Origin of the sequence: Streptomyces sp. NPDC006174 (assembly GCF_040614075.1) — a bacterium.
In the GTDB taxonomy this organism is placed as follows: Bacteria; Actinomycetota; Actinomycetes; order Streptomycetales; family Streptomycetaceae; genus Streptomyces.
This window is the reverse complement of the sequence record NZ_JBEXTJ010000014.1, coordinates 110,981-202,236: the sequence shown is the minus strand read 5'-3', so window position 1 is coordinate 202,236 and position 91,256 is coordinate 110,981. Positions and strand designations below refer to the sequence as shown.

General features: G+C 71.2%; 84 protein-coding genes, 1 tRNA gene, 3 pseudogenes and 1 riboswitch (1 of these 89 cut by a window edge). Of the genes and pseudogenes, 44 read left to right on the top strand and 44 right to left on the bottom strand.

Annotation, left to right across the window (positions count from 1 at the left end; all coding sequences use genetic code 11):
• Positions 1-1,083 (top strand): heavy metal translocating P-type ATPase (locus ABZ267_RS28325; RefSeq protein WP_356755323.1); only part of this gene is annotated, 1,083 nt, incomplete at its 5' end.
• Positions 1,084-1,087: 4 nt separating this feature from the next.
• Here ABZ267_RS28325 and ABZ267_RS28320 read toward each other — a convergent pair.
• The 4 genes from ABZ267_RS28320 to ABZ267_RS28305 form a co-directional block, all read right to left on the bottom strand.
• A complete protein-coding gene (locus ABZ267_RS28320; RefSeq protein ID WP_356755321.1) occupies positions 1,088-1,960 on the bottom strand; it encodes a biotin-dependent carboxyltransferase family protein in 873 nt (290 codons plus the stop codon).
• Positions 1,957-2,688 (bottom strand): allophanate hydrolase subunit 1, encoded by a 732-nt coding sequence (locus ABZ267_RS28315; protein WP_356755319.1) that lies wholly within the window; start codon positions 2,686-2,688, stop codon positions 1,957-1,959. The genes ABZ267_RS28320 and ABZ267_RS28315 overlap by 4 nt, the downstream gene beginning before the upstream one ends.
• Positions 2,685-3,434 carry a 5-oxoprolinase subunit PxpA gene (locus ABZ267_RS28310; protein WP_356755341.1) on the bottom strand — a complete coding sequence of 250 codons (750 nt, stop codon included), beginning with the start codon at positions 3,432-3,434 and terminating at the stop codon, positions 2,685-2,687. The genes ABZ267_RS28315 and ABZ267_RS28310 overlap by 4 nt, the downstream gene beginning before the upstream one ends.
• 82 nt (positions 3,435-3,516) lie before the next feature.
• A complete protein-coding gene (locus ABZ267_RS28305) occupies positions 3,517-4,218 on the bottom strand; it encodes a maleylpyruvate isomerase family mycothiol-dependent enzyme (protein ID WP_356755318.1) in 702 nt (233 codons plus the stop codon).
• 82 nt (positions 4,219-4,300) lie between these two features.
• Between ABZ267_RS28305 and ABZ267_RS28300 the strand changes: the two genes are divergently transcribed.
• The 3 genes from ABZ267_RS28300 (at position 4,301) to ABZ267_RS28290 (ending at position 7,740) form a co-directional block, all read left to right on the top strand.
• A complete protein-coding gene (locus ABZ267_RS28300) occupies positions 4,301-4,966 on the top strand; it encodes a hypothetical protein (protein WP_356755316.1) in 666 nt (221 codons plus the stop codon).
• Positions 4,967-5,142: 176 nt separating this feature from the next.
• The gene (locus ABZ267_RS28295) at positions 5,143-6,387 is read left to right on the top strand and encodes a PQQ-binding-like beta-propeller repeat protein (protein ID WP_356755314.1); all 1,245 of its coding nucleotides are present in this window, start codon (positions 5,143-5,145) and stop codon (positions 6,385-6,387) included.
• 93 nt (positions 6,388-6,480) lie between these two features.
• Entirely contained in the window at positions 6,481-7,740 is a 1,260-nt protein-coding gene (locus ABZ267_RS28290) for a Cmx/CmrA family chloramphenicol efflux MFS transporter (RefSeq protein ID WP_356755339.1), read from the top strand.
• A 47-nt stretch (positions 7,741-7,787) separates the two neighbouring features.
• On the opposite strand, the gene ABZ267_RS28285 is transcribed toward ABZ267_RS28290, so the two are convergent.
• Both ABZ267_RS28285 and ABZ267_RS28280 read right to left on the bottom strand, forming a co-directional pair.
• Complete coding sequence (locus ABZ267_RS28285) at positions 7,788-8,057, bottom strand: DUF4031 domain-containing protein (RefSeq protein WP_128851832.1); 270 nt, start codon at positions 8,055-8,057, stop codon at positions 7,788-7,790.
• Entirely contained in the window at positions 8,054-8,422 is a 369-nt protein-coding gene (locus ABZ267_RS28280) for a hypothetical protein (RefSeq protein ID WP_356755312.1), read from the bottom strand. The genes ABZ267_RS28285 and ABZ267_RS28280 overlap by 4 nt, the downstream gene beginning before the upstream one ends.
• A 95-nt stretch (positions 8,423-8,517) precedes the next feature.
• Here ABZ267_RS28280 and ABZ267_RS28275 point away from each other — a divergent pair, with 95 nt between their 5' ends.
• From ABZ267_RS28275 to ABZ267_RS28255, 5 genes are all read left to right on the top strand, one after another.
• A complete protein-coding gene (locus tag ABZ267_RS28275) occupies positions 8,518-9,438 on the top strand; it encodes a MurR/RpiR family transcriptional regulator (RefSeq protein ID WP_076965481.1) in 921 nt (306 codons plus the stop codon).
• A 56-nt stretch (positions 9,439-9,494) separates the two neighbouring features.
• The gene (gene murQ / locus ABZ267_RS28270; RefSeq protein WP_356755310.1) at positions 9,495-10,460 is read left to right on the top strand and encodes an N-acetylmuramic acid 6-phosphate etherase; all 966 of its coding nucleotides are present in this window, start codon (positions 9,495-9,497) and stop codon (positions 10,458-10,460) included.
• A gap of 47 nt (positions 10,461-10,507) precedes the next feature.
• Positions 10,508-12,064, top strand: coding sequence for a PTS transporter subunit EIIC (locus tag ABZ267_RS28265; protein ID WP_356755308.1), 1,557 nt, complete (start codon positions 10,508-10,510; stop codon positions 12,062-12,064).
• A gap of 208 nt (positions 12,065-12,272) precedes the next feature.
• Positions 12,273-12,608: a helix-turn-helix domain-containing protein gene (locus ABZ267_RS28260; RefSeq protein ID WP_356755337.1), complete on the top strand. Its 336-nt coding sequence runs from the start codon at positions 12,273-12,275 to the stop codon at positions 12,606-12,608.
• A 117-nt stretch (positions 12,609-12,725) separates the two neighbouring features.
• Complete coding sequence (locus tag ABZ267_RS28255; protein ID WP_356755306.1) at positions 12,726-13,355, top strand: NAD(P)-binding domain-containing protein; 630 nt, start codon at positions 12,726-12,728, stop codon at positions 13,353-13,355.
• A 22-nt stretch (positions 13,356-13,377) separates the two neighbouring features.
• Here ABZ267_RS28255 and ABZ267_RS28250 read toward each other — a convergent pair whose 3' ends face one another.
• Complete coding sequence (locus ABZ267_RS28250) at positions 13,378-15,018, bottom strand: DHA2 family efflux MFS transporter permease subunit (protein ID WP_356755304.1); 1,641 nt, start codon at positions 15,016-15,018, stop codon at positions 13,378-13,380.
• 140 nt (positions 15,019-15,158) lie between these two features.
• On the opposite strand from ABZ267_RS28250, the gene ABZ267_RS28245 reads away from it, so the two are divergent.
• Positions 15,159-15,671, top strand: a complete 513-nt coding sequence (locus ABZ267_RS28245; RefSeq protein ID WP_356755335.1) for a MarR family transcriptional regulator — start codon at positions 15,159-15,161, stop codon at positions 15,669-15,671.
• Between the two features lie 35 nt (positions 15,672-15,706).
• Here ABZ267_RS28245 and ABZ267_RS28240 read toward each other — a convergent pair whose 3' ends face one another.
• Positions 15,707-16,324: a Uma2 family endonuclease gene (locus tag ABZ267_RS28240; protein WP_356755302.1), complete on the bottom strand. Its 618-nt coding sequence runs from the start codon at positions 16,322-16,324 to the stop codon at positions 15,707-15,709.
• A gap of 234 nt (positions 16,325-16,558) precedes the next feature.
• On the opposite strand from ABZ267_RS28240, the gene ABZ267_RS28235 reads away from it, so the two are divergent.
• Positions 16,559-18,406, top strand: a complete 1,848-nt coding sequence (locus ABZ267_RS28235; RefSeq protein WP_356755300.1) for a PP2C family protein-serine/threonine phosphatase — start codon at positions 16,559-16,561, stop codon at positions 18,404-18,406.
• A gap of 85 nt (positions 18,407-18,491) precedes the next feature.
• A complete protein-coding gene (locus tag ABZ267_RS28230; protein ID WP_356755298.1) occupies positions 18,492-18,899 on the top strand; it encodes a response regulator in 408 nt (135 codons plus the stop codon).
• 8 nt (positions 18,900-18,907) lie between these two features.
• On the opposite strand, the gene ABZ267_RS28225 is transcribed toward ABZ267_RS28230, so the two are convergent.
• Positions 18,908-21,319, bottom strand: a complete 2,412-nt coding sequence (locus tag ABZ267_RS28225) for an ATP-binding protein (RefSeq protein WP_356755296.1) — start codon at positions 21,317-21,319, stop codon at positions 18,908-18,910.
• Positions 21,320-21,521: 202 nt separating this feature from the next.
• Here ABZ267_RS28225 and ABZ267_RS28220 point away from each other — a divergent pair, with 202 nt between their 5' ends.
• Positions 21,522-21,692 (top strand): hypothetical protein, encoded by a 171-nt coding sequence (locus ABZ267_RS28220; RefSeq protein ID WP_030077531.1) that lies wholly within the window; start codon positions 21,522-21,524, stop codon positions 21,690-21,692.
• A 189-nt stretch (positions 21,693-21,881) separates the two neighbouring features.
• Complete coding sequence (locus ABZ267_RS28215; RefSeq protein WP_356755295.1) at positions 21,882-22,235, top strand: PRC-barrel domain-containing protein; 354 nt, start codon at positions 21,882-21,884, stop codon at positions 22,233-22,235.
• A 134-nt stretch (positions 22,236-22,369) separates the two neighbouring features.
• On the opposite strand, the gene ABZ267_RS28210 is transcribed toward ABZ267_RS28215, so the two are convergent.
• The gene (locus tag ABZ267_RS28210; protein WP_356755293.1) at positions 22,370-22,648 is read right to left on the bottom strand and encodes a hypothetical protein; all 279 of its coding nucleotides are present in this window, start codon (positions 22,646-22,648) and stop codon (positions 22,370-22,372) included.
• A 230-nt stretch (positions 22,649-22,878) separates the two neighbouring features.
• On the opposite strand from ABZ267_RS28210, the gene ABZ267_RS28205 reads away from it, so the two are divergent.
• Entirely contained in the window at positions 22,879-23,922 is a 1,044-nt protein-coding gene (locus tag ABZ267_RS28205; RefSeq protein WP_356755291.1) for a LacI family DNA-binding transcriptional regulator, read from the top strand.
• A 104-nt stretch (positions 23,923-24,026) separates the two neighbouring features.
• On the opposite strand, the gene ABZ267_RS28200 is transcribed toward ABZ267_RS28205, so the two are convergent.
• Positions 24,027-26,867: a glycosyl hydrolase gene (locus ABZ267_RS28200; RefSeq protein WP_356755333.1), complete on the bottom strand. Its 2,841-nt coding sequence runs from the start codon at positions 26,865-26,867 to the stop codon at positions 24,027-24,029.
• Positions 26,868-27,110: 243 nt separating this feature from the next.
• Here ABZ267_RS28200 and ABZ267_RS28195 point away from each other — a divergent pair, with 243 nt between their 5' ends.
• The 5 genes from ABZ267_RS28195 to ABZ267_RS28175 all read left to right on the top strand — a co-directional run bounded on the left by ABZ267_RS28195 (position 27,111) and on the right by ABZ267_RS28175 (position 33,508).
• Positions 27,111-28,415 (top strand): extracellular solute-binding protein, encoded by a 1,305-nt coding sequence (locus ABZ267_RS28195; RefSeq protein WP_356755289.1) that lies wholly within the window; start codon positions 27,111-27,113, stop codon positions 28,413-28,415.
• Between the two features lie 172 nt (positions 28,416-28,587).
• Positions 28,588-29,568 carry a sugar ABC transporter permease gene (locus ABZ267_RS28190; RefSeq protein ID WP_356755287.1) on the top strand — a complete coding sequence of 327 codons (981 nt, stop codon included), beginning with the start codon at positions 28,588-28,590 and terminating at the stop codon, positions 29,566-29,568.
• Positions 29,565-30,476 (top strand): carbohydrate ABC transporter permease, encoded by a 912-nt coding sequence (locus ABZ267_RS28185; protein WP_356755285.1) that lies wholly within the window; start codon positions 29,565-29,567, stop codon positions 30,474-30,476. The genes ABZ267_RS28190 and ABZ267_RS28185 overlap by 4 nt, the downstream gene beginning before the upstream one ends.
• Before the next feature lie 90 nt (positions 30,477-30,566).
• Positions 30,567-32,015, top strand: a complete 1,449-nt coding sequence (locus tag ABZ267_RS28180) for a GH1 family beta-glucosidase (protein WP_356755283.1) — start codon at positions 30,567-30,569, stop codon at positions 32,013-32,015.
• 911 nt (positions 32,016-32,926) lie between these two features.
• Entirely contained in the window at positions 32,927-33,508 is a 582-nt protein-coding gene (locus tag ABZ267_RS28175; RefSeq protein ID WP_356755281.1) for a DUF417 family protein, read from the top strand.
• An 88-nt stretch (positions 33,509-33,596) separates the two neighbouring features.
• Here ABZ267_RS28175 and ABZ267_RS28170 read toward each other — a convergent pair whose 3' ends face one another.
• A complete protein-coding gene (locus ABZ267_RS28170; RefSeq protein WP_356755279.1) occupies positions 33,597-35,063 on the bottom strand; it encodes an MFS transporter in 1,467 nt (488 codons plus the stop codon).
• Between the two features lie 519 nt (positions 35,064-35,582).
• On the opposite strand from ABZ267_RS28170, the pseudogene ABZ267_RS28165 reads away from it, so the two are divergent.
• Positions 35,583-37,007 (top strand): annotated as a pseudogene (locus ABZ267_RS28165) (ATP-binding cassette domain-containing protein); the annotation flags it as partial.
• A gap of 64 nt (positions 37,008-37,071) precedes the next feature.
• Entirely contained in the window at positions 37,072-37,638 is a 567-nt protein-coding gene (locus tag ABZ267_RS28160; RefSeq protein ID WP_356755277.1) for a DUF5753 domain-containing protein, read from the top strand.
• Positions 37,639-37,714: 76 nt separating this feature from the next.
• Here the strand turns inward: ABZ267_RS28160 and ABZ267_RS28155 are convergent, their stop codons facing one another.
• The gene (locus tag ABZ267_RS28155) at positions 37,715-38,908 is read right to left on the bottom strand and encodes a mannosyltransferase family protein (RefSeq protein ID WP_356755275.1); all 1,194 of its coding nucleotides are present in this window, start codon (positions 38,906-38,908) and stop codon (positions 37,715-37,717) included.
• A gap of 132 nt (positions 38,909-39,040) precedes the next feature.
• Here ABZ267_RS28155 and ABZ267_RS28150 point away from each other — a divergent pair, with 132 nt between their 5' ends.
• On the top strand, positions 39,041-39,364 hold the full coding sequence (locus ABZ267_RS28150; protein WP_356755273.1) for a hypothetical protein: 324 nt from the start codon (positions 39,041-39,043) through the stop codon (positions 39,362-39,364).
• A gap of 270 nt (positions 39,365-39,634) precedes the next feature.
• Here the strand turns inward: ABZ267_RS28150 and ABZ267_RS28145 are convergent, their stop codons facing one another.
• Together ABZ267_RS28145 and ABZ267_RS28140 are read right to left on the bottom strand one after the other, a co-directional pair.
• Entirely contained in the window at positions 39,635-40,135 is a 501-nt protein-coding gene (locus ABZ267_RS28145; protein WP_356755271.1) for a SigE family RNA polymerase sigma factor, read from the bottom strand.
• A 234-nt stretch (positions 40,136-40,369) separates the two neighbouring features.
• Positions 40,370-40,645 (bottom strand): annotated as a pseudogene (locus ABZ267_RS28140) (GNAT family N-acetyltransferase); the annotation flags it as partial.
• A 94-nt stretch (positions 40,646-40,739) separates the two neighbouring features.
• On the opposite strand from ABZ267_RS28140, the gene ABZ267_RS28135 reads away from it, so the two are divergent.
• The gene (locus tag ABZ267_RS28135; RefSeq protein ID WP_356755269.1) at positions 40,740-41,327 is read left to right on the top strand and encodes a Uma2 family endonuclease; all 588 of its coding nucleotides are present in this window, start codon (positions 40,740-40,742) and stop codon (positions 41,325-41,327) included.
• 4 nt (positions 41,328-41,331) lie between these two features.
• Here ABZ267_RS28135 and ABZ267_RS28130 read toward each other — a convergent pair whose 3' ends face one another.
• The 12 genes from ABZ267_RS28130 to thrC form a co-directional block, all read right to left on the bottom strand.
• Positions 41,332-43,125: an ABC transporter ATP-binding protein gene (locus tag ABZ267_RS28130; RefSeq protein WP_356755331.1), complete on the bottom strand. Its 1,794-nt coding sequence runs from the start codon at positions 43,123-43,125 to the stop codon at positions 41,332-41,334.
• The gene (locus ABZ267_RS28125; protein ID WP_356755267.1) at positions 43,118-43,594 is read right to left on the bottom strand and encodes a lasso peptide biosynthesis B2 protein; all 477 of its coding nucleotides are present in this window, start codon (positions 43,592-43,594) and stop codon (positions 43,118-43,120) included. The genes ABZ267_RS28130 and ABZ267_RS28125 overlap by 8 nt, the downstream gene beginning before the upstream one ends.
• Complete coding sequence (locus ABZ267_RS28120; protein ID WP_356755265.1) at positions 43,591-43,842, bottom strand: lasso peptide biosynthesis PqqD family chaperone; 252 nt, start codon at positions 43,840-43,842, stop codon at positions 43,591-43,593. The genes ABZ267_RS28125 and ABZ267_RS28120 overlap by 4 nt, the downstream gene beginning before the upstream one ends.
• A complete protein-coding gene (locus tag ABZ267_RS28115; RefSeq protein ID WP_356755329.1) occupies positions 43,839-45,785 on the bottom strand; it encodes an asparagine synthase-related protein in 1,947 nt (648 codons plus the stop codon). Before ABZ267_RS28115 ends, ABZ267_RS28120 begins: the two co-directional genes overlap by 4 nt.
• A gap of 50 nt (positions 45,786-45,835) precedes the next feature.
• A complete protein-coding gene (locus ABZ267_RS28110; RefSeq protein ID WP_018511015.1) occupies positions 45,836-45,958 on the bottom strand; it encodes a keywimysin-related RiPP in 123 nt (40 codons plus the stop codon).
• Positions 45,959-46,550: 592 nt separating this feature from the next.
• Positions 46,551-48,104, bottom strand: a complete 1,554-nt coding sequence (locus ABZ267_RS28105; protein ID WP_356899731.1) for a stealth family protein — start codon at positions 48,102-48,104, stop codon at positions 46,551-46,553.
• A gap of 164 nt (positions 48,105-48,268) precedes the next feature.
• Positions 48,269-49,849: a stealth family protein gene (locus ABZ267_RS28100; protein ID WP_356755262.1), complete on the bottom strand. Its 1,581-nt coding sequence runs from the start codon at positions 49,847-49,849 to the stop codon at positions 48,269-48,271.
• A gap of 458 nt (positions 49,850-50,307) precedes the next feature.
• Positions 50,308-50,532: a hypothetical protein gene (locus tag ABZ267_RS28095; RefSeq protein WP_356755260.1), complete on the bottom strand. Its 225-nt coding sequence runs from the start codon at positions 50,530-50,532 to the stop codon at positions 50,308-50,310.
• An 88-nt stretch (positions 50,533-50,620) separates the two neighbouring features.
• Complete coding sequence (groL, locus tag ABZ267_RS28090) at positions 50,621-52,243, bottom strand: chaperonin GroEL (protein ID WP_356755258.1); 1,623 nt, start codon at positions 52,241-52,243, stop codon at positions 50,621-50,623.
• Between the two features lie 308 nt (positions 52,244-52,551).
• Positions 52,552-52,758 (bottom strand): cold-shock protein, encoded by a 207-nt coding sequence (locus tag ABZ267_RS28085; RefSeq protein ID WP_003967346.1) that lies wholly within the window; start codon positions 52,756-52,758, stop codon positions 52,552-52,554.
• A gap of 419 nt (positions 52,759-53,177) precedes the next feature.
• Positions 53,178-53,456, bottom strand: coding sequence for a MoaD/ThiS family protein (locus ABZ267_RS28080; RefSeq protein WP_161263294.1), 279 nt, complete (start codon positions 53,454-53,456; stop codon positions 53,178-53,180).
• A gap of 35 nt (positions 53,457-53,491) precedes the next feature.
• Positions 53,492-54,787, bottom strand: a complete 1,296-nt coding sequence (gene thrC / locus ABZ267_RS28075; protein ID WP_356755255.1) for a threonine synthase — start codon at positions 54,785-54,787, stop codon at positions 53,492-53,494.
• 18 nt (positions 54,788-54,805) lie between these two features.
• Positions 54,806-54,933, bottom strand: a riboswitch (SAM riboswitch).
• A gap of 164 nt (positions 54,934-55,097) precedes the next feature.
• On the opposite strand from thrC, the gene ABZ267_RS28070 reads away from it, so the two are divergent.
• Complete coding sequence (locus tag ABZ267_RS28070; protein ID WP_356755253.1) at positions 55,098-56,048, top strand: glucosyl-3-phosphoglycerate synthase; 951 nt, start codon at positions 55,098-55,100, stop codon at positions 56,046-56,048.
• Between the two features lie 137 nt (positions 56,049-56,185).
• Positions 56,186-57,577, top strand: a complete 1,392-nt coding sequence (locus ABZ267_RS28065; RefSeq protein ID WP_356755251.1) for a trehalose-6-phosphate synthase — start codon at positions 56,186-56,188, stop codon at positions 57,575-57,577.
• Positions 57,578-57,581: 4 nt separating this feature from the next.
• On the opposite strand, the gene otsB is transcribed toward ABZ267_RS28065, so the two are convergent.
• From otsB to ABZ267_RS28050, 3 genes are all read right to left on the bottom strand, one after another.
• Positions 57,582-58,439: a trehalose-phosphatase gene (gene otsB / locus ABZ267_RS28060; protein ID WP_356755249.1), complete on the bottom strand. Its 858-nt coding sequence runs from the start codon at positions 58,437-58,439 to the stop codon at positions 57,582-57,584.
• Between the two features lie 74 nt (positions 58,440-58,513).
• The gene (locus ABZ267_RS28055) at positions 58,514-58,774 is read right to left on the bottom strand and encodes a DUF3263 domain-containing protein (protein WP_356755247.1); all 261 of its coding nucleotides are present in this window, start codon (positions 58,772-58,774) and stop codon (positions 58,514-58,516) included.
• Positions 58,775-58,814: 40 nt separating this feature from the next.
• On the bottom strand, positions 58,815-60,092 hold the full coding sequence (locus ABZ267_RS28050; protein ID WP_356755245.1) for an extracellular solute-binding protein: 1,278 nt from the start codon (positions 60,090-60,092) through the stop codon (positions 58,815-58,817).
• Positions 60,093-60,487: 395 nt separating this feature from the next.
• Here ABZ267_RS28050 and ABZ267_RS28045 point away from each other — a divergent pair, with 395 nt between their 5' ends.
• The 3 genes from ABZ267_RS28045 to ABZ267_RS28035 all read left to right on the top strand — a co-directional run bounded on the left by ABZ267_RS28045 (position 60,488) and on the right by ABZ267_RS28035 (position 63,791).
• Positions 60,488-61,420 (top strand): ROK family protein, encoded by a 933-nt coding sequence (locus ABZ267_RS28045; protein WP_356755243.1) that lies wholly within the window; start codon positions 60,488-60,490, stop codon positions 61,418-61,420.
• Positions 61,420-62,577, top strand: a complete 1,158-nt coding sequence (gene nagA / locus ABZ267_RS28040; RefSeq protein WP_356755241.1) for an N-acetylglucosamine-6-phosphate deacetylase — start codon at positions 61,420-61,422, stop codon at positions 62,575-62,577. The genes ABZ267_RS28045 and nagA overlap by 1 nt, the downstream gene beginning before the upstream one ends.
• Positions 62,578-62,864: 287 nt before the next feature.
• On the top strand, positions 62,865-63,791 hold the full coding sequence (locus tag ABZ267_RS28035) for a 1-phosphofructokinase family hexose kinase (protein WP_356755327.1): 927 nt from the start codon (positions 62,865-62,867) through the stop codon (positions 63,789-63,791).
• A 64-nt stretch (positions 63,792-63,855) separates the two neighbouring features.
• Here ABZ267_RS28035 and ABZ267_RS28030 read toward each other — a convergent pair whose 3' ends face one another.
• Positions 63,856-64,860, bottom strand: coding sequence for a CBM35 domain-containing protein (locus ABZ267_RS28030; protein ID WP_356755239.1), 1,005 nt, complete (start codon positions 64,858-64,860; stop codon positions 63,856-63,858).
• A 143-nt stretch (positions 64,861-65,003) separates the two neighbouring features.
• A complete protein-coding gene (cdgB, locus tag ABZ267_RS28025; RefSeq protein WP_356755238.1) occupies positions 65,004-66,659 on the bottom strand; it encodes a diguanylate cyclase CdgB in 1,656 nt (551 codons plus the stop codon).
• A 390-nt stretch (positions 66,660-67,049) separates the two neighbouring features.
• On the opposite strand from cdgB, the gene ABZ267_RS28020 reads away from it, so the two are divergent.
• Entirely contained in the window at positions 67,050-67,556 is a 507-nt protein-coding gene (locus ABZ267_RS28020; protein WP_356755236.1) for a flavin reductase family protein, read from the top strand.
• A gap of 48 nt (positions 67,557-67,604) precedes the next feature.
• Here ABZ267_RS28020 and arfB read toward each other — a convergent pair whose 3' ends face one another.
• The gene (gene arfB / locus ABZ267_RS28015) at positions 67,605-68,039 is read right to left on the bottom strand and encodes an alternative ribosome rescue aminoacyl-tRNA hydrolase ArfB (RefSeq protein ID WP_356755234.1); all 435 of its coding nucleotides are present in this window, start codon (positions 68,037-68,039) and stop codon (positions 67,605-67,607) included.
• A gap of 204 nt (positions 68,040-68,243) precedes the next feature.
• On the opposite strand from arfB, the gene ABZ267_RS28010 reads away from it, so the two are divergent.
• Together ABZ267_RS28010 and ABZ267_RS28005 are read left to right on the top strand one after the other, a co-directional pair.
• On the top strand, positions 68,244-68,819 hold the full coding sequence (locus ABZ267_RS28010; protein ID WP_356755232.1) for a TerD family protein: 576 nt from the start codon (positions 68,244-68,246) through the stop codon (positions 68,817-68,819).
• A 283-nt stretch (positions 68,820-69,102) separates the two neighbouring features.
• Positions 69,103-70,713 carry a M4 family metallopeptidase gene (locus ABZ267_RS28005; RefSeq protein WP_356755230.1) on the top strand — a complete coding sequence of 537 codons (1,611 nt, stop codon included), beginning with the start codon at positions 69,103-69,105 and terminating at the stop codon, positions 70,711-70,713.
• A 28-nt stretch (positions 70,714-70,741) separates the two neighbouring features.
• Here the strand turns inward: ABZ267_RS28005 and ABZ267_RS28000 are convergent, their stop codons facing one another.
• From ABZ267_RS28000 to ABZ267_RS27985, 4 genes are all read right to left on the bottom strand, one after another.
• Positions 70,742-72,142: a M1 family metallopeptidase gene (locus tag ABZ267_RS28000; RefSeq protein WP_356755228.1), complete on the bottom strand. Its 1,401-nt coding sequence runs from the start codon at positions 72,140-72,142 to the stop codon at positions 70,742-70,744.
• An 83-nt stretch (positions 72,143-72,225) separates the two neighbouring features.
• A complete protein-coding gene (locus ABZ267_RS27995) occupies positions 72,226-73,464 on the bottom strand; it encodes a hypothetical protein (protein ID WP_356755226.1) in 1,239 nt (412 codons plus the stop codon).
• Positions 73,461-74,057, bottom strand: a complete 597-nt coding sequence (locus ABZ267_RS27990; RefSeq protein ID WP_356755224.1) for an ankyrin repeat domain-containing protein — start codon at positions 74,055-74,057, stop codon at positions 73,461-73,463. Before ABZ267_RS27990 ends, ABZ267_RS27995 begins: the two co-directional genes overlap by 4 nt.
• Before the next feature lie 32 nt (positions 74,058-74,089).
• The gene (locus tag ABZ267_RS27985; RefSeq protein ID WP_356755222.1) at positions 74,090-74,647 is read right to left on the bottom strand and encodes a heme-binding protein; all 558 of its coding nucleotides are present in this window, start codon (positions 74,645-74,647) and stop codon (positions 74,090-74,092) included.
• A gap of 226 nt (positions 74,648-74,873) precedes the next feature.
• Between ABZ267_RS27985 and ABZ267_RS27980 the strand changes: the two genes are divergently transcribed.
• Entirely contained in the window at positions 74,874-76,139 is a 1,266-nt protein-coding gene (locus ABZ267_RS27980) for a sensor histidine kinase (protein WP_356755325.1), read from the top strand.
• Complete coding sequence (locus ABZ267_RS27975; protein WP_356755220.1) at positions 76,136-76,780, top strand: response regulator transcription factor; 645 nt, start codon at positions 76,136-76,138, stop codon at positions 76,778-76,780. The genes ABZ267_RS27980 and ABZ267_RS27975 overlap by 4 nt, the downstream gene beginning before the upstream one ends.
• A gap of 33 nt (positions 76,781-76,813) precedes the next feature.
• On the opposite strand, the pseudogene ABZ267_RS27970 reads toward ABZ267_RS27975, so the two are convergent.
• Positions 76,814-77,637, bottom strand: a pseudogene (locus tag ABZ267_RS27970) (hypothetical protein).
• A gap of 100 nt (positions 77,638-77,737) precedes the next feature.
• Here ABZ267_RS27970 and ABZ267_RS27965 point away from each other — a divergent pair.
• Positions 77,738-78,235: a hypothetical protein gene (locus ABZ267_RS27965; protein WP_356755218.1), complete on the top strand. Its 498-nt coding sequence runs from the start codon at positions 77,738-77,740 to the stop codon at positions 78,233-78,235.
• 18 nt (positions 78,236-78,253) lie between these two features.
• Here the strand turns inward: ABZ267_RS27965 and ABZ267_RS27960 are convergent, their stop codons facing one another.
• The gene (locus ABZ267_RS27960; protein ID WP_356755216.1) at positions 78,254-78,946 is read right to left on the bottom strand and encodes a pentapeptide repeat-containing protein; all 693 of its coding nucleotides are present in this window, start codon (positions 78,944-78,946) and stop codon (positions 78,254-78,256) included.
• A 131-nt stretch (positions 78,947-79,077) separates the two neighbouring features.
• Here ABZ267_RS27960 and ABZ267_RS27955 point away from each other — a divergent pair, with 131 nt between their 5' ends.
• Together ABZ267_RS27955 and ABZ267_RS27950 are read left to right on the top strand one after the other, a co-directional pair.
• Positions 79,078-80,319, top strand: coding sequence for an NAD(P)-binding protein (locus ABZ267_RS27955; RefSeq protein ID WP_356755214.1), 1,242 nt, complete (start codon positions 79,078-79,080; stop codon positions 80,317-80,319).
• A gap of 50 nt (positions 80,320-80,369) precedes the next feature.
• Positions 80,370-81,371, top strand: coding sequence for a zinc-binding dehydrogenase (locus ABZ267_RS27950; RefSeq protein WP_356755212.1), 1,002 nt, complete (start codon positions 80,370-80,372; stop codon positions 81,369-81,371).
• A gap of 12 nt (positions 81,372-81,383) precedes the next feature.
• On the opposite strand, the gene ABZ267_RS27945 is transcribed toward ABZ267_RS27950, so the two are convergent.
• Both ABZ267_RS27945 and ABZ267_RS27940 read right to left on the bottom strand, forming a co-directional pair.
• A complete protein-coding gene (locus ABZ267_RS27945) occupies positions 81,384-81,869 on the bottom strand; it encodes a GNAT family N-acetyltransferase (RefSeq protein ID WP_356755210.1) in 486 nt (161 codons plus the stop codon).
• A gap of 35 nt (positions 81,870-81,904) precedes the next feature.
• Positions 81,905-82,864, bottom strand: coding sequence for an aminoglycoside phosphotransferase family protein (locus ABZ267_RS27940; RefSeq protein WP_356755208.1), 960 nt, complete (start codon positions 82,862-82,864; stop codon positions 81,905-81,907).
• A 34-nt stretch (positions 82,865-82,898) separates the two neighbouring features.
• On the opposite strand from ABZ267_RS27940, the gene ABZ267_RS27935 reads away from it, so the two are divergent.
• Both ABZ267_RS27935 and ABZ267_RS27930 read left to right on the top strand, forming a co-directional pair.
• Positions 82,899-83,612 carry a rhomboid-like protein gene (locus ABZ267_RS27935; protein WP_356755207.1) on the top strand — a complete coding sequence of 238 codons (714 nt, stop codon included), beginning with the start codon at positions 82,899-82,901 and terminating at the stop codon, positions 83,610-83,612.
• Between the two features lie 94 nt (positions 83,613-83,706).
• A complete protein-coding gene (locus ABZ267_RS27930) occupies positions 83,707-85,107 on the top strand; it encodes an FAD-dependent oxidoreductase (protein WP_356755205.1) in 1,401 nt (466 codons plus the stop codon).
• Positions 85,108-85,111: 4 nt separating this feature from the next.
• Here the strand turns inward: ABZ267_RS27930 and ABZ267_RS27925 are convergent, their stop codons facing one another.
• Together ABZ267_RS27925 and ABZ267_RS27920 are read right to left on the bottom strand one after the other, a co-directional pair.
• The gene (locus tag ABZ267_RS27925) at positions 85,112-85,780 is read right to left on the bottom strand and encodes a class E sortase (protein ID WP_356755204.1); all 669 of its coding nucleotides are present in this window, start codon (positions 85,778-85,780) and stop codon (positions 85,112-85,114) included.
• Positions 85,781-85,858: 78 nt separating this feature from the next.
• A complete protein-coding gene (locus tag ABZ267_RS27920; protein ID WP_356755202.1) occupies positions 85,859-86,305 on the bottom strand; it encodes a MarR family transcriptional regulator in 447 nt (148 codons plus the stop codon).
• 119 nt (positions 86,306-86,424) lie between these two features.
• Here ABZ267_RS27920 and ABZ267_RS27915 point away from each other — a divergent pair, with 119 nt between their 5' ends.
• Both ABZ267_RS27915 and ABZ267_RS27910 read left to right on the top strand, forming a co-directional pair.
• Complete coding sequence (locus tag ABZ267_RS27915; RefSeq protein WP_356755200.1) at positions 86,425-87,909, top strand: MFS transporter; 1,485 nt, start codon at positions 86,425-86,427, stop codon at positions 87,907-87,909.
• Positions 87,910-88,052: 143 nt separating this feature from the next.
• Complete coding sequence (locus ABZ267_RS27910) at positions 88,053-88,382, top strand: hypothetical protein (RefSeq protein WP_356755198.1); 330 nt, start codon at positions 88,053-88,055, stop codon at positions 88,380-88,382.
• 71 nt (positions 88,383-88,453) lie between these two features.
• Here the strand turns inward: ABZ267_RS27910 and ABZ267_RS27905 are convergent.
• Positions 88,454-88,527 (bottom strand) — tRNA-Thr (locus tag ABZ267_RS27905).
• A 177-nt stretch (positions 88,528-88,704) separates the two neighbouring features.
• Here ABZ267_RS27905 and ugpC point away from each other — a divergent pair.
• The 3 genes from ugpC to ABZ267_RS27890 form a co-directional block, all read left to right on the top strand.
• Positions 88,705-89,841, top strand: a complete 1,137-nt coding sequence (gene ugpC, locus ABZ267_RS27900; RefSeq protein WP_356755196.1) for a sn-glycerol-3-phosphate ABC transporter ATP-binding protein UgpC — start codon at positions 88,705-88,707, stop codon at positions 89,839-89,841.
• Positions 89,842-90,064: 223 nt separating this feature from the next.
• The gene (locus tag ABZ267_RS27895; RefSeq protein ID WP_356755194.1) at positions 90,065-90,478 is read left to right on the top strand and encodes a hypothetical protein; all 414 of its coding nucleotides are present in this window, start codon (positions 90,065-90,067) and stop codon (positions 90,476-90,478) included.
• A 125-nt stretch (positions 90,479-90,603) separates the two neighbouring features.
• A protein-coding gene (locus ABZ267_RS27890; protein ID WP_356755667.1) for a nucleotidyltransferase family protein crosses the window boundary here: on the top strand, positions 90,604-91,256 show its 5' portion. The gene runs 67 nt beyond the window's last position; the window shows 653 of its 720 coding nt (coding positions 1-653); the start codon lies at positions 90,604-90,606; the stop codon falls past the right edge of the window.

Genomic DNA, 91,256 nt, shown 5'->3' with positions numbered 1-91,256 from the left:
GTCCTGATCATCGCCTGCCCCTGCGCGCTCGGCCTCGCCACTCCGACCGCACTCATGGTCGGCACCGGCCGAGGCGCACAACTCGGCATCCTCATTAAGGGCCCCGAAGTCCTCGAAACCACCCGCCGCGTCGACACCATCGTCCTCGACAAGACCGGCACGGTGACGACCGGCAAGATGACCCTGCTCGCCGTCCACACCGCCGACGGCACCGACGAGAACGACGTGCTGCGGCTGGCCGGTGCGGTGGAGCACTCCTCCGAGCACCCGATCGCGCAGGCGGTGGCGGCAGGCGCCGTCGAGCGTCTCGGCGGAGCCGCCCTTCCCGCTCCCGAGGACTTCGCCAACGTCCCCGGGCTCGGCGTGCAAGGCGTGGTGGACGGACACGCCGTGCTCGTGGGCCGGGAGCAGCTGCTGGCCGACTGGGAGATCCGGCTGCCGGAGGCGCTGGCTGGTGCCAAGGCCGGGGCCGAGCGGGCCGGGCGGACGGCGATCACGGTGGCGTGGGACGGCGAGGCGCGGGCGGTCCTGGAGGTCGCGGACGCGGTGAAGGACACCAGCGCCGAGGCCATCGAGCGGCTGCGCGCGCTCGGCCTCACGCCGATCCTCCTCACCGGCGACAACCGGGCCGTCGCGGAGGCGGTGGCGGCCGAGGTCGGCATCGGTGCCGGTGACGTGTACGCGGAGGTCATGCCGGAGGACAAGGTCGACGTCGTCAAGCGCCTCCAGGCGGAGGGCCGGAGCGTGGCCATGGTCGGCGACGGGGTCAACGACGCCGCCGCGCTGGCCCAGGCCGACCTGGGTCTGGCCATGGGTACGGGCACGGATGCCGCGATCGAGGCCGGTGACCTCACCCTCGTACGCGGAGACCTGCGGGCCGCCGCCGACGCCATCCGGCTCGCGCGCCGCACGCTCTCCACGATCCGGACGAACCTGTTCTGGGCCTTCGCCTACAACGTCGGCGCACTGCCGCTCGCGGCGGCCGGACTGCTCAACCCGATGATCGCCGGGGCCGCGATGGCGTTCTCCTCGGTGTTCGTGGTCGGCAACTCGCTGCGGCTGCGCGGGTTCAAGGGAGCGTGAGAGCTCACGCTCGTACGAACCGCACCGGAGTCCCCGGAACCGCCTGCGCCGCCTTGGCGAGGGCGGTTTCCGGTACGACGCCGACGACCGGATAGCCGCCGGTCGTCGGGTGGTCGTTGAGGAAGACGACGGGAAGGCCGTCCGGCGGCACCTGGATCGCGCCCAGCACCATGCCTTCGCTGGGCAGTTCGCCGTCACGGGCCCGCTCCAGCGCCGGGCCTTCGGTGCGGAGGCCGATGCGGTTGCTGTGCGGCGAGACGCGGTAGGTGGCGGTGGTGAGCGTGACCAGCGCGGCGTCCGTGAACCAGGTGTGGCGCGGGCCGAGGTGGAGCGGCAGGACCAGCTCGGTGGGAGCGCCGGGCCAGGGCGTGGTGCCGCCGTACGCCGGTGGCGGCCCGGAGGGTTCGCCCAGGGGCAGCGTGTCGCCTTCGCTCAGCGGGGCCGGGCCGAGGCCGGAGAGGAGATCGGCGGAGCGGCTGCCCAGCACCGGTTCCGGCTCCAGGCCGCCGGCGAACGCCAGATAGCCGCGTACACCGGTGAGCGCGGGCCCCACGTCCAGCACCGCGCCCGCCGGAACCCGCACGGCCGCGCCCCACGCCACCGGCCGCCCGTCGACGCGCACCCGGCACCCGGCACCGCCGACGACGGCCACCACGGGCCGGTCCGGGCGGACGGCGCACCCGGTGACCGTGGTCTCCAGGAGCGCGGCGCCCGGCGCGTTGCCCACGAGCCGGTTGGCCAGCCGGGCGGCGGTCGCGTCCAGGGCCCCGGACCGACCGACGCCGAGGTGCGCCCAGCCGGGCCGGCCCGCGTCCTGGACGGTGGTGAGAGCGCCGGGCCGGACGATATGGAGGAGCCCGTTCCGTACGGAGGTCATGAACGGGGCTCCGTACGAGGTACGGGTACGGGTACAGCGGCACCGGACACCACGAACCGCACCCGGGTCCCCGGACCCAGCAGCGCCGCCGGCTCCCTGGCCGGGTCCCACAGCGCGGCCACCGGGTCCGCCATGCGCCCGATGAGCTGCCAGCCGCCGGGCGACGGGCGCGGGTAGACGCCGGTGTACGGGCCGGCGAGGGCCACCGCACCGGCCGGAACCCTCGTACGCGGGGTCGCACGGCGGGGCACATGCAGGCGCTCGGGCAGCCCGGTCAGGTACCCGAACCCCGGCGCGAACCCGCAGAAGGCCACCCGGAACGCGGTACGGGAGTGCAGCGCCGGCACCTCGTCGACGCCGACGCCCCAGAGCGCGGCGACCTCGTCCAGATCGGGCCCGTCGTACACGACCGGGATCTCGACCGCGTTCCGCACCTCACGGCGCGGAGGCGGAACGGACCAGGAGAGGAGGTCACGGGCGAGCCGGTCACGAGCGAGCCGGTCACGAGCCGTGGGAAGGCGGCCGTTGCGGTCCTCGATGCCGTCGAGCAGCACGGTCCGCGCGCCCGGCACGATCTCGCGTACGCCGGGAAGTGCGCCCCGCGCGCGGCGGCGGAGCAGCTCGGCGTGGAAGGCCTCGGCGCGCTCGCCGTCGGCCAGTTCGACGAGGAGGGCGTGCGGCCCGGCGGGCAGTACACGTATTTCCGTACCGTCGCTCTCCGGCCTCACGTGAACGCCTCCACCCGCACGCCGGCCCCCTCCAGCGCCGCCCGCACCCGGCGCGCGAGGGCCGCCGCGCCCGGGGTGTCGCCGTGGACGCAGAGCGAGCGCGCCTCGACGGCTATCCGGCCGCCGTCCGCACCGGTGACCGTCCGGTCGAGCGCCAGGCCGACGCTCCGGCGTACGACCTCGTCACCGTCGTGCACCACCGCACCCGCCTCGCCGCGCGGCACCAGCGTGCCCTGCGCGGTGTACGCCCGGTCCGCGAAGGCCTCCTCCACGGCGGGCAGTCCGGCGGCCGTGGCGTGGGCGAGCAGGTGCGAGCCGGGCAGTCCGAGGACGGTGAGGCCGCCGCCCGCGAGCCGGACGCCCGCGACGACGGCGGCGGCCTGCCGCTCGTCGTGGACGGTCCGGTTGTAGAGGGCGCCGTGCGGTTTGACGTACGAGACGGCCGAGCCGGCCGCCTCCGCGAACACCCGCAAGGCGCCGATCTGGTACGCGACCTCGGCGGCCAGCTCATCGGCCGGCACGTCCATCGACCGCCGCCCGAACCCGGCCAGATCCCGGTAGGAGACCTGCGCCCCGATCCGTACGCCGTTGGCCGCCGCCGCCTCACAGACCCGCCGCATGACGGAGGCGTCGCCCGCATGGAATCCGCACGCCACATTGGCGCTGGTGACACAGGCGAGCAGCGCTTCGTCGTCGGTCAGGGTCCAGCGGCCGAAGCCCTCACCCAGGTCCGCGTTCAGGTCCATCTTCACCAGGCGCACGCTATTGACCGCGCCCGTGGTCGACAAGAGCCGGTCCGAGGAACGGAAGGCCCACCACCGCTTTCGGTCATCGGCCGTCCGGCTTCGGCGGCCGGTCGAAGAGGTGCAGGTCTCCTTCCCGTACGCCGTGCAGCTCGTACCGCGTGCCGGCCAGCGGACGGTTCGCGTACAGGCGGATCAGCGTGGGCCCGTCGCCTCGGTACCGGCCCGCCGGTCGGCCTCCGGGTGACGGGACACCGATCTGCCGTGGCGCTCGCCCGCCTTCCACCTCGGCGACGACCTGCGGCATCTCCTTCCGGTACGCCGAGCCTTCCAGCAGGTCCAAGGCGTACGGCAGGCCGCGCCCGGCGTACGCCCCGTCGAGCCGCCACGCCTCGCGCACATCACCGGCGTGCACCCACTCGCCGAACGCGACCCCGTCCAGCTTCCCGCCCGAGGCGGCGATCACCGGACCGGCCTCGGTCATCCCGCGCTCCAGCTCGTCGAGGAGCGCGGCCGGCGGCAGGCCGGCCCGCTCCGCGATGTCCCGCTCGTTGGACTCGGGCGAGAACACGCCGTCCTCCAGCCGGTCCTCCACCACCCGGGTCAGCGCGGCGGCGCAGTGCGCGAGGACATGGCGGACGGTCCAGCCGGGACACGCGGTGCGGAGGCCGTACGCGGACTCCGGAGCGGCGCGCAGGAGCGGGAGGAGGTCGTCGCGCTCGGTGCGCAGGAGCAGACCGGGAAGTTCGGGATCGCGTACGGGAGCGGCGGAGGCCATGGTCGTCATGGCTCTCAGCCAACCGCAGAGAGGTCGCCGGCCGGGACGGGATGCCGGAATCCGTACCGGACTCAGCCTCTAAGGTCGTCCCATGACGGACAGCCCGCGCCCTCACGACCCCCGTACCGCTCTGGTCGAGCGCTGGCGGGACACGCTTCTCGCCGCCCGTTCCGGAGCGCCGGGACCTGATCCGCTGCCGTACGCCGAGAACCTCCTGGACCGCTGGGACGAGCCGCAGCGGCGGTACCACACCACCGCCCATCTGACGGCGGTCCTGGACCGGATCGACACGCTCGCCGGGCACGCCGCCGATGTGCACGCGGTGCGGCTGGCCGCCTGGTTCCACGACGCGGTGTACCGGCCCGACCGCACGGAGAACGAGGAGCGCAGCGCCGCACTCGCCGAGCGCGCACTGCCCGAGGCGGGCGTCGCGGAGGCGGTGACGGCGGAGGTCGCGCGGCTGGTCCGGCTCACCGTGACGCACGACCCGGCCGACGGCGACCGGAACGGCGAGGTGCTGTGCGACGCGGACCTGGCGGTGCTGGCGGGCGGGCCGCAGGAGTACGCGGCGTACGCGGCGCAGGTACGGGAGGAGTACGGGTTCGTGCCGGACGAGGCGTTCCGGGCCGGGCGGGCGGACGTGCTGCGGCAACTCCTGGCGCTGCCGCGCCTGTTCCGTACGCCGCACGGAGCGGCCGCGTGGGAGGCGCGGGCCCGGCACAACCTGGCGACGGAGCTGGAGCTGCTGGAGCCGTAGTCCGGACAGGCCCTAGGTGGCCGGAGGCCGGTCCGGTCCGCAGTGATCGGCAAATGTTCCGGTTCCTTCACGGAGTTGTTCCGGTCACGCCCTGTCCCGGCCTGGAGCACCTGACGGCCGCTAACGTCTGGCATCGCAGTTGCACACACTCTGATAACTCCATGAGGGGCGGCAGGATGTCCAAGGGATCCGCAGGATACGACACGACGGTCGGCAGGACTTCACGGCGGCGAATACTGCGACTGGCCGGCGGCGAACTCACGATGGCGGTGCTCGGCGCCGGACTGACCGGCTGCGAGGACCCGTCCGAGACCGGTGGCGAAGGCAGCATCCCGCCGCCGCGCACCGCCTCTCCGCAAGACGGCAAGGCTCCCGAGGACGGCCAGGCTCCCGCGCCGCTGTGGACGAGGACGACCTCGGCGCAGACGTACGGGGACAACGACGAGCTGGTGGCCGTGGACGGTGTGGTGATCGCGAGCGGTGACCCGCTGGCCGCGCTGGACGGCGCGAGCGGCGAGGAGCGGTGGTCGCTGCCGGCCGGCGCGATCCCCGGCGCGCCGCTGCTGCTCGGCGCCGGCACGCTGTACCTGGCCGGCGGCACGTACGACGGCGCCGTCATCGGCTATGACCCGGCCGCCGGCAAGGAGACCTGGCGCAGCCACCTGGGCAAGGAGTACCGGCAGCCGAGGCCGGTCGCGGTGGACGAGACGCAGGTGTACGTCATCGCCGAGATCCTGGAGGCCGACAACTCCTCCCGTACGAACGTGATCGCCGCGCTCGACAGCCGTACCGGCAAGCTCGTCTGGAAGGAACAGCGCGACCTCGGCACCCAGCAGAACGGCGTCCACGCCGCCGTCCAGGGCCGCCACCTCGTCTACACCGACTTCAAGAAGAACCTCACCGTGCGCGACACCGCCACCGGCAAGCAGGTGTGGACGCAGAAGACGACGAAGACGAGTTACGGCCCCTTCGCGATCCACGAGGACCTGGTGATCGTCCCGCAGGGCCAGAGGCTCCAGGCCTTCGCGCTGGCGGGCGGGTCCGAGAAGTGGTCCGTAGAGGCGGAGCAGTTCACCACCTTCCGGGAGCCGGCCGTCCTGGACGGCGTACTCCACATCGCGGACAGTGGCCGGACGCTGTGGGCCCTCGACCCGCGGACCGGAAAGAAGGTGTGGCAGTCCACGGCCCTCAAGGACGCCGGTGCGCAGGTGCCTCGGCAGTTCGTCAGGGTCGACGGCGTGCTTTACGGGGCGACCGACCTGGACGAGAAGGGCGGGGTCCACGCGATCGACGCGAGGACGGGCGCGCTGCGCTGGACGTTCAACGACGGGTCCGGCGACCACCACGCCTGGCTGGTGGCCACCGACGGCAAGCGCGTCTTCGCTCTGCACGGCACGAAGCTGCACGCGCTGTCCGTCTGATCACTGTCCACCCGTCGAGAGCCGGGAATGCGCCGGTGTTCTGCGGCGTTGGGACGAGTCATGCCCGACTCCACCTCCCGCCGCCGCACCCCCATGCCGCTGGCCGTATACATCCTCGGCCTCTCGGTCTTCGCTCTCGGCACCAGCGAGTTCATGCTGTCGGGCCTGTTGCCGCCGATCGCCGACGACATGAACGTCTCGATCCCGCAGGCCGGACTCCTCATATCCGCCTTCGCGATCGGCATGGTGGTCGGCGCCCCGCTGCTCGCCGTGGCCACGCTGCGGCTGCCGCGCCGCACGACCCTGATCGCGCTGATCTCGGTCTTCGGCCTCGGGCAGGTGGCGGGCGCGCTGGCGCCGACGTACGAGGTGCTCTTCGCCTCCCGGGTGGTGAGCGCGCTCGCCTGCGCGGGTTTCTGGGCGGTCGGAGCGGCGGTGGCCATCGCGATGGTCCCGGTGAACCAGCGGGCTCGGGCGATGGCCGTGATGATCGGCGGGCTGTCGATCGCCAACGTGCTGGGCGTGCCGATGGGCGCCTTCCTCGGCGAGCACCTCGGCTGGCGGTCGGCGTTCTGGGCGGTGGGCGTGGCGTCGGCGGTGGCGCTGGTCGGCGTCGTGACCCGGATCCCGCACATCCCGGTGCCGGAGCGGAAGCCGCAGCTGCGGCAGGAGCTGGCGATCTACCGGGACCGGCAGGTCTGGCTGGCGATCGTGATCACCGCGCTGGCGGCGGGCGGAGTCTTCTGCGCGTTCAGCTATCTGGCGCCGCTGCTGACCGATGTGGCGGGCCTGGACTCGGCGTGGGTGCCGTGGATCCTCGGGCTGTTCGGGGTCGGTGCGCTGATCGGTACGACGATCGGCGGCCGGGTCGCGGACGCGCACCTCTTCGGCGTGCTGCTGAGCGGGATCACGGCGTCCACGGTGTTCCTGGCGGCGCTGGCGCTGTTCGCCTCCAGCCAGGTCGCGGTGGTCGCGCTGGCGTTCCTGCTGGGCCTGTCGGCGTTCTTCACGGCGCCGGCGCTGAACGCCCGGATGTTCAACGTGGCCGGCGCGGCGCCGACGCTGGCCGGTGCCACGACGACGGCCGCGTTCAACCTCGGCAACACGACCGGCCCGTGGCTCGGCGGCACGGTGATCGACGCGGACTTCGGCTTCGCCTCCACGGCGTGGGCGGGCGCGGCGATGACGGTCCTGGCCCTGGCGGCGGTGGTGGTGTCGCTGCGGCTGCAGCGCGGCGGTGGCGGCCAGGTTCGCTCGCGACTGATCGCGAAGGGCGGGACGGCGCGTGAGGAACGTACGGCACCGGTTGCCGGGCCGGCCGAGTGCGCGGCCGGCTCTCCCAACCAGCCCTGAGCGCCCGGGCGGCCCTTCAAGCCGTCGCCCGGCCCCTTCGCGGCCCTTCAAGCCGTCGCCCGGCCCTTAGGACGCCGGAGCCCGGCGGCGGTGAGGCGGCGGACCAGTTCCTTCGAGCCGATCTCCCGCGCTCCGGCCCGTACCGCGTCCGCGTAATACGCCTCCGGTACGTCGTAGTGGTCGCGCTCGAAGGCGCGTGGCGGGCAGCCGATCGCGGCGGCGAAGGTGTGCAGCTCCTCGAACGACACGTCGCTGACCAGGTGCGACCAGAGGCGGCCGTGTCCGGGCCAGGTGGGCGGGTCGATGTAGAGGGTCACCGCCGCAGCACCTCGCCCAGTGACCCGACCGGCGCCACGGCCACCGCCGCCTTGACGCACACCCAGTGCGGATCGGGCCCGAGCTCCGGTTCGACGTCCAGCGCGTGCGGCTCGTTCTCGGCGCACGCCGGACAGAGCGGCCACCGCCCGTACTTCTCCAGCAGCGCGTCCTGCACGTCCTGGGCGACCAGCCCGGCGACGAACTCCGCACCGTCCGGCCACTGCTCGACCCACCACCGGCGGTGCGTCACCGCGTCCTCGACGAGCGAGACGACGTCCGCCTCGGCGACATCGCCCGCGACGAGATCGGCCATGACCAGCGCGCGGGCGGTGTGCAGCGCCTGCTCCAGGGGGTTCAGCTCCATGCTCCCCATTGTGCGCCCGCGCGTGTGCCGGGCGGCGCCAGAGGTAGGGACCACAGGGGGTTGACGGGGTCACGGGTTGAAAATATCTTTCAGGTGTGACCCAAGACGTGAAGGAAATTTTCAGCGGCGACTCCCCGCCCGCTCCCGCGGCCCTCGCCGCGAAGGTGCGGACGCTCGCGCCCTCCATGACCCGCTCCATGCAGCTGGTCGCCGAAGCCGTCGCGGGCGACCCGGCCGGATGTGCCGCCCTCACCGTCACCGGTCTCGCCGAGCTCACCGGCACCAGTGAGGCGACCGTCGTCCGCACCGCGCGTCTCCTCGGCTACCCGGGCTACCGGGACCTGCGCCTCGCGCTGGCCGGACTCGCCGCGCACCAGGAGTCCGGCCGCTCGCCCGCCGTCACGGCGGACATCGCGGTGGACGACCCGATCGCCGAGGTGGTCGCCAAGCTCGCCTTCGACGAGCAGCAGACGCTCGCGGACACCGCCGCCGGACTGGACACCGTCCAGCTGGGCGCCGCCGTGGCCGCCGCGTCGACCGCCCGCCGCATCGACATCTACGGCGTCGGCGCCTCCTCCCTCGTCGGCCAGGACCTGGCGCAGAAGCTGCTCCGGATCGGCCTGATAGCCCACGCCCACACCGACCCGCACCTGGCGGTGACCAACGCCGTGCAGCTGCGCGCCGGTGACGTGGCCATAGCGATCACGCACTCCGGCTCGACCGGTGACGTCATCGAGCCGCTGCGGGTCGCGTTCGACCGCGGAGCGACGACGGTGGCGATCACCGGACGGCCCGACGGGCCCGTATCGCAGTACGCGGACCATGTGCTGACCACGTCCACGGCCCGCGAGAGCGAGCTGCGGCCCGCCGCCATGTCGAGCCGAACGAGCCAGCTCCTGGTCGTGGACTGCCTGTTCATAGGCGTGGCGCAGCGGACGTACGAGACGGCCGCGCCCGCCCTCGCCGCCTCCTACGAGGCGCTGGCCCACCGCCACAGCCCGCGCTCCACCCGCTGACACCGCACGACCCGTACGCGTACGAGAACGAGCACGAGAAAGCAGAGCCGCCCTCCATGACCTCCACCACCGACGCCACCGACGCCTCCGGCACCGACAGCTACGGCGAGCTCCGCGCGCAGCTGGCCACACTCACCACCGAGGCGTTCCGTCCCGAGCTCGCCGAGATCGACCGGCTGGCCACGCCGGAGATCGCGCGGATCATGAACGGCGAGGACACCACCGTCCCCGCCGCCGTCGCCGAGCGGCTGCCGCAGATCGCCGCCGCCATCGACGCCGCCGCCGAGCGGATGGCCCGCGGCGGCCGGCTGATCTACGCGGGCGCGGGCACGGCCGGCCGCCTCGGCGTGCTGGACGCCAGCGAGTGCCCGCCCACCTTCAACACCGACCCGTCCGAGGTCGTCGGCCTGATCGCGGGCGGCCCGTCCGCGATGGTGCAGGCGGTGGAAGGTGCCGAGGACAGCAAAGAGCTGGCCGCCGCCGACCTGGACGCGCTGAAGCTGACCGCCGACGACACGGTGGTCGGCATCTCCGCCTCCGGCCGTACGCCGTACGCGATCGGCGCGGTCGAGCACGCGCGGGACCAGGGCGCGCTCACCATCGGCCTCTCCTGCAACGCGGGCTCGGCGCTCGCCGCCGCCGCCGAGCACGGCCTGGAGATCGTCACCGGCCCCGAGCTGCTCACCGGATCGACCCGGCTGAAGGCGGGCACGGCGCAGAAGCTCGTGCTCAACATGATCTCGACCATCACGATGATCCGGCTCGGCAAGACGTACGGGAATCTCATGGTCGACGTCCGCGCTTCCAACGAGAAGCTGCGGGCCCGCTCCCGGCACATCGTCTCCCTCGCCACCGGCGCGTCCGACGCCGAGATCGAGGCCGCGCTCGCCGCCACCGACGGCGAGGTCAAGAACGCGATCCTCACCATCCTCGGCGGCGTCGACGGCCCCACCGCCGCCCGGCTCCTGACCGAGTCGGACGGCCACCTGCGCGCCGCGCTCGCGGCCGTACGCACCACCTGACCCACCCCTGGGCCCCCCACGCCCCGCACAGCAAGGCACCTCGCACCATGGCCACTGAAGACAAGAACCGCGCAACAGCCGCCGCGATCCTCCCGCTCGTCGGCGGAGCCGCGAACGTCAGCTCCATCGCCCACTGCATGACCCGGCTCCGCCTCGGTCTGCACGACCGGTCCCTCGTCGACGACGAGGCGCTGAAGGCCCTGCCCGCCGTGATGGGCGTGGTCGAGGACGACACGTACCAGATCGTGCTCGGTCCGGGCACGGTCGCGCGGGTCACGCCGGAGTTCGAGCAGCTGGTGGAGGAGGGCCGCGAGGCGGCGCCCGCGCAGGCCACCGTCTCCGCCGAGGAACTGGCGGCGCAGGGCGCGGCGATCAAGGCGCAGCAGAAGGCGAAGAACGCGACTCCGTTCAAGCTGTTCCTGCGCAGAATCGCCAACATCTTCGTACCGCTGATCCCGGCGCTCATCGGCTGCGGCATCATCGCGGGCCTCAACGGGCTGCTGGTGAACCTGGGCTGGCTGGCTGGCGTGACGCCCGCGCTGGCGGCGATGGCGTCCGGTTTCATGGCGCTGATCGCGGTGTTCGTGGGCTACAACACGGCGAAGGAGTTCGGTGGTACGCCGATCCTCGGCGGTGCGGTGGCGGCGATCATCGTGTTCCCGGGCGTGGCGAACATCGACGCCTTCGGCCAGACCCTCTCGCCGGGCCAGGGCGGTGTGCTCGGCGCGCTGGGCGCCGCGGTCCTCGCCGTGTACGTGGAGAAGTGGTGCCGCCGGTGGGTGCCGGAGGCGCTGGACGTCCTGGTCACACCGACGCTGACGGTGCTGGTCTCGGGCCTGGTGACGATCTTCGGCCTGATGTACGTGGCGGGCGAGGTGTCCTCGGCGATCGGCACGTTCGCGGACTGGCTGCTCTCCACCGGCGGCGCGGGTGCGGGCTTCGTCCTCGGCGGCCTGTTCCTGCCGCTGGTGATGCTGGGCCTGCACCAGGCGCTGATCCCGATCCACACGACGCTCATCGAGCAGCAGGGCTTCACGGTCCTCCTCCCGATCCTCGCGATGGCGGGCGCCGGCCAGGTCGGCGCGGCGGTGGCCGTCTACTTCCGCCTCCCGCGCAACGAGTCGATCCGCCGCACCATCAAGTCCGCGCTCCCGGCCGGCCTGCTCGGCGTCGGTGAACCGCTGATCTACGGCGTCTCGCTGCCGCTCGGCCGCCCGTTCATCACGGCGTGCGTGGGCGGCGCGTTCGGCGGCGGCTTCGTGGGCCTGTTCAACCAGCTCGGCGACACGGTCGGCTCGACGGCCATCGGCCCGTCCGGCTGGGCCCTGTTCCCGCTCCTGGACGGCAACCACGGCCTGGGCTCGACGATCACGATCTACGCGGGCGGCCTGCTGGTCGGCTACGTGGCGGGCTTCGTCGCGACGTACTTCTTCGGCTTCAGCAAGGACCTGCTGACGGAGTTCAACGTCTCGCAGGAGCCGGCCGTGTCGACGGTCGCGGCGACGGGCGGCCCGCATCCCACGACGACGAAGCCGAACGCGGGCGGTCCGGGCGAAGATCCTTCGGACCCGGGCTCACCGGAGAAGGCTTCGGCCCGGGTCTGAGGTCCCGAGAGGAGGCAACGTCAAGCTGAAGGCACAGCTCACTCGAGCAGGTAGAACACACCACAGTCCCCCATAATGTCGTCTACGACATATTACGGTGCCGGGCGTGACATACATCCACGTCATCGAGATGGAGCCCGAAGTCCGTGACTGGCTGGAGCTTCTCCCAGAAGCACTCGTACACACGTGGAGAGAGCAGGGAGACTTCATGAACCACAGTCGCTGGAAGCTGAAGCGCGAACAGGAACTCGGCACGGAGCACAGCGAGAACGAGGAGACCCGCGCCGAGCGCGCGGAGATCCGGCTTGCCATGGCTTTCGCCAAGGCGGTGTACGACCGTCGCAAGGAACTCGGCCTCTCCCAGAGCGACGTCGCCGAGCGGGCGGGGCTGACTCAGGCGAAGGTCTCCCGTATCGAAGGCGCCGATGCCGTGCCCACGCTCCCATTGCTCCGGCGACTGGCTCGCGCCTTGGACGCCTCCCTCAGCATCGCCCTGGACGAAGATCAGGAGAAGGTCGCCTTCGTAGCCCGCACAGCGGCCTGACCAGCCCGGAGCCAGGCACCCCGGAGTGACGCGGCCCGAGGACTAAGCCGCAGGTCCCGCTCCACCCCCGTCTCCCGCCCGATCCGCCTCCTCGGCCCCGCTGGATAGCGTCGTGCCATGCGTATCGGACTGCTCGGCACCGGAAATGTCGCCCGCGCCCTGGCCCACGGCTGGCGCGCCGCTGGACATGACGTCCTCCTCGGCTCACGCCACCCGAAAGAACGCGCCGACCTCGGCCTCCCCGTCGCGGGTCTCGATAAGACGGCCGCGCACGCGGAGGTGCTGGTCAACGCCACGCCGGGAGGTGTCTCCGTGGAGTTGCTGCACTCCATCGGGGCTCCGGCGCTGGCCGGGGTCCTGCTGATCGACGTCGGGGTCGGGCTCTCGGACGACTTCACCGCGCTCACCCATCCCAACAGCAGCCTGGGCGAGCTGATCCAGGAGGCCTTCCCGCTGACGCCCGTCGTCAAGACGCTCTGCACGATGGACTCCACCACCATGACCGCGCCGGGCGACCTGACCGAGCCGGGCACGGTCTTCCTCTCCGGCAACGACGCCGAGGCCAAGCGGACCACCGGCCGCCTCCTCACCGACCTCGGCTGGCCGGCCTCCTCGCAGCTCGACATCGGCTCCATCACCACCGCCCGCGGCCAGGAGCACTTCGCGTTCCTCTTCATGGGGATCGCGGGCGGGGTGGGCTCGCACACCTTCAACATCAAGGTGGTCACGCGCCCGGACGTCCCTTAGGGCCTGAGGCGGCGGCCGGCCCTCAGTGCAGCGCCGGTTCCGATTCTCGTGCAGGGCCCGAAGCGTCCCCGTCCGCCACCGGAGCGGACGGGATGAGGAACGACGCGATCAGCCCCAGCAGGACGAACCCGGCGGCCACGTAACCGCCGAGGACGACCCCGTCGGTCATCGCCGCTCGCGCCGCGTCCGCGACCGAGACCGTCTGCGGGTTGGCCGCCAGAGGACCGATCGCGGCTCCCGCGCTGTCGGTGACGGCCCCGGTGAGCCGGTCCGCCTCGCCCGCGGGCAGGCCGCCGCCGGTGAGGCGGTCGTTCAGCCGGGTGCTGAGCGTCGTGAAGAACACCGTGGTCAGGGCGGCGATACCGAGGGCGGAGCCGAGTTGGCGGAAGGCGCTCTGGACCCCGGACGCCTGCCCGGAGCTGGCTTCGGGGACATCGTTGAGGACGACGTTGGTGACCTGCGCGGTCGCGAAGCCGACGCCGATCCCGTACAGGAAGAGCACCAGGGAGACGGCCCACCAGGAGCTGTCCGGGGCGGCGATCAGCCCGATCCCGGCCAGTCCTACGACCTCCAGCGCGAGTCCGACGCGCAGCTGGCCGAGCGGGGCCACCTTGGCGGCCATGCCGAAGCTCGCACCGCTGGCGACGAAGGAGCCGATGGCCACGGGGACCAGGGCCAGGCCGGCCTGGAGGGCGCTGTAGCCGAGGGTGAACTGGAGCCACAGCGGCAGGATCGCGACGACGCCGAACTCACCGATGCCGATGATCAGCGTGGCGATGTTGCCGCTCCGGAACGAGGCGATGGAGAACAGGCTCACGTCCATCAGCACCCGATCCGGGTCACCGGCACGGCCGAGGACGATCTGCCGCCGTACGAACGCGAAGAGGCTCACCGCCGAGAGGACGAGGGCCACCAGTACGGGCGAGGGGCCACCGGACCAGGTGAGGCCGAGGACCTCCAGCGGGTGCACGGTGGTGATCCAGCCGTACGTACGCCCCTCGACCAGCCCGAAGGCGAGCAGCCCGAGCGCGGCGACGGAGAGCAGCGCTCCGGGTACGTCGACACGGCCCCTGGTTCGCGGCGAGGGCGCCATGTACAGCAGCACCCCGGCCCCGACCAGCACGGAGAGCGGCACGTTGATGCCGAAGGCCCAGCGCCAGGAGACGTGCTCGGCGAGCCAGCCGCCCAGCAGCGGGCCGAGCGCGGCGGCGGCTCCGATGGTCGAGCCCCACACCGCGAACGCCTGGCCGCGCGCCTTGCCGGTGAAGGTCGCCTTCAGCAGGGAGAGCGAGGTCGGCAGCAGCATCGCCGCCCCGACGCCCTGGAGGAAGCGAGCCAGGATCAGCAGCCCGCTGTCGGGCGCGAGGCCGGCCAGCACGCTGGTCGCACCGAAGACGACGACACCGCCCAGGAAGATCCGGCGGGCCCCGAAGATGTCGGCCAGCCGGCCGGTGAGCAGGAGCAGCGCCGCGAAGACGATGGCGTACGACTCCTGGATCCACTGAGCCTGGACGGAGGTGGCGCCCAGGTCCTCGATGACCGAGGGGACGATCACGTTCACGATCGTGGTGTCCACCACGATCAGCGCCACCCCCAACGCGATCGCGATCAGGCCGAGCCACCGGCGGGTGGCGGACGGTTCACGCACAACAAGTCCTTCCATCATGGAATAGTTCCATGAAGAAACTAAGCTGAGGGCGATAGGTTGTCAAAGGCCGCAGGTGTGGTGCGTGGTGCGTGATACGGACCATGGCAGTCACGGGGGTGGATCCCGGAGGAAGGGGTCCCGGAGGAAAGGTGGCGTTGGCGTTGGCCGTGGAGGAATCGGCACACAGCGGTGTGGCGGCGCAACGGGAGCGGCTGATCGAAGGGCTCCGGGCCTACGGCGGCCAGTTCACCGAGCTGAGCCGCCTCTTCGCCGACTGGCTGGGCCTGCACTCCACGGACGCGGTCGCTCTGCTGGAGGTCGCCGCGGCGGAGGAACGCGGCACCCCGCTCTCACCGGCCCGCCTCAGCGAGCGGATCCTGCTCTCCCCCAGCGCGACGACCGCCCTGCTGAACCGCCTCGAACAGGCGGGACACATCATCCGCAGCCGGGAACACACCGACCGGCGGGTCATCACCCTGCGCAGCAGCGCGTACGTACAGGAGCGCGCCGACGAGTTCTTCCGCCCCTTGGGCGTCCGCCTGGACGCCGTCATGGCCGGGCATCCGCCCGAGGTCCTGGCCGGCTTCGAGGCCCTGCTCGGCGACCTGAGCCGGAGTATGGACGGCTACATCGCCGAGCGGAGCGAGGAAAGCCCGTCGGTCGACTGACCGGCCGGACCCGGGGCGCGGTGGGGGCGGTGGGCCTATGAGGCGGCCGTCCCCGGGAACTCGTCCGTCGGGATCGACACGTCGAAGGGCGCCGGAAGGGTCAGCGGCTTGCCGAACGGCACCGCCTCCGTCTGCTTGAACGTGCCGTCGTCGTTCGGCTCCGTGAACAGCGTGGACATCGCTCCCCGGGTGTCGAAGCGGTCGATCAGGAGGTACATCGGGACGCCCGCACGCGCGTAGGCGCGGTACTTCTTGGTCCGGTCCTCCCGCGCGTTGCCCTTCGACGTGATCTCGACGACGAGCAGCGCCTCGGCGGCGTCGAGCGGATCACTGGTCTCCGGGTCGGCGGCAGCGATCAGCCCGGTCGGCATCACCACCAGATCGGGGACGTAGAGCTTCCCGAGCGGTGCCACGTGGACGCCGAGCGTCTGGTAGACCCCGAGCCCGTCGGGGAGCCCGCGGTAGAGGCGTCGCTGGACCATCTCTGCGATGCCGTTGTGGTGCGCGTGCGGCGGTGGTACCAAGACGATCTGCCCCTCGTCGATCTCGGCGCGCCATCCCTCGGGCACGTCCAGTTCTCGCCATGTCTGGAGCAGGTAGTCCCACGCGCGCGCACTCGGTGCGTGACTGTTCTCGACGAACGCTGCGGTCATCGCGTGTCCCTTCTTCAGTGGCCTCGCCGAGAAAGCTGGATCGGAGGCTTCGCGGCCGTACGCCGCTTCTTCCAGCGTCCCACGAACGAGTGGCCGCGCACAGGACAGCGCGCCCTGCGGGACCGTCTCCGGCTCCGCCCCCGTGATCCCTCCCACGGCATGAAAACCGGCCCGCCGGTCATACTGGCCGAGGACGGAGGACAAGGCCTCGTACGGAAACCGGAGGGCTCGGACATGGTCGATGACACCTGGTCCGGTGCGCTGCACCGGCTCTGGCAGGCCGCTTCGCGGGCCGAGGAGGTCGCGGCGCTGGCGGACGACGTCTACGCGCCGCTCCTCGCCACTCCGGGCGTCCACCTCGTCGTGGGCACGCGGTGGGACGACCGGCAGGTCCTGCGGTACATGCGCGCCCTGAGCGCCGGCAGCGACGCCCCGGTGATCGTCGCCACCACGCGGTCGATGCCGGAGGCCGCCGTACGGGAGCCGGGCGGCTCGCCCGTGGTGACCCGGACCGCCGTGGACGGGCTCGACGACGCGGTGTGGCCGGAGGCGGAGTTCCTGCGCCAGGCGCCCGGGGCCTCCGTCGTGGCCTGCACCTTCCGGCTGGACCACCGCGGCTGGGCGGCGCTGGCCCTCGCCGTGGACGGCTCGGCGGACCTCGCGGTCGTCGAGAGCCGGCTGGCGCAGGCCGTCGACGTCATCGTGGCCTGCCACACCGGCATCCTCCAGCGCGGCCGCGAGGCCCGCCGGGGCGCGGACGACGCGCTGCTCGCCGAGGCCTCGCTCCAGATGGACTCGTCGCTGGACGTGGAGGACACCCTGCGCCGGGTGGCCCGGATCGCCGTTCCGGCCGTCGCCGACGGCGCTCTCGTCCATCTGCTGCGCAGCGAAGGGCCGGAGTTCGTCGCCGCCACGCACGTCGCCGTCCAGCAGCAGCGAGCCTTGGAGGCGGCCGGCCGCGACGACCCGTGGCTGACGGCGCTGCTCGGGCGCCGTGGCGAGGACGAGGACACCGTGTTCCTGAGCGGCGCCGCGCTGGAGGGCTCGCCCTTCGGCGACGCCGAAGCCGCTACCGCAGCCGGTGCGGGCGCCTTTGGTGCGAGACCGGGCGGAGCCGCCGGTGACGGTCCGCACTCCACCGTCGTCAGCATCAGCACACTCCGCGCCCGCGGCCGCGTCGTCGGCACCATCACCTTCGTCTACCAGCGGTCCGAGGCCCGGCTGCCGGACAGCGCCTTCCTCCGCAGCCTCGCCACCCGGGCCGCGCTCGCCATCGACAACGCGCTGCTCTACGAGCTCCGCCGCACCGCCGTCCTCTCGCTCCAGGAGCACCTGCTCCCCTCGCAGCTCCCGGTCACCGACCAGTGGGACCTGTCGGCCAGTTACGAGGTCGGCGATCCCATGCTCGACGTCGGCGGCGACTTCTACGACGCCGTGCTCCGGCCCGACGGATCCATCGCCCTCCTCATCGGCGACGTCTGCGGACGCGGCGCGGAGGCGGCGGCCCTCACCGGCCTGGCCCGCCACACCCTGCGCACGCTGCTGGAAGAAGGCACCGACCCGGGCACCGCCCTCAGCCGGCTCAACCGGGCCCTGCGCCAGGAGCGGGCCAGCCGCTTCCTCACCGCGGTCGTCGCCACGCTGATGCCGCAGCCCGACGGCACGGCCCTGCTCAGCACGTGCAGCGCCGGCCATCCCCCGCCCCTGGTCCTCCGCGGCGACGGCACGGTCTCCGAGGTGCTCTCCGGCGGGCTCCTCCTCGGCGTCCTGGACGACGTCTCGTACGACAGCCACGAGGAACGGCTCACCGCCGGCGACACCCTGGTGCTGTTCACCGACGGGCTCACCGAGTCCCGGGAGGCGGGCGGCACGTTCTTCGAGAGCGTCCTGCCCGGGCGGCTCGCCGCGCTGCGCGGGTCCGACGCCGCCGACATCGCGGAGAGCCTGGCCCGGCAGGCCAAGGTGTTCCGCGACTCCGGTCAGGACGACATCGCCCTGCTCGTGGCCCGCTGGACCGGCATACAGCCCGGCGCGGGCCTGCTCCCTCACGACCGACACCGCGAACAGGCGGCCCTGCGATGACCACTCTCCAGCCTGCGGACGGCCACTCCGCGGACGGACTCCACTCCGCGGACGGACTCCTCTCCGCGGAGTGGCGGAGCGCTCGATGAACAGCGACGGACTGATCCTCGTCGTGGAGGACTCGGAGGAGGACACCGAGGCCATCCAGCGGGCCCTCTCCCGCTCCCACCCCTCCCTCCGCGTGGAGTTCGCCCCGCGCAGCGACGCCGTGGTGCCGCGCCTCCTCGACCCCGCCGCGCCCACGCCCGACCTGGTGCTGCTCGACCTCAACATGCCGGGCACGAACGGCCTGACGCTCCTGTCGAACCTGCGCGCGCAGGCCGCGTGCGCCGCGCTGACCGTGGTCGTCTTCACCTCGTCGACCTCCTCGGCGGAGGAGGACGCGTGCTACGCGGCAGGCGCGGACAGCTACATCTACAAGCCCGTCAACTTCGAGCTGTTCCAGACGGTGCTGCGCGGCGCGGTCGACTTCTGGATGGCGCAGAAGGCCTAACGGGCAGGTCAGGAGGCATCGGGAGCGCCCAGCGTGAACCACACCGCCGTTCCCGGACCGCCGCCGGGCGCGGGCGCCGGGCTCTCCAGCCAGAGCCGGCCACCGTGGCGCTCCACGATCCGCTTGACCACGGCGAGGCCGACGCCGGAGCCGCCGCCGCGCTCCTCGCGGCGGTGCAGCCGGCGGAACAGCTGGAGGACGTCCTCCTGCTGGCCGGGCGGGATGCCGATGCCGTTGTCCCGTACGACGACGGCGACCGCCGCACCTCCGCCCGGCTCCTCCACGGGCACCGCCTCCACCCAGACCCGCCGCTCCCCCGCCGCATCCTCGTCCGCCGCGTACTTCGCCGCGTTGACGAACAGGTTCTCCAGCACCTCCCGCAGCCGTTCCCGGTCCGCGCGCAGGCGCGGCAGAGGCGCCGGGCGCACCACCGTCACACCCTGCTCCGCCAGTCGGCCACCGGCCACCAGCAGCGCGTCGTCCACCACCTCGTCCAGCGACAACTCCTCACGCTGCAGGCCGACTTGACCCAGCAGCGAGAAGTGCAGCAGCGAATCCAGCAGCCCGTCCATGCGCTCAGCGAGCCGGCGTACGGTGGTCAGGCGGCGCAGTGAGGTGGTGTCCAGTACGGCACCGGCATCCTCGACGATGAAGGCGGCCGCGTTCGAGATCCCGCGCAGCGGCTCCTTCAGGTCGTGGGCCGCCGCGTGCGCGAAGGAGTCCAGGTCCTCGTTGGTCCGGGCGAGCTCGGTGTTCCGCGCCTCCAGCTCCGCCAGCTGCCGGCTCAGCAGACCCGACATCTCCCGCCACAGCTCCCCGGCCACGGATCGCTGCGCCGGCGTCCACGGCGTGCTCCGTCCGCGTACGGTCGCCCGGTGCACGGCGGCCGAACCGCGCGGGGTCAGCCGCTCACCGCCCGGCCCCGTCCGCACCGGCCGCGCCGGATCGGCCGCCCACTCGCGGGGCGCGGGCTGCTCCCGGCGCCACCACGCCAGCAGGTCGCCGTCCCGGTTGAAGGGCAGGAAGAGGAGGCCCGCGGGCAGCCCCTGCGCCTCGGCCTCCGCCGGATCGAGCCCGAGCACCTCCGGCAGCCGGTCGCTGCTCCACACCTCGCCCACCGGACTCGCGCCGGCCAGCCGCTCCAGCAGCCCGGGCAGCGCGGCCGGAACCGGGTCGCCCGTCGCCGCCACCTCCGTACCGCGTACGAGCAACGCACCGTCCGCACGCAGCAGTTCGGCCATTCCGGAGCCGGGTCGCAGCAGTGCGTCCGGCGCCTGCGAGCTGAGCCGGGCCAGCAGCGTGGCGAGCGCGCGCCGGTAGCCGGACAGCTCGTCCGCCTGCTCGCGCTCGGCCACGGCCGCCAGTTGCAGGGACAGCGCGATGCCGAAGAACTCGCAGGCCGCCCGCACTTCGGGCGTCAGCCGGCGCGGCTCGTCACCGTGGCAGGCGATCAGGCCCCACAACTCGCCGTCGTGCAGCAGCGATACGGACATGGACGAGGCCACACCGATGTTGCGCAGGTACTCCAGGTGGTAGCCGGAGACGGTACGGAGTATCGAGCCCGACAGGTCCAGCGGCGCGTCCGACGCCTCCCGCACCTCCGGCAGCAGCCCCACCGTCGCGTCGTCCACGTCCCCGATGACCCGGATCCAGTTGCGGGCGTAGAGGCGGCGGGCCTGCGGCGGGATGTCGGTGGCCGGAAACCAGAGCCCGAGCCACGGCTCCCGGCCCTCGTTCCGCACCTCCGCGACGACCTGGCCGGGTCCGTCGGCGCCGTCGAACCGGTACGCCACCACCCGGTCGTAGCCGGTGAGCGCCTGGACCTCGCGGACGGCGGCCGCGCAGCACTCGGTGACGCCGGTGGCGCCCTGGAGCCGGTGCAGCGCGCGCCGCACCCGCGGATAGAAGTTCTGGAAGACGAACGGAGCCTCGGCGGAGCGTGGTTCGAACTCCAGCACCAGCAGCTCCGCGACCCGGTGGACGGTCACGTCGAAGAGCCGCGTCCGTCCACCGGACTCCAGCGAGAGCGCCAGCACCCCGGACGCCGCGGGCCCATCGGCGGCCCGCTCCGAGGCCGGTCCCGAAGCCCCGCCGGCCGTCTCCTCCGGCGCGCCCTCCCAGAGGCTCGCCACCTCCACGCTCTCCCGCGCCAGCGCCCACTGCTCCGCACCGATCAGCTCCGTGACCGGCCGGCCCACCAGCTCATCCGCCGCCCGGCCCAGCACACCGGCCGCGTTCCGGCTCACCGTGTCCACCACGGCGTCCTCCAGCCGCGCGGCGACCAGGGCTCCGTACGACTGGACGCCGCCGAGCAGATGGATCGGCTCCCGTACGCACTGGGAGAGGTCGAACTCCTGGCTCACACCGGCCTCGGCCGCCACCTCTTTCGGGGACAGCCATCCCCGTACCTCGTCGGACACTGATCTGTTCTCCGTCCCGCCGCCGCTGCCGGCCGCCCATCGCCCCCGCTCCCGCCTTCCTACCACCCCCACCCGCCACGGCGACGCGCACACCCGGCCACCAGGCACATCGGCCCGTGTGAAGAAAAAATAAAATTGATCACCACCCATGGCGCGTAAGAAAAGAGAAGCCGGGAACCTGAATTTCCGGAGGTTGATAATCATGGTTCCCCTGCTTCTCGTTCTTCTGCTCGCCCTGGTTCTCTTCGGTGCCGGTTTCGCGGTCAAGGCTCTCTGGTGGATTGCCGTGATCGTGCTGGTGCTGTGGCTCGTGGGGTTCTTCGTCCGGCCTGCCGCCAGTGGTGGCCGACGAGGTCGCTGGTACCGCTGGTAAAAGCTTCTGACCAGTGACAACGGGGCGGGAGCCAGGCTGATGCCTGGCTCCCGCCCCGTTGTCGGACCCTCCGGAACCCACCGCGTCCCGCCATGTGTACACCCGCTTCTGCCGGGCACACGCCTACCTGCGGACCTATCAATGAATTCTCGATGACGAGCTGAATTGACCTTCGCGAAAGGGGCCACAATGAACGACTCCCTGTGGGGCTACCCGCCGTCGAGCGGTCACACCGCCGGCGCCGATCTCTCCGGATATTCGGTGGAGGCGACCGACGGCAGTATCGGAAAGGTCGACAAGCACTCCGACCAGGCCGGCTCCGCCTACCTGCTCGTCGACACCGGTGTCTGGATCTTCGGCAAGGACGTCCTGCTCCCTGCGGGCACGGTCCGGCGCATCGACACGGAGGACCGCAAGGTCTACGTGGACCTCACCAAGGAGCAGGTCAAGGACTCGCCGGAGTTCGACCGCCACAGCCAGGCCGATGACCCGGGCTACCACGCCCAGGTCTCCGCGTACTACATGGCTTTCCGCATCATGTGATCCGGATCCGCGTACGGCCGCGCCCCGCTGACGCGCCTACGCCCCAGAACGGCGGCGGGCCCGACCCCGAGGAGGGGTCGGCCCCGCCGTCTCATCATGTGCGCCAGGACGACGACGACGACCGGACGTGAGGGTCAGCCGGTCGGCGGCTTCTCCGCCAGCACCTCGCACAGCCGCAAAGCGGTGTCGATGTTGCAGCGGCCCAGGTCGACCAACGGCGTCGGCTCGTTGCCGGCGCACGAGACCGGGTCGACCCGGAGCGAAGGCAGCGTCACTCCGAGACCGGCGAGCCTCTCCTTCAGCCGGGCCACCGTGTCCTCCGCCGTCCGCACTCTCTCCGCCGCCGCCTTCTGCCGTTCCAGCGCCTCCGTACGCCGCTCGATCGCTTCCTCGCGTCGCTCCGTCGCTTCCATGCCGTACACCTTCCTACTCGGAGTAAGTCGATGCCTACCCAGCGTGTCCAACGCGCCGCGGGCCCGAAGGAGGCGCCCGGAGAGCGATCCGATGACCGTCCCGCTGTTTGGAAGCGCTCTCATCCGCCCGCCCGGCCCGGCGCTAGGCTGTAGACGATCCGGCGACGGCACAGGTCCGCCACGCGTACCGCCCCGCGCGCCGCCGCCCCCGTCGACGAGGAGCGACCGCCTTGCCCGAGCAGTCCCCCGGGTCCCGGCCCACCCTGGAAGCCGTCGCGGCGCGTGCGGGGGTCTCCCGGGCCACCGCCTCGCGGGTCGTCAACGGCGGTGACGGAGTCCGCAAACCGCTGGTCGACAAGGTGCTCCAGGCGGTCGACGAGCTCGGCTACATCCCCAACCACGCGGCCCGGACACTGGTCACGCGGCGCACCGGCGCGGTGGCCGTCGTCATCGCCGAGCCGGAGATACGGATCTTCTCGGACCCCTTCTTCTCGCAGCAGATCCGCGGCATCAGCAAGGAGCTGACCGCCCACGACACCCAGCTCGTCCTGCTGCTGGTGGAAGGCCCCGGCGACTTCGACCGCATCGCGCGCTACCTCTCCGGCGGCCATGTGGACGGCGCGCTCGCCTTCTCGCTCCACACCGACGACCCGCTGCCGGCGATCACCCGGCGGGCGGCGATTCCGACGGTGTACGGAGGCCGGCCCAGCTGGACCGCCGACCCCGGTGACCAGGCCGTTCCGTATGTCGACGCCGACAACCGGGGCGGAGCTCGGGTCGCCGTGCGGTATCTGCGGGACCTCGGGCGGGAGCGGATCGCGCACATCGGCGGGCCGCCCGACCAGACCTCCGCGATGGACCGCCTCGACGGCTACCGGGACGTCCTCATCGACGTGGACCCGACGCTCGTCGCCGAGGGCGGGTTCACCGTGGAGAGCGGCGCGCGGGCGATGGCGGAGCTGCTGGAGCGGCGGCCGGACCTGGACGCGGTCTTCGCCGCCAACGACCTGATGGCATCCGGTGCGCTGCGGGTCCTGCGGGAGCGCGGGATCGCGGTGCCGGAGCAGGTGGCGATCGTCGGGTTCGACGACATGGCCGGCGTGGCCGAGGAGACCGACCCGCCGCTGACCACCGTGAACCAGGACATCGAGGGCCAGGGCCGGCTGATGGCCCGGCTGCTGCTGCGCGGCCTGGACCGCGACCGTACGGGCAACGGCTCGGCGCCGGACTCGGTGATCACTCCGACGACGCTGGTCCGCCGCGCCTCGGCGTAGTGCTCGGCGCATGAGTACGGCGGGCCTCCGCCCTGAGGAGCCGGAGACCCGCCGCACCGATCGTGCCCGTACATCAGCGTTTTACACGTACGGGATCATGCGTCCTACACGTACGGGATCCGCAGCACCGCCGCGTCCGTGCCCGTCTGCACCTGGGACGTGCCGTTGCCGAGCGCGTTCCAGATCTCCAGGCGGACCGTGCCGTTCTTCAGCTCGCCGAGGCTGCCGGTGGTCGCCTGTGCGCCGACCGCCTGCGTGTACTCCTCCCACCCGTTGACCGGGTCGGTGGCGAAGTAGCGGAAGGTCTCGGTGCGGTCGAAGCTGCCGTCGCCGGTCAGGTCGTAGCTGACCTTGACCTGCGGAGCGAGGCCGACCTTGGTGCCGGCGTCCACCCGGAGGCGGAACGCGGTGGCGGCTCCGGCGGAGACCTTGCCGTTGACCCTCTTCACCTCGTAGACGGTCGGGCGGTACGGCGTGCCGTCCCGGTTCACGCCGTCGGCCGAGGCGATGGTGTCCGCGCCCGCCGGGTCGGTGGTGGCGGTGGTGAGGACGCCGCCGGTCTTCAGGCGGAAGGTGTTGCCGGTGGACGGGTTGCCCGGGTCGGGATCCGGGTCCGGGTCGGGATCCGGGTTGCCGCCGCCGGGGCCGGTGCTGACGGCCTGCGAGCGGGCCGGCACGGAGAGGGTCTTGCCGTCGGAGAAGGTCACCGTACGGGCCGTGGAGCCGTGGTTGTGCGCGGTGTAGGTACGGGTGCCGTTCTTGGAGAAGACGGCGGAGGTCGGGATGTCGCCGGTGATCGTCATGTCCGGCGCGCCGACCGTGTTCAGGGTGTTGATCCAGTGGTAGGTGTGCGCCTTGGACTCCCCCTGCTCCGGCTCGTAATTCCCGTTCACACCGTCCCACTTGGCCTTCGCCGACGTCGGGTCGGAGAGCGCCTCGAACTCCCAGAGCAGGTCGCGCCACTCCTGGGCCGGTCCGCCGTTCTCACGCTCCATCTCGGCGATGTTGCGCTTGATGGCCGCCTTCTCACGGGCCAGGTGGAGTGAACCACCGGTCACCGGCAGGACGTTGATGCCGTGGATCTCCTCCGGGTTGGCCGTCCACCAGGTGGAGTAGGAGGCGCCGCTGCCCCAGACCATGCCGACCGTGCCGTACTTGTAGGAGGCCGGGAAGACGGTGTCGTTGGCGTCGAACCAGTACTGCGTGATCGCCTCGGACTCGGTCGTCAGCAGGTAACTGCCGAGGTCCCGCAGCGAGTTGTCGCCCATGGCCGAGCCCCAGAGCACCAGACCCGCGCTGAGGTTGATGGACTCCGACGAGGACTCCTGGTTGTTGCCGGCCGCGAAGCCCTGGTGGCCGGAGGCCCAGCTGTGGCCCGCGTAGACGTCGAAGCCGCGCAGGAACGGGTAGGCCGCGTCGGTGCGGCTCGGGTTGGCGGTGTCACGGATCAGGTGCTTGATCATCGTGCCCCAGGCCGAGTCGGTCGCCCAGGCCTGGTCGTACTGGGCGATGATCGCCGCCGCGTACACGTAGTAGCTGTAGTGGAAGTGGTGGTCGTTGAGCTCGGTGTCGCTGCCGTACGAGGCCGGGTAGCCGGTGAGGGTCTTCCAGTCCTTGTCGTAGCTGAACTCACTGGCGCCGCCCGCCGTGAACCACTCCTGCATCCGGCCCTTCATCAGGCCGAGGAGCTTGTCGCGGACGGCGGTCTGGCCGATCTGGTCGGCGACGGGCACCAGTTGGGCCAGCTTGCCGAGCGCCTTGCCGGTCCAGTAGGTGTCCCGGGCTCCGGAGAACGGGTCGGCGGAGTTGGCGACCTCGTTGAGGTAGCCGGTCAGCCGGGCCCGGTCCACGCCGCTGGAGACCGGCAGCGCGGGCACCACGCCCTGGCTCTTCTGGCTGGTGGTGAACGAGGCGGACTCGCGCACCTTCATCGTGCCGCGCGGTGAGACGTACGTGTACGGCGTCAGCGCGTCGCTCGTGTGCAGCCACTGGTGGCGGTAGAGCGCCTGGAGCGCGCCGCGCTCGGTGCCTTCTCTGGCCTCCGTGGTCAGCGTGTAGGTCGCGCGGACGTTGCCGCCGGTGGTCTGCCAGGCCACCTGGGAGCCGGTGACGACGCTGAAGGCGTACTTGCGGTAGGTCGCGAGCGCGTCCGTGGACGGCAGCACGGCGAGCGAGAAGTAGTCCTTGGAGCCGAGTCCGGCGGTGATCGTGGTGCCGGAGATGTTCCAGTCGGCGCCGGTCGGCGCGAAGAGCGCGTAGTGGTGCCCGGCGACCGTGATGCCGACGACATTGCCCTGGTCGGAGAAGACCGTCGGCGTGGAGGCGGTCGTGACGCGGGCGTCGCCGCCGGACCCCTTGGCGTACACGAACGGCATGCCGTGGCCGATGGTGGCCCGGAAGGTGCGGGAGCCGTCGGCCCAGTACGGCGTGACCGTCCAGTCGGACCAGGCGTCGGCCTTGGTGTCCGGCGAGTTCAGGCCGGTGAGGCCGACGGTGAGGTCGGCCTTGTGCGCGTACTCGTACTGCCGGCCGTCGCCGACGATCGCGGGCGTGGTCGGATAGCCGACCTCCAGGCCGGAGGCCTTGGCCTGGTAGGTGAGCGGGTGCCCGTACATGGGGGTGGAGTACGGGTTGTCGCCGTAGCGCTGGAAGGCGAGCGAGGACCACCAGTCATTGGTCGGGACCGGCTTGCTGCGCGCGGCGGTCGTCAGCTTCGGCGTGACGGGAGCGCCGGTGTTGGTGGTCGGGCCCTGGGTGCCGGCGGGTCGGGAGTCGGTGTAGCTGCCGGCGCCGGCGGGGATGGTGGCGGCGGCCGCGGGAGAGGCGGCGGGGCCCAGCGTGACGGCGGCCAGGGCCACGGCGAGGAGCGTGGCCGCGGCGGGTCTGGCCCCGGCACGGGAGGCGAGTCTGGAGAGGGAGGCTTGCACGAGCAGCACCTCGATCATGTTCATCATGGGGGGCGAGAGCGCCTTCGAGAGCGCTCTCAAGTGTCAAGGAACGTAAAACTCCTGAAACCTGGGTGTCAAGAGAACGCACACAGAAGGCAGTTGGGCGGCGGCCGGACGTAACACCAAGCCGTTATGTGTTCGAGTCTTGACGGGGCGGGGGCGGTGGGAGACGCTCCAGACGCAGGTTTTGAGAGCGCTCTCAAAGCGCTCGGTTCATCCCGAAGCCAAGGGAGGCTTCCCATGCCCATCGCCCGAGCCGCCAAGAGAGCCACCGTCCGCCTCGGCGCGGTCGTCCTCGCCGGGGCCCTCCTCGCCGCCTGTGGATCCGGCGACGCGTCGGACACCTCCGACAACGCGGGCGGGAAGATCACGCTCACGGTCGACCTCTTCGGATCCTTCGGCTTCAAGGAGGCCGGGCTCTACGAGGAGTACCAGAAGCTCCACCCGAACGTGACGATCAAGCAGAGCGACACCCAGGACGAGGTGGACTACTGGAAGTCGCTGCAGACCCGCCTCGCGGGCGGCGGCGGCCTCGCGGACGTGCAAGGCGTGGAGGTCGGCCGCATCGCGTCAATCACCCAGCAGCAGTCCGACAAGTTCCAGGACCTGAAGGAGTTCGGCGCCGACAAGCTCAAGGGCGAGTTCGCCGAGGCCAAGTGGTCGGCGGCGACCACCGAGGACGGCAAGGTCCTCGGCCTCGGCACGGACGTCGGCCCCGAGGCGATGTGCTACCGCACCGACCTCTTCAAGCAGGCCGGCCTGCCCACCGACCGCGAGGAGCTCGCGAAGAAGTGGTCGACGTGGGACGGCTACCTGGAGCTCGGCAAGGAGTACAAGAAGAAGGCCCCCGCCAAGAGCGCCTGGCTGGACAGCATCGGCTCGCTCTACGCGATCATGATCGGCCAGGAGGAGGAGCGGTACTACGACGCCTCCGGTGAGCTGATCTACGAGAAGAACCCGGCGGTCAAGACGGCCTGGGATACCTCCGTGAAGGCGGCCGACGCGGGCCTGAGCGCCAAGCTCGACCAGTGGTCGCCGCAGTGGAACCAGGCGTTCGCGGCCGGTTCGTTCGCCACGATCCCGTGCCCGGCCTGGATGCTCGGCTACATCAAGGGCCAGGCCGGTGACGGCGGCCAGGGCAAGTGGGACATCGCCAAGCTGCCGGGCGGCGCCGGCAACTGGGGCGGCTCGTACCTCTCGATCCCGCGTGCGGCCAAGCACAAGAAGGAGGCGTACGAGCTGATCGAGTGGCTCACCGCTCCCGAGCAGCAGGCGAAGGTCTTCCAGAAGCAGGGCAACTTCCCGTCCTCGACGGGCGCCATCGAGAAGATCGCGGACGCCAAGGACGACTACTTCTCCGGCGCGCCGATCGGCCAGATCTTCGGTGACGCGGCCAAGGAGTCGCCGGTCCAGGTGCTGGGCGTGCACGACCAGAACGTGATGCAGCAGATCACGAACGCGCTGAGCGAGGTCGAGCGCAAGGGCGTGTCGTCGGACAAGGCGTGGGGGACGGCGAAGAAGGGCGTGGCGAACGTGATCGGCTGACGCCGGACGCGCTGCGCTCCTCCTCCCCTTTCCTGCCTGGGGCCGGTCCACCGGTAAGCACCACGGTGGCCCGGCCCCACCCCCGTAGCCCGTCGCCTTCACGGACGGCGGGCGCCACCCCTCGTACCTCTGCTCCCTGTTTCTCCGCTCCCGATCCCGAAGGGCCCGCATCGTGTCCCTCACCGCCACCGCGAAGGCCGGGCCCCGCAGCCCCGCCGGAACCGGACCCGGGCCCGACGACGGTCGGGCAGCCGGCCTCCGGCGTACCTGGCGCAAGGCGTCCCCGTACGCCTTCATCGCTCCCTTCTTCACGCTCTTCCTCGCCTTCGGCCTCTTCCCGCTCCTCTACACGGCGTTCGTCTCGCTCTACCGGGTCGAGCTCCAGACGAGCGGCGAGATGGAGTGGCGCGGCATCGCCAACTACACGGCGCTCTTCACCGACGAGTTCTTCTGGATCTCGCTGCGCAACACGTTCACGATCGGCGTGCTGTCCACGGTCCCGCAGCTGGCGATGGCGCTCGGCCTCGCGCACCTGCTCAACTACAAGCTGCGCGGCCGGACGTTCATCCGGACGGCGATCCTGCTCCCGTACGCGACCTCCGTGGCCGCCGCGACGCTCGTCTTCGCGCAGCTCTTCGGCCGCGACTTCGGGCTGATCAACTACGCGCTGGGACTGGTCGGTTTCGACCCGGTGGACTGGCAGACCGGCACGGTCGCCTCGCAGATCGCGGTGTCGACCATCGTCATCTGGCGGTGGACGGGCTACAACGCGCTGATCTACCTGGCCGGCATGCAGTCGATCCCGCACGAGCTGTACGAGGCGGCGGAGATGGACGGGGCGTCGCGCTGGCGGCAGTTCGTCCACGTGACCCTGCCGGGCCTGCGTCCCACCATCATCTTCACGGTCATCATCTCGACCATCGGCGCGACTCAACTCTTCGGTGAGCCACTGCTGTTCGAGGGTTCGATCTCCGGCGGTATCTCGCACCAGTACCAGACCCTCGGCCTGTACATGTACGAGCAGGGCTGGGGCTTCTTCCACCTGGGCCGGGCCGCGGCCATCGCCTGGGTGATGTTCGTCCTGATCGTGGTGCTCGTCGGGGCCAACGCCCTGATCGCGCGCCGCCGCGCACGCAAGGAGGCCGGCCGATGACCGCGCTCGCCGCACCGCCGACCGCACCGGAGGCGGGCCGTCCGCCGCAGGACCCGCCGACGAAGCGGGTACGCAAGGGAGGCGCGGGCCGGACGATGAAGGGCGGCTGGCTCTCGTACCTCATCCTCGGCTTCGCGCTGCTGGTCTCGGCGTTCCCGTTCTACTGGACGATCGTGGCGGCCAGCCGGTCCAACGCGGACATGGCGCAGGTGCCGCCGAGCCTGCTGCCGGGCCCGAACCTGATCAAGAACTTCGAGCAGGTCCTCGAAGAGGCGGACATCGGCAAGGCGCTGCTCAACTCGCTGATCGTGTCGTCGTCCATCACCATCGGCACGGTGCTCTGCTGCACGCTGGCCGGATTCGCCTTCGCCAAGCTGAAGTTCAAGGGCCGCAACGCGCTGCTGACGCTGACGATCGGGACGATGATGATCCCGCCGCAGCTCGGCGTGATCCCGCTCTTCATGCTGATCGCCGAACTCCAGTGGGTGAACCAGCTCCAGGCGGTGATCCTGCCGGGCCTGGTGTCCGCCTTCGGTGTCTTCTTCATGCGCCAGTACCTGGTGCAGTCGCTGCCGGACGAGCTGATCGAGGCGGCCCGTGTGGACGGCGCCTCCACGGCCCGGATCTTCTGGTCGATCGTGATCCCGATCGCGCGTCCAGGCATGGCGGTGCTCGGGATGCTGACGTTCATGACGGCGTGGAACGACTTCTTCTGGCCGATCATCGCGCTCTCCTCGCAGGAGCCCACCGTGCAGGTCGCGCTGCGGCAGCTCGGCGGCGGCTATGTGAACGACCAGTCGGTGATCATGGCCGGCACGCTGCTCGGCACGCTGCCGGTGCTGGTGGTCTTCGGCCTGCTCGGCCGGCAGATCGTCGGCGGCATCATGCAGGGCGCGGTGAAGGGCTGACCGCACCATCGCGCGGAGCGCGGTGAATGCCTGACCCGCGCGCCGTCCCTCATCTCCTCCTCCTCCCCTCACCTCTGGAGTGTCCGTCTCATGACAGCTGTCGATGCCCGCCCGGCGACCTCCACAGGCGCCCGCCCGGGAACCGCCACCGGCGCCCGCACCGAGACCGGTACGGGACTCCGCTTTCCCGCCGGATTCCGTTGGGGCACGGCCACCGCCGCGTACCAGATCGAGGGCGGGGCCACGGAGGACGGCCGTACGCCGTCCATCTGGGACACGTTCAGCCGTACGCCCGGCAAGGTCCGCAACGGCGACACCGGTGACATAGCCGCCGACCACCTGCACCGGATGCCGGACGACGTGAAGCTGATGCGGGACCTCGGCGTCACGGACTACCGGTTCTCCGTCTCCTGGCCGCGCGTCCAGCCGACCGGCCGGGGCCCGGCGGTGGAGCGCGGCCTGGACTTCTACCGCCGCCTGGTGGACGAGCTGCTGGGCGCCGGCATCAGACCGGTCGCGACGCTCTACCACTGGGACCTGCCGCAGGAGCTGGAGGACGCGGGCGGCTGGCCGGAGCGGGACACGGCGCACCGGTTCGCGGAGTACGCGGGCCTGGTGGCCGGCGCGCTGGGTGACCGGGTGTCGACGTGGACGACACTCAATGAGCCCTGGTGCGGGGCGTTTCTCGGGTACGGGAACGGGGTCCACGCTCCTGGCCGTACGAGCGACCTCGCCGCACTGCGCGCCGCGCACCACTTCAACCTGGCGCACGGCGGCGCGACCCGGGTCCTGCGCGACCGCCTCCCGTCCACGGCCGAGGTCTCGCTGACCCTGAACCTCCACGCGCTGCGGCCGCTGAGCGACACCGACGCGGACCGGGACGCGGTGCGCCGCATCGACGCGGTGGCGAACCGGATCTTCCTGGACCCGGTCTTCCACGGCCGGCTGCCGGAGGATCTGGTGGCGGACACGGCGGCGGTGACGGACTGGTCGTTCGTGAAGGACGGCGACCTGGAGGTCACCTCGGCCCCGATCGACTCGCTGGGCATCAACTACTACTCGCCGAGCGTGGTTTCGGCCGGCTCGTCCGAGTCGCCGTCGCCGTGGGCCGGCGCCGAGCGGCATGTGGCGTTCACTCCGGCGGAGGGCCCGCGCACGGCGATGGACTGGCCGGTGGACGCGAACGGCCTGTACGAGCTGCTGACCCGCCTGCGCGACGAACTCCCGGGCCTGCCGCTGCTGGTGACCGAGAACGGAGCGGCGTACGACGACTACGCGGACCCGGAGGGGCAGGTGCACGACCCGGAGCGGGTGGCGTACCTGGACGCGCATCTGGGCGCCGTACACCGGGCGATCGAGGAAGGTGTCGACGTACGCGGGTACTTCCTGTGGTCGCTGCTGGACAACTTCGAGTGGGCGTACGGCTACAGCAAGCGGTTCGGCATCGTGCACGTGGACTTCGCGTCGCAGCGGCGGACGGTGAAGGACAGTGCGCGGTGGTACGCGGGAGTGATCGCGCGAGGCGGGCTGGAGCGGTGACGGCTTGAGCGGTGACGGCTTGAGTGGCCGGGGCCGGGAGGCGGAGGCTCGGGGGCGACTGCCTTCCGGCTGACGGCCGTTGCACACCGTTCCACAGGCTGCACGGGGCTCGGGGCACACGCTCCGGGCCCCTCGGCGTGCCTGGGGCCGGTGACGGGCGCGGCGAGGAGGCACCGGCGGTCGATGCCCGATGCATCCCGGAATGGCCCGGCGTACTTTCGGCCGTCTGAACCACCGGAGTCGCCCGCCGGACCGGCGAGTAGTGGCCCTGCGGGCGACCGGACATCTCGGATGGCCGCAAGACGAAGGGGAGTTGGAGCGGGCGCGCGGGCCAGAGGTCGCGGGCGGTCCGGCCTCGGCGTAACAGGGCTGCTCAGCGGCGGACCGGCCAGGAACTCCACCGGACCCGCGGGCCGGAGATCGGACCCCGCACTTTCCCGTACGAAGGCCTCAGCCACCGTACGATCCGCACGCCCGGCACCTCCGCCCGCAGCCCGATGCAAGATGGCGCGAATGTGCCGACTCCCGATGGCGCCGAGGAACACGGCTCTTGACGACCTCCCGACCCTCGTCCGTATGGTCTAGACCAAGCAGCGAGGGGCGGTCGGCCACGTCGATCACGTACCGGCCCGCCTCGTCCCCGCATCCGGCCAGGACACCGGTCCCGATCACCGGCCGACCTACAACGCCCGGCACCAGCACCCGGCACCAGCACCCGGCACCCCGCCCACGGTCGGACCACGGCCACCACCCGCACCCCGCACCCCGCACCCCGCACCCGGGGCCCTTCCCCTTCCCCGCCCGACCCCAGGGCCCTCACCGATCCGCGAGATGGCCCAGGTCGCCCGCCGAACCGCGCGGGCCACCCGTGCACGTTTTCCCACCCCCACGGACACATCGGGAGATCGCACATGAGCAGCAGCACCGTAGAGCCGATCCTGCCCCCGCCCGACCGCAACCCCGAACCTCCGCCCAGCAAAGCCCACTTCGCCCGCACCCATCACCACCCCGCAGCCGGCCGACGGCCCCTGAGCCGACTGGCCGACCTGGCCGGCGTGGTCGACGCGCACGCTCTGGCCCTGCTGAGGGTGACGGTCGGCATCGTCTTCGTCGGCTTCGGCGTACTGAAACTGTTCCCATCGGCCAGCCCGGCGGAGCAGCTGGCGGTCGACGCGGCGACGAAGATGACCCTGGGCCTGGTGCCGGCGACGGTGCTGTTGCTGTCCCTCGCGGCACTGGAGACGGCCATCGGGATCGGCCTGATCGTCGGCCGGCGCCTGCTGCGCCCCGCGCTCGTCGTGTTCTTCCTCCACATGGGCGGCGTGTTCTCGACCCTCGTCCTCCTCCCCGACGCGATGTGGCAGCCCCACTCCCCCGCCCCGACCATGGAGGGGCAGTACGTCGTCAAGAACGTGGTCCTGGTGGCGGTGTGCCTGGTGGTGGCCGCGAACGAATGGGGACGGCGACCCCGGCCACGACGTACGGCCAAGTGAGCGGACCGGGTCGCCGGAGCGCACGACGGCGCTCCGGCGGACCTCGCTCCACTCCGTCACTCCGGCAGGCGAGGCGGCGGTACGGGCATCAGCCGATGTGGGCCGGCACCTCGGCGAGCTGGTGCGGGGCGGTGGCGGACCGAGGGCCACGGAGCATGGTCGCGGCGATGACCGCGGCGACCACCAGGGTGACGGCGGTGGCGAGGAAGACCGCGGAGTGGCCCTCGGTGAGGGCGGCGACACGGCCGTCGCCGCCGGCGGCGGCGGAGCGTTCGACGGCCCCGAGGTAGACCGTGGTGAACACCGACAGGCCGACGCAACCGCCGATCTGCATGGCGGAGTTGACGAGGGCGGAGGCCGCACCGGCGTCGCGGTGGTCGACGCCGACGAGAGCGACATTCTGTACGGGGATGATGACGAAGGCGATCCCGATGCCGACGACGACCAGGCCGCCGAAGACCTCGGTCCAGTAGCTCCCGCCGGCGGTGATGAAGGTCAGCCACAGCATCCCGGCCGCGGCGGTCAACGGCCCCGCGGTCATCAGCACACGCGGGCCCCGGGTGGGGAGCAGCCGGGCCGCCACGGGTGCGGTGATCATGGTGGCGAAGGTCATCGCGAGGCTCGCGAGCCCGGCCAGGAGCGGGGAGAGGCCGAGCACGATCTGCAGGTGGAACATCAGGTAGAGGGTCATCCCGATGTAGACCGCGCCGATGGCCGCCTGGATGAGGAACGCCCCGGCGCGGCCGCGGTCCCGCACGATCCGCAACGGCAGCAGCGGCTGCGCGGCCCGGGCCTCGATCCGCACGAACAGGGCGAGCAGCACCAGGCCGGCGGCGAGGAAGCCGATGGTGTCCGGCTCGGTCCACCCGGTCTCGGCGAGGGTGAACCCGTAGACCAGGGCGGCCAGACCGAAAGTGACGGCCAGGGTGCCTCGGATGTCGTACCCGTCGCCGCCCTCGACCCGGCTCTCGGAGACGAACAGCAGCGCGCCGACCAGGCCGACGACGGCGAAGACGATGTTGACCAGGAGGCACCACCGCCAGTCGGCGAACTCGGTCAGGACGCCGCCCAGGGCCAGGCCCACCGCGGCACCGGTGCCGGCGACGGTGCCGAAGACCGCGAACGCCGTTCCGCGCTCGCGCCCGGCCGGGAACATGACCGTCAGCAGGGCGAGCGCCGCGGGCGCCAGCAGCGCCGCGAACACGCCTTGCAGACCGCGCGCCGCGATCAGCTCGGTGCCGCTCTGCGCAAGACCGCCCCACACGGAGGCGAGACCGAACCCGAGCATCCCGACCATGTAGCTGCGCTTGCGCCCCCAGTAGTCGGCGATGCGCCCGCCGAGCAGCAGCAGCGCGCCGAACGCCAGGACGTACGCGGTGATGACCCACTGCCGCTCGGTGTCGCTCAGCTCCAGTTCGAGCTGGGCCTGGGGCAGGGCCACGTTGACGATCGTCGCGTCGAGCACGACCACCAGCTGCGTCAGGGCGATCACGGCCAGCGCCCACCACCGACGGGGATCGGGAGCCGTGGGCTGGGAAGGCAGGAGGACAGACACGAAAAAACCTCCGGGGTTCTGTCTTACGAGCGCCGGAGGTTTCAAGCCTCGGACCAGACACCGGATGCCGGGCCTGACCACCTCGACCACGGGGCCGAGCAGATCCATCCATCGTAACCACCGGTCGCCACCCGGTCCGCACCACGGAGAGGGGTGATCCGCCTCACAGCGGGGCCGCGGGTGCGGCTTGCAGGGCCGGTGGACCCGGGGCCGCAGGCCCGGCCTGACCCGCCCCGCAATCCCCCACACGAAGGACCCGGACCCACAGGAGTGATCGAACGCGGCATCACGGCACGGGCCGCTCAACGGCACCAAGGAAAAAGCTCGTTCACTCGAATTCCCGTTCCAGACATCGCCCGCCGCCACCCGTGACGGCGACAGGAAGACCTCCGTTACCCGATCACCTGTCCGAATCCGGCCACGAGGGGCACCCATGCATCGCTTACGCCGTCCTGCGCGCGTTCACCTTGCGTTCGAAAGTCCCGCCTCCGGGACCCGACCGGAGACGAGGCGAGCGGCATGACCGAATCGACCCAGCCGGACGAACCGCCCACCGGCATCCCGGCCCAGCGCACCGAGCCACTCCCTCCACCGCCCACCACCGTCGCGGCCGGCCCGCAGGACGACAACCTGACGGACGAGATGGAGGAGGCGTACTGGTCGGTCCACGACGGCGCGGCCGCCGACGCCACCGTGGCCCAGGTCCTCACCGGTCTGCCTCGCATCACCGCGCTGATCGGCCGGCTCGCCTGGCAGGCCGACCGGCGCGCCACGCTCGGCGTCATCGTGTGCCAGCTGGCCTCCGCGGCGATGAGCGCGCTCGGCCTGATCGCCGGAATCGCGGTGCTCCAGCACCTGTTCGCGCAGGGCCCGACGCCCGACCGCGTACGGGCGGCGCTTCCTCAAATCCTGCTGGTGATAGGACTCCTGGGGACCAGAGCGGCGCTGGAAGCAGCGGTCGCCGTGGCCCAGGCCCGCGTCACGCCGAAGATCCGTACGGCCCTGGAGTGCGAGTTCCTGCACCTCACCGCGCACGTACGGCTGGAAGCGGTCGAGGACGCCGGCTGGCACGACGAGGTCCACCGCGCCAACGACCGCGGGCTCTTCTACGCCCGCCAGATCGTCGGCCAGGTCGTCTCGCTCGCCTCCGCCGCACTGGCCCTGGTAGGAACGGCGGGCGTGCTCGGCGTGCTGCACCCGGTGCTCCTGCCTCTGCTCCTGCTGTCCGTCCTGCCGGTCGGCTTCGCGGCGGTACGCAGTGCCCGCGCGGCGTTCGCGTCCTTCAAGCGGTGGAACGCGCTGCAGCGTCGCGTACGGGTCTTCTCCTGGCTCCTGCTCGACGTCGACGCGGCGGCCGAACTCCGCTCGGACACCGCGCAAGGGGCTCTGCTGGAGGAACACCGGCGCCTGACGCTCAAGATCGCGGCCGAGGACACCCGGCTCGGTGTGCACGCGGCCGTGCTCAACCTGGCGGACCGGACGGTCGGCGGCCTCGGCACCGGCATCACGTACGCCGCTCTCGCCGCCATGCTGATCGCCGACTGGCTCCCGCTCGCCGCCGGAGCGGGCGCGGTGCTCGCGATCCAGTCGGGCCAGGCGGCGCTGACCCGCCTGGTCGAGGTCGCGCACCTCGTGTACGAGCACGCCCTGTGGGTCTCCGACCTCCTCACCGTCCAGGAGCGCAACCGCCAACTCCTCCCCAAACAGGCGTCGTTGCAGGCGCCCTCCACCGTCGGCCGGATCACGCTGGACGACGTCCACTTCACCTACCCAGGCAAGGAGACGGCGGCCCTCAACGGGATCAGCATGACCTTGACCGCCGGCCAGAAGGTGGCGTTCGTCGGCCTGAACGGCTCGGGCAAATCGACCTGCGCCAAGCTGCTGGCCGGACTGTACGAGCCGGAGCGCGGCAGCGTCCGCTGGGACCACACCGACGTACGGCGAGCAGCCGCAACAGCTCTGGGAGCTGGCCCGGGACGACGCCTTCGGCAGCCGGTACCAGCGGTTCGTGAGGCTGGAGCGGGAAGCGACGGTCCAGTATCAGTACGCGAGCAGCACCATTCCGGGACTGCTCCAGACGAGGGCGTACGCGACGGAGGTGCTGCAGCACGCGCGCCCCCGGGAAGCGGCGGCACTGCAGGAGGACGTCGACGCCCGCATGAGCCGCCAGTCCATCCTGGAAGGTGAGGACGCTCCGTACTTCCGGGCGCTGCTCGACGAAGCGGTGTTCCGCCGGGCGGCCTCGCAGCCGGCCGTCTGGCTGGAACAGCTGGAGGCCCTGCTGGAATGGCAGAAGCGGCCGAACGTGACGCTTCAACTACTGCCGTTCTCGGCAGGTCTGCACGATCTGATGGGTGGTTCACTGACCGTCCTGTGGCTGGCCAACGGCAAGGCGGTGGCCTACCTGGAGGGCAGCAAGTCCGGTGAACTGGTTGAGGACTCAGGACGCGTCGAGGAGCTGCGGCTGTCCTACGATTTGCAGCGAGACAAGGCGCTCTCTCCAGAGCAGACAGCCGAGTTCATCGAGCAGTTGGTCAAGGAGATCCGAACATGTCATCCCGCCGAGCCGACCTGACTTCGGGCTCCGGCACGCTCAGCCGCCCCCTGGCGCTGAGATCTGTTCTGTGAGGTGAGGCGAACACCGCTCTCCCTCACCCCGCCCACCGACCCGTGAGAAACGCCAGCGCCACCAGCGCGCTCACCGGCACCGTCACGCACAGGTACGCCGTCCGGAACCACGGGCGCCGCAGGCTCACCGCCGCCAGGCCGATCCACAGCGGCCACCACAGCAGCGTGGCGCGAGGTACGGACGTGTACCAGTACGACGTTCCCAGCGCCCACAGGCTCAGCGCCACGTACACCGCCTCCGGCCAGCGGCGACGCCGTGCCAGCAGCGCGACCAGGACCAGGCCCACCACCATCGCCGCCAACTCCGCCTGGAACATGGCCGCATAGCCCGTCGTGTGTACGCCGCCGAACGCCGCGTTCCACGTGTTCGTCCACGCCTCCCACGGAGTGTGGAACTCGCGGTACCAGCCGCGCTCCTGCGCGTGCTTCCACGCCATCCAGTCGCCCGTGTGCGCGTGCAGATACCAGCTGTACGCCAGTGGCGGCAGCGCGGGCAGTACCAGCCAGGCCGTCCCGCGCCAGTCGCGCCGGGTCCTCGCCGACAACACGAACAGCACCGCTATCGCCGCCGCCAGGAACAGGCCGCTGACCCGCACGGTCGTCGCCAGAGCGGTCAACGGGCAGGCCCACGCCCATCGTTGGCGCTGAGCTGCCCGCCAGGCCGGGAGCGCGAACGCCAGGAACAGCGCCTCCGTGTAGCCGGCCGCCAGGAAGACCGCGCACGGGGAGAGCAGGAAGAACAGGACCGTACGGTGGCCGTCGGCGTCCTCGGGGACGTACGCGCGGGCTATGCGCGACAGCGCCAGGACGGCGACCGCTCCCGCGACCAGCGAGATCAGCAGGCCCGCCGCCGTCCAGTCCGGGACGATGACGTGCACGGCCCGCAGGAGCATCGGGTAGCCGGGGAAGAAGGCCTCCCGGTTGTCCCAACCAGCCGTCCACGGGCCCGCGTCGGCCGGGAAGTAGCCGTCGCGCGCTATGTGCAGATAGTGGTTCGCGTCCCACTGCTGGAACGGCGCTAGGACCGGCGCCGCCTCCCGTACGTCCGAGCCCCGGGGAAAGAGCCACCGGGCGCCGTGGGCCGTGATCCACAGGGATATGCGGGTCAGGAGGTAGAGCTGGAGCACTCGGCGGTCGGCGGCCGTGAGCCAGGACGGCCGGCTGCCGCGTGCGGTCGCCTCGGATCCGTACGGTACGGGCCTGACCGACCGGCTCACCTGTGGTCCGGAGGTGGCGCCGGACCGTGGCTCGGCCGGCCGTAGGCCGGGAGGCGAGATAGACACTCGGGCACCTTTCGGATGCGTCAAGGCGTGCGGGATCGCCCGGTGGAGCCGCCGGGGCACGGGGAGGTGAAGCAGGCGAGGTGGAGGGCGTACGGGAGTCGGGCCGCCGCCGCCCGCGATCACGGCATCGACGTCGCTCCGAGCGTCGAGGCCGGTGTCGAAGTCGCCGTCGAGCCGGGCGCCCACGTGGATGTCGACCACGAAGCCGTCGGTGCCTCCGTCGTCCGCCTGCCCTCCGTCGTCGGCATGCCCTCGGGCGCGGTCGACCCCGGATCGGAACCAGGCGGGTACGACCCCAGCTCGGAACCCGCCGTCCCCGGCGCCGTACGGCTGGGCGTCGGCGGCTGCTTCGGTGTCCCGGTCGGTGGTGACGGTGCCGGGGACGGGTAGCTGGGTGACGGGGTCGTCGCCGGAGGCGCGGGCGTCGGAGGAGTCGGGAGCAGGCCGACCGCGGCCGCGCCGCCACCGCCGATGACCAGGCAGACGCCCACCGCGAGCGCCGCCATCCGGTGTCGCTGGGCGCGCATGCCGCGTTCGGTGATGTACGTGGCCGGCTCCGCGACCACGCGGCCCTGGCCGAAGTCTCCGGCCTGCCGGAACAGGGACCGCAAAGGGTCCTGCGCGCTCCGGGACTCCTCCGGGCGTGACGGTTCCCGTGGTTCAGACATCAGGAGCCTCCTCCATGCGGGGGTCCCGCAGACGGTGGGCGAGTGCCGCCCGGCCTCGGACCAGATGCGTCTTGATCGTGCTGGCGGAAAGCCCGGTCTCACCGGCGATCTGCTCCACCGTGAGGTCGCACAGGTAGTGCAGGGTCAAGGTCCGCCGCTGCTGCGCGGGCAGCTCCCGGAGCGCGTCGACCAGCACCACGTGGTCCGGGTCCGGCGGCGCGACATGCTCCGCCGCACCGCTCCCCCGGCCCCACGCGTCCGCCGAGCGCCGCCGGAACCGCCACCGGCTCACCGCCAGCCGCCACGCGACCGTACGGATCCACGCCTCGGGCTGCCCGTCCCGCTCCAGCCGGCCGCGCCGGACCCACGCCTTGACGAAGGCCTCCTGCACGACGTCCTGCGCCTCCTGGAGATCCCCCGTCATCACGTACAACTGGCCTGTGAGACGCGCGACCGCCTGGGCGTAGAACTCTTCGAACTCCTCGACGGTCAAAGTTGCTCCCGGATCTTTCGCTTCACCGGGTATACGCCCGCCGCCGGGCATCCGGTCTACATCACCGGCGGAGAATCCGGAGTGACGGTCGCCACAGGAACGGTTGCTACAGGACCGGTCGGCACAGCACCCGAAGAGCCCCGGCCAGGAGAAGCGGGTCCCGGATCGCCTTGATCAGGACTCCGCCGGTACGGGGCCGCCGCGCCTCGGCCCCGGCGGACCGGCGCCCGGAGCTCAACCCGCCCGCACCACCCGCTTCTCCAGCAACGTCACCCCGTACGTCCGCCCGCCGTCCCCGTTCTTCCCGGCCTGCTCGCCGACCACCACATACCCCGCCTCCTCGTAGTACCGGCGCAGCCGGTCGTTCGACGTCAGGCAGTCCAGGCGGCACAGCTCCCTCCCGGACGCGGCGATCCGGCGCTCGGCCTCGGCCAGGAGTGCGCGGCCGGCGCCGGGCGGGGCCGTGCGGCGGTCGGTCATCAGCCGGTGGACGTAGCCCGCGACCGGCGGCGGGGCTGATCCCCCGGTCCGAGAGGACATACCGATGACCGTGCAGCTCATCCGCAGATTCGGCAGGGCACGATGGAGGGGAGGAAGCGACGCCATGACCCCCAGCACCGCCGATCACGCACCGCGCGCCCAGCTGTCCGTCGAGGAGTTCGAGCAGCTCGCCCGCTCGGCGCCGGAGACCGTGACGCTTGAGCTCATCAACGGAATGCTAGAGGTCAAGCCCCTGCCGGACGGGGATCACGACGAGATCATCATGTGGGTCGCGATGCAGTGCATGCAGCAGCAGCCGGAGCTGCGGCTGTACCGGGAGCGCGGGCCGCGGATCGGGGGATACCGCAATGGCCGTGCCCGGCCGGACGGCACCCTCGCCCGAGCGGGCCGCTTCGCCGGTGACGGCGAGTGGTCGAGTCCGGACCACATCCTCATGACCGTCGAAGTCACCTCACACGATCACGACACCGACAGGCGCGACCGCACGGAGAAGCGCGACGGGTACGCCGCCGCGAGCATCCCGGTCTATCTCCCCATCGACCGTGATCACGAAACCCTCGTCGTGTACAGCGAGCCGGAGAAGGGCCGCTACCGGCAGCGGACGGCCTACGGGTACGGCGACACGGTGCCTGTTCCCGGCCCGGTCGACATCACCTTGGACACCGAGGAACTCAAGGACTACGCCCGCTGACCCCTCACCGCGTCTCCACATCCGCCGCCGCCAGCTGCGTCGTCGCCAGTTCGCGGTAGAGGTCGTCCGACGCGATCAGCTCCTCGTGTGTGCCCGCCGTGCGGACCCGGCCCTCCTCCAGGACCACGATGCGGTCGGCGTGGCGGACCGTGGAGAGGCGGTGAGCGATGACCAACACCGTTGTCTGCTCCGCCAATTCGAAGATCACGTCACGCAGCGCCTGCTCGTTCACCGCGTCCAGCTGTGACGTCACCTCGTCCAGCAGGAGCAGGCGCGGACGGCGCAGCAGGGCGCGGGCGATGGCGATGCGCTGGCGTTCGCCGCCGGAGAGGGTGACGCCACGGTGGCCCACCGCCGTGTCCAGGCCGTCCGGCAGCCGGTCGACCAAGGCGTCCAGGCGGGTCCGGGCCACCGCCTCCGTCAGCCGGTCCTCCGGCGCGTCCGGTGCCGCGAAGAGCAGGTTCTCCCGCAGCGTTCCGGCCAGGACCGGCGCGTCCTGTTCCACGTACGCGAGCGAGGCCCGCAGCTCCGCCAGCGGCCAGTCCCTGATGTCCCGGCCGTCCAGCGCGATGGTCCCCGCATCATGGTCGTAGAACCGCTCCAGCAGGCTGAACACCGTCGACTTCCCCGCACCCGACGGGCCCACCAGCGCCACCATCCCGCCGGCCGGGACCGCGAACGTGACGCCTTTGTGCGCCGGCGCGCGCTCGTCCCCGTATCCGAAGGTCACGTCCTGGAAGGTGACCCGCAGCGGAGTCCCCTCGCCCGGTACGCTGCCGGGCCGGCCGGCACGTTCGCCCGGCAGCGACTCCACCTCGTCGATCCTGCGTACGGCGGCCAGGCCGCTCTGCAGGCCCGTCCAGCCCTCCACCAGGCCGCCGATCGGGCCCATCAGATAGAAGAGGTAGAGCAGGAACGCGATCAGCGACGAGATCTCCAGCGAGCCCGACGCGACCCTCGCTCCGCCCACTCCCAGCACGGCCAGGAAGGCCAGTTGGATCGACATCATCATCGTGACGTCGGAGACCGACGACCACTTCGCCACCGACACACCTCGGTCGTGCGCATGCCGCGCCGCTTCCGCGACCGCCGCCGTCTCGCGCTCCTCGGCACCGCTCGCCTTGACCGTACGGAACGCCTGGAGCACCCGGTCCAGCGCCGCGCCCATCGCGCCGACCGACTCCTGCGCGCGGAGCTGCGCGCGCTGAATGCGCGGCATGAGCAAGGCGGTCACGGCTCCGATACCGACGATCACCACCAGCGTCACGCCCAGCAGCGTCACATCCATGTACGCCATGAACGCGATCGTCCCGAGCAGCATCAGCACGCTGTTGAACGACTCGACCAGGCCGCTGGAGAGGACGGTTCGGAGGAGGGTCGTGTCGCTGGTCACCCTCGACTGCAGGTCGCCGGGGGTCAGGCGGTCCACCGCCGCGACCTTCAACCGCATGATGCGGCCCACGAGTTGGTCGCGCGCTCGGAGTACGACGCCTTCTCCCGTACGGGCCATGAGGTAACGCCCGTACGCGGAGAGGCAGGCGCCCGCGAGGACCAGTGCGGTGAGCGCGATGAGCGGGGCCACCGGCGAGCGGTCGGCGGCGAACGCGTCGACCGCGTACTTCGCCATCAGCGGCATCGCGAGACCGGCGGCCGAACCGGCGAGGGAGAGGACGCCTGCGCGAATCAGTACGCCTCGGTGAGGGCGGACGCGGGTGAGGAGGAGACGGAGAGGGGACGGGCCCGCGCCGTCTCGGACCGGCGTCTCCTCGCGCCCCGCCTCCCGCGCCCCTTCAGGCAGCCTGTCCGGCCCCGCCCCCGTCGCCGTTCCCGCCACCGCGCTCACCCGGAACCTCCTCGCGTACCGTCACCACCATCAAAGGACGCAGATCGGCCGACTCCGCCTGCTCGCCGACCGTGCGGCCCTCCGCCTCCACCCAAGCATGCGGTGAGAACGGCGGTGCCGTCCGGACCCCCGCGCACCAGTCCGGCCAGCTTCCGGACATCCGGCACACCAGCGCGATGGCCACCGAGCGCGGCAGGCAGCCGTAACGGCCCGCGCAGCGGCGGCTGGTGGCGGTGACCGCCTCGTACATCTCCAGCGTCTCGTCGTACGTCGCCGGTCGCGCGCCTCTGCCGCACCGGGTCAACACCCGGCGCAGGCGGCCCGGTTTGAGGCGGGCCAGGACGAACGCGGCGGCGATCGCGGCGCGCAGCCGTACACCTCCCGGCCCGGCACCCCGGCGCGGCATCGTCATCTCGGTGGTCATGGGCGCAGGATCTTCGCCTGGACGAGCTGGCGGGTCAGCTCGGCCACATCCGACTCCGCCTCCGCGCGCTCCACGTCGAACTCGGCGACGATGCGTTCGACGGCCGCCTCAGGAGCCTTTCCCGCCGCCAGGGTCTCGACCACGATCACGCTGGTGTCGTTCAACTGCCAGTAGCTGCCGTCCTTTTCGTCGAGCAGGACGCCTCCGTACTCGGTCGTCGTGACGGCTATGCCTTTTCTGAGCTTCACAGGGATGCCTCGCTGGTGGAAAGGGTCGTGGAGGTGTGACCGGGTGTGGGCCCGGTGGCGCTCTCGGCTGTCCGGAGCCAGGTCTCGCCGGCCACCGTCGAGCTGATCGAGTGCTCGACCAGCACCGGCGAGAAGGGTTCGGCGGCGAGCGTCAGCAGGTGGCGGGCGTCGACCAGGCCTCGGTCGGCGAGGCGCGAACCGGTCCACAAGTCCGCCAGCTCCGGCGCGTGTTGGCGCAGGCCCTGGTGTTCGTCGGAGGACATGTGGTCCTTCGTTGTACGGGCCAGCAGCGCGTCCGGGACCACTCCGCGCATCGCCTCGACCAGCAGCGGCTTGTAGCGCCACGGGCTGATCCGGTCCGCCAGGCGTACGGCGAGGGTCGCCTCCAGGATCCGGTCGTCGTAGAAAGGCGCGGCGACCGGCAGCCCGATCGTCATGCCGATGTCCTCCATCGCCTGGAAGTGCCGCGCGCCCATCCGTACCGCGTCGATGTCCACATGCCGCCCACGCCACCGGTCGATCGGCTCGGCCTGCTCGGCGGCGGCCGCCCCGAACTCCTCGGTGATCAGCGCGTTCGCATGGTCGGTGAACCACGGGCGCAGCGACTGGCGTACGCCCCAGGAGAGGAGCGGCGTGCGGGTGACGGGCTGCGGTTCGGTGGTGACCGCGCCGGCCAGCCAGCGCGGGAAGGTGGAGCGGTTCAGCAGGGCCTTCAGCGTCGGCAGGAGCGGCCAGCCGAGCTGGTGGCGCAGGCCGCTGAGGTGGTTCCAGGCGGTGAGCGGGTTGCCGTGGAAGAGGTCCTGGTAGGCGTGCGGCAGGCCGAGGAAGAGTTCGTCGCCGCCGTAGCCGGTGAGGTGGTAGCGGGAACCGGTGGCGTGCGCGCGGCTCAGGAGCAGGTGCGCACGGGCGCGGCCGGGAGCGACGGGGAGCGGTTCGTCGTTGAGCTCGGCGGAGGTGGCGGCCAGGTCGGCGTAGAAGTACGGGGCTTGGTCGGCGGGGATGATGTGGTGGGCCAGGGTCGAGGTGGCCGCACTTCTGCCCGCCTCCTCCACCGCTCTGCGCGCCCAGGTCTCGTCCTCGCTGTAGCGGTCCCTGGCGGCCACGGTGAGGAGCGACAGCTCCGCCGGGCCGGTCGCGCGGGCGGCGAAGGCGAGGGTCGTGGAGTCCAGGCCGCCGGAGAGCTCGCAGCTGATCCGGTCCAGGCCGCCGACATGGGCCCGTACGGAGGCGGCGACGGCCTCTCCGAGTCTTCGGGCGCCCTCGAAGAGCGGCAGTTCCGGCGGTGGAGGCTCCCACCAGCGGTATTCGCGAGGGCCGGGAGCGGCGGCCGTGCCCGGTGCTGCGACGGGCAGGGCCAGTCCGTACCCGGCCCCGGTCTCGTGCACGCCCCGCCACAGGACGCGCCGGCTCAGCGGGTGCGGCAGGAAGTCGAGCATGCGGAGCGCGAGCGCGCCGTCGTCCAGAGGCGCGCCGGTGAGGTGCGCGAGGACGGCCGGGCGGTCGGAGGCGATGGTTCCGGCCTCGGCGTGCCGCGCGTGGTAGATCCGGCGCAGGCCGGAGGCGGTGCCCCGGATCCAGGTCTCGCCGGAGAGGTGGGCGATGACGTGGTGGAGGCCGGGCAGCCGGGCGAGACGGCGCTCCAGGCCGGTCCGGTCGCGCGCGCCTTCCAGGAGGCCGGCGAGCACGGCCTCCGGGATCAGGTCCGGGCCGATGAGCACGAGGGCGTCGTCGCCTCGGCGGAGGTGGCTGACCTGGCGGACCAGCGGACGGGCGACGACCCAGGGACGGCCGGACGGATGGGCGACGACGGTCAGGACGCCGCCCACCGCCGCCGGCGCCGCCGAGGCTTCCGGCGCTTCCGATGCGGGAAGCTGCCCGGCCACCGCGCGGGCCGCCACGCTGTCCGGCAGGACGACGAAGTAGTCACGCAGCAGGCCGGGCATCTTCACCTTTCGGAAGTTCTCACACCGTGCAGAGGGAACCGGTCGGCGGATCAGATGATGCGCCGGACCCAGTACTCCTTGTACGAGCCGTAGAAGTAACCGGCGGTCTTCTTCGAAAAGTCGCCCTGCTTGAACAGCGACGGCTTCACGTAAGCCTTCTTCTGCTGCTTCATGACACCTTCCTTCTGTGCGGTTGACGACCGTTATGCCCAACTGGCGTCCGCATAACTGGAGTTATCACTGAGACTGGTGTTAACCCGGTGAACACCAGAGCCATCATGTCCCGCTGCCGGACCGGTACGCGTGATTCCGACTTACCGTGCGAAGTTGGCCGGATAGCGCGAGCGGGAAGGGCGTGTCGGCGACCGCCGGACGGCCTGCGGAGGAACCGACCGGTCAGCATGTGCAGTCGCACACCGACGCCTTGTCTCAGCTCAGTGGACTGGACCAATGGCTGTACGTGGCCCTCGCACAAGGCAGTGAGCTGCCAGGAGATCGAACCGGCGGCGACGGGACGAAGGAACCGGGGCCGTACGCGCCGCCACAGGCCCCGCAGCGGCCCTATCCCACCCGCACCGTGCGCGCCACCGAAATCCGGCGTTCACGCGAAACCGCACTGCCGTACAGGAATGAGCACTACAAGTAATCATTCGGCCAAGCCGACTTCCGGGCGTGCGCAGCCGGGCGTGCTCGCCAGCGCCGGACGCCCTGAGGCGTCGGGCGTTCTACGGCGTCGGGCGTTCTACAGCGTCGGCGGAGTAGTCGTCAGGACCGCTCGAAGCGGCTCGGGAAGGGGAACTTCCACTCCAGGAAGCCGTCCACGGCCCGCCGGATCGAGTCCCGGGCCGCGACAGCGGTGTCTACATCGTTGAGGCAGAAGAAGTCGACATCGTTGTGCTTCCTCAGCCGCGCGAGCCTCTCGTGCAGGTCCGGCCTGCCGACGTCGACGTACCGGAAGGAGTAGTCGCCGGGAACGGCCCGTCCGGTGAGGATCGCCCAGTGGTGGTGGAAGGTCGCGGCCATCGCGACGTCCGCCGTCGAGCGGAACCGCGAGTGCGTCGTGCGTTCGAGCTCCGGGAAGCCCGCTTCCGCTATCTCCCGCATGACCGCGCGCGACTGAGGGTGCGGAGTGTGCAGGAACTTGTTCGTGATGAACCGGTCGTGGTGCTTCTGGATGACCCGGCGCACGTTCTTGCCCGCCGAGTTCGGGGCCGGCTCCGTACTGTGCGGGAGGCCGAGACCCAGCTTGTACGGGGAGAACGGGATGCGGGCGATGCCGTTGCCGTGGAAGAAGTGCTCGGCGCGCACGGGCCGGCCGAAGAACACGTCGTCGTTGAGGTACAGGTAGTCCTCGGAGAGCCCGTCTATCCGGTACAGACAGGTCTCGATGGCATGCGAGTTGAACACCGGGAGCGCCGACGCCGGGAGTATGTCCCGGTGGTCGACGACCGTGATACCGGGCGCGTTCACGTCGAGCCAGGACGGCGTCTGGCCGTCCGTCACCAGATACACGTGCCGGATGAAGCTGGCGTGCATCTCCAGCGACCGCAGGGAGTACCGCAACTCGTCGCTGTCGGTGTAGCGGGACATCCCGACTTCACGCCCGGCGATGGCGGACGAGCCTCCCCGGTAGGCCTCCCGCTTGGCCGCCAGCTCCGGCTCGTCGCCGTCGACCCAGGTGTAGACCGCGTCGACCGCGAACGAGACCTCGTCCACGGTCCGCTGGGCGAACGGCTGGAAGGTCGGTATCTGCAGGCCGCTCACGGTGACCGTCGCCGGCTTCTGAGCCTCCGACGGGATCACCTCCGATATCCGGTTGAGGCGAGGCGCTACCAGCGATTCCGCAAACGTGTCCGTGAGCTCGCTGCCCGGGACGCTGAACCACAGCTTCCCGTCGTCGCCGGCGGAGCCGTCGGCTTTCTCGCCGTGCTGCCAGAACTCGATGTCGCAGCCGTCCGCGAACCCGCCCAGCACCTGGCCGTGCGGGCCGAGGTGGACCACGCCCATACGCAGCACCTCGGCCTCGCGGACGGCCTGCGGCAGCCGGCCGTCCGCGCAGTGTCCGGCAACGGACAGGCTGTCGCCCTGGTCCACGGCTCCCAGGTAGACAGGCGTCCCGGACAGTTCCCGGGTCGCCGCGTCCAGGAAGGCCGACCGGTGCTTCTTCTCCACGCCGACCACGTGCCGCAGCCAGTCGCGGCCCGGCACCAGGAAGTAGGGAATGCCGGCTGCCTCCAGCACGTCAGAGACGAGCTTCAGCGACTGAGCCGCGGCATCGGTGGAGACGTAGCTCTTCGCCTGCGCACCGAGAACATGCACTCGGCCCACGGCGACGGGGACCACATCGGGACGGACCCGTCGCAGCGCGGCTCGCCGCCGGGAGACACGTATGCGCCAGATCGGCGCGACCGCCCCCCTCTCAACCTTGCGGGCGGCCCGTGTGCCCACGCGCCAGACGCGCGAGGCCCTCCTGCGTATGAGGCTCATTCCCGTGTTCCATCAGGTCGCCTTTCGAACGAACTGGGGAACGGGAAATACTGCTCGAGGAAACCGTCCATGCGCATGCTGACTTCTTCGCGCTGCTCCGGAGCGACATCGACGTCGTTGAGGCAGAAGAAGCTGAACCGACGCGTCGCGAGAAGGTTCTCCAGCCTCTGGTCCGCGTCCTCGCGGCTGATGTTCACGTACCGGAAGCTGAACTTGCCGGGAATGCCCTTCCCGGTGATCAGCGCGTACTGGTACAGGAGCGGCGCGGTGAGCGCCACGTCCTGCGGCGAGCGGAAGCGCGACGCGGTCGTCCGGGCGATGTCCCCGGAGAACATCTCCTCCAGCTCCAGCAGCGTCCTGCGCTGCTGAGGAAGGGGCGTGTGCATGAAGTTGTTCGTGGTGAGCGCCCCGAACTTCTCCATCAGCAGCCGGCGCACGTTCTTGCTCGCCGAGTTCGTCGCCGTCTCCTCGGCGTGCGGCTTGCCGACACCGATCTTCAGCGGCGACACCGGAACCCTCATGACACCACTGGCGTGGAAGAAGGCCTCGGGCGTGACGGGACGGCCCACGAACACGTCGTCGTTGAAGTAGAGATAGTGGTCGGAAATGCCCGGGATGTGGTGCAGCCGGGTCTCGATGGCGTGGGAGTTGAAGACCGGGAGGACGCCTTCGGGGAAGATGTCCCGGTGATCGACGACGGTGATGCCGTCCGCGTCCGGGTCGAGCCAGCTCGGCGTCTGTCCGTCGGTGACGATGTAGACGTTGCGCACGAACGGCGCGTACATCTGCAGCGAGCGCAGCGAGTACTTGAGCTCGTCGTGGCTGGTGTAGCGGGAGGCGTTGACTTCCTTGTCCAGGATTTCGGCGGTGCCCTGGCCCTTGTACCGCGCCCGCTTCTCGCGCATGGCCGGCTCTTCACCGTCGACCCAGGTGTAGACGACGTCGACGGGGAACGTCACGTCGCCGATGGTGGGGACGGCGAACGACGCGAACGTCGGTACGTCCCGGTCGCCGACGCGACGACTCGCCAGCTCCTGCTCGGAGTTGGGAAGCACCTCCGCGACCCGGTTGCGGCGCGGCGCGATCAGCGACTGGCTGAAGATGTCCGCGGACGCCTGCGGCTGGATCTTGGCCAGCTCCCGCTCCCCGTCCGGCCCGGCGATGAGTTCGGCCCCGCTCTTCCAGAACTCGACGTCGCACCCGATCTCGGGCCCACCGAGCACCTGGCCCGCGGGCCCGAGGTGGATCTCGCCCACGCGCAGCACCGAGGCCGTCAGGAGGACCGACGGCAGCTTGCCGTCCAGATACAGAGCGGGACGCTTCAGGACGCGCCCCACCGTCGGCTGCCCGATGAAGACCGCCTTCCCGGCGTACTCCTCCTCCATCGCGTCGTGGAAGCGACCGCGGTCCGCTTCGTTGACACCGATGGTGTAGCGGACCTTGGAGATGCCGGGGACGAGGAAGTACGAGATACCCGCCCGCTCAAGCGCGCGGGTGGCGATCTCCAGGTTCTGCGCGGCCGCCTCGGCGGCCGAGAACCCCTGCACGACACGCCCGTACAGTTCTTGGCCGTTCACCAGGACTCTGCTGACACCGGGCTGATCGCTGACGGCCTTCCGCCGGTTGCGCGCCGAACGCATCCGCCATGACTGTTCCGCGGCCTTCCGCTGTACTCGCGGGCCCATTCTGCGTGCGAATGAACGAACAGTCACATTCTTTCCTCTCTACCGTCGGGAAGCCGGGGGAGCCAGTCGTGACCTGAGTGCGATACCTCTGCCCGGTCAGGAACATCCGCCGCTTCCCACCCACCGCCCACTCGCCTGGCCGGCGTGCTTCAGCACGCCGAAGGATAGCTCGAAGCCGTCCTTTTACCGAACGGCAGTTTAACGACCGGCAGACAGTTCCAGTACCGTGCGGCCCGGCCTCCGAGGGTCATCGCCGCCGCGCCGGCCCTGCCGTCCCAGCGCTGTCCTGGTCAGTGCACCGGCACCGGAGCGTCGCGGAGCGCGCCCCCACAGCCCTGACCGCCGTCCGCTCACGCCCGGGACAGTGACCTTTGTCGCACGGCGTGACCGACCCAGGCGGCCAGTGCGGTGCCCAGCAGGAGCGGGATCACGCCGTAGCGGACGATCGTCCCGCGTGCCGTCATGCCCGCCCCGTCCCCCGTACCCGTACGACACCCGTCCTCGTACCCGTACGGCACTCGTACGCGTACGGACTCACCGACCGTCCCCCGCAGCGTCCCGGCAACTCCGGACACGCCACAGGGGCGGCACCTCCGGTGAAGGAGAGACCGCCCCTGTGGGACGTGCGTGGAGCTTCGATCGACCGGCGCGAACCGGACCCGATCAGAAGTCCATGTCACCGCCCGGCATGCCACCCGGGGCGGCCGCGCCGGCCTTCTCGGGCTTGTCGGCGATGACGGCCTCGGTGGTGAGGAAGAGCGCGGCGATGGAGGCGGCGTTCTGCAGAGCGGAGCGCGTGACCTTCGCCGGGTCGAGAATGCCCTCGGCGATCATGTCGACGTACTCACCGGTCGCGGCGTTGAGGCCGTGACCGATCGGCAGGTTGCGGACCTTCTCCACGACGACGCCACCCTCGAGACCACCGTTGACGGCGATCTGCTTGAGCGGGGCCTCCAGCGCGAGCTTCACGGCGTTGGCGCCGGTCGCCTCGTCGCCCGTGAGGTCGAGCTTGTCGAAGACGGCCGAGGCCTGGAGCAGAGCCACGCCACCACCGGCGACGATGCCCTCCTCGACGGCGGCCTTGGCGTTGCGCACCGCGTCCTCGATGCGGTGCTTGCGCTCCTTGAGCTCCACCTCGGTGGCGGCGCCGGCCTTGATGACGGCCACGCCGCCGGCCAGCTTCGCGAGGCGCTCCTGGAGCTTCTCGCGGTCGTAGTCCGAGTCGGAGTTCTCGATCTCGGCACGGATCTGGTTGACGCGACCCTGAACCTGGTCGCTGTCACCGGCACCGTCGACGATCGTGGTCTCGTCCTTGGTGATGACGACCTTGCGGGCGCGGCCGAGCAGGTCCAGGCCGGCGTTCTCCAGCTTGAGACCGACCTCCTCGGAGATCACGGTGCCGCCGGTGAGGATGGCGATGTCCGCGAGCATGGCCTTGCGGCGGTCGCCGAAGCCCGGGGCCTTGACGGCGACGGACTTGAACGTGCCCTTGATCTTGTTGACGACCAGGGTGGAGAGCGCCTCGCCCTCGACGTCCTCGGCGATGATCAGCAGCGGCTTGCCCGACTGCATGACCTTCTCCAGCAGCGGGATCAGGTCCTTGACGCTGGCGATCTTCGAGTTGACGATCAGGATGTACGGGTCGTCGAGCGACGCCTCCATACGCTCCATGTCGGTCGCGAAGTAGGCCGAGATGTAGCCCTTGTCGAAGCGCATGCCCTCGGTGAGCTCGAGCTCCAGACCGAAGGTCTGGGACTCCTCGACGGTGATGACGCCTTCCTTGCCGACCTTGTCCATCGCCTCGGCGATCTTGGCGCCGATCTCGGTGTCGGCGGCGGAGATGGAGGCGGTCGAAGCGATCTGCTCCTTGGTCTCCACGTCCTTGGCCTGCTCCAGCAGAGCGGCGGAGACGGCCTCGACGGCCTTCTCGATGCCGCGCTTGAGGGCCATCGGGTTGGCGCCAGCGGCGACGTTGCGCAGACCCTCGCGGACGAGAGCCTGGGCGAGAACGGTGGCGGTGGTCGTACCGTCGCCGGCGACGTCGTCCGTCTTCTTGGCGACCTCCTTGACCAGCTCCGCACCGATCTTCTCGTACGGGTCCTCGAGCTCGATCTCCTTGGCGATGGACACACCATCGTTGGTGATCGTGGGCGCGCCCCACTTCTTCTCGAGGACGACGTTACGGCCCTTGGGGCCGAGGGTGACCTTGACGGCGTCGGCGAGCTGGTTCATCCCGCGCTCGAGACCGCGCCGTGCCTCCTCGTCGAACGCGATGATCTTGGCCATGTGAAGTGGTCCTCCCGGACAGGGGTGGATTGCTCCGGACCGAGAGGCGCCCGCGACGGACGGCCTGCGTGCGTGGTGGTTCCTTGCCCCACCGCGCCTGCGGGCCTCACCGGCCCGGTCCAAGTTTCTGTCACTCTCACCTGGAGAGTGCTAACGCCAATGATTAGCACTCGACCCCCGAGAGTGCAAGCGCCTCAGGCCAGGGCCGGCCATACGGTCCGGGCGCGCACGAAGGGCCCGATCCCCTGGATCACTCCGGGGTCGGGCCCTGCGTGCGTGAGTAGTGACGTCGGACGGCCGCGCCGGACTCAGCCGACGGCGAGCTTGACCATGTCGGCCTGGGGCCCCTTCTGGCCCTGCGAGATCTCGAATTCAACTCGCTGACCCTCTTCGAGGGTGCGGTACCCGTCCATCTGGATCGCGCTGTAGTGGACGAAAACATCCGCACCACCGTCGACCGCGATGAAGCCGTACCCCTTCTCCGCGTTGAACCACTTGACGGTGCCCTGAGCCATGCCTAACTCCCCTATAACTGGCCCTTGCACGGGACCGCACTTCGCGGGCCCGGGTCGGAACTCACCCTCCGACAGGAGAGGGTGCGCGGCGCCGCAGCGCGTCGACCGCGGCCGAATGTATCCGCCCAACTGCCCTCTGCAACAGGTCAATCGGACGAGAATTCTGGGCACAGGCGAACGCCCGAATATGCGGGATTGCTGAAATTTACGGGCAAGTCGGACCAGGCAAAGGCCACTTATGCCTCAAGGGGTTCACGCACTTTGGCTGCTTCTTATCGGGGCCGGGCGCATTCTCATATGCGGGCGGCACGCGCAGCGAAGGGGCCTTCCCCAACTGTACCGTGCTCAACCATGCAGAATTGCCCCCTCCGCTTTGTGTGGCGGAGAGGGCAACTGTGGTTCAGCTGAGGGCGGTCGGATCAGCAGCCGCCGGCCACGGCCGGGATGATCGAGATGCCGGCGCCGTCGGGCGTGGCCGCGTCGAGCCCGCCCTCGAAACGGACGTCGTCGTCGTTGACGTACACGTTGACGAAGCGGCGCAGCTTGCCCTGGTCGTCCAGGACGCGGGCGGCGATGCCCGGGTGGTCCTTCTCCAGGGACTCGATGACCTCGGAGAGCTTCGCGCCCTCCGCCGTGACCTCGGCCTGGCCGCCCGTGTAGGTGCGGAGGATGGTGGGGATGCGGACCTTGACGCTCATGGCGGACGCCTTTCTGGCTGCTGCGGTCGGTGTGGTCAGGCGGAGGCGAGGCCCGCGGCGCGGAACGCGTCCAGACTCGGCTTGATGGTCGCCGTCGCCTGCGAGGTCGCGGAGACCGCGTCGAGCGTCTTGAGCCCGTCACCGGTGTTCAGGACGACGGTGGTGAGCGCCGGGTCGATCACGCCGGCCTCGATCAGCTTCTTCGTCACGCCGAGCGTCACGCCGCCCGCCGTCTCGCCGAAGATGCCCTCGGTGCGCGCCAGCAGCTTGATCGCGTCGACCACCTGCTCGTCGTTCACGTCCTCCACCGCGCCGCCGGTGCGACGGGCGATGTCCAGGACGTACGGGCCGTCCGCCGGGTTGCCGATGGCCAGCGACTTGGCGATGGTGTTCGGCTTCTGCGGCCGTACGACGTCGTGGCCGGCCTTGAAGGCGGCGGACACCGGCGAGCAGCCCTCGGCCTGGGCGCCGAAGATCTTGTACGGCTTGTCCGCGATCAGACCGAGCTTGATCAGCTCCTGGAACCCCTTGTCGATCTTCGTCAGCTGGGAGCCGGACGCGATCGGGATGACGATCTGGTCGGGCAGCTGCCAGCCGAGCTGCTCGCAGATCTCGTACGCCAGCGTCTTGGAGCCCTCGCCGTAGTACGGCCGCAGGTTGACGTTGACGAAGCCCCAGCCCTCGCCGAGCGGGTCGCCGATGAGCTCGGAGCAGAAGCGGTTGACGTCGTCGTAGTTGCCCTCGATGCCGACCAGCTCACCGCCGTACACCGCGGCCATGACGACCTTGCCCTGCTCCAGGTCGTGCGGGATGAACACGCAGGAGCGCAGTCCGGCGCGGGCGGCGGCGGCGCCGACGGCTCCGGCCAGGTTGCCGGTGGAGGAGCAGGAGAGCGTGGTGAAACCGAAGGCGCGGGCGGCCTCGACGGCGATCGCGACGACGCGGTCCTTGAAGGAGTGCGTCGGGTTGCCGGAGTCGTCCTTGACGTACAGACCGCCGGTCACGCCCAGCTCGCGGGCGAGGTTGTCGGCCTTGACCAGCTTGGTGAAACCGGGATTGATGTTGGGCTTCTCCGCGACATCGGCGGGAACCGGCAGCAGCGGGGCGTAGCGCCAGATGTTGTTCGGGCCGGCCTCGATGCGCTTCTTCAGCTCCTCGGCGGAACCGGTCGGCAGGTCGTACGCCACTTCCAGTGGCCCGAAACAGGACGCACAGGCGAAAAGGGGGCCGAGCTCGAAACGCTCGCCGCACTCGCGGCAGGAAAGCGCCGCGGCGGGACCGAGGTCCACGGAAGCGGTGGTGGCATTACCTGCGATGGTCTGAACAGCCATGATGGCGGAGGCCCTTTCTCCTCATCTTCCTTGCGGCGCATTTCGCCACAAGACGGAATTGGCACCTTCCCCACCGTGACCTCGCGGTCGGTAGGAGGGTTGCCGGGACTTCAACGGGCCGTTCCCTCAGTCCCTCTGGATGAGCTCTGTGGCACTGGATCTTCGATCCAGGCGTTTGTCTGCGGACGGACCCCGACATGCGACGGTCATCCGCGTTGTTCAAGACTGTAACCGAAGGACCGGACTGTTGAGATAGTCGTCCGAACGGCGAGATGGATCACATACCGCTCACACACGAGGAGTCCCGACCGTGCTCGAAGAGGTGGAACGCTGGCTGACCAGGCGTTCCTGGTCGTCCGCCGACCGCCCGCTGAACCGGCTCACCGACGCCCGGGCCGCCGATCCGCACCGTACGTCGGTGAGCGTGGTGCTGCCCGCGCTGAACGAGGAGGCCACGGTCGGCGCGATCGTGGCGACGATCCGGCGCGAGCTGATGGAGAAGGTCCGGCTGGTCGACGAGCTGGTGGTGATCGACTCCGGTTCCACCGACGCCACCGCCGCCGCCGCGCGCGCGGCGGGCGCGCGGGTGGTGCACCGGGACGCGATCCTGCCGCGGATTCCAGCGCTGCCCGGCAAGGGCGAGGTGCTGTGGCGGTCGCTCCTGGTGACCAGCGGCGAGATCGTCTGCTTCGTCGACGCGGACCTGAGGGACTTCTCGGCGGACTTCGTCTCGGGAACGGTCGGCCCGCTGCTCACGGACCCCGCCGTGCAGTTCGTCAAGGCGATGTACGACCGTCCGCTCGGTGACACCGCAGGCCAAGGCGGCCGCGTCACCGAATTGGTGGCACGTCCGCTGCTCAATCTGCACTGGCCGCAGCTGGCCGGCTTCGTGCAGCCGCTGGGCGGCGAGTACGCGGTGCGGCGCTCGCTGCTGGAGCGGCTGCCGTTCCCGGTCGGTTACGGAGTGGAGCTGGGGCTCCTGGTGGACGCGCTGCACACCGTGGGTCTGGACGCGCTGGGCCAGGTGGATGTGGGCGTACGGCGCCACCGGCACCAGGACGGGCAGGCGCTGGGCCGGATGGCGGCGGCGATCTACCGCACGGCACAGCTGCGGCTCTCCCGGGGCCATCTGGTGCGGCCGGCGCTGACGCAGTTCGAGCGAGCCGAGGAGGGGTTCGTGCCGCGCACACATGCGGTGGACACGGAGGAGCGGCCGCCGATGCGGGAGATCGCGGAGTACGCGGAGCGGTGGGCGGCGTGAGGTGCGATGGCGCGAGGCAGCGTGAGGCGCGAGGAGGCGTGGGGCGGTCCGGCGGTCCTGAGGCGTACGCGGGCGCGGTGGGCGGCGTGAGGCTCTGAGGCGTTTGGCGGCTTCCCTTACGGGCTAGGTTCCGCTACATGGTCACCGAGCACACACCCACCTCCACCGCCCAGGTCCTCGTCGCGTCCAACCGCGGCCCGATCACGTACACGCTCGGCGAGGACGGAACGCTCGACGCCAAGCGCGGCGGCGGCGGGCTCGTCTCCGGGCTGAGCGCCGTCGACGACAAGCTCTGGGTCTGCGCGGCCCTCGGCGACGGCGACCGCGAGGCGGTGCGGCGCGGGGTCGGTGAGCCGGGCGTACGGATGCTGGACATCGACGCCGAGGTGCACGCCGACGCGTACAACGGCATCGCCAACTCGGTGCTGTGGTTCGTCCACCACCTGCTCTACCAGACGCCCGTGGAGCCGGTCTTCGACGCCGAATTCCGGCGCCAGTGGGCCTCGTACGAGGCGTACAACCGGGCCTTCGCCCAGGCACTCGCCGAGGAGGCGGGCCCGGAGGCGGCGGTCCTGGTCCAGGACTACCACCTGGCCCTGGTCCCCGGCATGCTCCGCGAGCTGCGCCCGGACCTGAAGATCGGCCACTTCTCGCACACGCCGTGGGCGCCGGTGGACTACTTCCGGCTGCTGCCCGACGACATCGGTGAGCAGCTGCTGCGCGGCATCCTCGGCGCGGACCGGGCCGCGTTCCTGACCCGGCGGTGGGCGGACGCGTTCATCGGCTGCTGTACGGAGATCCTCGGCGGGACGGGCCGGACCAGGGTCGGCGTGCACGGGCTCGGCGCCGACGCGGACTTCCTGCGGCGGCGGTCGCGCGAGGCGGACGTGGACGAGCGGATGGAGGCGCTGCGGGAGCAGGTCGGCGAGGACAGGAAGACGATCGTGCGGGTGGACCGCACCGAGCTGTCCAAGAACATCGTGCGCGGCCTGCACGCCTACCGGACCCTGCTGGAGACCCGCCCGGAGTGGCGCGAGCGCGTGGTCCACGTGGCCTTCGCCTATCCCTCACGCCAGGACCTGTCGGTCTACCGCGACTACACGGCGGCGGTGCAGACCCTGGCCACGGAGATCAACGGAGCGTACGGCACGGAGAGTTGGACGCCGGTCCTGCTTCACGTGAACGACGACTTCGCGCGCTCGCTCGCCGCGTACCGGCTGGCGGACGTGGCGCTGGTCAACCCGATCCGCGACGGCATGAACCTGGTCGCCAAGGAGGTCCCCGTCGTCTCCGACCACGGCTGCGCGCTGGTGCTGTCGCGGGAGGCGGGTGCGTACGAGGAGCTGGGCGAGGACGCGATCGTCGTGAACCCGTACGACGTGGTGGCCACGGCGGAGGCGCTGCACGAGGCGCTGTCGATGGGTTCGGACGAGCGGGCCGGCCGTACGAAGCGGCTGGCGGAGGCGGCGACCGCGCTCCCGCCGCAGCAGTGGTTCCTGGACCAGCTGGAGGCGCTGCGGCAGGAGTGAGCGCCTACAGCTGACCGGCCAGGGCCGCCAGGAAGTCGACCACGGCGGCCGGGCCCGGCACCGACAGGTCGGCGCGCTCGGCCAGTTCGGGCACCTCGGCGCTGCCGCTGCACACCAGGAGGCCCGGGATGCCGTCCGCGCCGCCGCCGCGCAGCTTCTCCACGGCGGCGAAAGCGGCGAGGTCGCCGAGGTCGTCTCCGGCGTACACGACGGATGCGGCGTCGACCTCGCGTACGTACTCCGCGAGCGCCACGCCCTTGTCCATGCCCGGCGGGCGCAACTCCAGGACCTGGCGGCCCGGTTCGAGGATCAGCCCGTGGCGGGCGGCCAGCTCCCCGAGCGGGGAGCGCAGGGTCTCGAAGGCCGCCTGCGGGTCCTCGGCGCGGCGGGTGTGGACGGCGACGGCCTGGCCCTTCTCCTCGATCCAGGTGCCGTGCCAGGAGTCGAACTCGTGCAGTACGCCGGGGAGTTCGGCGCGCGCCTCGGCGACGCCGGGATGAGGTGCGGGAGCGGACACGGTGCCGGTGACGGCGTCCCAGCGCTCGGCGCCGTAGTGGCCGAGGACGACGAGGTGGTCCAGGCCGGGGACGCCCGCGAAGCCGCCGTACCGTACGGCGACGCCTGCGGGGCGGCCGGTGATCACGGCGATGGAGGCGACCTTCGGCGCGAGCGCCGCGAGCGCTTCCACGGCGCCGGGGTGGGCGCGGGCGCGCTCGGGGTCGGGGACGATGTCGGCGAGCGTGCCGTCGAAGTCGAGAGCGATGACCGCGCGGCCGGGCCGTTCGAGGACGGCCTTCAGGCCATCGCGGCCGGCCGGAGTGGTCGGGGTCGGGATCGGCGGCTGTACGGAGTGGCTGCCCATGGGGTTGAGCGTAGCAATCCAGCCCCTCCGTCGTTTGAGGAGCGGGGGCTCGGGGGCAGCGCCCACGGAAAGGCTCAGCGGCGCTCGCGCCTCTCCGCCCGCAGCCGGCGCAGGCGGTTCACCGTCACCGGATCCTCCCGCAGCGCCCGCTCGTCCTCGATCAGCGCGTTGAGGAGCTGGAAGTAGCGCACCGGGGACATCCCCAGCTCCTCCCGGATCGCCCGCTCCTTCGCCCCCGGCCCTGCCCACGACCTCCGCTCCAGCGCGAGCAGAGCACGGTCACGGTCGGACAGCCCCGGAGGGGTGGGCGCGGGATCGGCGTCAGGAGCGGTCATACAACCAACCTAACCGCGCAACCGACCCCGCCGCGCCCACCTACTCCGCGCTCTCCGCCTTCGCCGCCTCAGCCGCTATCTCCCCGAGCACCCGCTCCGGGCTCCCGCCGGGCGCCACCGCCTCGCCGATGTTCGTCTTGATCGACTCGCTCACCGTCGCCCAGGACGTCTTGCCGAAGGGAGGCAGCTGGGAGTTGGGCAGCGCCGCCAGGAACTCGCGCAGCTTCGCGTGCTTGCTGTCGGTCTCCATCTCGGCGGACGCGCTGCCGGTCACCGGGAGCAGGTCGTACTCGTCGGCGAAGGCGAGCACGTTCTCGTCGGAGTAGGCGTAGTCGAAGAACTCGCCGATCGCCTTGCGGTTGCCGTTCTGCTTGAAGCCCATCATCCAGTCGGCGACGCCCATCGACCCCTTGGTCGGCCCCTCGGCGCCCGGCAGCGGCACCATGCCGACCTTGACGCCCTTGGCCTCGGCCTCCTCCATCAGCGTGGGGTGGCCGTTGAGCATGCCGACCTCGCCCTTGGTGAACGCCTCGAAGGCCTTCGCGCGGTCCAGCTTGCCCGGCGCGACGGGGCCGGTGAGGCCCTTGCCGACCAGGTTGTCCCGCAGCCAGCTGAACGTGGCGATGTTCTGCGCCGAGTCGATGTCGTAGAGGCCGACGTCGTCGACGTAACCACCGCTGTTGCTGAGCAGCCACATCAGCGTCTCGGCCTGCGACTCCTCCTGGCCGAGCGGCAGGGCGAAGGGGTACTTGACGCCCTTGGCCTTGAGCGCGGCCGCGTCCTTCTGGATGTCGTCCCAGGTCTCCGGCGCGTCCAGCCCCGCCTGGCCGAAGAGCTTCTCGTTGTAGAAGAGCAGCCGGGTGCTGGCGACGAACGGGAGCCCGTACAGCGTGCCGTCGACCTTGCCCGCGTCGGTCAGGCTCGGGAGGAAGTTGGCCTGGGTGCGGATGGAGAGCATCTGGTCGGCGCTGTAGAGCTTGCCGTCCTTGGCGTAGTCCGCGTAGGCGCCGATCTGCGCGATGTCGGGAGCCTTGCCCGCCTTCACCATCTCGGCGACCTTGCGGTCGACGTCCTTCCAGGAGTAGACGTTGACGTCGACCTTGATGCCGGGATTCTGCTTCTCGAAGCCCGCCGCGACACCGCTCCAGTACTTCTCGGAGCTGTTGGCCGAGCTGTTGCCGTAGTCGGCGGCGACCAGCGTGAGGGTGACGTCGCCCGTGCCACTGTCACCTCCGCAGGCCGACAACGTTGCCGTCATACCCAGCGCGGCCACCACCGCGGTCAGAACCGTAAAGCGCCGCTGCACAGCCTCGCCCATCCTCGTTGATCCATCTGGTCGCGGGCGGTGGCGCAACGTCACCGTGCGGACCTCTGATCGGTCGGCCACGGCGCCGCCACCCGTCCTGCCACCGTCCGGATGAACTGCGATTTTCCCTCACGCCGGAGGGAAGGTCTACACCACCGGCGTATCGCTTCGGCAACGTATGCGGACCTCAGGGGCCACAACTGGCTTACGTGCTCTGGCAGTCGGAGCTCCGAACCCGTATCTTGGTCCAGACCATTGGCTCAGGCAGACCCTTGTTCCGCGTGCCCATTTCGTGGCTTTCCAGCAGAAAACGGTCCGCCTTCACTCGTTCATCATTTTGTATGGGTGCGCAACAAACCGCGCTAGTGGACTAGACCTTTTAGGGGTCGACGGGCGAAACTGTCCTCGTGAGACATGTCATCGCCCTCGATGTGGGCGGCACCGGAATGAAGGCCGCGCTGGTCGGGACCGACGGCACGCTGCTCCATGAGGCGCGGCGGGCCACCGGCCGGAAGCGCGGCGCCGACGCGGTCGTCGAGACCATCCTCGCGTTCGCCGCGGAACTGCGCGCCTACGGCGAGGAGCATTTCGGCGAGAGCGCGCTCGCCGCCGGCGTCGCCGTGCCCGGCATCGTCGACGCCGAGCAGGGGATCGCGGTCTACTCCGCCAACCTCGGCTGGCGCGACGTACCGATGCGCACCCTGCTGGGCGAGCGGCTCGGCGGGATTCCGGTCGCGCTCGGCCACGACGTGCGCACCGGCGGGCTCGCCGAGGGCCGGATCGGTGCGGGCCTCGGCGCCGACCGCTTCCTGTTCGTGCCGCTCGGCACCGGGATCGCCGGGGCCATCGGCATCGGCGGGACCATCGAGGCCGGCGCGCACGGGTACGCGGGCGAGATCGGCCACATCGTCGTCCGCCCGGACGGGCCCGACTGCGGCTGCGGCCAGCGCGGCTGTCTGGAGACCCTGGCCTCCGCCTCCGCGGTGAGCCGGGCCTGGGCCGCCGCCTCCGGCGATCCCGAGGCGGACGCCGCCGACTGCGCCAAGGCCGTCGAGTCCGGCGATCCGGCGGCGATAGCGGTCTGGCGGGACGCGGTCGACGCGCTCGCCGCCGGACTCGTCACCGCGCTCACCCTGCTGGACCCCAGCACGCTCATCATCGGTGGCGGTCTCGCCGAGGCCGGGGAAACCTTGTTCACACCACTGCGTGCGGCCGTCGAGGAACGCGTCACGTTCCAGAAGCTGCCCCACATCGTCCCGGCGGCCCTCGGGGACACCGCCGGATGCCTGGGCGCGGGGCTGCTCGCCTGGGATCTACTCGCCACGGAGGTATCCGCCTGATGGCCGGACGCGCAGCAGACAGCACGGTCCTCGCGGGCGCCCGGGTGGTCCTTCCCACCGGGACCGTGGAGGACGGCCGGGTGACCGTCGAGTCCACCCGGATCGCCGGCTCCGCTCCCGAGGACGCCCGGGTCGTCGACCTCACCGGCCACTGGGTGGTGCCCGGCTTCGTGGACATGCACAACCACGGCGGCGGCGGGGCATCCTTCACCTCCGGCACCGTCGACGAGGTCCTGCACGGCATCCGTACGCACCGCGAGCACGGCACCACCACGCTGGTCGCCTCCACGGTCACCGACGAGATGGACTTCCTCGCCCAGCGCGCCGGCATCCTCTCCGAGCTGGTCGAACAGGGCGACCTGGCCGGCATCCACTTCGAGGGCCCGTTCATCTCGCCGTGCCGCAAGGGCGCCCACAGCGAGCAGCTGCTGCGCTACCCGGACCCGGCCGAGGTCCGCAAGCTGGTCGACGCCGGGCGCGGTGCCGCGCGGATGGTGACCCTCGCCACCGAGCTGCCCGGCGGACTCGACTCCGTACGGCTGCTCGCCGACCTCGGCGTGATCGCCGCGATCGGCCATACGGACGCGACGTACGAGCAGACCGTCGAGGCGATCGACGCGGGCGCCACCGTCGCCACGCACCTGTTCAACGCGATGCCCCCGCTGGCCCACCGCGAGCCCGGTCCGATCGCCGCGCTCCTGGAGGACGACCGGATCACCGTCGAGCTGATCAACGACGGTACGCATCTGCACCCGGCGGTCCTGGAGCTGGCCTACCGCCACAAGGGCGCCGGCCGGGTCGCGCTGATCACCGACGCGATGGACGCGGCCGGCTTCGGCGACGGGCTGTACGACCTGGGCCCGCTCGCCGTCGAGGTCCGCGACGGCGTCGCCCGGCTGGTGGAAGGCGGCTCCATCGCCGGCTCGACCCTCACCCTGGACACCGCGTTCCGCCGGGCCGTCACCATCGACCGGATTCCGGTGGAGGACGTCGTACGGTCCATCTCGGCCAACCCCGCTCGCCTCCTCGGCGTGGACGACCGGGTCGGCTCGCTGGAGCCGGGCAAGGACGCGGACCTGGTGGTGCTCGACGAGGACTTCGTGCTGGCGGGCGTCATGCGCAAGGGCGAGTGGATCATCGAGCCGAAGACGGCCTGAGCGACGCCGGGCCGCCCTCGTCCGTGGGTCGCGGCCCCGGTGAGCACGTAACGAAGAGATGGCGGTCGGGGCCGGGTACTGGGCCCGGCCGCCATCCCTTTGACATGATCACTAAGACCGACCGGCCGATGGAGGGTGGGAGAAGGAGCGGGGCTGGGTGCGCGCGACAACGCCGCAGATGCGCGTGGACAGCCCCGAGACGCCGCCCTCCATTGGCCGGTCGGTCCAAGCCCGGAGCCACCGGCACGGGCGGACGGACCGACGGATCGAGGGAGGTGCCGGACCAGGTGATCCTGACCGTCACTCTGAACAGCGCGCTCGACGTGACGTACACCGTCGACGCACTCGTCCCGCACGCCAGCCACCGCGTCGGCGAGGTCACCGAACGCGCCGGCGGCAAAGGCCTGAACGTCGCCCGCGTGCTCGGCGCGCTCGGCCACGACACCGTGGTGACCGGCTTCGTCGGCGGCGCCACCGGAGACGTCCTGCGCACCCTCCTCGCGCCGCTCCCGCCGCACGACGCCCTCGTCCCGGTCGCCGGCACCACCCGCCGCACGCTCGCGATCAACGACCGCTCGACCGGCGACACCACACAGCTCAACGAGCCGGGACCACAGGTGAGCGCCGGCGAATGGGCCACGTTCCTGCGGACGTACGGAGAGCTCGTCGCGGACGCCGACGCCGTCGCGCTCTGCGGCTCGCTGCCGCCCGGCGTCCACGTCGGCGCCTACGCGGAGCTGGTCCGGATCGCCCGCGCCGCCTCCGTACCCGTGCTCCTGGACACCAGCGGCGAACCGCTGCGCCGAGGCATCGCCGCCCGCCCCGACCTGGTCAAGCCGAACGCGGACGAGCTGGCCCAGCTCACCGGCTTCCGCGAGCCGCTCCGCGCCGCCCGGGACGCCCGCCGCCGCGGTGCCCACGCGGTGATCGCCTCACTGGGCCCCGAAGGCGTCCTCGCCGATACGCCGGACGGCACCTGGCGCGCCGTTCCGCCCGCGCCCGTCCGCGGCAACCCGACCGGAGCCGGCGACTCCGCCGTGGCCGGTCTGCTCTCCGCCCTGGCCGAGGGGCTCGACTGGCCCGGCCGGCTGTCCCGCGCGGTGGCGCTGTCGGCGGCGACGGTCCTGGCCCCGACGGCCGGCGAGTTCGACGCGGCGGCCTACGCGGAGCTGCTGCCGCGCGTGCGCGTGGAGCGGGCCGGCGAAGCGGTCTGAGCTGTCCGGCACGCGGAACGGCCCGCCGACGATGAGTCGGCGGGCCGTTCCGTGAGCCGGCTGCCTACTTCTGCGTGACTTCCAGCCAGTCGAGCAGCACGTCGCACTGGTTGCCGTCCTCGCAGGAGATCTTGATCTCGTTGTCGCCCTTCTGGAGGTCGACCGGCGCCCAGGTGGTCTGCCAGTTCTTCTCCAGGTTCGTGTCCGAGGAACTGATGAAGTTCTTCAGGCCGATCGGCTGCGTGTTCGGCTTGCCGTTGACCGTCAGGGTCGCGTTCGCGTCGACGGCCGGAATGGCGTAGCGCACGGTGAGGCGGTACGAGCCCTCGGTCGGCATCTTCGCCTTCCAGGTCACCGAGGAGCCGACCTGGTTGAAGCCCGAGACATAGCTGCCGCCCACGCCTTCGGCGCCCTTGACGGACTTGTCCGTGATGGCCGAGCCGCCGAGCGTCAGCGTCGCCGCGTCCTGCTTCGGGAGCTCGACCGGCTCCGGCTTCTCCTCGGGCTCCTTGTCCGGCTGACCGGACTCGTCGACCTTGTCGGCGGGGCCCTCCGAGGAGACCGCCTCGTTGTTCTTCTTGTCCTTGTCGCCGTCGCTGCCCGAGAGCAGTGCCGCGCCGATGCCGAGGAGGACGACCGCGACCACGGCGACCGCCGCGATCAGCAGCGCCTTGGTGTTCGGGCCGCCACGGCCGCCGGAACCGCCGCCGGAGACCGAACCGTGGTGCGCGGCGGGCGCGCCGCCGGGGTAGGTCTCGGGGGCCGCGTACTGCGGGTTCGGCTGGTGGTACTGGGGTGCGGGCGGCTGGCCGTAGCCCTGCTGGGGCGGGTAGCCGTAGCCGCCCTGCCCGGGCTGCGGCGGGACCTGCTGCTGCCCGTACTGGCGCTCGCCGACCGTCCGCACCTGGTTGTACGACGTCCTGGGCACGCCCGGCTGCGCGGCCGGACCCGGGTAGCCGTAGCCGCCCTGGCCGGGCGGCTGGGCGCCTGCCGCTTGTCCGTCCGCGTACAGGTAGCCGAACGGATCGTCGTCCTCGGGCTTGCTCGCGCCGTTGCTTCCGGCCGTCATCCCTGGGTCACTCCTCACCATCTCGCCAGCCGTCGCCGACCGGCCGAGCCTACCTCGTACGGAGCACAGTCCGAATGGCGATCATGGACCGGGCCGGTTCGGAGGGACGTGTACGGGGTAAGGGTGCGCGTCGGCCGTGAACATCATCCGGCTCTGCGGTGAACCTTGGACCGCGACCGCTTCTCGACGTACATCCGCTGGTCGGCGGAGCGCAGGACCTCTTCCACGCTCATCCCGCACTCGGCCCAGCCGATGCCGAAGCTCGCTCCGACCCGGACCGCGCGCCCATCGACCCTTATCGGCGGAATGATGGCATTTCGCAGGCGTACGGCCAGGTCAGCGGCGTCCGCCGCGCCGAGGCCGTCCGCGAGAACGACGAATTCGTCACCTCCGAGCCGCGCGACCGTATCGCCGTCCCGGACACAGGTGGAGAGCCGTCGCGCGACCTCTATGAGAACCGCGTCACCCGTGTGGTGGCCGAAGCGGTCATTGATGGACTTGAAGCCGTCGAGGTCGCAGAAGAGGACCGCGAGCCCCTTCGTGCCGTCGTCGTGCTCCGCGTCGGGGGCGACCGTGTGCACATGGTGGTCGTAGAGCCCGCCGCCGGGCGCCGCCTCGCCTTCGTACCCGTCGGACTGGTAGCCGTGGGTGAGGGACGACTCGACGTCTCCGTACGCCGCGTCCAGCGCCTCGATCGCGGTGGCGGCCGGAGAGTTCGGCCACTCGCAGATCCGGGCGCTGAGGCGGGACTTCAGCTCGGCGCTGTTGGGCAGGCCGGTGAGCGCGTCGTGCGAGGCGCGGTGGGCGAGGTTCAGCTCGTGGCGCTTGCGCTCCTCTATGTCCTCGACGTGGGTGAGGAGGAAGCGCGGCCCGTCGGCGGTGTCGGCGACGACGGAGTTACGCAGCGAGACCCACAGGTACGTCCCGTCCCGCCGCCCGAGCCGCAGCTCCGCCCGACCGCCTTCGGCCGAGGTGCGCAGCAGGGTGCCGATGTCCTCGGGGTGGACCAGGTCGGCGAAGGAGTAGCGGCGCAGGACGGAGGCGGGACGGCCGAGCAGCCGGCAGAGGGCGTCGTTGGTGCGGAGCAGCCGGCCGTGCTGGTCGCCGCCCATCTCGGCGATGGCCATACCGCTCGGCGCGTACTCGAAAGCCTGGCGGAAGGACTCCTCGCTGGCCCGCAGCGCCTGCTGTTCACGTTCGAGCCTGACCAGTGCGCGCTGCATGTTTGCTCGGAGGCGAGCGTTGCTGATCGCAATGGCGGCCTGGGAGGCGTACATCTGGAGCGCTTCGCGCCCCCATGCGCCGGGGCGGCGCCCATTGCGCGGCCGGTCGACGGATATGACCCCGAGAAGGTCCCGTCCGCCTCCGGAGGCGTACATCGGCGCGTAGAGCCGGTCCAGCGGGTGCCACTCGTCCTCGAAGCGCGGCTCGGGGCCCTCGGTGTGCCACTGCGGTACGTCGTCGTCGAGCAGGACCCAGCCTTCGGTGTGCGGGATGAACCGCAGCTGGTCCCAGGCCTCGCCCATGGTCAGCCGGCGGTCCCAGGAGGTGCGGGAGCCGACACGGCCGGTGATCAGGGCCTCGGCGGCGGCGTTGCCCGCGAAGGCGGCGATGACGAGGTCACCGTCGGGCCGGACCAGGTTGACGCAGCCCAGCTCGTATCCGAGACCGGTGACGATGCCGTCCGCCACGGTCTGCAGCGTGTCCGCCAGACTCCGCGCCGTGTTGAGATCAGCGACGGCCTGGTGCAGCTGCCGCATGGTCGCAAGGCGGACGTAGGGTTCCGACTCGGCCTCCATCGCTCGCACTCCCCGAGACCTCGACAGCAACTCCAGGTTTCATATCGACGTACTTGTTGCAGTGTCACGGCCACTGAATCACAGTGAGCTGTGCACCCGGTACACAGGGTCAGCGGAAAATGGACTCTGTGACTCAAGTCACAACAGATGGTCCAGTGGTTGAGGGTGACTCTTCGGGCGTTCTGTCGTTTTCCTGGCGCAAATCCGGCCGTACGGATCCGGCCACGCTTCGGTGTCCGGACACCCTCGGGGCCTCGTCGGGCTCAGGTCCTAGGACCCGCCTGGTCCCCTGGCCCGATGTCGCGGGCCGTCGTGCGCGGTTAGCGTTCCGGTGTGCTGCAGACGACTCCCGCCACCCCGAGCCCCGAGCCCATCCCGCATGCTGAGGGGGTGAGCAACGACGAGTTCCGCGCAGCGCTCGCGCGGCTGGCCGCCGGAGTGGTGCTGGTCACCGCGCAGGAGCCGCCGCTCGACGAGGAGGGCCGCGGCGAGGACGTCGGGATGACGGCCACCGCCTTCATGTCCGTGTCCCTGGATCCGCCTCTGGTGATGGTGAGCCTGCGCAACGGCTCCCGGATGGACGACCTGCTCGACGAGCAACCGTTGTGGGCCGTCTCCGTCCTGGCGGCGGGCCAGCGGCAGATCGCGGGACGGTTCGCCATGAAGGGCCGGATCAGCGACCGGCTGCTCTTCCAGGACCTGCCGTACGTACGCGGCGAGGTGACGGCGGCACCGCTGATCGGTGGTGCGCTGGCGACCCTGGAGTGCCGTACGGAGCAGCGGGTGGTGGCCGGTGACCACACGCTGGTGATCGGGCGCGTGCTGACGGCTGAGGTGCCGAGCGCGGACGGGGAGCCGTTGGCGTACTTCAAGGGGCGCTACCGGCAGCTGGGGTGACGTAGACGCGCTATCGGCAGCAGGGGCTGGCGGGCTTGGACCCTGCGGTCACCAGTCCCGGCCGGAGCGGCCGCGCTTGGTGTCGCCGCGCTGCTTCTTCTCGCGCAGCCTGCGCTCGTTGATCCCGCGCGGGATCTTCCGCTTGATCCGCGGCTTGGGCGGCGGCGCCGTGGCCTCGGCCAGGAGCGCGGCGAGGCGGACGGCGGCCGTCTCACGGTTGCGCCACTGGGAGCGGTGCTCGGACGCCCGCACGGAGATCACGCCGCCGACCAGCCTGCCCGCCAGCCGCTCCAGCGCCCGCGCCTTCCAGACCTCGGGCAGCGCGTCGGTCGCGGCGAGGTCGAAGCGCAGCTCCACCTGGGAGTCGCTGGTGTTGACGTGCTGGCCGCCGGGCCCGGAGGAGCGCGAGAAACGCCACATGAGCTCGGCCTCCGGCAGGGAGACCGAGCCGCGGATGACATAGGGCCCGGACATGTCATCCATGTTCCCCGTCCCGCACCGGGTTCGTCACCTTCTTTTGCGCCTGAGCTGTCCGCAGGAGACCCCTTCGGCACCTCTTCAGGAGGAAGTTCGGCAAAGAAAGTAAAGAGAGCAGGAACCTCATGGTCTGCTGGCTGCGTTAGGACGGGTGACGGTAGCTTTCGTGATGGCACGAATGCCCGCACACGACGAGGAAAGGGACTTCCCATGGCTGTAAGCCTGTCCAAGGGCGGCAACGTCTCGCTCACCAAGGAGGCCCCGGGCCTGACCGCCGTCACGGTCGGCCTCGGCTGGGACGTCCGCACCACCACCGGCACCGACTTCGACCTCGACGCCTCGGCGATCGCGGTCAACACGGAGGGGAAGGTCGTCTCCGACGGCCACTTCGTCTTCTTCAACAACAAGTCGACGCCGGACCAGACCATCGTGCACACCGGTGACAACGTCACCGGTGAGGGCGAGGGCGACGACGAGCAGATCAACGTCAACCTGGCGGGTCTGCCGGCCGACGTCGACAAGATCGTCTTCCCGGTCTCCATCTACGACGCCGAGGCCCGCAGCCAGAACTTCGGCCAGGTCCGCAACGCGTTCATCCGCATCCTCAACCAGGCCGGCGGCGCCGAGATCGCCCGCTACGACCTGAGCGAGGACGCCGCCACCGAGACCGCCATGGTCTTCGGCGAGCTCTACCGCAACGGTGCCGAGTGGAAGTTCCGCGCGGTCGGCCAGGGTTACGCCTCCGGCCTCAGCGGCATCGCCCGCGACTTCGGCGTCAACCTCTGACCCGAGCCGCACCTGTCTCCACCGGGAGCCCCCGACCGCGCACGCAGGCGGCCGGGGGCTCGCGGCTGTGCGCGTGACGTTCCGTCAACTCACCTGTACGGCCCCATGTACAGCACAGAGAAATCATGCCACTCCACCGAATACCGGACACGTGAACACCTCAGCCGGACAAGGACTGGTCAAAAACTTGTGAGGTAATTGTCGGCACACCGTCAACTTCGCTCATTCGGTGGCACGCTCTCCGCTCGTAGTCCCCCCACAGGACGACCAACGGAGAACACGCATGAACCTCCACACCACCCCCCACAACTCCCGCACCACGCGCACCACCCGTCGGCTCGCAGCACTCGCGGCGGTCGCCTCGATGGTGGTCGCCGGAGTCCAGACCGGTTCCGCGGTCGCCACCACCGGTGACAACGGCAGTGACGCGCCGGCACCCTCCACGGCCGCCGCGCTCGGCATCAACTCCTCGGCCGACCGCGCCACCGCCATCAGGTCGGCGCAGACCGAGACCACCGCGGCGGCGAAGGCCCTCAAGCTCGGCGGCAGCGAGAAGCTGATCGTCCGCGACGTCATCACCGACGCCAACGGCACCGTCCACACCCGCTACGAGCGCACCTACGCCGGCCTGCCCGTCCTCGGCGGCGACCTCGTCACGCACACCGCCGCCGACGGCACGCTCCGAAGCGTCGACAAGGCGACGGACGCGAAGATAGCCGTGGCGTCGACCACACCGAAGCTGAAGGCCGCGGCGAGCGCTCGCAAGGTGATCTACGCGAGCCACGGCAAAGCGCCCGTCCTCGCCTGGGAGACCGTCAAGAAGGGCGTGCGGAAGGACGGCACGCCGAGCCGCCTCCACACCATCACCGACGCCACCACCGGCAAGAAGCTGCGCAGCTACGAGGCGATCGAGACCGGCACCGGCCACAGCCAGTACAGCGGCGAGGTCGAGATCACCACCACCAGGACCGACGCGGGATTCGAGCTCACCGACGCCGAGCGCGGCGGCCACAAGACGTACGACCTGAACCAGGGCTCCTCCGGCACCGGCGCACTCGTCACGGACGACGACGACACCTGGGGCGACGGCACCGGTGAGGACCGGCAGACCGCCGCCGTCGACGCCCACTACGGCGCCGCGAAGACCTGGGACTTCTACAAGTCGGCGCTCGGCCGGGACGGCATCCGCGGCGACGGCAAGGCCGCGTACTCGCGCGTCCACTACGGCAACGCGTACGTCAACGCCTTCTGGGACGACAGCTGCTTCTGCATGACGTACGGCGACGGCGAAGGCAACAAGAACGCGCTCACCGCCATCGACGTCGCGGGCCACGAGATGACGCACGGCCTCACCTCCGCCACCGCCAACCTGGAGTACGCGGGTGAGTCCGGCGGTCTCAACGAGGCGACCAGCGACATCCTCGGCGCCTCGGTGGAGTTCTTCGCCGACAACGCCTCGGACGCCGGTGACTACCTCATCGGCGAGAAGATCGACATCAACGGCGACGGCACGCCGCTGCGCTACATGGACCAGCCGTCCAAGGACGGCAGCTCGGCCGACTACTGGGACGAGAACCTCGGCAACCTGGACGTCCACCACTCCTCCGGCGTCGCCAACCACTTCTTCTACCTGCTCGCCGAGGGCAGCGGGAAGAAGACGGTCAACGGCGTCGCATACGACTCGCCGACCTCCGACGGCTCGACGCTGACGGGCATCGGCCGGGAGAAGGCGTACCAGATCTGGTACAAGGCGCTCTCCGTCCACATGACCTCCACCACCGACTACGCGGGCGCGCGCGTCGCGACCGAGAAGGCGGCGACCGACCTGTTCGGCGCGGACAGCGAGGAACTGAAGGCGGTCTCGGCCACCTGGACCGGCGTCAACGTCAAGTAACCCCAGCAGTACGGAACCCGGAAGCCGGTCAGCCCGTCACGGGCGGCCGGCTTTCGCCGTACAGCCAGGCGTCCCACAGCGCGGTGAGGTCCTGGCCGGTCTCCTTCTCCACGTACGCGATGAAGTCGTCGGTCGAGGCGTTGCCGTGCCGGTGCGCCTTCGTCCATCCCTTGACCAGCGCGAAGAACGCCTTGTCGTCGTCGATCGCGAGCCGGATCCGGTGGACGACCATCGCACCGCGCCCGTACACCGGCGGCTCGAACAGATCGGCGGCGCCCGGTGGATCGGCTGGCGGAAAGGCCCAGTTGGCGTCGTCCGCGTACGCCTCGTCGAAGCTCTCCTGGACCGGTACGTCGTCGTGGTCGGCGGCCCAGAGCCACTCCGCGTACGTGGCGAAGCCTTCGTTGAGCCAGAGGTCGCGCCAGGTCGCGGGCGTGACGGAGTTGCCGAACCACTGGTGGGCCAGCTCGTGGACGAGGAGCGCGGTGTCGGGCGGGCCGGGGAAGACGGGGCGGGTCTGCGTCTCCAGCGCGTACGCCGAGTCGCCTTCGCGCTCCACGATCGCTCCGGCGGAGGTGAACGGGTACGGCCCGAACTTCTCGGCCGACCACGCCAGTACGGCCGGGATCTCGTCCAGCACGTCCTTGCTCGCGGCCGCCGGCTCCGGGTCCACGGCGGTGAACAGCCGGATGCCGTCGGGCGTGCGCGACTGCTCGGTGGTGAACCGGCCGACGGCGACGGTGGCCAGATAGCTCGCCATCGGTTCGGCGGTCCGCCAGCCGTAGGCGGTACGGCCGTTCTCCGTACGGCGGGCGACCAGCTCTCCGTTGGAGACGGCCTTCAACGGATCGGGAACGGTGACCTCGATGTCGTACGCGGCCTTGTCGCTCGGGTGGTGGTTGCCGGGAAACCAGGCCATGGAGCCGGCCGGCTCACCGAGGGCCACCGCGCCGTCCGCCGTCCGCAGCCAGCCCTCCTTGCCGCCGTCCGCGTCCGTGATGGCCTCCGGCGAGCCGGAGTAGCGCATGACGGTGGTGAACGTGCGCCCCTTGCGCAGCCGTTCCTCCACCGCGGCGCCCGGCCGGATCGTCAGCTCCCGGCCCGCCCGGTTCACCGCCGCCGGCCGCCCTTCCACGGTGGCGCTCTCCACGTCGAGCCCGGCCAGGTCGAGGTGGAAGGCGCTGAGGTCCTGCGTGGCGCGGGCCGTGATCGTGGCGGTGCCGCGCAGCCGGTTCGCGGCCGGGTCGACGTCGAGCTCCAGGCCGTAGTGGGTGACGTCGTAGCCGCCGTTGCCGAGGCCCGGATAGTACGGGTCGCGCAGTCCGACCGCGCCCGGAGCGCCTTCGACACCGCCGGAGCAGCCCGCGGCGAGGAGGACGAGAGCGAGGAGGAGGACGGGAGTGGCGGCAGCCGGGAGGCGGTGGTTCACCGGTCGATCCTAGGCGTCGGATGCGGTGCGGCTGTGGACGGGAAGGAGCCGCCCGCCCCGGGGGACGGGCGGACGGCTCCGCCTCAGAGGATGGCGATACCGAGAGGTCGGTTGCCTGCTTCCAGCCGTACCGGCTCGTTTTCCTCGTCGTGCAGGTCGACGACGGTGATCCCGTCCCCGTACCCGTCACGAGTGAACCCGCCGGTGACGTACGCCGTACGGCCGTCCGCCGACACCGCCACGTCCTCGTGCGGCCCGTCCAGCGGAACGATCCGCTCCTTGCCGTCCGGCGTGCGGACGGTCAGCGACGGGTCCTCGTCGTCCGGGCCGATCGGGCCGGTGCCGACGACGACGAGGGTGCCGTCGGGAGCGAGGGCCGCGCCGTGCTGGTGGGTGTTGGCGGTCATGCGCTCGATCGCCACCTCGCCGGTGCCCGGGTCGAGAACGGCGAGCCGCTCGCCCTCGAACGGCAGCAGCAGCTTGCCGTCCTCGGGCCGTACGACGGCGTAGTGCGGCTTCAGCCAGGAGCCGGGACCGCCTTCGGTGCCGTACGGCGCGACTTCCATGCGCCGGGTCTTCAGCGTGCCGGCGTCCACCGCCGTCACGTCGAAGGAGTCGTGGTCGGTGGCGTACACCTCGCGGCCGTCCGGTGAGACGTCCACGTCGAAGGGCCGGCGGCCGACGTCGGCGACGCCGGTGACCTCGCGGGTCGCGGTGTCGATGACCTCCACCGTGCCGTTGCCGTCCGGCACGTTGACACCGACGTAGACGTGCTGGCCGTCGGGTGCCAAGGCGATGCCCATGCCGCCGCCCCGGTACTCGCCGGTGGTGACGGACCCGGTCTCCGTCTCGTACGGGACGGTCCCGATCCGGGTCCGCCGCTGCGTGTCCACGACGGCGACGCCTTCGGCGGTGGCGACCCAGGCGCGTCCGTCCTCACCGACGACGAGACCGTAGGGGGCGGTGCCGACCTCGAGGGAGGCGATGGGGCCGGCGGTCTTTCCGGAACCTGGCGTGCCGGGGTCGACGAAGGTGACGGTGTCGCTGCCGAAGTCGGCTACGAGGAGGGTGCCTTGCGGGGTGCGGCCGGTGGCGCTGGAGGAGGCCGGGGCTGGAGCGGTCGTTTCCGTAGCGTCCGGGGCGGAGGCGGTCGTTCGCCGCGCGTCCGGAGCGGCCTCCGTCGTGCCGGTCGCGCAGCCGGCGAGGACGGCGGCCGCGGCGAGAACCGGCGTGAGCCGGCGCGAGCGGGAGCCGCGAGGCGTACGAGGAGCACGAGGCGTACGGGAAGGAGCGGCGGTCCGCGCCGCGCGTACGCCGGTCACGCTGCGGCCCGCAGCAGCGCGGCGATCTCCGCGAACCCGCGCCGCTCGGCGTGCGTCAGCGCCGTGACGCCGTCCCCGTCCGGCAGGCCGGGAGACGCGCCGGCCGCGAGCAGCAGCTCCACGATCTCCTGGTGTGCCCGGCCGCCGTCGCCGAGGATCACCGCCTCCAGCAAGGCCGTCCAGCCGAGCCGGTTGACGTGGTCCACGTCGGTGCCGGTGCTGCGCAGCACCTCCCGTACGTACGCGACATGGCCGCGCTCGGCGGCGGGGATCAGCGAGATGCCGCCGAACCGGTTGCGCAAGGTCAGATCCGGCCCGGCCGGCAACAGGACGTGCAGCATCGCGACGCTGCCGGTGACCCCGGTGACCAGCCACGGGCTGTCCTCACGCCGGTCCTGCGCGTCCGGGTCGGCGCCGGCGGCCACGAGCAGCCGGGCCGCCTCCACATGGTCGCCGAGCGCGGCGAGAAGGAGCGGGGTGCGCAGCTCCTCGTCGCGGACGTCGACGCGCGCGCCGCCCTCGATCGCGGTGCGCACACCGTCGGTGTCGCCGGTGCGTGCGGCGGTGAGCAGGGCGTGATCGAGGGCGTTCATGGGCCTCTCCGTTCTCGGCTGTGCGGAGGTGACTATCGGGCGAGCGCGGCGACGCCCGCCTTGGCGAACTTCTCGTCCAGGTCGCCGCTCGGCGCGCCCGCCACGCCGATGCCCGCGACCGGAGCGCCCTTGACCTGGACCGGAGCGCCGCCGCCGAGGAACAGAGTGCCCGGGATGTCCTTCAGGTTGGGAGTCTGCTCCAGGCGCTTGACCAGCTCGGAGGTCGGCGCGTTCCAGGAGACGGCGGTGAACGCCTTCTTGACCGCCGACTCCGGCGACTGCGGGCCGGCGCCGTCGCCGCGGAGCGTCACGATGGTGTTGCCGTCGCGGTCGACGACGGCGACCGAGACGCGCTGGTTCTCCTTCTTCGCGGCGTCCAGCGTGGCCTGCGCGGCCTTGGTGGCGGCGGCCACGGTGAGGTGCGTGCTCTGCTGGAGGTTCCGGTTGCCGGTGTCGGCCTTGACCGCTGCGGCGGGAGCGGCGGCCGGGGCGGAGGCGTTCGCGGTGACGGCGCCGAAGGTTCCGGCTCCGAGGGCGGCGACGGCGACGGTACCGGTGAGGACGCGGGCCCGCAGCGACAGCTTCTTCATGGTGGCTCCCTGGTGGATTCCGGGCCGTCCCGATGACGGTCCCGGCGTTTCGCTCTCTGCCATCGATCCTCCGGCCGGATCCGGCCCCGTACGGTCGACGTACCGGCTGCAAGCGGCGCGCGGGACGGCTGACGCCTCTGTCGGCCGATCGGTTGATGCGGAGGTGGTCGGATGGGGCCACCATGGAGGGATCCGTGCAGGTCAACGAGGGAACGTGAGGTACAGGGTGGAGCGCCGGACCGGTGTACGGGAAGCGGAGGCGGACGGTACGGCCTCCGGCCCCGACCCCGACGCCCGCTGGCTCGCGCTCCTCATGCACGCGGCGTTCTTCCTGCTGCTCGGCGCCTCGCTGACCCGGTTCCTGATGCGGCACCCGGGCGAGGCCCGTACGCCGTGGATCATCGCGCTGTCGATCACGCTGGCGGTGCTGTACCTGCTGGGCCCCGTCCTCGGCTCGCGGCCCACGCCTCGCCGGCTCACCTGGCTCGGGGTCCTGGTCGCCGTCTGGATGGTGCTGGTCGTGCTCGCACCGAGCTTCGCGTGGTGCGCGGTGCCGCTGTTCTACACCGGGCTGCGCATCCTGCCGCCGCGCGCGGCGCTCGCGCTGGTGGCGCTGCTGACCGCCTTGGTGGTGGCCGCGCAACTGCGCCTGGCCACCGGCTTCGACCCGAACCTGGTGCTCGCCCCACCGGCCGTGGCGGCCGTCGCCACCGCCGTGTTCGTGCACATGCAACGGCAGGCCGTACGCCAACGGGACCTGGCGGCACGTCAGCGCGAACTGATCGACGACCTGCTGCGCACCCGGCGCGAACTGGCCGCCACCGAGCGGCGCGAAGGAACCCTCGCCGAGCGCCAGCGGCTCTCCATGGAGATCCACGACACGCTGGCGCAGGGCCTGTCCAGCCAGCAGATGCTGCTCCAGGCGGCCGACCGCACGTGGGCCGCCGACCCGGACGCGGCCCGCCGCCATGTCCGTACGGCCACCGGCATCGCGGAACGCAACCTCGCCGAGGCCCGCCGCTTCGTCCACGACCTGGCGCCGGCCGATCTGGCGGAGGGCGGCGGCCTGGAAGCGGCCCTGCACGCACTGGCGGCCCGCGAGTCGGCCCAGACGCAGGGCGCGCTCACCGTGCGCTGCCATGTGGAAGGCGCCGCGCACGCTCCGCTCCCGGACCGGGTGCAGTCCGCGCTGCTGCGGATCGCGCAAGGGGCCCTCGCCAACGTACGGGAGCACTCCGGCGCCACCGCCGCCGGGCTGACCCTGACCCACCTGGACGACCGGGTGGTCCTGGACATCGGCGACAACGGCCGCGGCTTCACGCCGGATCCCGGCGCCCCGCGCGCGACAGGTGCCGTACGCGGCCACGGGCTCCCGGCGATCCGGGCGCGCGTGCACCAGCTCGGCGGAACGCTCACGATCGAGTCGGCGCCGGGCGAGGGCACGGTGCTCTCGGCCGAGATCCCGCTCACCACCCTGGAGGCCACCGCATGACCGGCCAAGGCGCGCAGACGCCACCCGTACGCATCCTCCTCTGCGACGACCACGCGGTCGTCCGCGCCGGCCTGCTGGCCCTCCTCGGCAGCGAACCGGACATCGAGGTCGTCGGCGAGGCGGGCAGCGGCGAGGAGGCCGTGGTCCTCGCCGCCCGCCTCGCTCCGGACGTCGTCCTCATGGACCTCCAGCTCGGCGACGGCATCGACGGCGTGGCGGCGACCCGCCGCATCGCCGCCGCCGGCACGGTCAACGTCCTGGTGCTGACCACGTACGACACCGACGCCGACATCACCCGGGCCATCGAGGCGGGCGCCACCGGCTACCTCCTCAAGGCGGAGCGCCCGGAGGAACTCTTCGCCGCGATCCGCTCCGCCGCCGAGGGCCGCACCACGCTCTCGGCCCCGGTCGCCAGCCGGGTCATGGCCCGCATGCGCAGCCCCGGCCCCACCCTCACCGACCGCGAACGCGACATCCTGGCCCAGCTCTCCCAGGGCCTCGGCAACCGCGACATCGCCCGCGCGCTGTTCATCAGCGAGGCCACGGTCAAGACCCACCTCGGCCGCATCTACGACAAGCTCGGCGTCGACACGCGGGCGGGCGCTGTGTCGGTGGCGAAGGAGCAGCGGCTGCTGCCGTGACCGGAGCCCGGCCCTGCCCCTCGCCCCTCGTCGTCAGCCCTCGTCGAACACCGCGTCGGCGGTGGACGCGGTGACAGCCCGCTCGAACCACACATCGAGCACATCGAGGTCCTTGCAGCCGGTGATCCGCTGCCGCACCTCATCCGGCACCTCGACACCTCGCACCGCGAGAATCCGCAGGATGTCCTCGCCGCGGCTCTCCACACGGCCTTCCACCCGCCCCTCGTCGCGGAAGGATTCGGCGACGAAGCCGCGGAAGTGACTGAGACCAGTGCCCATCAGATTCCTCCAGAGCTCACGGGCCGAGGTGGTCCCCAGGCCCGCTTCGGTGAATTCGGCGAAGACCGCTGCGGCGTCGGCGTCCGTGGCCCGGAGGGCCTCGGCGAGCGCGTCCAGTATGGCAGCGATGTCGTGATCGTTACTATGGGTGATCGCGGAGAAGACAGCCATCGGCAGGTCTTCGGCGGCTCTCGCGGCGTCCGTGATCATCGGTACGTTGTGCGGACCGAGCACCAGCGGGAACACGGCGAGACTCGGGTGCTTCTCCAGGCCGATACGGATCGGCTCGGCCGCCCACTCGGCCGTTCCCTTGTCCCGGCAGACGACCAGCAGCACCGGCGGGTACCGGAACTTCGCGTAGAGGTGGGCGAGGTAGTAGGCCCAACTGCTCCGCTTGTCCGGGTCGTTCCTGCCCTGCGCCTCGATCGCCAGCAGCAGGCTGTCACCGCCGACCAGGTCGATGCGCAGCAGCGTGTCCACGTGCCGTTCGAGCGGCGGCCTGATCTCCGTGCGCTGGCGAACAAGCCCGGATTCTTCTGGAAGATCCGATGATGAGCCTCATGAGGCGAACTGACCATAAGGTGAAGCTAGAGGCGTCTGGCATATGCGTGAGGCATAACGATCTCCGTTCACCCGATCGTGTCAGCCTGGTCCGATCCGGCATGACACCATCGATCCGTGCTCGACATCGGCTACTCCCTCTCCCGCCGCTTCCCCGATCCGCCACAGACCGACTACCGCCGCACGGACGTCCGCGCGCTGCGGCACGATCTGTTCTCCGGTGACGTCTACCTCGCGGACACCAAGGCGGACCGCGAGGTGTCCACAGCCTGGGGATGGGTTCCGGTGCTCGACTTCGCCTGGGCGCTGTGCGACATCGTCGAGCAGATCGACCAGGACCCGCGCGGCAACCGCTCACACCGGCGGCAGTACGCGGAACTGGACTTCACCGAGTCCTCGGACGTCATGATCTTCGAGCGGCGGTTCGGCTGGGTCGACGTCGAGGCGGACTGGATGCCCGGCGACGAGCCGCCGCTGACCTTCAGCCACTCGCTCCTGCGCCGCGAGGCCCGCGACTTCCTGCACGACCTGATCGCCGACCTGGCCGACCTGCACGACGGCCTCGCCGACAACCCCGTGATCTGGGACCTCCAGGCCCGCTTCCCCCGCCTCTGACCACGCCCCGCAGCCGCGTCACCCCTCCACCCGCACCCCGATCTGCGCCGCGAACGCCGGGGCCAGCTCCATCAGCTGGGCCGGGCTGATCACCGCTCCCGCCAGCCGGTCCACGCCGCGCGCGATGTCCAGCTCCGCCACCGTCCGCAGGTCCACCGACTCCATCCGCACCGCGCTGAAGTCCGCCCGCTTCAGCACACAGTCCCGGAACTCCACCCGCACCAGGTGCGCGTCCCCGAAATCGGGCTCCGAGAGCACGCAGCCCTCGAAGACCACGTCCTTCAGCCGGGCCTTGCGCAGGTTCAGGTAGTCGATCTTGCCGCCGCGCACCACCACCCGCTCCAGCACCGCCCCGTGCAGCTGCACCCCGCCCAGCCGCGCGTCCACCACCTCCACATCCCGCAGCGACGCCTCCGCGAGGTCCGTGCCCACGCCCCGTACGCCGGTCAGCACCGAGTCCATGAAGCGGGCCCGCGCCAGATCCGTACGGTCCAGGGCACAGCTCTCCAGCGCACAGTCCATGAACCGCGCGCCCCGCCCCGACGCGTCCGCCAGATCCACGCCGTCGAACCGCACGCCGTCGTAGTCGCCGTCCGGCTCCAGGCCCTCGCCGTCGTACGGAACGAGCGGCGGCAGCCGCACCTCCGGGCGCCGCGCCGCCGCGATGGTGTCCTTCTTGGCCTTGGCCGTCCTGCCCGCACTCGTCGCCATGCCCCCATCGTGACGCACACCACTGACAACGCCCCGCCCGGCCAAGCCCGCCCGATGTCACAGGCCGCCGATGTCACAGGCTGCCGCCTCCGATCCGTCGCATCATCAAAAGAGGCGAAGGAGTTCCAGCCATGGAGCACAGGAAGCACAGGAAGCACACGGAGCAGCCCGTCCGCATCCACGTCATCGGCGGCGGCATCGCCGGGCTCACCGCCGCGATCACCGCGGCCGAATCCGGCGCGCGGGTCACCCTGTACGAGAGCCACCGGATGCTCGGCGGCCGGGCCAGGACCGCCGACGGGCCGTACCGCACCAACGAGGGACCGCACGCCCTGTACCACCGCGGGCCGCTCCGCACCTGGCTGGCCCGGCGCGATCTGCTCGGCCCGGTCGCCTCCGTACCGCTCCTCGAAGGGTTCCGCTTCCGCTTCCGGCGGGCCGGAGCGCTGCGCGCGCTGCCGCCCGCCGCCCTGCTGCGGCTCTCCCGCCGCAACCCGCGTACGGCCCCCGTGGACGCCACATTCCAGGAGTGGGCCACCGGCCAGGTCGGAGACGAAGGCGCACGGGCCGCCGCGCACTTCGTCGCCGCCGCGCTCTTCCACCACGACCCCGGGGCGCTCTCCGCCCGGTTCGTCCAGGAGCGCTTCAGCCGCCTCACCTCGCTGCCGCCCGAGGCCCGCTACCCGGTCGGCGGCTGGGGGCGGCTCATCGAACGGATGGCCGGCCACGCCCGCGGCCTCGGCGTGGCCGTCGAGACGGGAGCCCGCGTCGACGCCCGTACGCTCGGCGAGCTGGCCCGTACCGGTCCGGTCACCGTCGCCACCTCACTCGACGCCGCCCGCGTCCTCCTCGACGACGCGTCGCTGACCTGGGAGAGCGGCCGCGCCGTCCTGGTGGACCTGGCCGTACGGACCCGGCGCGGCGACCTGTTCATCGTGTCGGACCTGGACGCGCCCGGCTGGCTGGAACGGTTCACCGCCCAGGATCCCGGGCTGGCTCCGGCCGGAGAACAGCTGCTCCAGGGCCAGTTCCCGATCGGCCCGGGCGTGGCCAAGGCCGAGGGCATCGCCCGCGCCGAGCAACTCCTCGACCTCGGCTTCCCGGGCCGGCGCGAGCGCACCACCTGGCACTCCGAGGCCCTCGCCGACGGCCGCACCGGCGCCGTCGACCGCCCCGGCACCACCTGGCGGGACCGGCCCGCGATCGTCCGCGGCGACGGGATCTTCCTGGCAGGCGACCAGGTCGCCGCTCCGGGACTCCTCAGCGAGGTCTCCTTCACCAGCGGCCTCGAAGCCGCACTGCTCGCCGTGAAGGACGCCGGAGGGCCATCCGGCCGGCGCTCCGGATCCGGGGTTGACCTCAACCGAACCTGAGGTACGAGGGTAAGGGCACTAGCCCGCCCGCCGCCCCGAGGGAGCCCTCCATGCACGCCGTCCGCCTCCACACCTTCGGCCCCGCCGAGAACCTCACGTACGAACGGACCGAGGATCCCGTCGCCGGTCCCGGCCAGGTCCGCATCGCCGTGGAGGCGGCCGGCGTGCACCTCCTGGACACCGCGCTACGGGAAGGACGGACCGGCCCCTTCCCGGCCCCCGCCACGCTCCCCACCATCCCCGGCCGCGAGGTCGCCGGGACCGTCGAGTCGCTCGGCGAAGACACCGACCCAGGCTGGCTCGGCAAGCGCGTCGTCGCGCACATCGGCACGGCACCGGGCGGGTACGCCGAACTCACCGTCACCGAGGCCGACAAGCTCCACGAGATCCCCGGAAACCTCGGTGCCGCCGAAGCCGTCGCCATGATCGGCACCGGCCGCACCGCCTTCGGCATCCTCTCCTTCACCGACCTCGGCCCGGACTCGGTGGCCGTCGTCACGGCGGCGGCGGGCGGCATCGGCACGCTCCTCGTCCAGTACGCCAAGAACGCCGGGGCCACCGTCATCGCGCTGGCCGGCGGCCCCGCCAAGGTCGCCCGGGCCGAGGCGAACGGCGCCGACCTCGCGCTCGACTACACCCTCCCGGACTGGCCCGACCACGCCCGCGCCTTCCTCGACGCGACCGGCCTGTGGGCCACCGTGGTCTACGACTCCGTCGGCGGGACCACCGCCCGCAGCGCGGTCGGCCTGCTCGGCAAGGGCGGACAGCACGTCGTCCACGGCTGGTCCGGCGAAGGCCTCCACGACGGCCGGCCGCTCACCTTCACCCCGGACGAACTGGCCGAACGCGCCATCACGTCCACCTCCGTCCTCGGACCCCAGCTGATCGAGCGAGGCGGCGGCCTCCGCACCTTGGAAACCCGCGCCTTGGCCGAAGCGGCGGCCGGCCGACTCCGCCCCGCCCTCCAGCGCTATCCGCTCGCCGAAGCGGCCGCCGCGCACCGCGCACTGGAGACGCGCGGCACGATCGGCAAGGTGGTGCTGGAACCGTAAGGCCATCAGGAATCAGCCTGCTCCAGCCCCCAGCCGCGCCAACGCCCCGTCCGTCAGCCGGTACACCGTCCACTCGTCCTGCGGCCGCGCGCCCAGGGACTCGTAGAACGCGATGGACGGGGCGTTCCAGTTGAGCACCGACCACTCCAGCCGCTCGTACCCGCGCTCCACGCAGATCCGCGCCAGCTCCGTCAGCAGCGCCTTGCCGTGGCCACCGCCGCGCCGGTCCGGACGGACGTACAGGTCCTCCAGGTAGATGCCGTGCACCCCGCGCCAGGTGGAGAAGTTCAGGAACCACAGGGCGAAGCCGATCACCTCGCCACCGTCCTCCTCGGCCGCCGCCACATGCGCGTACGCGGCGGGCCGCTCGCCGAACAGCGCCTCCGCCAGCTGCTCCTCGGAGGCGACCACCTCGTCAAGGGCCTTCTCGTACGCGGCGAGTTCACGCACCAAGGCGTGCAGGACAGGGACGTCATCAGGCGTAGCGGTACGGATCATGGAGGCAGCGTAGACAGCCCTTTCCGGCGCACCCGTCACCGCCTCCGCAGCAACCGCCGCGCGATCTCCGCATGGTCAGGCGCCATCCGCCGCTCCCCGCCCGCGACCGACCACACCGCGTTCTGGAGCACCCGTCCCAGCGTCCAGGCCCGCGCGCGCTCCCGGTCCCGCTCCAGTCCCAGCGCCTCCGTCAACGCGTCGAACCGCCACACCACCTCGTCGGCGTCGAACAGGTTGTCCAGCGCCGGGAACAGCTCGAACCCCGGGTCTCCCGCCAGCGGCTTCGGGTCCAGCGCCACCCACTCCCCGGCCCGCCCCGCGTCCGCGCGACCCGCCAGGATGTTGTCGTAGTGCAGGTCCCAGTGCAGCAACCGGTCCCCCGGCTCATCCGCCACCTCCCGCACCGCCGCCACGCAGTGCGCGAGCAGCCGCCGATCCGCCGCGTCCGCCAGCCGCGCCACCGCCTCCGGAGCCGCCGCCAGCATCCGCTCCACCGCATCACCCAGCGTCCGCAGGCCCTCCGGCGCGGGCACCGCCGCCAGCCGGGCCAGCACCCCGCCGAGGATCGTCACCGCCGCACGCGCCCCGGCCGCATCAACCACACCACCAGCCCCGGCACCACCACCAACACCCATCCCCGACAACGGCCGCTCCTCATCCAGCCGCTCCAGCAACAGCGCACCGGTCTCCGGATCATGGCCGAGCACCTCCACCGCCCCGGCCCCCGCCGCGCCCCACGCCCGCAGCGCGACCGGTTCGCCCGCCGTCTCCTCGTCCACCGACTGGAGCTTCAGCACGGCCGGCACCCCGTCCGCCTCCCGCACCACCGGCAGGACCAGCGCGCACATGCCGTACATCACGGCCCCGTCCCGCCTCAGCCCCCACTCCTCGAGGAACCGTCCGGCGAGACCCGGCAGCGCGGCGATGAAGTCCCGCCCGGCCGCGCCGTTGAATGCGTACTGAGTGGCGATCAGCTCGTCCGGGATGTCAATCACGCCACGGATCCTAGAGGCGTGCGTCAATCGGACCATGCCCCGAGAACAGCCGGGCCCCACCACCGACGGCAACGGCAGCACGCGCGCCACCGGCCACCACCGCCACGACCGCACCCGGACCGCCGCCGTACGCCGCTGGATCGCCACCGCTCCCGGCACGTACCTCTGGCTGGCCATCCTCTTCGTCACCACCGTCGTCCTGCACCGGATGTCCCCGGCCTTCGAGGACGCGTTCCTGCGGGAGCGCTCCACCAACCTCCACGAGCTCGCGCAGAACCCCGTCCGCGTCCTGATCTCCAGCGCCTTCTGGATCGACGGCGGCCGCTGGCTTCCGTACGCCGTCCTGTTCACCGCCTTCCACGCCACCGCCGAACACTGGCTCGGCACCCTGCGCTGGCTCGCCGTAGCCACCGCCGCGCATGTCGTGGCCACGCTGGTCAGCGAAGGGGTCCTGGCCTGGGCCATCCGGCAGGACCACGTACCGCAGTCCTCCGCCGACGCCCGGGACATCGGCGTGAGCTACGCCCTCGCCGGGGTCATCGCCGTCCTCACCTACCGCGTCCCGCACCCCTGGCCGTACGCCTACGCGTTCGCCGTCCTCGTCTTCTACGGCATCCCGCTGGTCGCCGACGGCCGCACCTTCACCGACGTGGGCCACTTCACCGCCGTACTGACCGGACTGGCCTGCTACCCGCTCACCCGTAACGCCCAGGAGCGCGGCGAGACGAAACACCCCGCCGCGCAGTAACGTCCCGCCACACATACGCTCGGCGTCAACGGAGAACCGGCGCAGCGGCACACCGAGCACCACCGTCACACCGGACAGGGACCCCAGGGGCATCATGAGCACCGTCAGTACCGTCAACGGCGGCATATCGTTCTGGTACGCGCAGGAGGGCACACCGGCCCCCCGCGAACCCCTGCCCGGCGACGCGAGCGCCGACGTCTGCATCGTCGGCGGCGGCTACACGGGGCTCTGGACGGCGTACTACCTGAAGAAGGCCGTCCCCTTCCTCAACATCACCGTGCTGGAGGCCAAGTTCTGCGGTTACGGCGCCTCCGGCCGCAACGGCGGCTGGCTCTACAACGGCATCGCGGGCCGCGAACGGTACGCCAAGCTGCACGGCCACGAAGCCGCCGTACGGCTCCAGAAGGCGATGAACGAGACCGTCGGCGAGGTCGTCCGGATCGCCGCCGAGGAGAAGATCGAGGCCGACATCCACCAGGGCGGCGTCCTGGAGATCGCCCACACACCGGCGCAGCTCGCCCGCCTCAAGGACTTCCACAGCGTCGAGATCGCCTTCGGCGAGACCGACCGGGTCCTGCGCGGCGCCCGCGAGACCGCCGAGCGCGTCCACGTCACCGGAGCCGTCGGCTCCACCTGGACCCCGCACGGCGCCCGGCTGCACCCGGCCAAACTGGTCAAGGGCCTCGCGGACGCCGTGGAGGCGCTCGGCGTCACCATCCACGAGTCGACGCCGGTCACCGAGATCAAGCCGAAGCACGCCGTCACCCCGTACGGCACGGTCCGCGCCCCGTACATCCTGCGCTGCACCGAGGGCTTCACCGCGGGCCTCAAGGGGCTCAAGCGGACCTGGCTGCCGATGAACTCCTCCATGATCGCCACCGAACCGCTGCCCGCCCGCATCTGGGACACCATCGGCTGGGAGGGCCGCGAGACCCTCGGCGACATGGCCCACGCCTACCTCTACGCCCAGCGCACCGCCGACGACCGCATCGCCATCGGCGGCCGCGGCCACCCCTACCGCTACGGCTCCGCCACCGACAACGACGGCCGCACCCAGCCCGCCACCATCGCCGCCCTGCGCGACCTGCTGGTCCGCCTCTTCCCGACCACGGCGGGCGTCCGCATCGACCACGCCTGGTCCGGCGTCCTCGGCGTCCCGCGCGACTGGTGCGCCACCGTCACCCTGGACCGCTCCACGGGCCTCGGCTGGGCGGGCGGGTACGTCGGCTCCGGCGTCGCCACCGCCAACCTCGCCGCCCGCACCCTGCGCGACCTCATCCAGCAGGACTCCGGCCAGGCCGGCCCCACCGACCTGACGACACTTCCCTGGGTCGACCACAAGGTCCGCCGCTGGGAACCGGAACCCTTCCGCTGGCTCGGCGTCCACGGCCTGTACGCCGCCTACCGCGCCGCCGACCGCCGCGAGACAACCTCACCACGCCCCGGCACCGACCCGATCGCCAAGGCGGCGGACCGCGTCTCGGGCCGCCACTGACGATCTAGTCGGACTCCTCCGCCACCAGCACGCCCACCTTGTCGATCCGGTGCTCCGGATTGCCGAGACCGTCCCGCCAGAAGTTCCCGGCCGCGTCGTCCTCGGGCGTCGCGCAGGTGGAGATCGTGATCATGGCCCGGCTCGGCTCGACACCGGGCCGCCCCGGCACCTCGGCCCGCTGCTCGGCGAGCGAACGCTCACTGCGGAAGGAGGTCTGCCGGGTCCCGGTGATCTCGTACGTGTACCGCGTACCGTCCTCCACCACGTACACGGGATCGCCCTTGCCGACCTCCGGCAGCTCCCGCAACACACCTCCGGAGCTGATCCGGTGCGCGGTGACGAGGAAGTTGCCGACATCACCCGGCCCGACCCCGCCCTCCTCCCCGTACGGACTGGAGGCCACGCCCCGGTCCTGGATCCGGCTGCCCGGAACGTCGTCGGTGGTGCCCTCGTACGGCACGACGTCCAGATCCGCGACACCGATGGCGGGAATCGCGAGGACGGCGGTCTCGGTACGGGGTTCGGTGCGGTCGGCAGGCGCGGCGGAGCCGAAGGCGGTCGTCAGGAGGACGGCGGCACCGACAGAGGCCAGGGCTTGGGGAAACGTACGAGTACGGCTACACGTACGAGTACGGCTACGCGTACGAAGACGGCGGCGGCTGCGGCGGCTCATGAGCATCCATCCCCATCCATCCCTGTCCGGGCTCGGTATTCCCAGTACACCAGGACAGGCTCAAGAGCGCCGAGCGGCTCAGTCGCGCGGCCAGGGCCGGCCGTCGAGCCGCTCGATGGAGAGGTTCAGCCGGCTGAGCGAAACGGCGAGCTGCTCGGCCTCCTCGGGCGTCCAGTCGGCCATGACCTTCGCCAGGCCCGCCACGTTCCGGTCGCGGTCGCTGTCGAGCCGGCGCGCGCCCTCGTCGGTGATGGCGAACTTACGGGCGATGCCGCCGTCCGGATCCGGGATGCGCTCGACGACACCGGCGCGGAGCATCGCGGCGGTCTGCCGGTTGAGCGTGGAGGCGTCAAGCCCGAAGGCCTCGCTGAGCTGGCTGATGGACATGGGGCCCTCCACCTGGATCCGGCTGAGCAGGATGTAGGCGCTGCGATCGAGCCGCCACTCCACGCGCGGGGTGAGCAGGTGCATGTACCGGCCGAGCAGCATGGTCTCGCGTTCGATCCGGTCGAGGGGCATGTCCACGCGTCCAGGTATATCACGATGGATATGTACGCTACATAAGATGTGCATGATGCACATTCCATGTATCTTGCATAGTCGAACGGCCCGAGGTACGCGAGGGCTGAGAACGGAGACACCCCGTGGAGAGTCCACCGCCCGCAACAGCCTCCCCGGGGGCACCCACCGCCCGCCCCGGAGGCATCGTCGGCATCCTGGCCTTCGCCGGCATCGTGGCAGCGCTCACACAGACCCTGGTGGTGCCGCTGATCGCACAGCTGCCGACGCTGTTCGACACCTCCGCGTCCAACGCCTCCTGGGTCATCACCGCCACCCTGCTGGCCGCGGCCGTCTCCACGCCCGTCGCCGGACGGCTCGGCGACATGTACGGCAAGCGGCGGATGCTGCTCGTCTCGCTCGTACCGCTGATCCTCGGTTCGGTCGTCTGCGCCCTGTCCTCCTCCGTGATCCCGATGATCACCGGACGCGGCCTCCAGGGCCTCGGCATGGGCGTGGTGCCGCTCGGCATCAGCCTGCTGCGGGACGTCGTACCGGCGGAGAAGCTCGGCCCGTCCATCGCGATCATGAGCGCCTCGATGGGCGTGGGTGGCGCGCTGGGCCTGCCGTTCGCCGCCGCGATCGCGGAGAACGCCAGCTGGCGGGTGCTGTTCTGGGTCGTCGCCGTACTGGCCCTCGCGGTCGGCGCACTGATCGCCGCCCTGGTCCCGGCGGACCGTCCCGCCACCGAACGCGGCGGCTTCGACCTGCCCGGAGCCATCGGCCTCGGCGCCGCGCTGATCGCCCTGCTCCTCGCCGTCTCCAAGGGCGCCGACTGGGGCTGGGGCAGCGCCACGACGCTCAGCCTCCTCGCCGCCGCGCTCGTCCTCCTGCCCGCCTGGGGCTGGTGGGAGCTGCGTCTGCGCGACCCGCTGGTCGACCTCCGTGTGACCGCCCGCCCGCAGGTCCTGATGACGAACACGGCCTCGATCCTGGTCGGCTTCGCGATGTACGCGCAGTCCCTCGTCGTCCCGCAGCTGCTCCAGCTCCCGGAGGCGACGGGTTACGGCCTCGGCCGGTCGATGCTGACGATGGGCCTGTGGATGGCTCCGGCCGGACTGATGATGATGGCGATGTCACCGCTCGGCGCGAAACTCTCCGCCGCCAAGGGCCCCAAGGTCACCCTGGCCGTCGGCAGCCTCCTCATCGCCGCCGGCTACGGCCTCTCCGTCCCGCTGATCGGCTCCGGCTCCCCGTGGAGCCTGCTGATCGTCACCCTGGTCTGCAACTCGGGCGTCGGCTTCGCGTACGGGGCCATGCCGGCCCTGATCATGAGCGCGGTGCCTCCGTCGGAGACCGCGTCGGCGAACAGCTTCAACGCCCTGATGCGCTCCATCGGCACGTCGTTCGCGGCGGCCGTCATCGGCGTGGTCCTGGCCCGCATGACGACCGACTTCGGCGGCATCCCGCTCGCCTCCGAGAACGGCTTCCGCACCGCGATGCTGATCGGCTGCGGCGTGGGCCTGGCAGCAGCGGTGGTCGCCGCGCTCATCCCCGTACGGACGACGAGGGCCCCGCTCGACCCGCCCGCGCCCACCGCCTCACCGGCACGGGCCCATCAGGAGGCCTGAGCCTGGCCGGCCTGGCGGAGCGGGCCACGTACAGCAGGTTCTCCTGGCACGACACGGAGCAGAGCCGGCCCCGGCCGATCAGACCCTGTAGGCAGGACCGGACACCGCCGTACCGCCACCCGCCACCACTCCAGGAGCCCCGCATGGACCCGAACGAAGCCACCACGTTCCTGGCGATCTGCAGCCATACCCACCTCTTCCCAGGCGCCCGCTGCCACCTCCAAGGCCTCCCCGACCCCACCGCCTTCGCCACGGCCCCGCACCCGATCGACCTCTACCTCCGCTTCCCCGACGGAGCGGCCACGGACGCGGAACTGCACACAACGGACCCGGCAGGCCCGACCCTCAACGTCCCGGCGTACACGACCGGCGCGGGCACAGCCATCGCGGCCCACACCTGGACCGTCCGCGAGTTCACCTCGACACCAGCAGGCGAGGTCGAGCTGACGATCGGCGCCAAGGACCCGGCCTAGGCACCTCGACCACAGCACCGGAACAACAGAGAAGCCCAGGCCGGAACGGATCCGGCCTGGGCTTCCCCTCGGGCCCCCTGTCGGATTCGAACCGACGACCTACGCATTACAAGTGCGTTGCTCTGGCCAGCTGAGCTAAGGAGGCGTGCCGGAGCAGTGTAACCAACCGCGCGCCCGCACCGTTCTCGGTTTCCCTGGGCTCCGGACTACTGACAGATCGGGAGACGCCAGGTAACGTCACCGCAGGTTCACCTCAGTGGACCAGACCACTCCCTACTCGGATCGTCCGGCACGTTCCTGCCGGTGGAGGAGAAGATTCAGCATGGCCAGTGTCACGTTCGACAAGGCGTCCCGCGTCTACCCCGGCTCCACGAAGCCGGCGGTGAACCAGCTCGAGATCGACATCGCGGACGGTGAGTTCCTCGTCCTCGTCGGTCCCTCCGGTTGTGGCAAGTCGACCTCCCTGCGCATGCTCGCGGGTCTTGAGGACGTCAACGGCGGCGCGATCCGCATCGGCGACCGCGATGTCACGCACCTGCCGCCGAAGGACCGGGACATCGCCATGGTGTTCCAGAACTACGCGCTCTACCCGCACATGTCCGTCGCGGACAACATGGGCTTCGCGCTGAAGATCGCCGGTGTGAACAAGACCGACATCCGGGCGAAGGTCGAAGAGGCCGCCAAGATGCTGGACCTCACCGACTACCTGGACCGCAAGCCGAAGGCGCTCTCCGGTGGTCAGCGGCAGCGTGTGGCGATGGGCCGGGCCATCGTGCGGGAGCCGCAGGTCTTCCTCATGGACGAGCCGCTGTCGAACCTCGACGCCAAGCTCCGCGTCTCGACGCGTACGCAGATCGCCTCGCTGCAGCGCCGCCTCGGCATCACCACCGTGTACGTCACCCACGACCAGGTCGAGGCCCTCACCATGGGCGACCGGGTCGCGGTGCTGAAGGACGGGCTGCTCCAGCAGGTCGACTCGCCGCGCAACATGTACGACCGCCCGGCCAACCTCTTCGTCGCCGGCTTCATCGGCTCCCCCGCGATGAACCTGATCGAGGTCCCGATCACCGACGGTGGCGTGAAGTTCGGCAACAGCGTCGTCCCGGTCTCCCGCGAGGCGCTCTCCGCCGCCGCGGACCGCGGTGACACGACCGTCACGGTCGGCATCCGTCCCGAGCACTTCGACATCGTCGAGCACGGCGGCGCCGCCGCGAAGAGCCTCTCCAAGGACTCCTCGGACGAGCCGGCCGGTCTCGCCGTCTCCGTCAACGTCGTCGAGGAGCTCGGCGCCGACGGATTCGTCTACGGTGCCGCGCAGGTCGGCGGCGAGCACAAGGACCTGGTCGTCCGCGTCGGCGGCCGCGCCGTGCCGGAGAAGGGCACCGAGCTGCACGTCGTCCCGCGCCCGGAGGAGCTGCACGTCTTCGCCACCTCGACCGGTGAGCGCCTCACCAACTGACCCCGTCAGGCTTCGCGGCCCCGCCTCCCCTTCCCGGGGAGGCGGGGCCGTTCGCGTACTCGGGAGCGCGTGGAGGTTTCGGTGCCGGGCCGCCTCAAATACCCCGGCACACAGGGCATTTCCCCCTGCTTCGTCAACCTGGCATTCGAAAGGACGCGTCGAACCATCACTCGGAGGGGTGACGAAATGTCATCACACCACCACTGAACGCTACGCTCGCTGCGTGACCCACACCGCTCGGCGCATCGGCCGATCCTTCGCCCTCGTCCTGCCCGTCGTCATGGTGCTCTCCGGGACCCTCGCGGTCAGCAGCGTTCCGTGGGCGGGATCGGACAAAGACTCCACGCTGCTGGCCGCCTCCTCGGAGACCGTGTCCAAGCCCGCGAAGCCCCGCGCCGCCCAGGACATCCTGCGCGACAAGCTGCTCGTCGAGCTCCAGGAGAAGGACCCGGGCACCGCGCTCACGGGCCTCCAGCGTGCCGTCGAGCAGCGCCCCTCGCTGGCGCGCCACTGCATGTCGATCGCGAAGGCGCTCGGCAGGGCCGCGGTCGAGCAGTACGGCCCGACGCGCGCGCAGCGCTTCTCCCGTCCCGTCTGCGACACCTCGTTCGCCTCGGGCGTCGCTCAGTTCAGCTGAGCCGAAGCAGAGCGAGCCGAGCCAATCCGATCCGCGGCGCCCGGAGCCGTACGAGAGCCGCCGTTGCCCGGCCATGGCCGGGCAACGGCGGCTTTCCCGTGTCCGCACCGCATATCGTGCGTGCCATGCATACGTATCCGACGCAGGCCGTGATCCTCGCCGGTGGCCAGGGGTCGCGGCTGCGGCCGTACACCGATGACCGCCCCAAGCCGATGGTCGAGATCCCGGGCACCGGGACCCCGATCATCGGCCATCAGCTGTCCTGGCTGGCCGCCGAGGGCGTGACCGACGCCGTGGTCTCCTGCGGCCACCTCGCCGAGGTGCTCCAGGAGTGGCTGGAGTCCGCCGTGCTGCCGCTGCGGGTCACGACGGTGGTGGAGAAGGAGCCGCTGGGCCGTGGCGGCGGGCTGAAGTACGCGGCGCAGCGGCTGCCCGATCCGGAGCAGCCGTGGTACGCGACGAACGGCGACATCTGGACGCGGTTCTCGTTGCGCGAGATGGCCGCGTTCCACGCGGAGCGCGATGCCACCGCCACGCTGGCGCTCGCGCGGCCGCGGATTCCGTGGGGTGCGGTGGAGACGGACGCGTTCGGGCACATCACGGACTTCATCGAGTCGCCGCCCTCGCCGTATCTGATCAACGCGGGCGTGTACGTGTTCTCGCCGGCCTTCACCGGGATGCTGCCGGACCAGGGCGACCATGAGCGGACGACGTTCCCGCGGCTGGCCCGGGAGCGCCGGCTGGCCGGGTATCCGCTGCCTCATGGCGCGTACTGGCG

What these genes read in the sequence shown, in the direction of transcription:
- ABZ267_RS27945 (WP_356755210.1), bottom strand. Translation starts at nt 81,869, where the DNA reads ATGATCCGTACCGCTACGCCTGATGACGTCCCTGTCCTGCACGCCTTG.
- murQ (WP_356755310.1), top strand. Translation starts at nt 9,495, where the DNA reads ATGACCTCCACCACCGACGCCACCGACGCCTCCGGCACCGACAGCTAC.
- ABZ267_RS28200 (WP_356755333.1), bottom strand. Translation starts at nt 26,867, where the DNA reads ATGATCGAGGTGCTGCTCGTGCAAGCCTCCCTCTCCAGACTCGCCTCC.
- ABZ267_RS28115 (WP_356755329.1), bottom strand. Translation starts at nt 45,785, where the DNA reads ATGCCCGGCCTGCTGCGTGACTACTTCGTCGTCCTGCCGGACAGCGTG.
- ABZ267_RS27950 (WP_356755212.1), top strand. Translation starts at nt 80,370, where the DNA reads ATGCACGCCGTCCGCCTCCACACCTTCGGCCCCGCCGAGAACCTCACG.
- ABZ267_RS28210 (WP_356755293.1), bottom strand. Translation starts at nt 22,648, where the DNA reads ATGGAAGCGACGGAGCGACGCGAGGAAGCGATCGAGCGGCGTACGGAG.
- ABZ267_RS28230 (WP_356755298.1), top strand. Translation starts at nt 18,492, where the DNA reads ATGAACAGCGACGGACTGATCCTCGTCGTGGAGGACTCGGAGGAGGAC.
- ABZ267_RS28295 (WP_356755314.1), top strand. Translation starts at nt 5,143, where the DNA reads ATGTCCAAGGGATCCGCAGGATACGACACGACGGTCGGCAGGACTTCA.
- ABZ267_RS28280 (WP_356755312.1), bottom strand. Translation starts at nt 8,422, where the DNA reads ATGGAGCTGAACCCCCTGGAGCAGGCGCTGCACACCGCCCGCGCGCTG.
- ABZ267_RS28310 (WP_356755341.1), bottom strand. Translation starts at nt 3,434, where the DNA reads ATGGACCTGAACGCGGACCTGGGTGAGGGCTTCGGCCGCTGGACCCTG.
- ABZ267_RS28235 (WP_356755300.1), top strand. Translation starts at nt 16,559, where the DNA reads ATGGTCGATGACACCTGGTCCGGTGCGCTGCACCGGCTCTGGCAGGCC.
- ABZ267_RS28110 (WP_018511015.1), bottom strand. Translation starts at nt 45,958, where the DNA reads ATGAAGCAGCAGAAGAAGGCTTACGTGAAGCCGTCGCTGTTCAAGCAG.
- ABZ267_RS28050 (WP_356755245.1), bottom strand. Translation starts at nt 60,092, where the DNA reads ATGGGCGAGGCTGTGCAGCGGCGCTTTACGGTTCTGACCGCGGTGGTG.
- ABZ267_RS28255 (WP_356755306.1), top strand. Translation starts at nt 12,726, where the DNA reads ATGCGTATCGGACTGCTCGGCACCGGAAATGTCGCCCGCGCCCTGGCC.
- ABZ267_RS28125 (WP_356755267.1), bottom strand. Translation starts at nt 43,594, where the DNA reads ATGACCACCGAGATGACGATGCCGCGCCGGGGTGCCGGGCCGGGAGGT.
- cdgB (WP_356755238.1), bottom strand. Translation starts at nt 66,659, where the DNA reads ATGGAGGCCGAGTCGGAACCCTACGTCCGCCTTGCGACCATGCGGCAG.
- otsB (WP_356755249.1), bottom strand. Translation starts at nt 58,439, where the DNA reads ATGGGCAGCCACTCCGTACAGCCGCCGATCCCGACCCCGACCACTCCG.
- ABZ267_RS28250 (WP_356755304.1), bottom strand. Translation starts at nt 15,018, where the DNA reads ATGGAAGGACTTGTTGTGCGTGAACCGTCCGCCACCCGCCGGTGGCTC.
- ABZ267_RS28260 (WP_356755337.1), top strand. Translation starts at nt 12,273, where the DNA reads ATGAACCACAGTCGCTGGAAGCTGAAGCGCGAACAGGAACTCGGCACG.
- ABZ267_RS27990 (WP_356755224.1), bottom strand. Translation starts at nt 74,057, where the DNA reads ATGAACGCCCTCGATCACGCCCTGCTCACCGCCGCACGCACCGGCGAC.
- ABZ267_RS28080 (WP_161263294.1), bottom strand. Translation starts at nt 53,456, where the DNA reads ATGAGCGTCAAGGTCCGCATCCCCACCATCCTCCGCACCTACACGGGC.
- ABZ267_RS28030 (WP_356755239.1), bottom strand. Translation starts at nt 64,860, where the DNA reads ATGACGGCCGGAAGCAACGGCGCGAGCAAGCCCGAGGACGACGATCCG.
- ugpC (WP_356755196.1), top strand. Translation starts at nt 88,705, where the DNA reads ATGGCCAGTGTCACGTTCGACAAGGCGTCCCGCGTCTACCCCGGCTCC.
- ABZ267_RS28265 (WP_356755308.1), top strand. Translation starts at nt 10,508, where the DNA reads ATGGCCACTGAAGACAAGAACCGCGCAACAGCCGCCGCGATCCTCCCG.
- ABZ267_RS27935 (WP_356755207.1), top strand. Translation starts at nt 82,899, where the DNA reads ATGCCCCGAGAACAGCCGGGCCCCACCACCGACGGCAACGGCAGCACG.
- ABZ267_RS27985 (WP_356755222.1), bottom strand. Translation starts at nt 74,647, where the DNA reads ATGAAGAAGCTGTCGCTGCGGGCCCGCGTCCTCACCGGTACCGTCGCC.
- ABZ267_RS28010 (WP_356755232.1), top strand. Translation starts at nt 68,244, where the DNA reads ATGGCTGTAAGCCTGTCCAAGGGCGGCAACGTCTCGCTCACCAAGGAG.
- ABZ267_RS28300 (WP_356755316.1), top strand. Translation starts at nt 4,301, where the DNA reads ATGACGGACAGCCCGCGCCCTCACGACCCCCGTACCGCTCTGGTCGAG.
- ABZ267_RS28065 (WP_356755251.1), top strand. Translation starts at nt 56,186, where the DNA reads ATGGTCACCGAGCACACACCCACCTCCACCGCCCAGGTCCTCGTCGCG.
- ABZ267_RS28005 (WP_356755230.1), top strand. Translation starts at nt 69,103, where the DNA reads ATGAACCTCCACACCACCCCCCACAACTCCCGCACCACGCGCACCACC.
- nagA (WP_356755241.1), top strand. Translation starts at nt 61,420, where the DNA reads ATGGCCGGACGCGCAGCAGACAGCACGGTCCTCGCGGGCGCCCGGGTG.
- ABZ267_RS27975 (WP_356755220.1), top strand. Translation starts at nt 76,136, where the DNA reads ATGACCGGCCAAGGCGCGCAGACGCCACCCGTACGCATCCTCCTCTGC.
- arfB (WP_356755234.1), bottom strand. Translation starts at nt 68,039, where the DNA reads ATGGATGACATGTCCGGGCCCTATGTCATCCGCGGCTCGGTCTCCCTG.
- ABZ267_RS28185 (WP_356755285.1), top strand. Translation starts at nt 29,565, where the DNA reads ATGACCGCGCTCGCCGCACCGCCGACCGCACCGGAGGCGGGCCGTCCG.
- ABZ267_RS28320 (WP_356755321.1), bottom strand. Translation starts at nt 1,960, where the DNA reads ATGACCTCCGTACGGAACGGGCTCCTCCATATCGTCCGGCCCGGCGCT.
- ABZ267_RS28085 (WP_003967346.1), bottom strand. Translation starts at nt 52,758, where the DNA reads ATGGCTCAGGGCACCGTCAAGTGGTTCAACGCGGAGAAGGGGTACGGC.
- ABZ267_RS28290 (WP_356755339.1), top strand. Translation starts at nt 6,481, where the DNA reads ATGCCGCTGGCCGTATACATCCTCGGCCTCTCGGTCTTCGCTCTCGGC.
- ABZ267_RS27955 (WP_356755214.1), top strand. Translation starts at nt 79,078, where the DNA reads ATGGAGCACAGGAAGCACAGGAAGCACACGGAGCAGCCCGTCCGCATC.
- thrC (WP_356755255.1), bottom strand. Translation starts at nt 54,787, where the DNA reads ATGGCTGTTCAGACCATCGCAGGTAATGCCACCACCGCTTCCGTGGAC.
- ABZ267_RS28240 (WP_356755302.1), bottom strand. Translation starts at nt 16,324, where the DNA reads ATGACCGCAGCGTTCGTCGAGAACAGTCACGCACCGAGTGCGCGCGCG.
- ABZ267_RS27925 (WP_356755204.1), bottom strand. Translation starts at nt 85,780, where the DNA reads ATGAGCCGCCGCAGCCGCCGCCGTCTTCGTACGCGTAGCCGTACTCGT.
- ABZ267_RS28220 (WP_030077531.1), top strand. Translation starts at nt 21,522, where the DNA reads ATGGTTCCCCTGCTTCTCGTTCTTCTGCTCGCCCTGGTTCTCTTCGGT.
- ABZ267_RS28305 (WP_356755318.1), bottom strand. Translation starts at nt 4,218, where the DNA reads ATGACGACCATGGCCTCCGCCGCTCCCGTACGCGATCCCGAACTTCCC.
- ABZ267_RS27960 (WP_356755216.1), bottom strand. Translation starts at nt 78,946, where the DNA reads ATGGCGACGAGTGCGGGCAGGACGGCCAAGGCCAAGAAGGACACCATC.
- ABZ267_RS27910 (WP_356755198.1), top strand. Translation starts at nt 88,053, where the DNA reads ATGGACCCGAACGAAGCCACCACGTTCCTGGCGATCTGCAGCCATACC.
- ABZ267_RS27930 (WP_356755205.1), top strand. Translation starts at nt 83,707, where the DNA reads ATGAGCACCGTCAGTACCGTCAACGGCGGCATATCGTTCTGGTACGCG.
- ABZ267_RS28135 (WP_356755269.1), top strand. Translation starts at nt 40,740, where the DNA reads ATGACCCCCAGCACCGCCGATCACGCACCGCGCGCCCAGCTGTCCGTC.
- ABZ267_RS28055 (WP_356755247.1), bottom strand. Translation starts at nt 58,774, where the DNA reads ATGACCGCTCCTGACGCCGATCCCGCGCCCACCCCTCCGGGGCTGTCC.
- ABZ267_RS28195 (WP_356755289.1), top strand. Translation starts at nt 27,111, where the DNA reads ATGCCCATCGCCCGAGCCGCCAAGAGAGCCACCGTCCGCCTCGGCGCG.
- ABZ267_RS28180 (WP_356755283.1), top strand. Translation starts at nt 30,567, where the DNA reads ATGACAGCTGTCGATGCCCGCCCGGCGACCTCCACAGGCGCCCGCCCG.
- ABZ267_RS28215 (WP_356755295.1), top strand. Translation starts at nt 21,882, where the DNA reads ATGAACGACTCCCTGTGGGGCTACCCGCCGTCGAGCGGTCACACCGCC.
- groL (WP_356755258.1), bottom strand. Translation starts at nt 52,243, where the DNA reads ATGGCCAAGATCATCGCGTTCGACGAGGAGGCACGGCGCGGTCTCGAG.
- ABZ267_RS28175 (WP_356755281.1), top strand. Translation starts at nt 32,927, where the DNA reads ATGAGCAGCAGCACCGTAGAGCCGATCCTGCCCCCGCCCGACCGCAAC.